Origin of the sequence: Sorangium sp. So ce426 (genome assembly GCF_051475585.1) — a bacterium.
In the GTDB taxonomy this organism is placed as follows: domain Bacteria; phylum Myxococcota_A; class Polyangia; order Polyangiales; family Polyangiaceae; genus Sorangium; species Sorangium cellulosum_B.
Genome location: NZ_CP150341.1, coordinates 10,397,517 through 10,512,859, shown reverse-complemented (window position 1 = coordinate 10,512,859; position 115,343 = coordinate 10,397,517). Strand labels below are relative to the sequence as shown.

At 71.3% G+C, this 115,343-nt stretch carries 101 protein-coding genes (1 of these 101 only partly in view); 61 read left to right on the top strand and 40 right to left on the bottom strand.

The window, feature by feature from the left end:
* Positions 1–306: 306 nt before the first annotated feature.
* The 3 genes from WMF44_RS39395 to WMF44_RS39385 all read right to left on the bottom strand — a co-directional run bounded on the left by WMF44_RS39395 (position 307) and on the right by WMF44_RS39385 (position 4,279).
* The gene (locus WMF44_RS39395; RefSeq protein WP_437295192.1) at positions 307–1,521 is read right to left on the bottom strand and encodes an ammonium transporter; all 1,215 of its coding nucleotides are present in this window, start codon (positions 1,519–1,521) and stop codon (positions 307–309) included.
* A gap of 141 nt (positions 1,522–1,662) precedes the next feature.
* Entirely contained in the window at positions 1,663–2,109 is a 447-nt protein-coding gene (locus WMF44_RS39390; protein WP_437295191.1) for a universal stress protein, read from the bottom strand.
* A complete protein-coding gene (locus WMF44_RS39385) occupies positions 2,084–4,279 on the bottom strand; it encodes a DUF2079 domain-containing protein (RefSeq protein ID WP_437295190.1) in 2,196 nt (731 codons plus the stop codon). The genes WMF44_RS39390 and WMF44_RS39385 overlap by 26 nt, the downstream gene beginning before the upstream one ends.
* 156 nt (positions 4,280–4,435) lie before the next feature.
* On the opposite strand from WMF44_RS39385, the gene WMF44_RS39380 reads away from it, so the two are divergent.
* Complete coding sequence (locus WMF44_RS39380; RefSeq protein WP_437295189.1) at positions 4,436–5,074, top strand: hypothetical protein; 639 nt, start codon at positions 4,436–4,438, stop codon at positions 5,072–5,074.
* 19 nt (positions 5,075–5,093) lie between these two features.
* On the opposite strand, the gene WMF44_RS39375 is transcribed toward WMF44_RS39380, so the two are convergent.
* The 6 genes from WMF44_RS39375 to WMF44_RS39350 all read right to left on the bottom strand — a co-directional run bounded on the left by WMF44_RS39375 (position 5,094) and on the right by WMF44_RS39350 (position 10,975).
* Entirely contained in the window at positions 5,094–6,083 is a 990-nt protein-coding gene (locus WMF44_RS39375) for a lysylphosphatidylglycerol synthase transmembrane domain-containing protein (protein WP_437295188.1), read from the bottom strand.
* Positions 6,084–6,085: 2 nt separating this feature from the next.
* Complete coding sequence (locus WMF44_RS39370; protein ID WP_437295187.1) at positions 6,086–6,703, bottom strand: class I SAM-dependent methyltransferase; 618 nt, start codon at positions 6,701–6,703, stop codon at positions 6,086–6,088.
* Positions 6,700–7,761, bottom strand: a complete 1,062-nt coding sequence (locus WMF44_RS39365) for a glycosyltransferase family 2 protein (RefSeq protein WP_437295186.1) — start codon at positions 7,759–7,761, stop codon at positions 6,700–6,702. Before WMF44_RS39365 ends, WMF44_RS39370 begins: the two co-directional genes overlap by 4 nt.
* A 259-nt stretch (positions 7,762–8,020) precedes the next feature.
* Positions 8,021–8,716, bottom strand: a complete 696-nt coding sequence (locus WMF44_RS39360) for a DUF3226 domain-containing protein (protein WP_437295185.1) — start codon at positions 8,714–8,716, stop codon at positions 8,021–8,023.
* The gene (locus WMF44_RS39355) at positions 8,713–9,822 is read right to left on the bottom strand and encodes an AAA family ATPase (protein WP_437295184.1); all 1,110 of its coding nucleotides are present in this window, start codon (positions 9,820–9,822) and stop codon (positions 8,713–8,715) included. Before WMF44_RS39355 ends, WMF44_RS39360 begins: the two co-directional genes overlap by 4 nt.
* 337 nt (positions 9,823–10,159) lie before the next feature.
* Positions 10,160–10,975 (bottom strand): hypothetical protein, encoded by an 816-nt coding sequence (locus WMF44_RS39350; protein WP_437295183.1) that lies wholly within the window; start codon positions 10,973–10,975, stop codon positions 10,160–10,162.
* Positions 10,976–11,335: 360 nt separating this feature from the next.
* Here WMF44_RS39350 and WMF44_RS39345 point away from each other — a divergent pair, with 360 nt between their 5' ends.
* The 18 genes from WMF44_RS39345 (at position 11,336) to WMF44_RS39260 (ending at position 31,488) form a co-directional block, all read left to right on the top strand.
* Positions 11,336–13,363 carry a protein kinase domain-containing protein gene (locus WMF44_RS39345; protein WP_437295182.1) on the top strand — a complete coding sequence of 676 codons (2,028 nt, stop codon included), beginning with the start codon at positions 11,336–11,338 and terminating at the stop codon, positions 13,361–13,363.
* Between the two features lie 51 nt (positions 13,364–13,414).
* On the top strand, positions 13,415–13,714 hold the full coding sequence (locus WMF44_RS39340; RefSeq protein ID WP_437295181.1) for a hypothetical protein: 300 nt from the start codon (positions 13,415–13,417) through the stop codon (positions 13,712–13,714).
* Positions 13,711–14,553: a sigma-70 family RNA polymerase sigma factor gene (locus WMF44_RS39335; protein ID WP_437295180.1), complete on the top strand. Its 843-nt coding sequence runs from the start codon at positions 13,711–13,713 to the stop codon at positions 14,551–14,553. The genes WMF44_RS39340 and WMF44_RS39335 overlap by 4 nt, the downstream gene beginning before the upstream one ends.
* Positions 14,554–14,579: 26 nt before the next feature.
* Complete coding sequence (locus tag WMF44_RS39330) at positions 14,580–15,581, top strand: hypothetical protein (protein ID WP_437295179.1); 1,002 nt, start codon at positions 14,580–14,582, stop codon at positions 15,579–15,581.
* 32 nt (positions 15,582–15,613) lie between these two features.
* Positions 15,614–16,753, top strand: a complete 1,140-nt coding sequence (locus tag WMF44_RS39325) for a tetratricopeptide repeat protein (RefSeq protein ID WP_437295178.1) — start codon at positions 15,614–15,616, stop codon at positions 16,751–16,753.
* 20 nt (positions 16,754–16,773) lie between these two features.
* Positions 16,774–18,339 (top strand): PGRS family protein, encoded by a 1,566-nt coding sequence (locus WMF44_RS39320; RefSeq protein ID WP_437295177.1) that lies wholly within the window; start codon positions 16,774–16,776, stop codon positions 18,337–18,339.
* 194 nt (positions 18,340–18,533) lie between these two features.
* A complete protein-coding gene (locus tag WMF44_RS39315; RefSeq protein ID WP_437295176.1) occupies positions 18,534–19,634 on the top strand; it encodes a hypothetical protein in 1,101 nt (366 codons plus the stop codon).
* Between the two features lie 30 nt (positions 19,635–19,664).
* Entirely contained in the window at positions 19,665–21,269 is a 1,605-nt protein-coding gene (locus WMF44_RS39310) for a hypothetical protein (RefSeq protein WP_437295175.1), read from the top strand.
* Positions 21,266–21,655 (top strand): hypothetical protein, encoded by a 390-nt coding sequence (locus WMF44_RS39305; protein ID WP_437295174.1) that lies wholly within the window; start codon positions 21,266–21,268, stop codon positions 21,653–21,655. The genes WMF44_RS39310 and WMF44_RS39305 overlap by 4 nt, the downstream gene beginning before the upstream one ends.
* A gap of 123 nt (positions 21,656–21,778) precedes the next feature.
* Complete coding sequence (locus WMF44_RS39300) at positions 21,779–22,555, top strand: PP2C family protein-serine/threonine phosphatase (protein ID WP_437295173.1); 777 nt, start codon at positions 21,779–21,781, stop codon at positions 22,553–22,555.
* 117 nt (positions 22,556–22,672) lie between these two features.
* A complete protein-coding gene (locus tag WMF44_RS39295; protein WP_437295172.1) occupies positions 22,673–23,749 on the top strand; it encodes a hypothetical protein in 1,077 nt (358 codons plus the stop codon).
* Entirely contained in the window at positions 23,746–25,323 is a 1,578-nt protein-coding gene (locus tag WMF44_RS39290; protein WP_437295171.1) for a PGRS family protein, read from the top strand. The genes WMF44_RS39295 and WMF44_RS39290 overlap by 4 nt, the downstream gene beginning before the upstream one ends.
* A gap of 194 nt (positions 25,324–25,517) precedes the next feature.
* On the top strand, positions 25,518–26,348 hold the full coding sequence (locus tag WMF44_RS39285) for a PP2C family protein-serine/threonine phosphatase (RefSeq protein ID WP_437295170.1): 831 nt from the start codon (positions 25,518–25,520) through the stop codon (positions 26,346–26,348).
* Positions 26,349–26,421: 73 nt separating this feature from the next.
* A complete protein-coding gene (locus WMF44_RS39280; RefSeq protein ID WP_437295169.1) occupies positions 26,422–27,276 on the top strand; it encodes a helix-turn-helix transcriptional regulator in 855 nt (284 codons plus the stop codon).
* Between the two features lie 507 nt (positions 27,277–27,783).
* A complete protein-coding gene (locus WMF44_RS39275; RefSeq protein ID WP_437295168.1) occupies positions 27,784–28,287 on the top strand; it encodes a hypothetical protein in 504 nt (167 codons plus the stop codon).
* 568 nt (positions 28,288–28,855) lie between these two features.
* On the top strand, positions 28,856–29,632 hold the full coding sequence (locus WMF44_RS39270) for a PP2C family protein-serine/threonine phosphatase (protein ID WP_437295167.1): 777 nt from the start codon (positions 28,856–28,858) through the stop codon (positions 29,630–29,632).
* 245 nt (positions 29,633–29,877) lie between these two features.
* Complete coding sequence (locus tag WMF44_RS39265; protein WP_437295166.1) at positions 29,878–30,129, top strand: hypothetical protein; 252 nt, start codon at positions 29,878–29,880, stop codon at positions 30,127–30,129.
* Between the two features lie 540 nt (positions 30,130–30,669).
* Positions 30,670–31,488: a DUF434 domain-containing protein gene (locus WMF44_RS39260; RefSeq protein ID WP_437295165.1), complete on the top strand. Its 819-nt coding sequence runs from the start codon at positions 30,670–30,672 to the stop codon at positions 31,486–31,488.
* Between the two features lie 16 nt (positions 31,489–31,504).
* On the opposite strand, the gene WMF44_RS39255 is transcribed toward WMF44_RS39260, so the two are convergent.
* Complete coding sequence (locus WMF44_RS39255) at positions 31,505–32,464, bottom strand: NAD-dependent epimerase/dehydratase family protein (RefSeq protein ID WP_437295164.1); 960 nt, start codon at positions 32,462–32,464, stop codon at positions 31,505–31,507.
* Positions 32,465–33,172: 708 nt separating this feature from the next.
* Between WMF44_RS39255 and WMF44_RS39250 the strand changes: the two genes are divergently transcribed.
* Both WMF44_RS39250 and cysK read left to right on the top strand, forming a co-directional pair.
* Positions 33,173–34,243, top strand: coding sequence for a sulfate/molybdate ABC transporter ATP-binding protein (locus tag WMF44_RS39250; RefSeq protein WP_437295163.1), 1,071 nt, complete (start codon positions 33,173–33,175; stop codon positions 34,241–34,243).
* 50 nt (positions 34,244–34,293) lie between these two features.
* On the top strand, positions 34,294–35,250 hold the full coding sequence (cysK, locus tag WMF44_RS39245) for a cysteine synthase A (RefSeq protein WP_437295162.1): 957 nt from the start codon (positions 34,294–34,296) through the stop codon (positions 35,248–35,250).
* Between the two features lie 96 nt (positions 35,251–35,346).
* Here cysK and WMF44_RS39240 read toward each other — a convergent pair whose 3' ends face one another.
* The gene (locus WMF44_RS39240) at positions 35,347–35,880 is read right to left on the bottom strand and encodes a hypothetical protein (protein WP_437295161.1); all 534 of its coding nucleotides are present in this window, start codon (positions 35,878–35,880) and stop codon (positions 35,347–35,349) included.
* Between the two features lie 91 nt (positions 35,881–35,971).
* On the opposite strand from WMF44_RS39240, the gene WMF44_RS39235 reads away from it, so the two are divergent.
* The 7 genes from WMF44_RS39235 to WMF44_RS39205 all read left to right on the top strand — a co-directional run bounded on the left by WMF44_RS39235 (position 35,972) and on the right by WMF44_RS39205 (position 46,787).
* On the top strand, positions 35,972–37,036 hold the full coding sequence (locus tag WMF44_RS39235) for an AAA family ATPase (RefSeq protein WP_437295160.1): 1,065 nt from the start codon (positions 35,972–35,974) through the stop codon (positions 37,034–37,036).
* A complete protein-coding gene (locus WMF44_RS39230) occupies positions 37,033–39,171 on the top strand; it encodes a hypothetical protein (RefSeq protein ID WP_437295159.1) in 2,139 nt (712 codons plus the stop codon). Before WMF44_RS39235 ends, WMF44_RS39230 begins: the two co-directional genes overlap by 4 nt.
* Entirely contained in the window at positions 39,168–40,412 is a 1,245-nt protein-coding gene (locus WMF44_RS39225; protein WP_437295158.1) for an ABC transporter ATP-binding protein, read from the top strand. The genes WMF44_RS39230 and WMF44_RS39225 overlap by 4 nt, the downstream gene beginning before the upstream one ends.
* Positions 40,409–42,157 (top strand): ABC transporter permease, encoded by a 1,749-nt coding sequence (locus WMF44_RS39220; protein ID WP_437295157.1) that lies wholly within the window; start codon positions 40,409–40,411, stop codon positions 42,155–42,157. Before WMF44_RS39225 ends, WMF44_RS39220 begins: the two co-directional genes overlap by 4 nt.
* Positions 42,158–42,451: 294 nt before the next feature.
* Positions 42,452–43,645, top strand: coding sequence for a serine/threonine-protein kinase (locus tag WMF44_RS39215; protein WP_437295156.1), 1,194 nt, complete (start codon positions 42,452–42,454; stop codon positions 43,643–43,645).
* Positions 43,646–44,551: 906 nt separating this feature from the next.
* The gene (locus tag WMF44_RS39210) at positions 44,552–45,787 is read left to right on the top strand and encodes a hypothetical protein (RefSeq protein WP_437295155.1); all 1,236 of its coding nucleotides are present in this window, start codon (positions 44,552–44,554) and stop codon (positions 45,785–45,787) included.
* A 139-nt stretch (positions 45,788–45,926) separates the two neighbouring features.
* Positions 45,927–46,787, top strand: a complete 861-nt coding sequence (locus tag WMF44_RS39205) for a hypothetical protein (protein ID WP_437295154.1) — start codon at positions 45,927–45,929, stop codon at positions 46,785–46,787.
* 40 nt (positions 46,788–46,827) lie between these two features.
* On the opposite strand, the gene WMF44_RS39200 is transcribed toward WMF44_RS39205, so the two are convergent.
* Positions 46,828–48,687 (bottom strand): hypothetical protein, encoded by a 1,860-nt coding sequence (locus WMF44_RS39200; protein ID WP_437295153.1) that lies wholly within the window; start codon positions 48,685–48,687, stop codon positions 46,828–46,830.
* Between the two features lie 207 nt (positions 48,688–48,894).
* Positions 48,895–49,407: a hypothetical protein gene (locus WMF44_RS39195; RefSeq protein WP_437295152.1), complete on the bottom strand. Its 513-nt coding sequence runs from the start codon at positions 49,405–49,407 to the stop codon at positions 48,895–48,897.
* Positions 49,408–49,831: 424 nt separating this feature from the next.
* Between WMF44_RS39195 and WMF44_RS39190 the strand changes: the two genes are divergently transcribed.
* Positions 49,832–50,752 (top strand): transposase, encoded by a 921-nt coding sequence (locus WMF44_RS39190; protein ID WP_437295151.1) that lies wholly within the window; start codon positions 49,832–49,834, stop codon positions 50,750–50,752.
* 184 nt (positions 50,753–50,936) lie between these two features.
* Here the strand turns inward: WMF44_RS39190 and WMF44_RS39185 are convergent, their stop codons facing one another.
* Entirely contained in the window at positions 50,937–51,701 is a 765-nt protein-coding gene (locus WMF44_RS39185) for a hypothetical protein (RefSeq protein WP_437295150.1), read from the bottom strand.
* Positions 51,702–52,651: 950 nt separating this feature from the next.
* Between WMF44_RS39185 and WMF44_RS39180 the strand changes: the two genes are divergently transcribed.
* Complete coding sequence (locus WMF44_RS39180) at positions 52,652–53,410, top strand: DNA methyltransferase (protein ID WP_437301664.1); 759 nt, start codon at positions 52,652–52,654, stop codon at positions 53,408–53,410.
* Positions 53,411–53,455: 45 nt separating this feature from the next.
* Positions 53,456–54,415 carry a gluconeogenesis factor YvcK family protein gene (locus tag WMF44_RS39175; RefSeq protein WP_437295149.1) on the top strand — a complete coding sequence of 320 codons (960 nt, stop codon included), beginning with the start codon at positions 53,456–53,458 and terminating at the stop codon, positions 54,413–54,415.
* A 123-nt stretch (positions 54,416–54,538) separates the two neighbouring features.
* Here the strand turns inward: WMF44_RS39175 and WMF44_RS39170 are convergent, their stop codons facing one another.
* Positions 54,539–56,068: an APC family permease gene (locus WMF44_RS39170; RefSeq protein WP_437295148.1), complete on the bottom strand. Its 1,530-nt coding sequence runs from the start codon at positions 56,066–56,068 to the stop codon at positions 54,539–54,541.
* A 9-nt stretch (positions 56,069–56,077) separates the two neighbouring features.
* A complete protein-coding gene (locus WMF44_RS39165) occupies positions 56,078–56,425 on the bottom strand; it encodes a hypothetical protein (protein ID WP_437295147.1) in 348 nt (115 codons plus the stop codon).
* A gap of 460 nt (positions 56,426–56,885) precedes the next feature.
* Here WMF44_RS39165 and WMF44_RS39160 point away from each other — a divergent pair, with 460 nt between their 5' ends.
* The 3 genes from WMF44_RS39160 (at position 56,886) to WMF44_RS39150 (ending at position 60,050) form a co-directional block, all read left to right on the top strand.
* The gene (locus WMF44_RS39160; RefSeq protein WP_437295146.1) at positions 56,886–57,269 is read left to right on the top strand and encodes a hypothetical protein; all 384 of its coding nucleotides are present in this window, start codon (positions 56,886–56,888) and stop codon (positions 57,267–57,269) included.
* 287 nt (positions 57,270–57,556) lie between these two features.
* Complete coding sequence (locus tag WMF44_RS39155) at positions 57,557–58,675, top strand: STAS domain-containing protein (protein WP_437295145.1); 1,119 nt, start codon at positions 57,557–57,559, stop codon at positions 58,673–58,675.
* Positions 58,676–58,820: 145 nt separating this feature from the next.
* Complete coding sequence (locus WMF44_RS39150) at positions 58,821–60,050, top strand: STAS domain-containing protein (RefSeq protein ID WP_437295144.1); 1,230 nt, start codon at positions 58,821–58,823, stop codon at positions 60,048–60,050.
* Positions 60,051–60,060: 10 nt separating this feature from the next.
* Here WMF44_RS39150 and WMF44_RS39145 read toward each other — a convergent pair whose 3' ends face one another.
* Positions 60,061–61,002, bottom strand: coding sequence for a hypothetical protein (locus WMF44_RS39145; RefSeq protein WP_437295143.1), 942 nt, complete (start codon positions 61,000–61,002; stop codon positions 60,061–60,063).
* A complete protein-coding gene (locus WMF44_RS39140; RefSeq protein ID WP_437295142.1) occupies positions 60,999–61,901 on the bottom strand; it encodes a slipin family protein in 903 nt (300 codons plus the stop codon). Before WMF44_RS39140 ends, WMF44_RS39145 begins: the two co-directional genes overlap by 4 nt.
* A 154-nt stretch (positions 61,902–62,055) precedes the next feature.
* Between WMF44_RS39140 and WMF44_RS39135 the strand changes: the two genes are divergently transcribed.
* Positions 62,056–63,453: a serine/threonine protein kinase gene (locus WMF44_RS39135; protein ID WP_437295141.1), complete on the top strand. Its 1,398-nt coding sequence runs from the start codon at positions 62,056–62,058 to the stop codon at positions 63,451–63,453.
* A gap of 37 nt (positions 63,454–63,490) precedes the next feature.
* Here WMF44_RS39135 and WMF44_RS39130 read toward each other — a convergent pair whose 3' ends face one another.
* On the bottom strand, positions 63,491–64,213 hold the full coding sequence (locus tag WMF44_RS39130; RefSeq protein ID WP_437295140.1) for a polyprenol monophosphomannose synthase: 723 nt from the start codon (positions 64,211–64,213) through the stop codon (positions 63,491–63,493).
* Positions 64,214–64,575: 362 nt separating this feature from the next.
* Between WMF44_RS39130 and trxA the strand changes: the two genes are divergently transcribed.
* The 16 genes from trxA (at position 64,576) to WMF44_RS39050 (ending at position 79,027) form a co-directional block, all read left to right on the top strand.
* Positions 64,576–64,899: a thioredoxin gene (trxA, locus tag WMF44_RS39125; protein ID WP_012239959.1), complete on the top strand. Its 324-nt coding sequence runs from the start codon at positions 64,576–64,578 to the stop codon at positions 64,897–64,899.
* Positions 64,900–65,159: 260 nt separating this feature from the next.
* Positions 65,160–66,185 carry a type I glyceraldehyde-3-phosphate dehydrogenase gene (gap, locus tag WMF44_RS39120; RefSeq protein WP_437295139.1) on the top strand — a complete coding sequence of 342 codons (1,026 nt, stop codon included), beginning with the start codon at positions 65,160–65,162 and terminating at the stop codon, positions 66,183–66,185.
* Between the two features lie 4 nt (positions 66,186–66,189).
* Positions 66,190–67,425, top strand: a complete 1,236-nt coding sequence (locus WMF44_RS39115; protein ID WP_437295138.1) for a phosphoglycerate kinase — start codon at positions 66,190–66,192, stop codon at positions 67,423–67,425.
* Positions 67,426–67,430: 5 nt separating this feature from the next.
* Entirely contained in the window at positions 67,431–68,264 is an 834-nt protein-coding gene (tpiA, locus tag WMF44_RS39110) for a triose-phosphate isomerase (protein ID WP_437301663.1), read from the top strand.
* 106 nt (positions 68,265–68,370) lie between these two features.
* Positions 68,371–68,643 carry a preprotein translocase subunit SecG gene (secG, locus tag WMF44_RS39105; RefSeq protein WP_437295137.1) on the top strand — a complete coding sequence of 91 codons (273 nt, stop codon included), beginning with the start codon at positions 68,371–68,373 and terminating at the stop codon, positions 68,641–68,643.
* Between the two features lie 6 nt (positions 68,644–68,649).
* A complete protein-coding gene (locus WMF44_RS39100; protein WP_437295136.1) occupies positions 68,650–70,302 on the top strand; it encodes a hypothetical protein in 1,653 nt (550 codons plus the stop codon).
* Positions 70,299–70,973 (top strand): acyltransferase, encoded by a 675-nt coding sequence (locus WMF44_RS39095; protein ID WP_437295135.1) that lies wholly within the window; start codon positions 70,299–70,301, stop codon positions 70,971–70,973. Before WMF44_RS39100 ends, WMF44_RS39095 begins: the two co-directional genes overlap by 4 nt.
* Complete coding sequence (locus WMF44_RS39090) at positions 70,970–72,088, top strand: DegT/DnrJ/EryC1/StrS family aminotransferase (protein ID WP_437295134.1); 1,119 nt, start codon at positions 70,970–70,972, stop codon at positions 72,086–72,088. The genes WMF44_RS39095 and WMF44_RS39090 overlap by 4 nt, the downstream gene beginning before the upstream one ends.
* A 132-nt stretch (positions 72,089–72,220) precedes the next feature.
* On the top strand, positions 72,221–73,327 hold the full coding sequence (locus WMF44_RS39085; protein ID WP_437295133.1) for a hypothetical protein: 1,107 nt from the start codon (positions 72,221–72,223) through the stop codon (positions 73,325–73,327).
* The gene (locus WMF44_RS39080) at positions 73,324–73,881 is read left to right on the top strand and encodes a hypothetical protein (protein ID WP_437295132.1); all 558 of its coding nucleotides are present in this window, start codon (positions 73,324–73,326) and stop codon (positions 73,879–73,881) included. Before WMF44_RS39085 ends, WMF44_RS39080 begins: the two co-directional genes overlap by 4 nt.
* Positions 73,863–74,663, top strand: coding sequence for a formyl transferase (locus WMF44_RS39075; RefSeq protein ID WP_437295131.1), 801 nt, complete (start codon positions 73,863–73,865; stop codon positions 74,661–74,663). The genes WMF44_RS39080 and WMF44_RS39075 overlap by 19 nt, the downstream gene beginning before the upstream one ends.
* A 161-nt stretch (positions 74,664–74,824) precedes the next feature.
* Positions 74,825–75,775, top strand: coding sequence for a LysR family transcriptional regulator (locus WMF44_RS39070; protein ID WP_437295130.1), 951 nt, complete (start codon positions 74,825–74,827; stop codon positions 75,773–75,775).
* 153 nt (positions 75,776–75,928) lie between these two features.
* The gene (gene ychF / locus WMF44_RS39065) at positions 75,929–77,020 is read left to right on the top strand and encodes a redox-regulated ATPase YchF (protein WP_437295129.1); all 1,092 of its coding nucleotides are present in this window, start codon (positions 75,929–75,931) and stop codon (positions 77,018–77,020) included.
* A 178-nt stretch (positions 77,021–77,198) separates the two neighbouring features.
* A complete protein-coding gene (locus tag WMF44_RS39060) occupies positions 77,199–77,603 on the top strand; it encodes a hypothetical protein (protein ID WP_437295128.1) in 405 nt (134 codons plus the stop codon).
* Positions 77,604–77,765: 162 nt separating this feature from the next.
* On the top strand, positions 77,766–78,404 hold the full coding sequence (locus tag WMF44_RS39055) for a hypothetical protein (RefSeq protein ID WP_437295127.1): 639 nt from the start codon (positions 77,766–77,768) through the stop codon (positions 78,402–78,404).
* A complete protein-coding gene (locus tag WMF44_RS39050; protein WP_437295126.1) occupies positions 78,401–79,027 on the top strand; it encodes a hypothetical protein in 627 nt (208 codons plus the stop codon). The genes WMF44_RS39055 and WMF44_RS39050 overlap by 4 nt, the downstream gene beginning before the upstream one ends.
* A gap of 61 nt (positions 79,028–79,088) precedes the next feature.
* On the opposite strand, the gene WMF44_RS39045 is transcribed toward WMF44_RS39050, so the two are convergent.
* The gene (locus tag WMF44_RS39045; protein ID WP_437295125.1) at positions 79,089–79,637 is read right to left on the bottom strand and encodes a DUF4142 domain-containing protein; all 549 of its coding nucleotides are present in this window, start codon (positions 79,635–79,637) and stop codon (positions 79,089–79,091) included.
* A 241-nt stretch (positions 79,638–79,878) separates the two neighbouring features.
* Here WMF44_RS39045 and WMF44_RS39040 point away from each other — a divergent pair, with 241 nt between their 5' ends.
* The gene (locus tag WMF44_RS39040) at positions 79,879–80,154 is read left to right on the top strand and encodes a hypothetical protein (RefSeq protein ID WP_437295124.1); all 276 of its coding nucleotides are present in this window, start codon (positions 79,879–79,881) and stop codon (positions 80,152–80,154) included.
* Positions 80,155–80,243: 89 nt separating this feature from the next.
* Here WMF44_RS39040 and WMF44_RS39035 read toward each other — a convergent pair whose 3' ends face one another.
* The 7 genes from WMF44_RS39035 to WMF44_RS39005 form a co-directional block, all read right to left on the bottom strand.
* On the bottom strand, positions 80,244–80,600 hold the full coding sequence (locus WMF44_RS39035) for a 2Fe-2S iron-sulfur cluster-binding protein (protein WP_437295123.1): 357 nt from the start codon (positions 80,598–80,600) through the stop codon (positions 80,244–80,246).
* Positions 80,600–82,606, bottom strand: coding sequence for a Fe-S protein assembly chaperone HscA (hscA, locus tag WMF44_RS39030; RefSeq protein ID WP_437295122.1), 2,007 nt, complete (start codon positions 82,604–82,606; stop codon positions 80,600–80,602). Before hscA ends, WMF44_RS39035 begins: the two co-directional genes overlap by 1 nt.
* Positions 82,603–83,139, bottom strand: a complete 537-nt coding sequence (hscB, locus tag WMF44_RS39025) for a Fe-S protein assembly co-chaperone HscB (RefSeq protein WP_437295121.1) — start codon at positions 83,137–83,139, stop codon at positions 82,603–82,605. The genes hscA and hscB overlap by 4 nt, the downstream gene beginning before the upstream one ends.
* Before the next feature lie 53 nt (positions 83,140–83,192).
* Positions 83,193–83,669 (bottom strand): HesB/IscA family protein, encoded by a 477-nt coding sequence (locus WMF44_RS39020; RefSeq protein WP_437295120.1) that lies wholly within the window; start codon positions 83,667–83,669, stop codon positions 83,193–83,195.
* Between the two features lie 73 nt (positions 83,670–83,742).
* A complete protein-coding gene (iscU, locus tag WMF44_RS39015) occupies positions 83,743–84,192 on the bottom strand; it encodes a Fe-S cluster assembly scaffold IscU (RefSeq protein ID WP_012239938.1) in 450 nt (149 codons plus the stop codon).
* A 72-nt stretch (positions 84,193–84,264) separates the two neighbouring features.
* A complete protein-coding gene (locus WMF44_RS39010) occupies positions 84,265–85,482 on the bottom strand; it encodes an IscS subfamily cysteine desulfurase (RefSeq protein ID WP_437301662.1) in 1,218 nt (405 codons plus the stop codon).
* Positions 85,483–85,500: 18 nt separating this feature from the next.
* The gene (locus WMF44_RS39005; RefSeq protein ID WP_437295119.1) at positions 85,501–86,031 is read right to left on the bottom strand and encodes a MerR family transcriptional regulator; all 531 of its coding nucleotides are present in this window, start codon (positions 86,029–86,031) and stop codon (positions 85,501–85,503) included.
* A gap of 502 nt (positions 86,032–86,533) precedes the next feature.
* On the opposite strand from WMF44_RS39005, the gene WMF44_RS39000 reads away from it, so the two are divergent.
* The 5 genes from WMF44_RS39000 (at position 86,534) to WMF44_RS38980 (ending at position 91,924) form a co-directional block, all read left to right on the top strand.
* A complete protein-coding gene (locus tag WMF44_RS39000; protein WP_437295118.1) occupies positions 86,534–87,640 on the top strand; it encodes a glycosyltransferase family 4 protein in 1,107 nt (368 codons plus the stop codon).
* On the top strand, positions 87,637–88,101 hold the full coding sequence (locus WMF44_RS38995) for a serine O-acetyltransferase (RefSeq protein ID WP_437295117.1): 465 nt from the start codon (positions 87,637–87,639) through the stop codon (positions 88,099–88,101). Before WMF44_RS39000 ends, WMF44_RS38995 begins: the two co-directional genes overlap by 4 nt.
* 364 nt (positions 88,102–88,465) lie before the next feature.
* Complete coding sequence (locus WMF44_RS38990) at positions 88,466–89,158, top strand: class I SAM-dependent methyltransferase (RefSeq protein ID WP_437295116.1); 693 nt, start codon at positions 88,466–88,468, stop codon at positions 89,156–89,158.
* 400 nt (positions 89,159–89,558) lie between these two features.
* The gene (locus WMF44_RS38985; RefSeq protein ID WP_437295115.1) at positions 89,559–91,124 is read left to right on the top strand and encodes a glycosyltransferase family 4 protein; all 1,566 of its coding nucleotides are present in this window, start codon (positions 89,559–89,561) and stop codon (positions 91,122–91,124) included.
* A 53-nt stretch (positions 91,125–91,177) separates the two neighbouring features.
* Positions 91,178–91,924: a class I SAM-dependent methyltransferase gene (locus tag WMF44_RS38980; RefSeq protein WP_437295114.1), complete on the top strand. Its 747-nt coding sequence runs from the start codon at positions 91,178–91,180 to the stop codon at positions 91,922–91,924.
* Positions 91,925–91,945: 21 nt separating this feature from the next.
* Here the strand turns inward: WMF44_RS38980 and WMF44_RS38975 are convergent, their stop codons facing one another.
* From WMF44_RS38975 to WMF44_RS38955, 5 genes are all read right to left on the bottom strand, one after another.
* Positions 91,946–93,502 (bottom strand): heparinase II/III domain-containing protein, encoded by a 1,557-nt coding sequence (locus WMF44_RS38975; protein WP_437295113.1) that lies wholly within the window; start codon positions 93,500–93,502, stop codon positions 91,946–91,948.
* Entirely contained in the window at positions 93,499–94,764 is a 1,266-nt protein-coding gene (locus WMF44_RS38970; RefSeq protein ID WP_437295112.1) for a glycosyltransferase family 4 protein, read from the bottom strand. Before WMF44_RS38970 ends, WMF44_RS38975 begins: the two co-directional genes overlap by 4 nt.
* A gap of 60 nt (positions 94,765–94,824) precedes the next feature.
* The gene (locus WMF44_RS38965; RefSeq protein WP_437295111.1) at positions 94,825–95,634 is read right to left on the bottom strand and encodes a hypothetical protein; all 810 of its coding nucleotides are present in this window, start codon (positions 95,632–95,634) and stop codon (positions 94,825–94,827) included.
* 169 nt (positions 95,635–95,803) lie between these two features.
* Positions 95,804–97,357, bottom strand: coding sequence for a hypothetical protein (locus WMF44_RS38960; protein WP_437295110.1), 1,554 nt, complete (start codon positions 97,355–97,357; stop codon positions 95,804–95,806).
* A gap of 12 nt (positions 97,358–97,369) precedes the next feature.
* Complete coding sequence (locus WMF44_RS38955; protein ID WP_437295109.1) at positions 97,370–99,682, bottom strand: GumC family protein; 2,313 nt, start codon at positions 99,680–99,682, stop codon at positions 97,370–97,372.
* Positions 99,683–99,966: 284 nt separating this feature from the next.
* Between WMF44_RS38955 and WMF44_RS38950 the strand changes: the two genes are divergently transcribed.
* A complete protein-coding gene (locus WMF44_RS38950; RefSeq protein WP_437295108.1) occupies positions 99,967–103,446 on the top strand; it encodes an FG-GAP-like repeat-containing protein in 3,480 nt (1,159 codons plus the stop codon).
* On the opposite strand, the gene WMF44_RS38945 is transcribed toward WMF44_RS38950, so the two are convergent.
* Together WMF44_RS38945 and WMF44_RS38940 are read right to left on the bottom strand one after the other, a co-directional pair.
* Entirely contained in the window at positions 103,443–104,705 is a 1,263-nt protein-coding gene (locus WMF44_RS38945; protein ID WP_437295107.1) for a hypothetical protein, read from the bottom strand. The two genes, WMF44_RS38950 and WMF44_RS38945, sit on opposite strands and share 4 nt — an antisense overlap.
* 58 nt (positions 104,706–104,763) lie before the next feature.
* Complete coding sequence (locus WMF44_RS38940; protein ID WP_437295106.1) at positions 104,764–107,442, bottom strand: O-antigen ligase family protein; 2,679 nt, start codon at positions 107,440–107,442, stop codon at positions 104,764–104,766.
* 135 nt (positions 107,443–107,577) lie between these two features.
* Here WMF44_RS38940 and WMF44_RS38935 point away from each other — a divergent pair, with 135 nt between their 5' ends.
* Positions 107,578–108,213, top strand: a complete 636-nt coding sequence (locus tag WMF44_RS38935) for a phenylalanine--tRNA ligase beta subunit-related protein (protein WP_437295105.1) — start codon at positions 107,578–107,580, stop codon at positions 108,211–108,213.
* Positions 108,214–108,277: 64 nt separating this feature from the next.
* Here WMF44_RS38935 and WMF44_RS38930 read toward each other — a convergent pair whose 3' ends face one another.
* Positions 108,278–109,579, bottom strand: coding sequence for a hypothetical protein (locus tag WMF44_RS38930; RefSeq protein ID WP_437295104.1), 1,302 nt, complete (start codon positions 109,577–109,579; stop codon positions 108,278–108,280).
* Positions 109,580–109,900: 321 nt separating this feature from the next.
* The gene (gene metK / locus WMF44_RS38925) at positions 109,901–111,151 is read right to left on the bottom strand and encodes a methionine adenosyltransferase (protein WP_437295103.1); all 1,251 of its coding nucleotides are present in this window, start codon (positions 111,149–111,151) and stop codon (positions 109,901–109,903) included.
* Between the two features lie 450 nt (positions 111,152–111,601).
* Between metK and WMF44_RS38920 the strand changes: the two genes are divergently transcribed.
* Positions 111,602–111,997, top strand: coding sequence for a YbjN domain-containing protein (locus WMF44_RS38920; protein ID WP_437295102.1), 396 nt, complete (start codon positions 111,602–111,604; stop codon positions 111,995–111,997).
* Between the two features lie 18 nt (positions 111,998–112,015).
* Here the strand turns inward: WMF44_RS38920 and WMF44_RS38915 are convergent, their stop codons facing one another.
* Positions 112,016–112,384 (bottom strand): PDZ domain-containing protein, encoded by a 369-nt coding sequence (locus WMF44_RS38915; protein ID WP_231864455.1) that lies wholly within the window; start codon positions 112,382–112,384, stop codon positions 112,016–112,018.
* Between the two features lie 405 nt (positions 112,385–112,789).
* Here WMF44_RS38915 and WMF44_RS38910 point away from each other — a divergent pair, with 405 nt between their 5' ends.
* A complete protein-coding gene (locus WMF44_RS38910) occupies positions 112,790–113,743 on the top strand; it encodes a CDP-alcohol phosphatidyltransferase family protein (protein ID WP_437295101.1) in 954 nt (317 codons plus the stop codon).
* 59 nt (positions 113,744–113,802) lie between these two features.
* Here WMF44_RS38910 and WMF44_RS38905 read toward each other — a convergent pair whose 3' ends face one another.
* The 3 genes in view from WMF44_RS38905 to WMF44_RS38895 are tightly spaced (each overlapping or abutting the next) and all read right to left on the bottom strand, a layout consistent with a single transcriptional unit that may run on beyond the window.
* A complete protein-coding gene (locus WMF44_RS38905) occupies positions 113,803–114,510 on the bottom strand; it encodes an NTP transferase domain-containing protein (protein ID WP_437295100.1) in 708 nt (235 codons plus the stop codon).
* Positions 114,507–115,070 (bottom strand): thiamine pyrophosphate-dependent enzyme, encoded by a 564-nt coding sequence (locus tag WMF44_RS38900; RefSeq protein ID WP_437295099.1) that lies wholly within the window; start codon positions 115,068–115,070, stop codon positions 114,507–114,509. The genes WMF44_RS38905 and WMF44_RS38900 overlap by 4 nt, the downstream gene beginning before the upstream one ends.
* Positions 115,067–115,343, bottom strand: the 3' portion of a protein-coding gene (locus WMF44_RS38895) for a thiamine pyrophosphate-binding protein (RefSeq protein ID WP_437295098.1). Its footprint extends 236 nt past the window's final position; only the last 277 of its 513 coding nucleotides appear in the window; its start codon lies off the right edge, out of view; its stop codon occupies positions 115,067–115,069. The genes WMF44_RS38900 and WMF44_RS38895 overlap by 4 nt, the downstream gene beginning before the upstream one ends.

Sequence of the window (115,343 nt, the reverse complement as noted above, 5' to 3'; positions counted from 1 at the left end):
ATGACGGGGCGCTCGCTCGCGGCGCGCGCCCAGGGGGAAGGTTCGGCGCAAGATGGAGCACCGTTCGGTTCGAGCATAGAAACCGTCAGGGCGCCGGGAGCGCCAGGAGATTGTCGAGCTCTCCCGGCGCTCTCGGCGCCTTTCGGTTCGAACCGTCCGTCGCTCTAGCGGTGCGCCCCGGGGGAGGCAACAGCGACGGCACCCCCGGCCGCGCGGTTCCCTCCCCACCGGGAGGACGAGCGCGGCCGAGAGCCCCTGCCGACCTGGGTCTGTGGCTGCCCCCCCCTCTGTGTCGCTACAGCGTCGCTACAGCGCGTAGCCGGTCTCGCCGTGCTCGGTGGCGTCGAGGCCCTCGCGCTCGTCGCTCTCGGGCACGCGCAGGCCGATCAGCTTGTCGACCAGCTTGAGCAGCACGAAGGTCACGATCGCGGCGTACAGGCCGACGGCCACGATGCCGGCCAGCTGCGGGACCAGCTGCCCCGGGTTGCCGGCGACCACGCCGTCGCGGCCGGCCTCGTTCAGGGCCTTCTCGGCGAAGACGCCGGTGAGGACCGCGCCGAGCAGGCCGCCCACGCCGTGGACGCCGAACGCGTCGAGCGAGTCGTCGTAGCGCAGGCGCTCCTTCGAGACGACCGCCGCGTAACACACGACGCCCGCGAGCAGGCCGATCACGACGGCGGCCCACGGCGCCACGAACCCGGCCGCGGGCGTGATCCCGACGAGCCCGGCCACGATGCCGGACGCCACGCCGAGCGCGGTCGGCTTGCCTCGCTGCGCCCACTCGACGAGGAGCCACGCCGCGCCGCCCGCCGCCGCCGCGAGGTGCGTGTCGAGCAGCGCCAGCGCGGCGAGCCCGCCCGACGTCAGCGCGCTGCCGGCGTTGAAGCCGAACCACCCGAACCACAGGATGCCCGTGCCCGTCAGGGTCATCGTCAGGTTGTGCGGCACGTGCCGCTCGTGCGGATATCCCGTGCGCTTGCCCAGCACGAGCGCACAGATCAGCGCCGAGACGCCCGCCGCGAGGTGAACCACGGTGCCGCCCGCGAAGTCGAGCGCGCCCATCTCGAAGAGCCAGCCCTTCTCCGCCCACACCCAGTGCGCCACCGGGTCATAGACGAGCGTGGACCAGAGCAGGATGAAGACCAGGTACGCCGAGAACCGCATCCGCTCGGCGAACGCCCCCGCGATGAGCGCGGGCGTGATCACCGCGAACATCATCTGGAACGCCGCGAACGCGATGTGCGGCACCGTGCCGCGCTCCACCGTCGCGATCCCGTGCAGACCGACAAAGTCGAACCCGCCGATGAGCCCACCGTGCGACGTCCCGAACGCGAGCGAGTACCCGATGGCCACCCACTGCACCGAGATCACCGCGAGCGCGGCGAACGAGTGCATGAGCGTCGCGAGCACGTTCTTGCGGCGCACCATGCCGCCGTAGAACAGGGCGAGGCCCGGCGTCATGAAAAGGACGAGGGCTGTCGATGCGAGGAGCCAGGCCGTATCCCCAGTGTCGATCTTCATGGCACGGGCGTAACGTGCCCAATGTTTCAACGAGGTTTCGTGGTCGCGGCAGGACGCATTTGACAGGAAGTCGGGAAATTTCTAACGCCCGATCTGGCGGCGCCGGACACCGGATCCGACCATTCCGTGATGTCACCTACATCAGGCCGGTTGTTGTCCCCGTATCGACAGGACCGGGACCTTTGCCGATCTCACCACCCGCTGCGCCACGCTGCCGAGCAGCGCCCGCGCGACCGCCCCGCGCGCGTGTGTCCCGATCACGATCATGTCGGCGCCGATCTCGTCCGCGAGGCGGCAGATCTCCTCGTCGGGGACGCCGGCGCGCAGCACGCCCGAGATCTCGACGCCGGGCGTGGCGCGCCGGCGCTCGAGCACCTGATCGAGGCTCCGCTGCGCCGCATCGCCGATGCGGGCGGCGTCCTCGGCCGAGGGGATCAGGGACGAGCCTTCCGGGAAGCTGTAGACGGGCACGCTGTACACGTGCGCGACGACGACCTTCGCGGACAGCTTGCGGGCGAGCTCGATCGCCGTGTCGAGGGCGATCTCGGAGGTCGCGTTGAAGTCATGGGCCAGGAGGAGGGTCTTCATCTTGCTCCGCGGTGGTGGAGGGCGCAGGCGGCGCGCCGCCGCCCTTTCGGTCCGGCTTTCGTAGCTCCGGGGGCGGGTCTCCGGTAGGGGGCTCGTCGGAGGCCGCCGGCGCCGGCGCCTGCTCCGCCGGGGCCGGCGGCTGCTTCTTCGTCGCCGGCTTCACCCGCTGGAACAGCGCCATCTTCTTCAGCCGGCTGAGCTCCTTGAGCTCGCCGCGCTTCACCGACGCGTTGTGGCGCTCCAGGTCCCTGCCCTTGAGCTCCCCCTCGTCGAGCAGCACGTACTGGACGATCGCGGCGCGGTCCCCCGGATAGAAATAGGCCTCCTTCCGGTTCGACACGTGCGGTCCCATCTTGTTCGTCGTCCCGACGATGGCGCCGGGCGGGATCGCCTCCACCTGCTTCCGGACCCAGGCGTAGGTCGCCTCGTGCTCGGGCGTGAGCTTGCGCGCCACGCGGGAGAAGCCGCCCCTGAACGACGCGTTGTCGACGAGGCCGCCGAACTTCCACGACACCAGCGCGCTCGCCACCAGCATGGCCGCGAGCAGCGCGCGAGAGAGGCGCCGCCCGTCGAGCCCGTAGTACGCGGCCGGCGCGGAGCTCTCGATCCGCTTGAGCGCGAGCGGCGTCAGGGCGAACGCGATGGGGAAGAGGATCGACGAGTATTGGAAATGGATCGAGAAGACCGCGTCGCGCGAGGCGAGCAGGCAGAACATGAGCCCGTAGACGAGCATCCAGCGCCCGGGCTTGGCGAGAAAGGGCAGGAAGGCGAGGGGGACGAAGATCTGGAGCAGGAAGAGGATCTTCGGCTCCTCCAGCACGACCTTGAGCGCGAAGACGGGGTTCGTGAGGAGGGAGACGAGCAGGCCGCCGAGCCCGCTCCGGTTCGGCATGAGCTCCTCGTAGTAATAGGCGAACGAATATGCGTCCTTGCCGGACATGATGATGCCCGCCGACGTCATGAAGAACAGCTTCACGATGACGAGGTAGACGAGGCTCGTCGCGATGGTCACCCAGCCGAGGCGCGCCTTGCTGACGCCGCGCCGGTCGAAGATGGCGTAGAGCCCGATGAAGCACATCAGCAGGGAGACGTCCTCCCGGCAGAGCAGCAGCGCGGCGAGGGTGACCCAGTACCACCTGTCCTTGCCGGTCTCGTAGAAGTAGAGGAGCCAGACGAGGAGCGGCGAGATCAGCGCGAGCGAGTGGAACTCGTACATGTTCACGCCGTGCAGGGCCGGGTAGATGGCCCACACGGCGGCGAGCAGGAGCGCCTTGCCGCGGTGCTCGAGCTTGTCGCGCGCGAGCAGGTACACGGGGACGACGCCGGCGCCGAGCCACACGGATTGGAGCACGAGGAGGAGCTCGGCCCTCGGGTAGAGGAGGTAGAGCGGCGAGAGCAGGACGAGGATGGGATCGAAGTGCGCGGAGCCGTGATAGCCGGCCTTGATGAAGGAGCAGCCGAGCGGCCGGCCGTGGATCGATTGGTAGAAGATGTTGTCGTAGTACCCGAGGTCCGTCGTCCGCGTGTGCAGCGCGCGGTGGTTGGTGATCGCGAGCCGGGAGAAGAAGGCGCCGTAACCCGCCCACAGCGCGAGGACGGCGAGCGGCGTGAGCCGCCGCCCCGCCTCGGCGAGCGCGCCGGCGTGCTCGGGCGCGCCGTCGAGCCCGAGCGAGGACCGCTCGCCGCGGCCCCAGCCGTCGCGGCCCCAGCCGTAGACGCCCGCGCCCACCGCCGCGGCGGCGAGGGCGGCGAAGAAGATCGCGGTCTTCGGACTTTCCTTCTCGATGTTCGGGACCTGGAGCGCGGCGACGAACGGGAGCGCGAGCAGGGGGACGAGGGCGCGGTTGAGGCGGCCCACGGTGCTCACGAAATCCCACGAGCGGGTGCGGGCCCGCCGCGCCAGCATCACGAGGAAGTAGGCGAGCCCGACCCCCACGATGGCGGCCCCGGCGCCGCCGGCCATCCAGCGGCGCTCCACCTCGGTCAGCTTGTTCGTGTCGAGCTGCGCGAGCCGGCTCGGGTGGGTGAAGGCCCAGGCCGTCACGGCGATGCTCATGCCGTAGAGGATCGGCCATGGCGCCAGGGTCAAGGTGGCGCGCGCGAGCCGCTCGAGGGCGCCGTCGAGCTTGGCGAGCGCGCTGTTCAGCCTGGTGCGATGGTTCTCTAGCATGGGTGAGGCGGGTCCTCGGCTACTTGACCCCACCCCCCGCTGTCAAGGAACGTGGAACAAGCGCGCAAAGACGCGGAAAGACGCGGAAGGACGTGGACCGCCGCGGGGACGCGGGAAGGGCAGGGCGCCGCGCGCGGCTCGCGGTAGAATGGCGCCATGTCGCACTACCGGGATCATCTCGATGCGGCTCGCGCGCGCATCGAAACCCTCGAAGCCAAGCTGAAGGAGCGGGATGCGGCGCTCGCCGCCCGGGACGCGGAGATCGCGGAGATCCGTGCGGAGGTCGAGCGGTTGCGTGACGGATCGGACGATGACGGGCCGCCCGACGGGCCGCTCGGCCGGGGCGGTGGGCAGCGGGCCCTGCTGGTGGCGCTCGCTGTGTGCAGCTTCGCCACCGCGACGGGCTACGCGATGGTGCGCCCCTCGCACTGCCTGCAGCGCGGCGGGGCGTACCCCGCCTCGGCCGAGGTGTTGCCGCGCTCGCACGACGGGTACGGCGCCTGGTCGGGCCGGGGCGACGGGGCGCGCGTCCGGGTGGGCAAGGCCGCGGGCGCGGCGCTCGAGCAGGGCCGTGTCCGCGCGAAGCGCTGCTGGCAGCCGGACGGGCCGAGCGGGGAGGGGAGCGTGACCGTGACCTTCGCTCCGAGCGGCGAGGCCCACGTCGAGCTGGAGGGGGCGCCCTTCGCCGGGACCGAGGCCGGCGCGTGCGTGATCGACGCCTTCCGGGCCGCCGCCGCGCGGGTGCCGGCCTTCGACGGGGAGTCCCTCGTCCTCACCACCCCGATCCGGCTCTAGCCAGATCCGGTGGAGCACGTCACGGCTCGGCCGGGGCGGCGGCGGTAGTGGGCGGGGGGGCCAGCTGCCAGCTCACGAAGCCCAGGGCGGCGATGACGAGATAGATGATGGCGAAGACCAGGAGGCCGAAGGTCACGCCGTGCTCGGCGGTGGCGCCGAGCGAGGGGAACACGAGGGAGAAGAAGAGCTCTCGGACGCCGACGCCGGCGATCGAGATCGGCAACAGGCCGAGCAGGTTCGCGATGGCGAGCAGGCAGGTGATGTCGAAGAGCGAGATCGAGAGCCCGAGCGCCCTCGCGATCAGGTAGCCCTGCAGGAAGTTGACGACGAACGTCGCCACGGTGACCGGGAGCGAGAAGAAGAGGCCCCGGCCGACGTGGGCCCGCAACGCGACGAGGAAGCGGCTCGTCGCGCTGGTCTCCGCGTCGGCCTCCTCGCCCGCCGCGGGCCCCTTCGCGAGCCTGCGGGACACGGCGAGCATCAGCCGTTCGGCCAGGCCAGGGATGAGCAGCACGAGCGGTCCGAGGATCGTGAGCGCCAGGCCGCCCCACGTCAGCCAGGCCAGCTGGCCGGCGATGACCGTGCTGTAGCGCGCGACGCCGACGGCGACGAACGCGACCAGCACGTAGAGATCGCACAGCCTGTCGATCACGACGGACGCCAGCCCCTCGGCGTAGGACACGCCGAGATCGTGGCGCAGGTAGCGGATCCGGAGGACATCGCCGACGCGCCCCGGCGTCAGCATGCCGACGTAGAGCGACGTCAGGAACGACGTCCAGGCGCGCCCGAGCGGGTAACGGATGCCCTGGGCGCGGAGCAGCGCGTCCCAGCGGACGACCTTGAGGTGGATGTTGAGGACGTTCAGCGCCGCCGCGAGCAGGAGCGGGCCGGGTGAGGCCGATGCGAACGCGGCGATCACCGCGTCGCGGTCCTCGATGCGCAGGATCACGACCGCGAGGAGGAGCGGACCTACCAGGCGGACGAGCGCGCGGACGACCGTGCGGCGCATGCTCAGCGCGGAGCTGCGAGGCAGAGGACCCAGGGGTAGGAGGTCGTCATCCGCAGGATGTCGAACCGCGGCTCGATGAGCCGGCGGAACGACGTCGGGTTCCAGTGGTTGATGTGATCGCTGTCGTTGCCGAGGCGGCGCACGTTGTTGCCTGCGAGCAGGTTGGAGAGCTTGAAGAACGGCTCGTGCGGCACGGAGAGGATGACGCGCCGGGGGGCGAGCCGCGCTATCTCGGCGAGCGCCCGATCGGGCGTGTCGAGGTGCTCGAGCACCTCGGCGCAGATCACGAGGTCGAACCCGGGCGAGAGATCGCGGAGATCGCCGAGATCATAGGCGCTCCCGACGCGCGCGGCGACGTTCGGGAAGAGCCGCTTCAGCCGCTCGATGTCGGCGGCGTCGAGGTCCAGGCCGGTGAACTGCTTCTCGGGGAATTTCTCGGAGAGGTAGCCGGAGAGGAACCCCTCCCCGACGCCGATCTCGAGCACGCGCTGGACCGGATTCGCTTCGATGAAGAGATCGTGTATCGCGGAAGCGAAGCGCTGGATGAGCTTGCGCTTCAGCGCACCAGCTCTCCGGTATTTCGCGGTCTCGAAGCGACTGAAGTAAGCGTCGGGGATCACTCGAACTCCTCGCGGACGGGCGGGTCGTCCGCCATGTGGCGCTGCTGCATCTGGAAGGTGAGGAACTCGCCGATGAAGCCCATCGAGAAGAACTGGATGCCGAGGAGGATCATCAGCACGCCGAGGAGGAGCAGCGGCCGGTCTCCGATCTTGTGACCGAGCAGCCAGAGGAACGTCAAATACACGTTGATGGTCACGCCGGTCGCAGCGAAGACCAGGCCGATGAGGCCGAAGAGGTGCATCGGCTTCTTCGAGTAGCGCGTCAGGAACATGACGCTGAGCAGGTCGAAGAAGCCGCGCAGGATGCGCTCCAGTCCGTAGCGCGAGGCGCCGTACTTGCGGGCGTGGTGGCGCACCGGGATCTCCGTGACGCGGAAGCCTTGCCAGGCGGCGAGCGCCGGGATGTACCGGAAGAGATCGCCGTAGATGGGGATGGTGCGCAGCACATCGCGACGGTAGGCCTTGAAGCCGCAGTTCATGTCATGGAGCTTCACGCCCGTGACCGCGCGGACGGTCCCGTTGAAGATCCGGGACAGGACGAGGCGATTGGCGGGGTCGAGGCGGTTGACCTTCCAGCCCACCACGACGTCGAGGCCCTCCTCGACCTTGGCGATGAAGCTCGGCAGATCGGCCGGGTCGTCCTGGAGATCGGCGTCCATCGTGACGACCACGGCGCCCCTCGCCTTGCGGAACCCGGCCGTGAGCGCCGTCGCCTTGCCGAAGTTCTTCCGCAGCCGGATCCCCTTCACGACCGGGTTCTCCGCGCGGATCCTGGAGATGACGCCCCAGCTGTCGTCCGTGCTGCCGTCGTCCACGAAGATGAGCTCGTAGGAGAAGCGCCCTTTCAAGGCCTGATCCACCCGCTGCGCGAGCTCCGTCAGGCTCTCCGCCTCGTTCAGCCCCGGGACGACCACCGAGACCTGCGGCGCCGCCGAGGCGGCCGGCGCGATGGAAGGCGCCATGAGGCTCGGGCGAGGATCGAAGGCGGAGAGCCCGAACGTGGCCCGGTCCTCCGGAGCCTCGTGAGGGGCAGGTGTGGGGGGCTGGTCCACAATCACGGCGGCGGAGGATAGCAGAACGTCACGAGAAGGCGCGGTTCCGTCCGAGGAACGCGCCGCAAGCGCGACGGCAACGAGGGCAGGACGTGCTGCCGGTCACCGGGAGGGGGGAGAGGGAAGGGTGGCGGAGAGCCGGCAGGGGCAGCATGGGGTTCCGCAAGTCCACAGAATCGTTGGTCCAAGAAGGCCGAAGTGCAGCACCGCCCGCTGCCGTGTGCTGGCAGGGGGAGGGGAAGCGCTGCCGGGCCGGTCCCGCTGGTCAGAGATCGTAGAGGCGCTTCATCCAGTCCACGAACGAACGTGCGAGGGGGGCCCGGGGATCGAGGGAATGGTTCCTCACCGCCTCGTGCAGACGGGCGCCGGGGGGCTCCTGCCATGCGAGCCACGTGTGGATCTCCGCCTTGTACGCGTGGACATCGAGCCAGGGTCTGAGCGGCGGATCGATCCCGGGGTTCGCGTTCGCGTGCTCGCGCATGAGCTCCTGAGCCCTCTGCATCGCCGAGCGGACATGCTCCCCCAGCGCGGTGGGCATCGAGGTCCGGAACTGCGCGAGGAAGCTCTCCATCGCGCCGAGGGACCGATTGTCCGGCATGATCCACACACCGAAGCGCCGCCCGCGGTCCGCGTCGAGGACGAGGCCGCCAGGAGGCAGATCGGCAGGGAGGCGGTCGCGCGTCTCGGCAGGCGCGTGGGCGCGCACCTGGGCCCAGCGGCTGCCGGTCAGATCGGCGTCGATCACAACCCCGACGATCCTCCGCCCGCTCTCCTTCCACCGGACGCCGAGCCGGCCGAGGACCTGATCGTCGCTGCCGCACCATTCGATCTCGACGAGGCGCTGCCCCTTTCTCGGTTCCCAGGGCGTCCCTGTGGCCTTCTCGAAGACCTCGGCCACGACCAGGAGATCGTCGATCCCCTCGACGAGGAGCAGCTTCGGACCCGGAGGCGAGGGGATCACCGCACCTCGGCGCCGATCTCGGCTGCGATCCGGATCTCGTCGTCGGTGAAGGCGATGGCGCGAGGGTTGCCCCGCTCGATGCGCTGGATGGTGACCTCGGGCCGCGGCGCCTCCCCGGCCTCGACGATCGCGGCGAGGCTCTGCGCGCAGTCGCGGCTGTGGGTGGCGGCGAAGACCTGCACATCGAGCCGCTTCGCCGCGTCGTGGACGAGGCGCCACATGTCCCCCATCACGCTGTAGTGCAGCCCGGTGTCGATCTCGTCGATGAGCAAGACGCCTCCAGCGGCGCGCACCACGCTCAGCGCGATGCCCAGCATGCGCCACATGCCGTCGCCCATGCTCCCGAGCGGGATCCGGTGCTTCGTGCCCGCGAGCTTCACGGCGATGCCGCCTCGCCCGTCGCGGGAACGGAGCGCGCTGCCCAGGGGCGCGATCCGCTCGATCCCGGGCTCGATCGAGCGGAGCGCACGAAGGAGGACCTCCTCGTTTTCGGTCAGGACGACCTCTTCCAGACGTGAGACCGTGGCCTGCGCGTCGAGCGCTCGCGTGGTGACGAGCTCGACCGGACGAGCTTCGTTCTCGGGGCTCCTGCGGTGCCGCTGCGGAAGCCAGCGGTCGAGAATAAGCCCGCCCGCCCGTGTCAGGGGGAAGGTCAGCACGTCACCGCGGTTCCACTGGAGCGCGATGGCGAAGGCGCCTGATGGCCCTGCCTGAGGCTCGGGCTCGGTCGGATCCACGGGCAGCGTGAGCTGCTGTGCGGGAAGGGCCTCGACGATTCGCACGTCGAGTGTGAGGAACTCGGGGTCGTTCCTGCCGGTCATGCGGAACGCGCTGCCCAGGTCGATCTCGTGCCCCTCGAAGAGGTGGGCAACCTCCATCGCCTGGACGTCCGGAATACCGCGCGGCGCCTGCACGTACTCGCCTCGCTGGTAGAGTACCGACCTGAGAGGCCCCGGGTCCCCGACCCGGAGCAGGATGTGCAGCGCTTCGAGGACGGTCGTCTTTCCGCAGTTGTTCGCGCCCACGAGGAGGTTGACGCGCCCCAGGCCGCTCATCGTGAAATCGCGGAGGCCGCGAAATTGTTGGACGGAGAGCTCGCGCAGCACAGCCGCCTCCAGGCGCCGGGGACGCTACCGGACGCCGGGAACAGGGGCAAGGACGCTGGGCGGTCCGCCGGCCGGCGCGACCCGGCCGACCGCTGCGGAGACCCGGCAGTGGGTCAGGGAAGGGCTGCGGAGACCCGGCAGCAGGTCAGGGAAGGGCTGCGGAGACCCGGCAGCGGGTCAGGGAAGGGCTGCGGAGACCCGGCAGCAGGTCAGGGAAGGGCTGCGAGACCCGGCAGTGGGTCAGGGAAGGGCTGCGGAGACCCGGCAGCGGGTCAGGGAAGGGTTGCGGAGGGGCGGCGAGGGAACGCTCGCCGGCCCCCTGCGCTCCTCCGCCGGCTCAGCCGGGCGTGCCCTCTTCTGCCTCGGGCTCCGCGGCGTCCTCCTCCTGCGCGGCGTCCTCCTCCTGCGCGGCGGCGGCCGGGGGGCGCTGCGGGCTGCGCTCCAGGAGCGCGAGGAACGGCGCGTGGAGCGCCTGGAGCATGTCGCGCTGCTTGCCGCTCGGCGTGTGCTCGATGAGCCAGCTGATGTCGTCGTGGATGGCGTTGAACGCCTGCGTGCAGCCGGCCACCGCCTCGCGGATGCGCTTCGAGCGCGCGACCGCGCGCTTCTGGCCGGAGGTGCGGCCGAGGCCTCTTGCGAGCGCCTCCGTCGCCTCCTCGACGCGCTTCAGGTACGCGCCGGCGCCGACCTTCTTCACGTCGGCGGCGAGCGGCGCCTTGCCCGCGACCGCGATCTGGTGCCAGCCATAGTCGACCTCGGCGTCGTACGCGTACAGGGTCTGCTCGGTGCCCGCCCCCGCGAGCAGGGCGCCGCGGAGCCGCACCGCCGCGTCGCGCTGCGCCGGATCCTTGCTCTCGGCCGCCGAGGCCAGGAACAGGTGCAGCGCCCGCTGGGCCGTGTCCCACTCCACGTCGAGCTCGCCGAGCACCGCGGCCGAGGCGACCCCGAGCGCCTCGTCGAGCGCCGCGATGCTCCAGCGCGCGCGCAGCTTCCAGACCACCGGCCTGGGCGCTTCGATGAGCAACGCCGCAGGGACGCGGTTCGGGACATCGTACTTGTCTACCGAGACGCCCTTCCACGCTCCCTGCTCGAGATCCCGCGCGAACGCGCTGAACGCCTTGTCCGTGACGAAGCTGTATCCATAGGCTGCCATCGTTCTCTTCTCCGATCCTCCCCCAGGAAACTGAGCATCTTAGCGGGAGCGACTCGCGCGTTCGCAACCGCTTTGCGCAAACGGTCCTGTCGGAACCGTGCTAGGCGCGGCCAGTGGCCGGAGGCCAGTGGGCCAGTGGCCATGGGCCAGCGGCCAGCGGCCAGCGGCCAGCGGCCAGCGGGCATGGGAGGGCCGCCGGGCCGTGGGCGCCCGGTGGTGGTCGGCGGTCGCGTCGTTTTCGAAGGGGGAGACGTCGATTGGGTGAGCACTCCGGCGGCGCCGTACCGACATGGGTAGGCGACGGCAGCGCCTCCAGAGGAGGGGCGCTCGCCCGAGAGGCACCCGCCCATGGACAACGCGATGCTCCCTCTCACGGAACCCACGAGACGCCCGGCCTTCATCACGGCGGCGCTGGCCGTCACGGCGGACCTGCCCACCGCCGCGCTGGCCGTCACCGAGGCGTTCCCGCCGCAGCAGCCGGCGAGTAGGGTGGACGCCGGGAAGGAGCGTGACAGCGCCGTGAGCGACGCCGAGGAACCGATCGAGCGGCAGGTGTTCCAGCCGGGTCAGGTCTTCCACCAGGTGGAGGTCGTGCGGTTCGTCGGCGCCGGGTACTCCGGCGAGGTGTACGAGGTCCGCCACCGGATCACCGGGGCGCGGTGCGCCCTCAAGATGATGCACCTGCGCGACCGGAAGGACGCCAGGAAGGCCGAGAGGAGCCTGGCCGAGGCCCACGGGACGTTCGGGATCCAGCACGCCAACGTGGTCGAGGTCTACGACATCGGCTGCGAGGCCGACGGCACGGCGTGGATGCTCATGGAGTTCCTCGACGGGCCGACGCTGGCCACCATCCTGGAGCGCCAGGGGCGGCTGTCGCCGCTCTACGCGCTGCACGTCGCGCTCGAGGCCGCGTGGGGGCTCGACGCGGCGCACGAGAACCAGATCATCCACCGCGACGTGAAGCCGGACAACATCGTCTTCACCGCGGACGGGATGGTGAAGGTCGTCGATTTCTCGATCGCGAAGGTCATCCCCTACGAGATGCGGACGACCCAGCGCAACGTGCGCCTCGGGACGGCCGCGTACATGGCGCCCGAGAACCTCGCAGGGAACGAGGCGGACGCGCGCTTCGACGTGTACTCGCTGGGGCTCGTGCTCTGGGAGATGATCGCCGGCCGCCACCCGTTCCGCGACGCGTTCGACGACCGGACGAAGCTCGTGAACTGGCAGTTCTTCGCGGATCCCGCGCCGCTGTCGGAGGTGGCGGGGCTGCCGGCGTACGTGGACGAGGTGATCCGGCGCGCGACGGCGAAGCAGCCGGCGGCGCGGTACCTGTCGATGGCCGAGATGGCGCAGGGCATGATCGCGCTGCGCAGGCGCCTCGAGCAGGACGAGGCGGAGGGCCGGATCTCGCTGGCGACGCCGCCCGGCGAGCCGCCGATCCCGGGCCGGCCGGGGCGGCGCGCGGTCTACCGGGCGCCGGTGACGGGGCCGACGCTCGAGGTGCCGCGGGGGGAGCCGTCGGCCAGGGTGGTGGTGGCGTCGCCGGCGCCGGCGGTGGGGCCCGGCGGGACGGCGCCGATGGATCTGGAGAGCGTCCGGGCGGCGGCGCTCGGGCCTGGACCGTGGCCGGCGGGCCGCGAGGGGGACGGGCGCGCGCCGGGCAGCCAAGGGAGGACGGCGCGGGGGACGGAGATCATGGAGGTGGCGGAGCGCCCGTCGCGCTCAGCGCCGCCGCCGGGGTCGTACCGGCCGCCCGCGGTGCGCACGACGAGCCCGATGCTCCGGCTGCTGGCGGCGGAGGGCGAGCACGGGGAGAGGGAGCGGGGAGAGGGAGCGCGCGCCGGGCGCGAGGTGCGCATGGCGCCGTGGATGCTGATCGCGCTGGTGCTCGCCTCCTCGGGGGCGAGCGCGCTGGCCGTGAGGTGGCTCGCGCCGCCGGGCGCGCCCGCGACCTCGGCGGAGGATGCCGGCGCGACGGCGGCTGCCAGTGCGACGGCGGCTGCTAGCGCCAGCGCCAGCTCCGCCAGCTCAACCTCGGTCGGGGCGGAGGGCGCAACGTCGGTCGGAGCGGAGGGCGCAACGTCGGTCGGGGTGGAGGGCGCAACGTCGGTCAGGTCGGCAACCCCGGTCAGGCCGGCGGAGGGCGCAACCTCGGAGGGCGCAACGTCGGTCGGAGCGGAGGGCGCAACCTCGGTCAGGCCGGCAACTCCGGCCAGACCGGCGGCGGCGGCGGGCGCAACCTCGGTCAGGTCGGCAACTCCGGTCGGGCCGGCAACGCCGATCAGGTCGGCAACCCCGGTCGGGTCGGCGCGCCGGCCAGCGGCGACGGCCAAGCCGGGGCGGCAGGGGGCCGCGATGCCCTTCGGAGACACACCAATTTTCTAGGGTTGTGCAGGGCAGAGCGCGGAAGCGTGCGAGCGCGGAGAGGAGGCCGGAATGTCACAGGACGATCGAAACGACGAGCAGCGGCTGCGCGCGGAGCGCGTGCTGGCGGAGACGATCGAGCGCAGCCTCGCGCCGTACCGCGGGCTCGTGCCCGAGGCGATGCTCGCGCAGCTGCGCGAGGCGATGGAGGACGAGCTCGTCAAGAACCCCACCTCCGTGGCGCTCTTGCGCCAGCTGATGGCGCGGCCGGTGCCGTCGTCGAGCGGGGAGGTGCCGTGCGAGGGTGCGCCGGCGGAGCGTGGCCACGACCGCAAGGGAGGCGTGGCGGGCGGCGGGAGGGAGGGCGCGTGACCGGCGAGGGCGAGGGCAAAGACGCCGAGGTGCTGCCGCTGCTCACGCCGAAGCAGCGGGCGATGGTCGAGCGCGCGTTGCCGATGGTCGAGGCCCAGGCCCGCTGGTACGCGCGCAGGTACGCGGGGCTGGTCGAGCGGGACGAGCTCGTCGCGGCGGGCTCGGCGGCCGTGGTGGACGCGGTGCGCCGGTACGACGAGGCGCATGGCGTCTCGTTCGAGGGGTACGCGCGGGCGCGGATGGACGGCAGCATGCTGGACCTGATCCGCGCGGAGACGCAGGCGCGGCGGCGCGACGTCGCGATGCGGCGCGCGATGGCGGCGCTGTCGGAGCACCACCAGGGCGAGTTCGACCTCTTGCGGGACGGCCCGGAGCAGATCCAGGGCCGGCTCCAGGAGTTCTGCGACGCGCTGGCGACGGTGGGGGTCGTGGCGGGGGTGGCGGCGATGCGGCGGCCGGTGTCTGACGAGGAGGCGGCCGAGCGCGTGGCGTACGTGGGCGCGATCCGTGCGCTGGGGGAGGCGTTCGCTGAGCTGCCCGAGGACGAGCAGCGGGCGCTCGGGGCGGTGTTCGTGGACGGCATGGACATGCACGAGGCGGAGGCGTTCCTCGGGGTGCCGTACATCACGGTGCGCCGGCGGCTGGAGCGGGGCCGGGAGCGGCTGCGCAAGGCGCTGTGGAAGCGGGGGGTGAAGGAGATGCCGCTGACGCGGGGCGAGCCGTGGGGCGCGCCGGTGCTGCGCGGGGTGCGGGGCGATGGGCCGGAGGGTGGAGGCGCAGGAGGCACGGAAGGCGCGGAGCGCGCGGGGAAGCGAGGACCCGGGTCGCGCGGGCGGTAGGCCGCGCGGGTGCAGGGAGCGAGGCGATGGTGAAGCAGCACGGCGAAGCGGCGGGCGTGCCCCGGGCGATCCAGAGCCAGGGCGAGGACGAGGCGAAGGCCTACGCGGTGGGCGAGGTCGCGCCGGCGCCGCTGCACCCGACGCTGGAGATGGAGCGGGTCCGCATCGAGGATCCGCGGCGCGTGCCGCCGCCGCGGGAGGGAGCGAGGAGGGGCGGCGGGCCGCGCAACCCGGAGCAGCGCGTGCCGCTTTCGGACGCGGGGGCGCCGAGCGTGTCGATGCCGGAGGGGCTGTCGGTGACGAAGCGGCAGCCGATCGTGATCGACAGCGAGATCCTCGCGGAGTGGCACGGGGGGCGAGGCGGAGGCGAGGAGAGAGGGAGCGAGGGGGCCGGGAGCGAGGCGGCGGAGGGAGACGAGGCGACGGGGAGCGCGGGAACGGGGCATCGGGCGCCGCGGCTCGCGGAGATCGCGGCGGCACGGCGCACGGAGCGGCGGGCGGGCCGGCAGCGCGCGGCGTGGGTGCTGGCGATGGGCGTCCTCTTGGCGATCGGGGTGACGGTGCTGCGATCCGTGTGGGGAGCGGGCGGCGGTGCGGGAGAGGAAGCGCGCGGCGCAGGCGAGGCCGCGGAGGGCGACGTGGCGCTGCCTGCCGAGACGGCGGGGGCGGCTGCCAAGAACGCAGGTGCCCCAGAGGCGAGCGCTGCGCGCGCAGCCGGTGCGCCGGCCGTGGAGACGGCGGGGGCGCCGGCTGCGGAGACGGCGGGGGCGCCGGCTGCGGAGGCTGCAGGCGCGCCGGCTGCGAGCACGTTTGGGCCGCGCGGGGCGGCAGGTGGGGCCGTGGTCCCATCGCAGGAGAGCGGCCCGAGCGGGCAGGCTGCGCCGAAGCCTGCGGCGCCGAGGCCGAGGGCGACCGCGCCCGCGGCGCCGAGGCCGAGGGCGACCGGCTCTGCGGCGCCAGTGCGCGGGGCGGAGAGCGCGCCGGCTCCGTCGCCGCCCAGCCCGGATGACAAGCAGATCTTCGATTGAGCCGCCGGAATGGATGAACGATGGGAGACGCCATGAGGAACCTGACGATGCGTTGGACGGCGGTCGCGTGCTGCGCGCTGTCCGCCTGTCTTGTCGCGCCGGCCGCTGCCCGCGCGCAGGGCAGCCCGCCGCCGACGGCCGCAGACGACGATGTGGCCGGCGACAACGCGCGCGCCGCGCAGCTCTACCGCGAGGGCAACCTCGCCTTCGACCAGAAGCGGTGGGCGGAGGCGGAGCTTCTGTACCTGAAGGCGTGGGCGCTGATGAGATCGTTCGACATCGCAGCGAACCTCGGGCACGCGCAGCTGAAGCTGAACAAGCCGCGGTCGGCCGCGACGTTCTTCGCGTTCGCGCTGAGGACGGCGCCGCCGTCGGTAAAGCCCGAGCAGATCGCGCGGATGCGGGATTTCCTCGAGCAGGCGAGGAAGCAGGTGGGGGCGGTGCGGCTTCAAGGAACGGACATGGCGGACGCGGAGGTGTTCGTGGACGGCGAGCGCGTGCCGGCGGAGGAGGTGAGGCACGAGATCTACGTGGAGCCCGGGGAGCATCGGATCGTGATCCGGCGGGCGGGGTACGAGGAGACGGCGATCCGGGTGGTGGCGGCGGCGGGGGTGCGGGAGACGGTGCCCGTGGCGATGAAGCCGCTGGAGGTGAAGGCGCCAGAGGCGAAGACGCCGGAGGCGAAGGCGCCGGTTGCGGGGGGCACGCCAGTCGCAGGGGGCGCGCCAGTGGTCGGGAAGGAGAAGGCGAAGGCGCCCGCGGCAGGGACGGGGGCGAGGGGGGAGGAGCCGCGGAGCTGGGTGCCGGTGATCGCGCTGGGGGCGGCGAGCGCGGTGGGGCTCGGGGTGGCAGTGGGGTTCACGGTGGCGTCGAACGGAGCTAGCGCGGACATGCGCACGCAGCGGGCATCGATCTATGCCGACGGCGGCGGCTGCTTGGAGACGTCGGACTCCTTCAACAGGCGTTGCCTCGAGCTCAACGAGACGGGAACTCGTGCTCAATCGTTCGGCAATGTCGCGATCGTGAGCTATGCGGCGTCTGGCGCGCTCGCCATCGGTGCGCTGGCTTGGGCGATCTGGCCTCGTGCGCGCGCGGCACCGTCCACTGGCGTCCGTCTGTTGCCAGAAATCCATGCGGGTGGTGGGCGTGTGACCCTGTCGGGGGCGTGGTGAGGAGAGTCATGGAGGGCGCTGTGCGGCGAACGCTCAACTTCTGGTTCGCGAGCATCGTGGTCGGAAGCGCGGTGACGACCTCGGCCTGTGACGCGATTTGGATCAACTACACGGGCGACTGCGAGCTGATGCTCACTTGCGAGCGTTACCGCGGTCGTGGACGCGATGACGTGCCGCCAGCTGGGTGCGTTCCGAGCGAGACCCCTGACGTGGTGGACGACGTGTGCGGCGTGTTCGTGTCAGCGTCCGGGGACGACGGGAACGTTGCGACGAAGGAAGCGCCGATGAAGACGCTGGGTGCGGCGCTTGCGCTTGCGGAGAAGAACGAGAAGCGGCGGGTGTACGCGTGCGCGGAGAGGTTCGACGAAGCAGTGGAGGTCACGCAGGGCGTGACGATCTACGGAGGGCTCGACTGCGCGAGCGGATGGATCTGGGCCGGGGCGCAGAGGAAGACGGTGCTGACGGCGGCCGCTGGGGAGATCCCGCTGGTGGTGCGCGGAGGCGGAGCTGAGGCGACCGTGCGCGTGGAAGATCTCCATGTGCTGGCGCGCGGGATCGCGCCGGACGATGCGACGCTCGCGGGAGCGTCGTCGATCGCGGCGGTGGCGGAAGAGGTGAGCGTGGAGCTCGCGCGGTGCGTGCTGGAGGCGGGGGACGCGGCGGCGGGCGCAGAGGGAGCCGCATACGAGACGAGCGCGATGGGGGGCGCGATGGGGAACGAAGGAACCGAAGCGTGCTCGGCACCTGCGTCGCTGGGTGGGTTGTCGGTGAAGAACGACTGCGGCACGCCGGAGGACGCAAGCGACGATTCTCGCGGAGGCTCAGGCGGAAACGGTGAAGCGGACGTCGGCGAGGCCGGGTCGAAAGGCACGCCAGGTGCGAAGCTGAACGGCGGCGCGGGAGAAGAGGAAGCGCCGACGGTGTGCACCGACGGGATCGCGGGAGACAACGGCGCCGAGGGCGGCCCTGGTGCGGGCGCCACCGGTCTCGGCGAGATCAGCGCCAGCGGTTTCTCCGGCGCTGCCGGCCGCGATGGCGAGAAGGGCGGCACGGCGCAAGGCGGCGGCGGAGGCGGCGGAGCGAAGGGCGGCGCGGGCGCAGACAAGTGCCCGAACGAAGCGTCGGCGGGCGGCGCGAGCGGCGGCTCAGGTGGCGCTGGCGGCTGCGGTGGTGCCGGTGGTCGAGGCGGCGGCGCGGGCGGGTCGAGCATCGCGCTGGTGAGCCTGAACGCGATGCTGAGCTTCGAGGACGTGACGCTGAAGACGGGGCGCGGCGGAGTGGGCGGCAAGGGTGGCGCTGGCCAGGAGGGCGGTGCAGGAGGCGCCGGAGGTCCCGGCGGAAAGAAGCTTGAGAGTGCGACCGGGCTGCACGACGCATGCGCCGGCGGGGCCGGTGGCAAGGGAGGCCTCGGTGGTCAAGGAGGCGGCGGTCGCGGCGGGCACGCCCTGGGGATCGCGTACAAGGGCACGGCGCCGCCAGTGCAAGGAGCGACGGTGGAGCTTGGCGAAGCGGGCACCGGCGGCCCTGGCGCGAAGGCGGAGAGCGAGGGCGCGGCGGGGGTGAAGGCCGAGGTGCAGGCGTTCTGATGTGACGCGGCTCGGTGCGGTGGCCGCGGCGAAGAGGACGCCGCCGCGCCGAGCGAGGCGACGAGGGTGAAGGACGGGACGGCGCGCCGTGGCAGGCGTGACGAACGGCGGACGTGTGCGCGGCGAGAGAACGAGCGCGGCGAGCGAGGAGCGAGCACGTGGATGGCGGACGTTGCACGGATGAGGAAGCGACCGTGAGGCGAGAGCTGCAAGCGGGGTGGCTGGCGATGTCGGTGCTGCTCGGGAGCACGGCAGCGACGGGGAACGCCCGAGGAGAGGAGCGAGCGAAGCCTCCGTCGGGTGAAGTCAACGCGCGCGACCTTGCGGTGCGTGACTTCGAAGAGGGCCGCCGGGCGCACGTGGAGGGACGGCTGGAGGAGGCGGAGCTCTCGTACCTGCGAGCGTGGTCGCGGCTGAAGTCGTTCGACATCGCGGTGAACCTCGGGCAGGTGCAGCTGCGGCTGAACAAGCCGGCGTCGGCGGCGAAGCACCTTGCGTACGGGGTGAGGACGGTGAGGCCGGAGATCGAGCCGGAGCGGCTGGGGCGAATGCTTGCGCTGCTCGACGAGGCGAAGGCGCAGGTGGGGGCGGTGCGGCTTCAGGGAACGGACGTGGCAGACGTGGAGGTGCTCGTGGACGGCGAGCGCGTGCCGGCGGAGGAGGTGAAGCACGAGATCTACGTGGAGCCCGGGGAGCATCGGATCGTGATCCGGCGGGCGGGGTACGAGGAGACGGCGATCCGGGTGGTGGCGGCGGCGGGGGTGCGAGAGACGGTGCCCGTGGCGATGAAGCCGCTGGAGGTGAAGGCGCCAGAGGCGAAGACGCCGGAGGCGAGCGAGGCGGGGCCGGCGAAGCTGCCGGAGGCACCCATGGTGGCGCCGCCGGCGGGCAGAGCGGAGGAGCGGGCCGGCGGGCCGAGAAGGGCGGTACTGATCGGCGGCGCGGTAACAGCGGGGGCGGCGGCGGTCGCGGGCGTGGTGTTCACGGTGCTGGCGGTGACGAAGGGCAGCGATGCCGAGGAGCTACGCGACTCCGTGGTCCGCAACCATGGGGATGCCGCGTGCTCGCGAACGAACGCACCAAGCGCAGCGTGCGCCGGCGTGAAAGGTGCATTCGACGTGCATCGACGGTGGACCAACGCAGCGTTCTGGAGCTTCGTGGGCGCCGGGGCGGCCGGTGCTGGGACGCTGATCTACGGGTTCTCGACGAAGCCATCGAGACCACACGGGCGCGTGCTGGTGACGCCACTGGTAGGGGCTGACAGCGTTGGGATTTCGGTGGCCGGTGTGCTCTGAGCGGACGCCGTGAAACGAGGAGACAGAATCATGCGTCGTCCTGCTCATCATGCATCGGTGCTCGTCGTGGGGCCGCTCATCGCGAGCATAGCCCTGGCGGGCTGCTTTCCCTTCCCTCTGTTCGACGATTGCGAGCATACGCTCACCCACTGCGCCCTTGGCGGCGCCGGAGGCGGTGGTGGCGACATAATCCCGGCGTGCAAGGCGAATCCAACGGAGGACGCGAGCACCGTGACAGAGGAGTGCGCGGTGTTCGCGAACGCGAGCGCGAAGCCTGGTGGTGACGGGACGAAGGCGAAGCCGTACGCGTCGCTGGGGGAGGCGATCGCCAACGCGAACGGTAAGCGGGTGCTGGCGTGCGCTAGCGAAGCGTTTCCGGAGAGCGTGACGATCGACGCGGGGGTCGAGGTGATCGGCGGCTTCGACTGCGCGGCGGATTGGACATGGAGCGCCGAGGCACGAAGCGCGATCGATGCGCCCGCGGATCGGATCGCTCTCACGCTGACAGAGGGGGCGAGCGGGGCGAAGGTGCGGAGCTTCGCGGTACGCGCGGCGAGCGCGATGGAGCCGGGCGGGTCGTCGATCGGCGTGGCGGTTGCGGACGTCGAGGCGGAGCTCGCGCACGTGGATGTGACGGCGGGCGATGGGATGGACGGTGCGAGGGGCGAGACGCCTGCGGAGGCGCCGCAGGCGGGCGCGAGCGCGGCGACGACGAGCGCGTCGAATGCGTGCGAGCTACCCGCGGACGTGCGAGGCGGTGAGGCTGGCGTGACGACGTGCGAGGACGGTGAGACACGCGGTGGCCGAGGAGGGCCCGGAGGATCCCCGGGGACGGAGGACGGCAACGGGCAGCGCGGGGAAGATGGCGCGCCCATGCCCGAGCCGAATCCGAACAACAAGGGGCTGGGCGGCATCGGTCAAACGGATGCCGCTGAGGAGTGCAGGCGTGGCGAGGACGGCAAGAACGGCGATCCCGGCGTCGCCGGCACGGCAGGCAGCGGCACGACGCTGACGCTGGCTGGCATCGCGGGCGGCGACGGCGGCACCGGCACACCGGGGAAGCGAGGTCAAGGGGGAGGTGGCGGCGGCGGAGCGAAGGCCGGCCTGTTCTGCACTGCAGGTGCGGACACCGTCGAGGGGCCAGGAGCGAGCGGAGGCGGCGGCGGAGCCGGCGGCTGCGGCGGTAAAGGCGGTGGGGGTGGAAAGGCCGGCGGCTCGAGCATCGGGATCCTCAGCCTGGGGACGAAGCTGGTGCTGACCGACGTGACTGTCGCGGTGGGCAAGGCGGGTAAGGGCGGAGACGGCGCTGGCGGAAGAGGCGGCGGACTTGGAGGCAGCGGCAGTGCCGGCGGTACACCGTCGTCTATTGGTGGATCCATCGGCTGCGATGGCGGTCGGGGCGGTCAAGGTGGAACGGGCGGCCCCGGCGCTGGCGGTCGAGGCGGCCACGCCGTAGGCATCGCCTATGCGGCGGCACCGGGCGCAGTGCCCGCGGTACAGTTCACCCCCGGCACGGCCGGTGACGGCGGCAAGGCCGCGCCCGGCGGTCCGCCCGAGAGCGCCGGGGCGCCGGGCAGTGCTAGGCTCTGCTGGGATTTCGCGGCTCAGTCGCCGTGTGAGGGCTCAACGCGATGAAGACCATGGAGGATATCCGCGCCCAGCTGCGGGCGGATCCGGCAGCCTCGCTCGAGCCGTGGATGGATCCGGTGTGGTGCGCGACGACGCCGGAGGCGGAGAAGAAGCGGCTCGCAGAGAAGCGTGCCCGACGGGTCATGGAGATCTACGGGGTCGAAGACGCCCGGATGGAGGCGCTGCTCGTGCAGCTGGCGAGCCAGGTAGAGAAGTGGGCCGCCGAGGAGCGAGCCGCCGAGCAGGAGGCGGACGACGACGCGTGGGTGAGCGTCGCATCGGACAAGGGCGAGATCGAGCAGCGCAGGTCGCGCCTGGCGCTGCTGGGCACGGTGCTCTTCGTGCTGGGGGTCTTGTGCGGCGTGGTGCTGGCATCGCTGCGGTTGCGCTGAGGTAGCGACGTAGCGAAGGCCGCGTACGGCGCGGCCTGATCACATCGAGGAGAACGCGCGTCGCTGGCTTCGGCGCGCCATGGCTCGGCTCGTCCTGAGGACGAGCGCGCGAGGAGGACGAAGGTGTATCCACAGCTCGCCATCGAGGCAGCAGCGCAGTCGGACGTGGGCCGGCGGCGTAGCCACAACGAGGACAGCTTCGCGGCCTTGCCGTGCGTGGGGCTCTTCATGGTCGCCGACGGGCTCGGCGGCAACGCGGCCGGAGAGGTGGCGTCCCGGATGGCCATCGAGGTGGTCAAGAGCTGCTTCGAAGAGGACGAGGATCTCGCGGACACCTGGCCCTACGGCACGAGGAGTCCGCGCGACCGCGACGAGGTGCGGCTGGTGCTGAGCGTGCGGAGGGCCAACCTGGCGATCTACGAGGCGAGCCAGCGGCAAGAGCAGACGCGCGGTATGGCGACGACGTTCGCGGGCGTGCTGCTCGGGGCGGGGATGGCGTACATCGCGCACGTGGGCGACACGCGGGTGTACCGGATGCGTGGCGGCAAGCTGGAACGGCTGACGCGAGACCACACACTGATCGAGGAACTGCTGAGCGAGGGCGACGGCGCACTCGCAGCGCTGGAGGCGCTGAACGGCCGTGCGGACGCGGTGACGCGGGCGCTGGGGTGCGACAAGAGCGTGGAGATCGAGTCGCGTGTGGAGGTGACGCAGCCAGGCGACGTGTTCCTCGTCTGCTCGGATGGGCTGTGGGGCCCGGTGCCGGAGGCGCGGATCGAGGGGGTGCTGGGGAGGCACCGGGACCTGAGCTTGGCGGCGAGCCTGCTGGTCGACATCGCCAACGAGCACGGCGGACCGGACAACGTGACATGCGTGCTGGCACGCCTAAGAGGCGGGTGACGTGCGCGGCGATGACGCGTTGCCGCCCCCCGTCACGGGCGCACCTGGATCCGCGCGCGGCGGGCGAACGAGGAGCGGGCACATGACGGCGGACGTTGCGTGGAAGAAGGAGCGACCGTGAGGCGAGGGCTGCAGGCGGGGTGGCTGGCGACTTTGTTGTTGCTTGCGAGCATGGCGGCGACGACGAGCGCCCGCGGAGACGAGGCGCGAACGGCGCCGGGGCCGAGCGCCGAGAGCGCACGCGACCGCGCGGTGCGCGACTTCGAGCAAGGCCGGAGGGCGCATCTGGAGGGCCGGCTGGAGGAAGCGGAGCTTTCGTACCTGCGGGCGTGGACCTGGATGAAGTCGTACGACATCGCAGTGAATCTCGGTCAGCTGCAGCTGCGGCTGAACAAACCCGCGTCGGCGGCAAGGCATCTGGCGTACGGCGTGCGCGCTGCGGGACCGGAGGTCGAGGAGGGGCGGCTTGCGCGGATGCTGGCGCTGCTTGAGGCGGCGAAGGCGCAGGTCGGGACGGTGCGCGTGCGGGTGTCGAACGCGCCGGACGCGGAGCTGTTCGTGGACGGCGAGCGCGTGCCGGTCGAGGTGACCGATGAGCTCTACGTGGAAGCTGGGCAGCACCTGCTGGTGATCCGGCGCGCGGGGTACGAGGACGCGGTGAGGCCGTTGGCGATGGTGCCGGGGGCGACAGAGGAGATCTCGGTCGAACTGAAACCAAAGGCGGCGACGGCGCGAGAGGCTGTGGGCGCGCCGGTGAACGGGGAGGCGACCACGAAGGCGCTCGCGGCGGGGGCGCGGGCCGAAGAGCCGCGGAGCTGGGCGCCGGTCATCGCGCTGGGGGCGGCGAGCGCGGTGGGGCTCGGCGTGGCGGCGGGGTTCACGCTGGCGTCGAGCTCAGCGAGCGCGGATGCTCGCGCGGAGCGCGAGGCCATCCTGAGGGTCGGTCCTGGATGCCTGGACGCACCGAGCGCGCTCGCCGATCGGTGCGCACAGCTCGCCCGCACCACGGCGCGCAGCGATCGGCTCGGTGACGTCGCCGGGGTGACGTACATCGCATCCGGCACCGTCGCGCTGGCGGCCTTGGCCGTCGCGCTGTGGCCACGCACGGGGTCTGCGCCGGGGAGCGCTGTTCGCGTGGTCCCCGATCTGCGCGCCAACACGGCCGGAGTGTTGCTCTCGGGGGCGTGGCAATGAGCTCGAACGAGGGGAAGATGGGGCACCATCCGATGTTCTGGGCTGTGGGTGCGGCGGGCGTCGCGCTCGTCGCTTTGGCGTGCGAAGCGCCGTGGGGACACCTGGGGGACGACTGCGAGGGCACGCTCACGTGCGTGCGCCATGACTGGCTGAGGTACGATGGACGTACGCCTCCCGCGTGCGTGCCGAGCGAGAACGCGAGCGCGGTGGACGACGCGTGCGGCGCGTTCGTGTCGGCGTCCGGGAGCGACGAGAATGCCGCGACGAAGGGGGCGCCGCTGAAGACGCTGCGGGCGGCGCTGGCGCTCGCGGAGGAGAACAGGACGCGGCGCGTGTACGCGTGCGCGGAGACGTTCGACGAAGCGGTGGAGGTGACGCAGGGCGTGACGATCTACGGCGGGCTGGACTGCGCGAACGGGTGGGCCTGGGCCGGGGAGCCGAGGAAGACGGTGCTGACGGCGGGGGCTGGAGAGATCCCGCTGGTGGTGCGCGGGGGCGGAGGTGAGGCGAGCGTGCGGCTGGAGGACGTGCACGTGCAGGCGCGCGGGATCGAGCCGGGTGACGTGGAGCTCGCGGGAGCGTCGTCGATCGCGGCGGTGGCGGAAGAGGTGCGCATGGAGCTGGCGCGATGCGTGCTGGAGGCGGGGGACGCGGCGCCGGGAGCGGACGGAGCCGCGTACGAGACGCGTGCCATGAAAGGCGAGGACGGGAAGCCCGGTGGCGATGCGTGCTCGGCCGACCGCGTAGCGCCTGGCTACCTCAAGACGAACGACTGCGGCACGAGCGACGACACGAGCGACGACACGAACGGGGGCATTGGCGGCATGGGCGATCCCAATAGGGGCGGCGTCGGCTCGCCGGGGCAGCCGAGCTATTCAGAGAACGGCGGTAGCGGCGAGCTCCCCGCGGCGTGCACGGACGGCACCCGAGGCTTGAGCACGACGGACGGCGAGCCTGGCGCGGGCGCGACGGGGCGCGGCGAGATCGGCGCCCGCGGTTACACCGGCACCGCCGGCAGCGACGGGGCGAGGGGGTATACCGCACAGGGCGGCGGTGGTGGTGGCGGAGCGAAGGGGGGCGCGGGTGCAGACAAGTGCCCGTCGGCGGAGTCGGCCGGCGGCGCGAGCGGCGGCTCCGGTGGAGCGGGCGGCTGCGGCGGAGCCGGCGGCCGAGGTGGCGGACCCGGCGGGTCGAGCATCGCGCTGATCAGCCTGAACGCGCAGCTGAGCTTCGAGCAGGTGATGCTGAAGACCGGGCGCGGCGGAGCCGGGGGCAAAGGCGGCGCCGGGCAGGAAGGCGGCGAAGGAGGCGCCGGAGGTCCCGGCGGCGAGGCGCCCGCAGGCGCCCCGCGGCTGCACGACGGATGCGCGGGCGGCCCCGGCGGCACGGGAGGGACGGGCGGCCCCGGCGGTGGAGGCAGGGGCGGGCACGCGATCGGGATCGCGTACAAGGGCAGGGCGCCCTCGACGCAAGGCGCGACGATCGAGGTGAGCGAAGCGGGGCCCGGCGGCACGGGGGCGAACGCGGAGGGCGAGGGAGCTGCGGGCGTGAAGGCCGAGGTGCAGGCGTTCTGACGTGAGCGCGTGAGCGCTGCTCCTGCTGCGGCGGAGCCAGGCCGCAGCGGCGGAGCGGCGTGGGACGGAGGCTACGCGACGTAGCGAAGGCCGCGCGCGGCGCGGCCTGAGGACATCGAGGGAACCGCGCGCCGCGGTCGACGGCGCGCCATGGCTCGGCTCGTCCTGACGACGAGCGCGCGAGGAGGACGAAGGTGGTTCCACAGCTCGCCATCGAGGCAGCAGCGCATTCGGACGTGGGCCGGCGGCGCAGTCACAACGAGGACAGCTTCGCGGTGCTGCCGTGCCTGGGGCTGTTCATGGTGGCCGACGGGCTGGGCGGGCATGCGGCCGGCGAGGTCGCGTCCCGCATGGCGATCGAGGTGGTCAAGAGCTGCTTCGAGGAAGAGGGAGATCTGGAGGATACCTGGCCCTACGGCACCGCGACGCCGCACGACCGGGACGAGGTGCGGCTGGTGCTGAGCGTGCGGCGCGCCAACCGGGCGCTCTACGAGGCGAGCCAGAAGCAAGAGGAGGTGCGCGGCATGGCGACGACCTTCGCGGGCGTGCTGCTGGCGCCGGGCATGGCGTACATCGCGCACGTCGGCGACACGCGCGTCTACCGGATGCGCGGCGGCAAGCTGGAGCGGCTGACGCGGGATCACACGCTGCTGGAAGAGCTGCTCGGGGACGGCGACGGAGCGCGGGAGGCGGTCGAGGCGCTGAGCAACCGGGCGAGGACGATCACCCGCGCGCTGGGCGCCGACGAGAACGTGGAGATCGAGTCGCGCGTGGAGGCAACCGCGCCGGGCGACGTCTTTCTCGTGTGCTCGGACGGGCTGTGGGGGCCGGTGCCCGAGCGGCGCATCGCCGGGATCCTCGAGGCCCACCGCGACCTGAGCTTTGCGGCGGAGCTGCTCATCGACCTCGCCAACGAGCACGGCGGGCCGGACAACGTGACGTGCGTGCTGGCGCGGCTGGGAGGCGGCGCGAGACGGCGCGCTGAGGCAGGCGCGACGAACGGCGGACTCGAGGGGATGCCTTAGGTCGGGCAGCACGAGGCCGGGCTCCGCTGTGCATCGGACAGGAGTGTTCACGGTTCAGGAGTCAGGAGGGAACATGGAAGACATGCTGGGTGCAATGTGGCTCGTCTCGCCGCTCGGGCTCGCGATGATCGCGTGCGTCGCGATCGGCTTCGCGGTCACCGCGCGCGAAGCGCTGGGACGAGAGCGCGGGCTTCGTGAGGCGCGCGAGCACGCGCACGATGAAGAGGAGGCAGCCCTCACCGGTGCGAAGGAGCAGGCAGCGGGGGAGCGGGACCGTTACCGGCGCCTGCTGGAGTGTCACGTCGATGCGGCGCTCGCCGAGCTGAGAGACACTCGAGGGCGCCCCGTCCCCTGGCCGGGAAGGGTCCTCGAGTCGTTCTGTGCGACGACACCTTCGTGGAGGAGAAAGCTGGGCGAGAGCACGGGGTTGGAACCGAGGGAGGTGGAGCGGCTGCTGAGGAGCGACCTGCCCATGACGCCCGGCCTCGCGCGGCAGCTGGAGGCCTTCACCGGCACGCCGGCGCGGTACTGGGAGCGCCTCTGGCGGCTGCACGACGACCGCCGGGCGGACGCGGAGGATACCGTGGCGATCCGGGTCGGGGCGCCCGTCACCGAGCGTGAGAGCTCGGCGCCGCCGCCGGTATCTCCCCGCGCGCTCGACACGCCTCCGCCCGCGGTGCCGTCTCCCGAGCTCGCGGCCAGGAGCCCGCGGGCGAAGCTCCCGCCGCCTCCCCTGCCGCAGCTCCGGCCACCGCGCCCTGCCCGCGCCGCCACGGGGGAAGAGCTCGCCCGTCGCGCTGCCCCCCTGACGAGCTTCCCGCTACAGCCCGACGGAGGGGGGACGAGCCCTGCCAGTGCGTCCGATTGGGAGGAAGCAGAGCGCTCTCCCCTGAACACGACACTTCCGGGAGTAGGGCGCCATGGGTGAGAAAGTCTCTCCCTCCGGGATCCCTGGCCGGACTCCTGGCGGGTGGACCACGAGGAGAAGCCGATCGCGGCGGACCGGACAACGTGACGTGCGTGCTGGCACGCCTGGGAGGCGGGTAGTGGCCAAATTTGAACATCAAGGCGGGAAGGCGGGAAGAAAAGATCAATGAACTTCCCGCCTTCATGTGGACTCTCTCCGGGCAACGTCGACCACGAGCTTCCAGGCGGGGCCGTCGCTCGCGTGCGGCGGGCGAGGCGGTGTGGCCGCACGCGCGGCGGTGTCATCGCGTTTCGCGGCCGAGACGAAGGCGGGATCGAGAGGAGGACCACGGCGAGGCGGTCTTCGGACCTTTCGATGACAACCGGGGTGTCGGGGATGGACGCGCCCGCCCCGTACCGCGCGGAGCGCGGGACATGGGGCGGGCGGACCGCCCGCAGGCCCGCAGGGCCGAGGACGGGCCGGGGTGGGGCATCTATCCTTCTGCTGCTCTTTCTTGTCGCTGTCGGATTGAAGCCAGTCGGTGACACGACCCGGGCGATCCAGAGCGAGGGCGAGGACGAGGCGAAGGCCTACGCGGTGGGCGAGGTCGCGCCGGCGCCGCTGCACCCGACGGTGGAGATGGAGCGGGTCCAGATCGAGGATCCGCGGCGCGTGCCGCCGCCGCGGGAGGGGGCGAGGCGGGGCGGGGGCACGGGACAGGAGGCACGCGGCGCAGGCGGGGCCGCGGAGGGCGAGGAGAAGGCTGGCGCGCCGGGTGCAGCGATGGCCAGCGCTCCGGCAGCGAGCGCGTCGGAGGGGCCGATCTCAGCGCCGGGTGGATCTGCGGCCTCGGTGCCGACGACGCCGCCCGTGGAAGGGTCGTCGGGAGCAGCGACCAGCTCCCAGCAGGACAGGTCGGGCAGGCCGGCGGCGCGGGCGGCGTTGGCGTCGGCGGCACCAAGGCAGCATGCGCCGGCGGCCAAGAACCCCGGCCAGGACGGCCTCGCCGCCGACACCCAGGAGCTGCCGTGAGCCGCCATCAGCCTGGCCGCACGGCTTCCCTCCCCGCCCCCTGCCATGGCTTCGCTGCACTGTTTAACGCATGGCGTCATCGGGGTCGCGGAGGAAAAAATGCAACCGGCGGACGATTGTGCAGCGAACCAGGGCCGCTCGCCGGAACTAGAAGGGTAGAGGAGACCGGAAACGGCTCGGCAGGGCGACCGGCGGACCACCACCGCAGCGCGGCGGTGGCCCATAACGCCGGAGGGTTGGCCGAGGGACAGCTGGATCGTCTTCAACCCCCGCGCTTGGCGCGCCGTCCAGGAACAGCGACTCCCTCCTCGCCTTTTTCTCATGAGCGCGGCGCCTGTGAAGGGCGAAATCGACCAGCGCAGGTCGCGCCTGGCGCTCGTCGGCACGGCGCTCTTCGTGCTGGGGGCTTGTGCGGTGTGGTGCTGGCAGCGCTGCGGCTGCGCTGAGGTAACGACGTAGCGACGCCGCGCGCGGCGCGCCTTGATCGGGTGCAGAAGAACGCGCGCCGCTGCCTGCGGCGCGCCATGGCCCGGCTCGTCCCGAAGACGAGCGCGCGAGGAGGACGAAGGTGGTTCCACAGCTCGCCATCGAGGCAGCAGCGCAGTCGGACGTGGGCCGGCGGCGTAGCCACAACGAGGACAGCTTCGCGGCCTTGCCGTGCGTGGGGCTCTTCATGGTCGCCGACGGTCTTGGCGGCAACGCGGCCGGCGAGGTCGCGTCCCGGATGGCCATCGAGGTGGTCAAGAGCTGCTTCGAGGTGGACGAGGATCTCGAGGAGACGTGGCCGTACGGCACGGGGAGTCCGCGCGACCGTGACGAGGTGCGGCTGGTGATGAGCGTGCGGCGCGCGAACCGGGCGATTTACGAGGCGCGCCAGAAGAAAGAGGAGGTGCGCGGCATGGCGACGACGTTCGCGGGCGTGCTGCTCGGAGCGGGGATGGCGTACATCGCGCACGTGGGCGACTCGCGGGTGTACCGGATGCGCGGCGGCAAGCTGGAGCGGCTGACGCGGGATCACACGCTGCTGGAGGAGCTGCTGAGCGAGGGCGACGGCGCGCTCGCAGCGCTGGAGGCGCTGAGCGGACGGGCGGACGCGGTGACGCGGGCGCTCGGGTGCGACAAGAGCGTGGAGATCGAGTCGCGCGTGGAGCCGACCCAGCCGGGCGACGTGCTCCTCGTCTGCTCGGATGGGCTGTGGGGCCCGGTGCCGGAGGCGCGGATCGAGGGGGTGCTGGGGAGGCACCGGGACCTGAGCCTGGCGGCGAGCCTGCTGGTCGACATCGCCAACGAGCACGGCGGACCGGACAACGTGACATGCGTGCTGGCACGCCTAAGAGGCGGGTGACGTGCGCGGCATGACGCGCTGCTGCCTCCCGTCACGGGCGCAGCTGGACCCGAGCGAGTGGAGTTTGCTGGCACGTCGAGACCGACGAGCCCTGGGAAAAATGAGATCGACCATGTCATTTCATGAGAATTTTACGCAGCCCAACGTAAGCCCGCGCGACCTCTCGGATCTCGGCGAGAGCGCGCTTGGCGAGCGGGTTTGTCGGCGGCAGAATGGGTGCCCTCGTCCCACCAAGAGGAGCGCTCGTGACCAAGCGTCGGCGGTTCAGCGGCAATGGCACGCGTCGTTCGGGCAACGTGATTCACGTGAGCCCGAGGCTGATGTGGGAGCTCGCGTGGCTGCGGAAGCTGGATCTCGAGGACGTCGACTGGGATCCGGAGCGCTGTTGCCCGCACTGCAGAGCAGAGCGCTCCGCTCGAGGGGAGCCGGTGGAGGATCTCACGCCGCCCTCCGGGACGTGGCCCAAACTCCCGCTGCACGAAGACGAGCGCGAATGATCGACGGGCGCCGCCGCAAGGGCGCCCTCGATCCGCGGGTGGAGGCGGCGCTGTCGGTCGGGCGATGTCTTCCTCGTGTGCTCCGACGGGCCAGCGCTGCTGCGAGCTCCGTGGATGGCGCTGGCAACCAGGGGAGCAAGAGCCCAGTACGCCGGGCGGGAGCGGAGCGTGCTCGGCCTGCCTGTGCGCTGCGGGCAGACGAGAAATGGTGGAGCTGGGTGAGAAATTCGGGGAGCTCAGAGGAATGCGATCGGCGGAAGATACCGACCACGGCGGGCCGTGATTCCCAAGGCGGAGGCGATGAAATGAGAAGACAAGGTTGCCGTGAACAGGGTAGCGATCGACCTGTCGCGCGGCACCGCGACAAGGAGGCGGGCTGCTTCGCGCTCACGGCATCACCCACTCCCAGGTGGGTTGTCTTGGGTTCGGGCGGAAGGGCCTCTGATCTGCTGACCCCCTTCTGCGTCGAGCGGCGAGCGCGGAGCTCATCCGACGGTTGCTCGAAGCAGCCCCTCAGCAGGTCGATCTATCCATCGAGGCGTGACAGCTGCCGGCGATGGGCTGTGGCGGCCGGACAACGTGACGGCGTGCTGGTGCGCCGCGGAGGCGGGTGACGTGGCGGGCGAGCACAGCGGCGCGCCGCGCGGCGGACACCCGGACGATGCACGGCTGTTCGGCCCCGATGCCGTCCGGACGCTGCGCGTGGCCTTCGAGGAGGTGACGTGGCTCCTCGGCCGCGGCTATCCGCTGCGCACCGCGATCCGTACCGCCGGCGATCACCACCAGCTGGCCACACGCCAGCGCCTCGCGCTGCAGCGGGCCGCTTGCTCGGACGCGCAGCGGGCGTCGCGCCTCGCGCGCTGCGCTCCGTCGTCGTCGCTCCAGGGCGCGGAGGCGAACATCGACGGCTTCAACCTGATCATCACCCTGGAGGTGGCGCTCGCGGGCGGGCTGCTCGTGCGCGGGCCGGAGAGGGCGCTGCGCGATCTCGCGGGGCTGCGCGGCAGCTACGCGCCGATCGCGGAGACCGACGCGGCCCTCGATCGGATCGGCGACGCGCTGTCCGGCGCCGGCGCGGCGCGCGCGCGCTTCCTCCTCGACGCGGCCATCCCCAGCTCCGGGCGGCTGCGCGCGCGGATCCTGGAGCGGCTCGGGGGCGCGCCGCTCTCGATCGAGGCGACGCTCGTCCCCGATCCCGACCGCCTCCTCGCGGGGGCGGCGGGCGTGATCTCGTCCGACAGCGTCGTCCTCGATCGCTGCGTGCGCTGGGTCAACCTCGCGGACGAGATCGTGGGCGCGCGCGTGCCGGCGGCGCGCGTGGTCGAGCTCGTCCCTCGCGGAGGTGATGCCGGCGCGTGAGGGCGCGGAGGACCCGTCACCGGCAGAGCCCGAGCCGCCTCGTTTGCCAGGCGACCTGCGCCGCCAGTCCCTCGCGCAGGGGCACCCGGGGCACGTACCGGAGCGCCGCCTGCGCGGCGGCGGTGTCCGCCCAGGTGCGCCGGACGTCGCCGGGCTGCGGCTCTCCCCGCTCGACGCGCACGGGTCCTGCGAGCTCCCCCAGCAGCCCGAGCGCGTCGTTGAGGCTCACCCGCGAGCCGCCGCCGATGTTGAACACGCCGACCGCGCCGCCCTCCATGGCGTCGACGTTGGCCTGCACCGCGTCGCTCACGTACGTGAAATCGCGCGTTTGCTCGCCGTCGCCGTAGACGCGGACGGGCTCGCCCTTCAGCACGGCGGCGATGAACCGGTGAAACGCCATGTCGGGGCGCTGCCTGGGGCCGTACACCGTGAAGTACCGGAGCGAGATCGTGGGCAGGCCGAAATTGCGCCGGTACAGCTCGCAGAGCTGCTCGGCGGCGAGCTTCGTCACCCCGTAGGGGGAGTGAGGGGCGGTTCGGCTGGATTCGCGCATGGGCATATCCCCCGTGTCGCCGAAGGGGTCGCCGTACACGGAGGAGGACGAGGCATAGACGAGCTTGCGCACCTGGCCGTGCGCCCTGGCTGCCTCCAGCAGCCGCTGCGTCGCGAGCACGTTGTCGCGGAGGTAGAGCTCGAAGCTCTGTCCCCAGCTCGGGCGCACGCCCGCCTGCGCCGCCTGGTGGAAGACGACCTCGCGGCCGGAGAGCAGCGGGCGGAGATCGTCTGTCGCGAGGTCGGCCGTCGAGAGAGAGAAGCGCGGTTCGCCGCGCAGCCGTGCCAGGTTCCCCTCCTTGAGCTCGCGGGCGTAGTAGTCGGTGAAGCGGTCTACCCCGAGCACCTCGTGCCCGAGCTCGATCAACCGCTCCGCCAGGTGGGAGCCGATGAATCCGGCCACCCCCGTCACCAGACAACGCATCCGCCTTCCATCCTGGTCCTGCCGCGTCGCGGCCTCGCGTCCTCGTCCAGCCGCGCCGCGGCCTCCGGCCCCGGGCCTGCCGCGTCGCGGCGCGGCGATGCTAGCACCTCGGGCCATCCGTTGAGTCGGGCAGCAGCCGGCCGCGCGAAGCCCGCCGCGCCGCTGAGCTCGCTCCGGGGCTCGGGAACCGACTGGGGACCGACCGAGGTTGAGGACAGCGGACTGGGGACCGACCGAGGTTGAGGACAGCGGGCCGACCGAGGTTGAGGACAGCGGACCGACCGAGGTTGAGGACAGCGGACCGACCGAGGTTGAGGACAGCGGGCCGACCGAGGTTGAGGACAGCGGACCGACCGAGGTTGAGGACAGCGGACCGACCGAGGTTGAGGACAGCGGACTGGGGACCGACCGAGGTTGGGGACCGGCGGGCCGACCGAGGTTGAGGACCGCGGACCGACCGAGGTTGAGGACAGACCGACCCCTGAGGGGGGACAGCCTGAGCATGAGCTCCGCGCTTCCTGCCTTCTGTCAGCCTCCTCGCATCAGCACGCCCCCACCCGTTCTTGCAAATACGCCCACCTTTCCGATGTGTATTTCTGAATCTGGTTGCGCCTACCCGCCCGGCGGGCGACGCTGGTGCGCGCTCGGGCCCCTCGCTTTTTCTGTCCGAGGCGCGATCGAGACGGGTCGGAAGGCGAGCTGTTGCTTATGGGAATTGTTGTCGAGCGGCTCACGAAGCGGTTCGGTCCGAACAAGGTGGTCGATGACGTCTCGTTCGAGATCGAGAGCGGCGCGCTGGTCGCGCTCCTCGGGCCGAGCGGAGGTGGCAAGAGCACCGTCCTGCGCATCATCGCCGGGCTCGAGAGCCCCGACTCCGGCGAGGTCATCCTGAACGGCAAGAACGCGACCACCACCCGCGTTCAGGACCGGAACATCGGCTTCGTCTTCCAGAACTACGCGCTGTTCAGGCACATGAGCGTGCGCGACAACATCGGCTTCGGCCTCAGCATCCGGAAGCGGCCACGGAAGGAGATCGCGACCACCGTCGACGAGCTCCTCAACCTCGTGCAGCTCGACGGGCTCGGCGGCAGATTCCCGCACGAGCTGTCCGGCGGCCAGCGGCAGCGCGTCGCGCTGGCGCGCGCGCTCGCGCCAGGCTCGTCGCTGCTCCTGCTCGACGAGCCGTTCGGGGCGCTCGACGCCAAGGTCCGCCTCGAGCTGCGCGAGTGGATCCGGAGGCTCCACAAGGAGCGCGGGATCACGAGCGTCTTCGTGACCCACGACCAGGAAGAGGCGATGGACCTCGCCGATCGGGTCATCGTGCTGCACAAGGGGCGGGTCGAGCAGATCGGCACCCCGGAGGAGATCTACGACCGGCCGGCGACCGAGTTCGTCGCGAGCTTCGTCGGGTCGATCAACGTGCTCAAGGGGGAGGTGCGCGACGGCCAGGCGGCGCTCGGTACCCTCGCGGTGCACGCTCCCCCCGGGACCGGCGACGGCGCGAGTGTGCACGCCTTCGTACGTCCGCACGACATCGAGGTCCACACCCGGATCGACTCCTCGAAGACGCCTGCCGCCGACGACGCCAGCGTCGCGCGCGTCGAGCGGCTGTCGCGGGTCGGGTGGATGGTCAAGGCAGAGCTCCGCCTCTCCGACGGCCAGCCGCTCTCCGTCGAGCTGACCAAGGATCGCGTCGCCGAGCTCGGCCTGTCCGAGGGGGACAGGGTGCTGGTAAATCTCCGAGACGCCAAGATCTTCGTGCAAGATTACTCCATCTAGCCCGCTGGCCGGCGCTCCCGTCTGCCAACGGCCATCACGGGAGGCGGCACGTGGCTTCAATCTTCGACGACATCGCGGCGACGATCGGGCGCACCCCCCTCGTCCGCCTGAGCTCTGCGGGCAAGGGGCTGCGCGCCGAGCTGATCGGCAAGGTCGAGAGCCGGAACCCCGGCGGCAGCGTCAAGGATCGCATCGGCCTCGCGATGGTCGAGGACGCGGAGCGGCAGGGCAAGCTGAAGACCGGGAGCGTCCTCGTCGAGCCGACGAGCGGCAACACGGGCCTCGCGCTCGCGATGATCGCCGCGGCCAAGGGCTACCGGCTGATCCTCACGATGCCCGAGTCGATGAGCCCCGAGCGGATCGCGCTGCTCCGGGCCTTCGGGGTCGAGGTGCTGCTGACGCCCGGGTCGCTCATGGTGCAGGCCGTCGCGCGGGCGCGCCAGATCGTGGAAGAGACGCCCGGCGCGGTGATGCTCCAGCAGTTCGAGAACCCGGCGAACCCCGCCGCGCACCGCGTGACGACCGCGCGCGAGATCTGGGAGGACACGGACGGGACGGTCGACGTCGTGATCGCCGGCGTGGGGACCGGCGGGACGATCACCGGCGTGGGCGAGGTGCTCAAGCAGAAGAAGCCGGGCGTGAAGATGATCGCGGTCGAGCCCAAAAACGCGGCCGTGCTGAGCGGCGGCCGCGTGGGCGCGCACCTCATCCAGGGCATCGGCGCGGGCTTCGTCCCGAAGATCCTCCGGCGCGAGCTCATCGACGAGGTGGTGCCCGTGTCCGAGGACGAGTCGTTCGACGCCGCGCGCCGGCTCGCCAAGACCGAGGGCATCCTCGTCGGCATCTCCGGCGGCGCGGCGATGGCGGCGGCGCTGTCGATTGCGGCACGCGACGAGATGCAGGGAAAGAGGATCGTCGTGATCCTTCCCGACGGCGGGGAGCGGTACGTCACCTCGCCGCTCTTCAAGGAGCTCGTCGGCTGCGCTCGCGCGGCCGTGCCCCGCTGAACCGCCAGGGAAGGCCGCCGCACGTCGGGTCGCCTTCCCTGCAGAAGCGCTCCGTCTTCCTGGGCGCCTGCGGCGCCGCCGTCCTCGCGGCCTCGATCACTCGATGCGGACGGCGACGAGGACCTTCATCCACACGCCTTCGGGCGGGATCGTCTTCGTCAGATCGACCTTGCCCTCCCAGTCGACGTGCACCGTGTAATCGCCGCTCTTGTCGTCCTTGTAGAAGAAGGGCCGGATGTCGTCGTGATAGACCCGATCGAGCGGGACGATGCGCTCCCCGGTGGGCATCGGCGCCTTCTTGGCGACGACGGTCGACTTGCCGTCGACGACGGCCGAGGCGGAGACGCTCTTGAGGAAGGTGAGATCCGGCACGTTGTCATCGCGTGCTTCCAGCCGGATGTACATGAGCTCGGCCCTGTCGACGGAGTTCGGGTCCTCCGAGACGGACAGCTCGCTCCATCCGGAGAAGGTCGACTGCGAGGTGGGCTTCACGAGGAACTTGGTCTCCACCTCATGCTCACCGACGACCGACGCGCAGGCGCTCGCGCCGAGCGACAGCACCACGGTGAGCGCCGCGCCGCTGCGCGCGGCGAGGTAGAGCGAGGCGAGCCCACGGCGACAGGTCAACATAAGCATCCTCATTCGCAAGACATAGCATGTGGCGAGGTCCGATCGACGCGCGGGGCGCGGCCGGCTATCGTCGTCGGCCGAGGGCGACCAGATGGCGGCGGAATCAGGCGCGGGTATTGACGGCGGGCAGGGCGCGGCCCCTGCGTCCTTCGAGGCGAGGCTCGAGCTCGCCCAGCGGACGAGCACGCGGCTGCGAGAGGCGATCGGGCAGGCCGTGGTCGGGCAGGACGACGTCATCGAGCAGACGCTGTGGGGGATCCTCGCGGGAGGGCACGTCCTCCTCGAGGGGGCGCCCGGGCTGGGCAAGACGCTCCTCGTCAGGACCATCGCCGGCTGCCTGGATCTCGCGTTCTCGCGCATCCAGTTCACCCCGGATCTCATGCCGAGCGACGTGACCGGCACGAACGTGCTCGTCGCGGCGGCGGACGGCTCGCGCCACTTCTCGCTGCACAAGGGGCCGATCTTCGGGCAGGTGATCCTGGCCGACGAGATCAACCGGGCGACGCCGAAGACGCAGAGCGCGCTGCTCGAGGCCATGCAGGAGCACGCGTGCACCATCGCGGGCACGCGGTACGCGATGGAGGAGCCGTTCTTCGTGCTGGCCACCGAGAACCCGATCGAGATGGAAGGGACCTACCCGCTGCCGGAGGCGCAGCTCGATCGGTTCCTGCTCAAGGTGCTCGTGCCGAGCCCGACCGAGGATGAAATGACCGAGATCCTCGCCCGGACCACGGGCCACGATCGCGGGCCGCCGCCGCGGGTGCTCACCCGCGACGACGTGCTCTCGCTGCGGTCGCTCTGCCGCGACATCGCGGCCGCCGAGCCCGTCATGCGGTACGCGTCGCGGCTCACCCGGGCGAGCGATCCGGCCGCCGAGGGGGCGCCCGAGATCGTGCGGAGGTCGCTCCGGTTCGGCGCCGGCGTGCGCGGCGCGCAGTCGCTGGTGCTGGCCGCGAAGGCCGCGGCGCTGCTCCAGGGAAGGGCGCACGTCGCCTTCGCCGACGTGCAGCGGGTCGCCAAGCCGGTGCTCCGCCACCGGATGATCCGGTCCTTCGAGGGCGAGGCGGAGGGGATCACGACGGATCAGGTGATCGCGGCGCTCCTCTCCGCGATCGAGGCGCGGCCCGAGCCCGTGGCGCAGGCGATCCGGCGATGAGGCGCGTGCAGGAGCCGCGGGGGCAGGCGATCCGGAGCGGGTCGCTGGCGAGAGGCGCGAAGGGCCTCGCGGGGGCGGCGTCGCTCGCGGCGCTCTTCTCGGCGGGGCCCGCGTCCGGGCAGGCGCCGTCCCCGTCGACCGCGACGGCGCTCGTCGTCGACGTGGCGCCCGTGCTCGGGACGAGCGGCGGGATGCCCTGGGGCTGGAACCAGGTCGTCGTGCGCGTCCAGAACAACGGCGGCCGGGCGGCCAGGGGCGAGGTCGAGGTCGAGTCGAAGCGCTACTCCGATGACCGCGTCTTCGTCGCGTCGGCGCCGTACGCCGTCGGGGCTGGCGCGTCGGTCGACGTGCGCGTGCCCGTGCACGTGTCGCCTTTCGGCGACGTGCAGGTGCGGGCGCTCGATGAGGGCGGAGCGCAGGTGTCGTCGCAGGGGCTCTCGTCGACCTCGCAACACGCGGTGGTGCTCTTCGACGTCAGCGAGAGGTCGCTGCTCCGCGGGGGCCTCAACGACGCGCCGATCGCGCCGCTGTACATATCGACCAGCCGCGCGCCCGGGGGGACGCCGAGCCCTGTCCTCTGGGTCGGGCAGCCTCGTTTCGACAGCGCCACCGGCGACCCGCTGCTGCCCGACCGAGCGGCCCTGTACAACGCGGCGGACGCCGTGCTCATGCGCACCGACACGCTGTCCAGGCTGGGCGGCTCCGAGCTCGAGGCGCTCGCCGGCTTCGTCCTCTCCGGCGGCACGCTGGCGCTGTCTGTCGCCCGCCCCGAGGATCTGCGGCACCCGACGCTCGCGGCGTTCGTCGGCGGTGAGGTCGCGAGGGCGACCGTCGCGCCGCCCACCCTCGCGGAGATCGCGCCGCCCGGCGGCTCCAGCGGCTTTGGCAAGCAGGGCAACGTGCTCCTGCCCGCGCCGAGCGCGACCCCCGCGGTGGCCGAGTCGCTCTCTGGCTGGTCGGGCGGCAACCTGCGCGGGAGCGCGTATGGCAGCTCGGCGTTCTACGGCCTCGGCGAGGTGCACCTGCTCGCGTTCGACCCCACGCGCGCGCCCGCGGCCAGCGACCCGTGGGTGAAGATCCGGGTGGCCGATCTCGCTCGCCGAGCCTACGACCGTCGCTCCACGGTCGCCTTCCGCCCGGGGGAGGACGCGATGGGCGTCGACCTCGATCCGGTGCGGCGGGAGCTCGATCCGAACGAGAGCTCCCGCTGGGCGATCGGGGTCTCCGCGCTGCTGCTCTGCATTTACGCGGTGCTCGCCGGTCCGATCAATTTCTCGCGCGCCGCGCGGCAGGGGAGGCCGCTCCGCGCGCTCTGGCACCTGCCGGTGCTCTCTGCGGTCACGTTCGCGGCGATCGTCGGCGTGGGCCTGCTCGCGAAGGGGGTGCGCGGCCGGGCGCGCCACCTCACGCTGATCGAGGCGGGGGCCGGCATGACGAAGGGGGCGGTGCGCCGGTTCCGGGGCTTCTTCGTCGCCAGCGCGGAGGAGCTCACGGTCCGCACGACCGACCCGAGCGGCGTGATCAGCACGGCGGTGGTCGCCGAGCTCTCGGAGCGGCGTGACCGGTTGCTCGTGGATCGCGACGGGGCCCGGCTGACGAAGGTCGCGGCGCTCCCCTGGCAGACGGTGATCGTGCGCGAGGACGGGGCCGCGTCGCTCGGCGACGGCATCGCGATCGTCGCCGATCCGAGCGGCGACGTCGTCGTGAGCAACCGGAGCGGCCGCGACCTCCGGGCCGGCGTCCTGTGGCTGCCGGAGGGCGCGGCCCGCTACTTCGCCCGCATCGGCGACGGGGAGAGGGTCTCGTCGCGCGCGGGGATCGATCTCGCGGCGCGGAGCGAGGGGCAGGGCTGGCTCTCGCACGCGGGCTTCGGGCGGCGGGTCGGCGGCATGGACGTCCACGACCTCGGCGGGAGGCTGCTGACGCCGCTCCTCGAGCCCGACGCGCCCGGGCTGGGCGCCGCGTGGCTGGCCATTGAGGAGGCGGCCGGCGGATCGGTCGACTGGTTCCCGGCCGGCGTGCCCGTGCTGTTCGGCCAGCTCGACGGCGGCGAGGGGCGCGCTAGCGACTCCGGGTTGCGGATCGACAGCGATCGCGTGCTCGTGCGGGTCGTGGGCTACGGAGGCCGGCCGTGAGCGCGGCGCTCGGCGGCGCTCCGCGCTCCACGGCCGCGGCGCAGATCGAGCGGCCTCGGCCGACGATCCGCGTCCGGCACCTCTCGCACCGCTTCGGCGCGCTCGACGTGCTGAAGGACGTCACCTTCGACGTGGGCCCCGGCGAGATCTTCGGCTTCATCGGGCCGAACGGCGCGGGCAAGACGACGACGATCCGGGTCATGGCGACCTTGCTGGAGCCCATGGCGGGGCGGGTCGAGATCGACGGCGTCGACGTGACGATCGACCCCGCGGCTGTCCGCCGCAGCATCGGGTACATGCCGGATCACGCCGGCGTCTACGACAGGATCACGGTGCGCGAGTACCTCGAGTTCTTCGCGGACGCCTTCCGGGTTCCGTCGCTCGACGTGGTCGACGCCGTCCTGGAGCTGACCGATCTCGGCAAGATCCAGGACCGGATCGTCGCCACGATGTCGAAGGGGATGAAGCAGCGCCTCCAGCTCGGGAGGATCCTGCTGCACGATCCGAAGGTCCTTATCCTGGACGAGCCGGCGAGCGATCTCGATCCGCGCGCGCGCATCGAGATCCGCGATCTCTTGCTCGAGCTCCGGAGCCTGGGGAAGACGATCTTCCTCTCGTCGCACATCCTCACGGAGCTCTCCGACGTGTGCACGTCGATCGGCATCCTCGAGAAGGGCCGCCTCGTCGTCGCCGGGCCGATCGGGGAGATCGCCGCGCGCCTCGAGGCGGTGCGCGCGGCGCAGGCGCACGGGCACGCGCCGCCGCGCCATGGCGCCGCGCCGGGCGCGTACGGGGCGCAGGCGCACGGGCACGCGCCGCCGCGGCACGGACTCGAGGCGGCCACGCCCGACGGCGCGCCGGTGGATCCGGCCGCCGTCGATCGCGCGCAGGCCGGCGCTCCGCCGCCCGGATACGGCCAGCACCCGCCGCACGCCGCTGCGCCGGCGAGCGCGGGGCAGGCGGCCCATCCGGCGCTCTCGCAGATCTCCCGGCGCAAGGTCAAGGTGCGAGTCCTCGGCGATCCCGAGGCGGCGGCCTTCCTGGTCAGGGGCGGGCCGGGGATCACCGACGTCGACATCGTCGCCGGAGCCGTGCACGTCGGTTACGTGGGCACCGACGTGAAGATCGCCGAGATCGTGCAGCACCTCGTGCGCAGCGGCGTCGGCGTGATCGGCGTCGAGCCGGAGCGCAATGAGCTCGAGAGGATCTTCCTGGAGGTCACGCAAGGAGAGGTGCAGTGAGCGTGCAGACTGGCACATTGCCGCCCGCCGGTCCGGCGTCGCAGCGGCTCGTCGATCGGGCGCGGCATCGCGTGGGGCGCATGCTGGGCGAGCCGAACCCGATCTGGATCCGCGAGCTCAAGCAGGCGGCGCGCCTCGCCCGCACGCCGATCATCCTGCTGGTGCTGGCCGTGCTGATGGCGCTGCTCGTGGCGACCATCGGCGGCATCGCGGCGAAGGAAATCGCGCCTGCGAAGACGGGCGTGATCCTGTTCCAGGTCTTCTTCTCGCTCGCGTACTTCGTGGTGGCGCTGGTCGGGCCGGCGGTCGCCGCGAACAGCATCGCTTCGGAGCGCGAGGGGCGCACCTGGGAGGCGGTGCTCCTGACGGGCATCCCGCCCGGCGAGATCGCGCGAGGCAAGTTCCTCGCCGCTTACACGGCGATCTCGATGTACGTGGTGATGCTCGCGCCGGTCGGGGCGCTGCCGTTCCTGTTCGGCGGGATCACCGCGATGGAGGTGGTGATCGCCTTCCTGTTCCTCTTCTTGATCGCGCTGCTCAGCGTGGCCTTCGGCCTGGCGATCAGCTCGAAGATGGGGAGCCTGCGCGCGGCGATCCTCGTCACGCTGCTGCTCGCGTTCCCGCTGTCGATCGGCCTGTTCTCGGCGGGCGGCTCGGGGCTCTCGTACGCGGCCCACCTGGCCTGGCCGGAGGTCCCCGAGGGGCCGCCCATCTGGCTCCCGATCGCCTACCAGCGCGCGCCGCTCGGCCTCGATTACGTGCTCTTCCTGATCCTCCTTCCGATCGCGGCGGTCGGCATGCCCGCGTGGTTCCTGTACCAGGTGACCGTCGCAAACCTCACGAGCGAGAGCGACGATCGCTCCTCCGGGCTGAAGACGTGGTTCGCGGTCTGCGCGCCCGTGACGACCGCCGCCGTCGCGGTGCCTGCGTTCTCGGTGGACGCCTCCGATCGCCTGCCCGCGATCGTCGCGGGCGTGTGCGCGGCGCTCTCGTTTCTGATCTTCTGCGTGTTCCTCTTTGCCGGAGAGCCGATCGGTCCCTCGCGCCGCGTCGAGGTTCACTGGGCTCGGAGCCGCGCCAGCCGGCTGCGTCGCTTCTTCGGCCCCGGCGTGATGCGCTCGGCGTACCTCCTCCTCGCGGTGGGGGTCCCTGCCATCGCCGCGCTCTGGGTCGTCGGGCACCGGCTGTGCCTCGGCGCGCCCGTCCCGACGCCGCAGATCCAGGCGCAGCAGGTCCAGCACGTCGCCGTCTACGCGCTCGCCGTCTACGTGTTCCTCGTCGGGCTCGGCGCGTTCCTTCGCGCGCGGATCGCCTCGCCCCTGGTCACGCGGGCGCTGCTCCTGACGCTGCTCTTCACGATCGCGGTCGGCCCATGGATCGTCGCCGCCATCGCCGGCCTCGTCGCGGAGCTCGACAGGAGCGAGAGCGCTCTCCTCGTCGCGGCCCCGTCGCCGTTCTATGCGTTCGTGATGCTCTCCAAGGCCGATCAGGGTGACGCGGGGTCTGTCCTCGCCGCCGGGTACACGGCCGCAGCTGGCTGGGTCGCCGTCGGGCTCGGCCTGCTCTCCTCGGCCCGCGCGCGCTGTGCTGCCGTCGTCGCGCAACGCGAGGCAGCCTTCGCCGAGACGGACGCGCTCCTCGCCCGGGAAGACGAGGCAGCGCTCGCGGCGGAGCAGGCAGCGCCGCCGCACGCGGCCACGCCCGAGCACGCGGAGCCAGGGAGCGCCGCCGGCACCGCCGCCTGATCACGGGGCGTGATCGCGGCGCGCTCCGAAATCGTACGTGCGCGTCTCTTTGTGTGGAAATTTGGAACGCGTCCGGGGAATGCAGCAGGATGCGCTGCGCGCAGATCTGTCGAAATCTTGGGCGTCCCGTGGCGAGCGTGTGAGAAGAGCGCTCGCGCGCTCGAGGTCCGGGAGCGAGAGGGGATCTCGATTCCTCGCGTCGTGTGACGACGGCGGCACCACCTCGACCCGCAGGGGATGGCCTTGCCTTCGCACGAAGACTGCCGATGCGCGGCGCCTGAGCTGAGCGATACCTTGCTGGATGGAACGCCGTACCGGCCCGTGCGCCGGCTCGGGCGAGGGGGAATGGGCGAGGTGATCGAGGCGGCGCACGTGGGCCTCGACAAGCGAGTGGTGGTGAAGCTCTTGCACCGCGACCTGAACCGCGAGCCGCGGCTCGTGGAGCGGATGCGCGTCGAGGCGCAGTCGCTGGCGCGGCTCGCCCACCCGAACCTGGTGACCGTCACCGATTTCGGGCGGACCGCCGAGGGGAGGACGTTCCTCGTCATGGAGCGGCTCTACGGCCGGACGATGCGCGAGGAGCTCGCGGCGCGCGGCGCGCTGCCCGCGATGGAGGCGCTCGATCTCGTGACGCAGACGCTGGCGGGCCTCGCCGCGGCGCACGGCGCGGGCATCGTTCACCGCGACGTGAAGCTCGAGAACCTCTTCGTGTGCGACGCGGATGCGCAGGGTCGGCGCGTGGTGAAGGTGCTCGACTTCGGGATCGCCAAGGTGGTGGCTCCGCGCGGCGATGGGCGCGCGCCGGCGCCGTCGCTCTATCAGACGGAGGAGGGCGTTCTCGTCGGTACGCCGCGCTATCTCTCGCCCGAGCAGGCTTGCGGGCTCGCCGTCGATGCGCGCACCGACGTGTATGCGGCCGGCGTGGTGCTCTACACGCTGGTCGCCGGTCGCGATCCGTTCGAGCATATGAGGCGCGTCCACGAGCTCGTGCGCGCCCATGCGAGCGAGGTCCCCGCGCCGCCGTCGAGCCACGCGCCACGACCGGTGCCGCCGGAGCTCGACCGCGCGATCATGAGGGCGCTGGAGAAGAGCCCGGAGCTCCGTTTTCCGGACGCAGTGGCGTTCGCGGCGGAGCTGTCGCGCATCGCCGCGGGGCTTTCGGGAGGGGTGGATGGTGGGTCGGTCATACCGTCCGGGGCGTACTGGCAGCGCACGGCGCCGCTGACGCTGCCGCCGGTCCGGGCGCCGGTGCTCCCACCGACGTTGAGCGCGACCGTGAAGGCGTTCGGCCTCACGGCGGCGTATATGGCAGCGCGGCCCGCCCCCGGGGCTGCGCTGCAGCGGGCCTCGGAGGCGCACAGAAGCAGGCCGCGGCGCGCGCGACGGCCCGCGCGCGCTCAGGCCAGCTGGGCGGCCATGGGATTGCTGGTGGTGAGCGTGGTGCTCTTCGGCTTCACCTTGGCGCTGCTGGTGAGCTTCCTGGGGTGACAGGCGGGTACGGCGTCGTCGCCGCGGATGCCAGGAACGTCACCCGGTGTGACGAACCCGCTACGATGCGGGCTGCGGAATGGGAGCGCCGGCGCTGAGAGGGCAACCTGGGTCGGAAGGGGCAACCTCGGAAGGGTCAACCTCGGAGGGGTCAACCTCGGAGGGGTCAACCTCGGAGGGGTCAACCTCGGAGGGGTCAACCTCAACCTAGGCGCGCGGTGGAGGTCAACCTGGGTGCGGGCCACGAGGCAGCTCAACCTGGGTGCGGGCCAGAAGGCAGCTCGGCAGCTCAACCTGGGTGCGGACCGTCGTGGACCTTGGATGCTGGATGGGTGCAAAAAATCGATGTCGTGGCACACGGGAATTTTGGCAGCGCAGTATTGTACAACACGCGCGTGGTTCGGTGTGGAGGCAAGAAGATGGCCAGGGTCAACTTTGCACGCCGGCGACCCGCGGAGCCGCGCCTCGCGCGACGTCATGGTCCGCGACACCGGCGCCTTCGGGCATCGGGAGCCGCCGCCGTCACGGACGTGACCGCGGCGGCTCCCGATGCCCGCGCCCTGCCATGGAGCGACCTTGGCATCGCTCCGGAGGGGGTGGTGACGCTTGGGTGCGTGGTGGTGGCGGCCGGGTGGAGTATCTTCGGGTCCATGCCGTGGCCCTGTCCCCGAGCGAGCTCCGAGGTACCATGCGCGGACCAGCGCACGTTCGACGCTGGTCTCCGGCGCTCCCGGGCTCGTCGGAGCGCTGCCGCGGCACCCGCCACGCCGTCTGCGGTGCAGCGGTCGAGGCAGATCACCTCGGGAGCGCGCCCATGACAGCGCGGCGTCTTGTACCGGGGGCTCGATGCGCTGCTGCTCACGTGGGGCAGCAGCGCGCCTTTTGCGCGTGGCGAGAGGGGCAGGCATGACCAACAGGAACGCGAACAAGAGCTCGCCAGGGCAGCCGGCGGCTCAGGGCGCTGCGGGCGACGCCGCGCCGCAGCAACCGACGCTGCCGCAGCAGCCGCCGCGCGGGTACGACACGCCGAATTTTGCATCGCAAGAGCACCCCTCACCCGCGCAACAGCGAGCGCTTACGCAGGAGCCGCGCCGCAGACCTGAAGAAGGGAACACCGGCCCCGCAGCGCCGCCCGCCGAGCGGATGGTGCAGTGGGGCGAGCCCAGGCCGCGGCGCCGCCAGGATCGCGAGGCGGGGCCGAGCGACAAGCAGGTGTATGTTCCTCCGGTCACGCTGCCTCCGAACCGAGAGCACCAGGCGATGGATCAGCAGAAGATCCAGGTCGCGCCGTCGCTGTTGAAGGGCGTCGACGAACGGAACCGGCCGACGATGCGCAGGATCCCTGTGCAGGGGTTGCCGGGTCCGCCGACGGGGGCTCCCGATGGGCAGGGCGGCGCGCGTCCCGGTGGCGTCCGCACGGCCCGCGTCGGTGTGGGCAGCGGCGTCTGGCCGCCGCCCGAAGACGAGTCGTCCGGCTCGCGCGGGCAGTCGTCCCGGAAGCAGCGGCCGATCGCAGCGGCCGCTCCCCCGCAAGCAGCTGGCGCGCCTCGAGCGGGGCTGCAGCCGACCGCGGCGCGGTCCGACGACACCGCGGTGACCGCAGCGGCCGCCGCGGCGGTGCTCGCGGCGCGCCGCCGGCGGGCCCCGCTGGCGCTCTTCGCGTTGCTCGTGTTTCTGGGGAGCGCGACGGTCGCAGGCTTCTGGGTGCTGTGGCGCGCCGCCAACCCGACGAGCGAGCAGGATCCGGCCTTGGCCGAGGGCGGCCGCGCTCCCACGCCCGATCCCGCTGGTCTCGCGACGTCCACCCCGAGCGCGCAGCCCGAACATCCGCCCCCGGTGGCGATCGAGCCGCCGCCCACCGCAGAGCGACCTGTTCCCGCCGCGCCCGAGGTTCCGACGGCGTCGCCCACGGCGGAGCCGAGCTCGCCGCCCGCTCATTCCGCGGCCACGGTCGCCGCCCGTCCGTCATCACCGCGCCCTGCCGTGCAGGTGAGGCGCCCCGTCAAGCCTTCGACGGCGGCGGACGACTTCTACGACTTGGCTGTGAGCCCTCCGATCCCACCCTCGGTCCCGCCGTCCGCGCCCTCTGCGTCGCCTACAACGCCCCCGGGAACGACCGCTCCCCCGCGTCCGTTCCCCTGAGGCGTCGCCTCTCCGGATTGCATTCCTCCCGCCAGCCATCATGCGAAAGCCATTCTTGAAATACCTGTCTCTGCTCCTCCCGTGCGCGGCGGTTCTTCTGGGGCCGAGCGTCGCGAGCGCGACCGGCGAGGCTCGGCTGATGCCGAACTCTCCGACCGACGCCCCGCCTGCGACGTCGCGCGCGGGCGAGCGCGCCGCGCAGCTCTACCGGGAGGGGAACAGGTTCTACGATGAAGCGCGATTCGCCGAGGCCGAGGCGCGTTATCAGGCGGCGTGGGATCTCCAGCAAAGCTTTGACGTGGCCGGCAACCTCGGGAACGTCGAGCTGGAGGTGAACCAGCCCCGCGAGGCGGCCGAGCACCTCCTGTACGCGCTCAATACCTTTCCGCTCGGCGAGAAGGCCGAGAAGAAGAGCTTCCTGCAGAAGCGCCTCGCCGTCGCCAGGTCGCAGGTCGGCGCGCTTCGCATCAGCGTGAACGTCGACGACGCCGAGGTGCTCGTCGACGGCAAGGTCGTCGGGCATTCGCCCCTCGACACCCAGGTGTTCGTCGATCCCGGCAAGCGCACGATCGAGGCACGCCGCGCTGGCGCCAGGACGTCGACGTCGCTGCTCGTGGCGAGGGGCTCGGACCAGAGCATCGCCCTCAGCCTCGATTCGGGCCCGAGCATTCCGCTGGTGGTCGCGGGCGGGGCCGTCGGGCTGCTCGGGCTCGCGTCGGGCGTGACCTTCGCGATCCTCTCCACGGCAAAGGGCGAGTCCGCAGCGACGGAGCCGTTCGGCAGCGCGAGGCGCACCGACCTGCGCGACGCCCAGACCACGCTCGCCAACGTCTCGTTCTGGAGCTTCCTCGGCGGCGGCGTGGTGCTCGCGGGGACGGCCTTGTACGCGTTCTCCACGTCGAGCCGCCCGCCGGTCACGAAGGCCGGGCTCCCCCGGCTGTATGCCGCGCCCTTGGTGAGCGCGGAGGCGAACGGCCTGCTGCTGGGCGCGAGCTTCTAAGGCCGGTGGGCGCTGCGCGCTCCACGTCTCGTCCCCGGACTCAGCGCGGCTGGAAGTAACGGCCCACCTGCTCGCGGTACTCCTCGGGGACATCGCTGCGCTCGACACCGCCGACCTCCTGGGGACCCACGACACCGAGCGCGCTCTCGCCGCGCACGTTGGCGGTGTCTCCGGAGCGCCCGGCTGCTCGGCCCGTCACGATCCCCGGCATCGGCCTACCCGGGTTGAGCCTTGCGCTGGCCCGTGAGCGCAGCTCACCCCCGGCGATCGCGTCGGTCTGCCCTTCGTGGCTGCCCGAGCCGCCGCCCTCCGAGTGACCTGGCTGCGCCGACCCCTGCTTGCCCGCCCCGCTCCCCGACGAGCCCTGCTGCCCGCCCTGTCCGCGCTCCTGGCCGCCCAACCCCGGTTGGCCTGACCCACCTGCGATCGGCATCGGGAGCGGCGTCCCCCCGAGCTGCCCCTCGGCCTCGCCCGCCCCGCGCTGTGCATCGTCGAGCGCTCGCTGGCGCTTCGATTCCTCGCTGCCCGGGCCCCCCTCCTGGGCCATCTGGCGCAGCTGTTCCTCGAGCTGCCGCTGTCCGTCCGGCGTCTCGAGCTGCCGTGCGAGCTCGCGCATCTGCTCCTTTGACATCGGCTCTCCGAGCGCGCTCTCGGGCGACTGCGCCATTCGCTGCTTCAAGCGGTCGGCGAGCCGCTTGCGCTCCTCGGGGCTCAATTTTTCGAGCGCCTCCTCGAGGCTGCCAGCAAGCCGCCGCGCGTCGCGGTCGCTGCCGGTCCGGGCGAACTCGCGGAGCGCGTCGCGCCCCTCGTCGCCGAGCCCGTCGCCGAGCGCCTCCGCCAGCTCCCTCAACGCGTCGGCCTGCTTGCCGCGCTGATCCAGCAGCTTGCGCTGTTCCTCGAGCGCCTTGGCCACGCCGGGGGCGCCGGCCCTCTTGGCGGCTTCGGCGGCCTCCTCGAGCACCTTCCTGGCCCGCTCGCGGTCGTCCCGCTCGAGCTTGTTCGCGAGCCGCGCCATCTCCTCGTCGAATGCCACGAGGTCGCGATCGCCGAGCGCCTTCGCAGCCCGCTTCAGCTGAGGGTCTTCTCCGAGCTTGCCGAGCGCCGACTCCATCCCATGACGCTGCTCGCCCTCGCCGAGCGATAGCCGCTCGGCCGTGATCGCGTCGCGGAGCCTGCCGAGCTCGGCCTGCGCTTCGCGGCGCTCGACGCCGCTCTTCAGCTTTTCGCGGAGCCTCTTCGCGTCGTCTGAGAGCTTTTTCAGCCGGTCGTGTTGCTCCGCGTCTCGAGCGTCGATCTCGGAAAGCTGGACCACCCGCCCGAGGCCGGCGATCTCGGCGAGGCGTACCTGATCGGCCCCGGGTGGGGGCGCTGCTGCCGCGGGCGCTGGTGGCAGGGGAAGCCAGCTGAGATAGCCAATGGCCGCTGCCGCGAGGGGCGCTCCGGCATGCCAGCGTCGCCCCAGGGGCGTGCGGACCTGCCGGGCGGTTGCGGCATCGAGGGCCGCGGTCGCGTGGGCGAACACCACCTCGCGGGCCGCGGCTGCGCTGGCACCGGGCGCGCCGTCCGCCGCGTCCTCGGCTGCTGCGAGCTCGACGGCCGTGGAGACCGACTCGGCGGAGCCGAGCTTGCCGTCGAGAAACAGCGCGACGTTCGGGTCAGTCCACCGGCGCCGGCGCGCCACCGCTGCGCCAGCGACGGCGCCGAGCAAGCCGCCCGCGGCCATCCAGGGGCGCAGCGCTCCTTGCCGCATGTGCCAGGCGACCGCCGCGCCTACCGCGCCGAGCATCATCCCAGCGGCGGCGCCGGTGAGGATCAGATCGAGCGCGAGCCGCCGCCGGACGCGGCGAGACCACCGAACGAACGCGGCGCTGAACCTCCGCCGGGGAGACGCATCGGCCATGGATCGAGGTGTACCTGCGGGTCGACGCGCCGGCCAGAGCTGCTTCGAGGCGCTCCTCCAAGCCTCATTGCGGCACGCCGTGCCCGACATCGCGCCCGGTGCGAGCGCCTCGCGCGCTGTCGGGACGCCCTGTGGAGCGGCGTCGGTCGTCTTGCGCCATGACGCGCCGCGGAGGAGCTGTCCTTGGACATATCGCGCTCCGCCCCCTCACGGGACGAAGCACCATTTCAAGTGGAATGACGCGAACTCGAGGCGCGCTGGGACAACGTCCTGGGCAGCGCCGAGCAAGTTCAGGCGACAGTCAGCGAAAGAGAACTTGCATTCGTGCGAGTCCTCGGACGATGTCCGGAGCGTCGCATGGCAAGAGCCATAGAAAAGCGCATCGTCGACGTACATTCGCATGTTCACGACAGCAGCGTCGCCGCCCTTGCGCTTGCTGCCGAGCAGATGGAGATTGAGGTAGTAGAAGCCCCTCCTGTCCTTCGAGTGATCCACCAGCTCCAGATTGGTTTCGCCATTGAGGCGGGAGCAGTCAACGTCCCAGCTGTCGTCGAATCCGGCGACAGGCAGCTTGCCGCTATCCCCCGTGTCAAGCACCAAGCTCTCCCCGTTCACGGTCATGACCGCCATGCCGTACGCTTCAGGAATTTCCGGGCTAGTAGAGCACCCGAACGGCGAGAGCGACAGCACGAGGCCTTGGGCGAGGAGGGGTCGGTGCATGGGAGTTCTCCAGCAGCATGGCGGGCGAGAGCATCGCACGAGGTCGACAACCATGAACGCGCGCAATGTGGTTGATCCATGCGCCGTGCCAGATGTCAACCGGAAACGGAGGCCGCTGTTGGGCCCGTGCCACCGGAAACGGAGGCCGCTGTTGGGCCCGTGCCGAGCTGACTGCCGGTCTGACCGACGTTGCCGTGGACTGTCGACCTGACCGACGTTGCCGGTCTGCCGGCCCGGCCGGTCGGGTCGGTCTGACCGACGTTGCCTTGGTGGTGAGACCCGATACGTGTTGTCTATGATGCGGTCCCGGGCATAGGCCATGGCGGGCGCCGGCGGAAAACAGCAACCGCCAGGATCTCGAAGATTCAAGTATGCGAAATCATTGGCCGTAGGCCGCGGCACGCATTTGGCATAATCAGCGGCGATGAGCCAGCCTCGCGCTATCGTTGCAGGTGCCACCTATCTCCTCACACGACGCGCGTTGCGGCGACACCTCCTCTTCCGACCGGATGCCGCGATTACTCAGCTGATCATCTATGCACTCGCGGTTTCGGCCAGGCGCTACGGCATTCGCCTGCATGCATTGTGTGCTATGTCCACGCACCTGCACATCGTCGTCACTGACGTCGAAGGGGTGCTTCCGCGGTTCCTGCAGCTGTTTCATCGCCTCGTGGCGCTGGGGACCAAGGTGCTCCGAACCTGGGAGGGGCCGGTGTGGGGCCACGAAGCAACCAGCGTCGTTCGCCTCTTGACGCGGGCGGCCGTGGTGGAAAAGATTTCATATTCACTGGCGAACCCGGTCGAGGCGGGGTTGGTGCGACGTGCGAAGGAATGGCCGGGAGCGAAGGTGCTCGTCAACGAAATCGGCCGCGGTGAGCTGCGGGCGAGGCGTCCTGACGTCTACTTTGCTCCGAACAATCCTGTATGGCCCGAGGACGCCGCCATTGCGATCTCGCTTCCGCCAGCTGTGGCGGATGATGACGCTGACGCCTTCCGGCGCGAGGTGGCGGCGGAGCTGGAGCGGAAGGAAGCCGAGGCGCACGCCGCGATGCATCGAGCTGACCGCGGTTTCCTCGGCCCCGAGCGCGCATGCACGGTGTCGCCCGACGCTCGCGCGACGAGCTTCGAGGCGCCTCGCGGCCTCAATCCGACGTTTGCGGTGGGGAGAGGACATGCGGACGCACGAAGGACCGCGGTCGCCGCTGTCCGGGCATTTCGCGCAGCGTACCGCGAGGCGCTTCAACGATGGCGTGCAGGGCTGCGCAGCGTGGTGTTTCCGGCACAAACGTGGTGGATGCGCGTATTCCATGGCGTGGCCGTGAACGATGAACCGCTCGTGTCGTAAAAGGGACGATCGGGATACCGACGCGGCACCTGGGCTGCTGAACGAGGGCGAGTGAGCGGCAGGCGCCCTCCGTTCGCGTGCATGAACGCGCACCTGGTTTTCGTGTGGAACTACACGTCAAGGGCGCCGGGATTGCGTGAGCCGGCCTGGTGGTCGAGGGGGCGCGGGCGGTCCGTGCGCGTCGCTACAGTGGTAGGGGGAGCTCGATATACGGCTCGGTGATCCGGCCGACGACGATATCGCGCACCTGCGTCCCATAGTAGGTCGATCCCGATTGCGTGCTCCAGGCGTGTCCCACGATCGTCCCGTTGCTGTTGGCATAGAGGCGCATGACGCCCCTGCCAACACCCGCGTGCCAGGAGCCGTCCGCGTTGCGCCGGGTGTCGGTTGTCCCGTGGCCCGTGGTGCTCGAGTCGAGGACGAGGAGCGAGTACTGGATTGTACCCGTGACGAACGGATAGGTCGCCACGCGTGGCACCGCAGGGCCTGCCGCGATGGCGACGTGCCCGCTCGCCGTGCTCCCCGCCGGATACTCGATCGCGACGATATCGCCGGCCTCGATCTCGCTCACCGTCACGATCTGCTCGAAGCCGACCTCCTCGATGATCCTGTCGTGGTAAAGCGCGGCGTTCGGGCTCGTGCTGCCGAACCATGTGTTGATGTCGTAGACGGACAGCTGATAGGCCTGCTTGAGGACGTTCGTGACGAACGACGCGCACAGGCTGCGGCTCCGGTAATCCGTGGCTCCTCCGACGCCGGCCCAATAAACATAGGTGGTTCCGTTTCCATATTCGTTGTTTGCCGGTGCGATGTGGGTCACGAGCGTGTCGGCCCAGTAGAAATGGCCCGGCTCTCCGGCCGTCTGGCCCTCTGCCGGGCGCGGCGCGAGCAGGCTCACCCCGGCCAGAACGGCGGCCGGGAGCGCGCGAACAGCGGCTCTCGAGCTCATGCGCTTCAATGCATTCATGATTTCCTCCCGTGTGGAATCGATGGCCCCGCGTAGGCTGGTCACACCGGTGTCGGCCTCATCGCGGGCATCGCCGCGGAGCGCCGGCAAAGCGAAGTTGCGCACCAAGCCACCGAACATACGCTGGACGAGCGAGCTCTTCAATCACCGGCACGAAGGCGGCACGCGGGCCGTGCGCGATCCTGCGCGGATAGTGTTCCCCTCATTTCCACAGGCTGTCTCCTCGGGGCGACGTCCGTGCACGTCTTCGTAGATCCGCGCGTCGATGCCCACCGCGGGGGCGGCGCTGCGGTGGCGCCGGGATCACGGCCGGTACGGGGAGGGCGCGGCCGTCGCGACCGCGGCCGTCGCGACCGACGTTGCGCCCGACGCCGACCGACCGAGGCGACCGACGTTGCTCCCGGACCGAGGCGACCGACGTTGCGCCCGACGCGACCGACGTTGCGCCCGACGCGACCGACGCCGACCGACGTTGCGCCCGACGTCGACTGGAGGGCGGCGATGTCGTACGGATGGGCCGATCCCGGGCGCTCGGGGCTCGCGCTCGGCGAGCGCCCGGCGCGCTGGCGAAGCGCGCCCCGCCCGCGCCGCGTGGCGCGCGGGTCCAGGCGGCTCGCGGGGGACGAGCTCCGCCGTTTTGTTGACAGATCCGCGCAGTTCGATTGGATGGCCGCGTGCCCCCCGTGAAGCGCGCATCGACCAACCTCCACCCCACCCTGACGCTCGGCGACGCGCTGGAGCACTACGCCTCCTGGCCGAGACCCACCGTGATTGTCTCCGACGGTGCTTATGGCGTCTCCGGTTTTCCCGGCGATCCCCCGACGCACGACGGGCTCGCCGCCTGGTACGCGCCCCACGTCGCCGTCTGGTCGGAGCGCGCCTTGCCGTCCGCCACCCTCTGGTTCTGGGGGACGGAGATCGGCTGGGCGACGGTGCACCCGCTGCTCGAGCAGCACGGCTGGGAGTACCGGACCTGCCACGTCTGGGACAAGGGGATCGCCCACATCGCGGGCAACGCGAACACCCGGACCCTGCGCAAGTTCCCCGTGGTGAGCGAGGTGTGCGTGCAGTACGTGCGCAAGGTCCTCCTGGAGAGCGCCGGCGTGCGGCTGCCCCTCAAGACCTGGCTGCGGCATGAATGGGAGCGCTCGGGCCTCCCCCTGCGCCAGACGAACGAGGCGTGCGGCGTGAAGAACGCGGCCACGAGGAAGTACTTCACCCGCTGCCACCTCTGGTATTACCCCCCGGCCTCGGCGTTCGAGCAGATCGCCGCCTTCGCGAACGCGCACGGCCGCCCCGAGGGGCGACCCTACTTCTCGGTCGATGGCAAGCGGCCGTTGACGGGCGAGGAATGGGCTACCCTGAGAGCCAAGTTCCATTGCGAGGTCGGCGTGACCAACGTCTGGCACGAGCCGGCCGTCCGCGGCCCCGAACGCTTCAAGGAGGACACCCGGTCGATCCACGGCAACCAGAAGCCCCTCAAGCTGCTCGATCGCATCATCCGCGCATCGTCCGATCCTGGCGATGTCGTCTGGGAGCCATTCGGGGGGCTCTGCTCCGTCGCGGTGGCGGCCTTCACCGCAGGGAGGCGCTGCTACAGCGCCGAGATCGCGCCCACGTACCACGCCGTCGCGTCGCGCCGCCTCGCGAAATGCGCGCCGCGGCCGCGCGTCGAGATCTCGGCGGCCTGACGGTCGGTATCGGCCCCGCTCGTCCGCATGGTAGCCTGCTCCCCCATGGCGACGCCGAAGATCGTGACCGTGGGAGGGGGGACGGGCCATTACGCGCTCCTCACCGGTCTGCGTGACCTGAGCGTCCGCATCACCGCGATCGTGACCATGATGGACTCGGGCGGGAGCTCCGGGAGGCTCCGGGACGAGTACGGCCTCCTGCCGCCAGGCGACTTCACGCGTTGCCTCGTCGCCCTGTCCGAGCACCCGGAAGCGCTGAAGGAGCTGCTCGGCCACCGCTTCCGCTCGGGGAGCCTCGGCGGGCACACCCTGCGCAACCTGATATTCACCGCGGTGCAGGAGATCACCGGCTCGCTCCCCCTCACCGTCGAGCGCCTGCACGAGATCTTCTCCGTCAAGAACCGCGTCCTCCCGGTCACGATGGATCACGTCGATCTCGTGATGCACCTCGAGAACGACCGGACCATCCGCGGCGAAGCGTCGATTGACAACCTCTCCGACATGCTCGATGCGCCGGTGCTCTCGGTCTACCTGGATCCCGAGGCCCAGGCGTATCCAGCGGCGCTCGACGCGATCGCGGAGGCCGATCTCATCATCCTCGGGCCGGGAGATCTTTACACGAGCCTCGTGCCGAACCTCCTGGTCAAGGGTGTGCGCGAGGCCATCGCGGCGAGCCGCGCCCGCGCGATGTTCGTGTGCAACCTGATGACGAAGCCCAACGAGACCCCCGGCTACACGGTCGAGGACTTCGTGGGGACCATCGCCATGTACCTCGGCGAGGCCCGGCTCGACGCGGTGCTCGTCAACGACGTCTGGCCCTCCGAAGGCCTCGAGGAGTACGCCTCCGCCGGCTCTGAGCCGGTCGTGACCTCGCCGGACAAACCGCTCGCCTCCGACCTCCTCGTCCCTGCCGACCTGCTGTTCGGCGGCAAGCTGATTCGCCACGACCCGCGCAAGCTCTCGGCCGCGATCGTGTCGCTCGCCCGCCAGCGCTCCTGGTGGTGAGGCCCCGGGCCCGGCTCCGCCGCGCCTGGCCCCACGCTCCACGCCCACCCGCGGCGCGCTTCCGGGACGCGGCGCTGCCGCGTCGTCCGGGCGGCCTCGGGCCGGCGCGGCCGCGCACGACGATCAGGCGGCCTCCGGTGCATCGGGCACATAAAAAGGCGTGTTGACGATCACGATGCCCTTCCCGCCCCGGAAGAGAAGGAGCCATTTGAGGACCGATGCCGTGTGGTTGTGGAGCAGGTAATGGTACCAGCGTGACTCGACCACCTCTGGCACGACGACCGCCACCTGCCGGTCCGGGTGGGCGCGCGCGAGGGTCGTGACGAAGCGGAGCAGCGGCCTGAAGAGCCGCCGGTAGCGGGACCGCACCACCGAGAGCCGCGGCGCCGGTACCCCCTTCTCCTTCGCGGGCTCCTCCACCAGATCGTGCCATTCGCCGCTCAGGTCCTCGACGCGAGGATCGTCGAGGAGCACCTGGAGCGCGTAGACCTCGGGCGAGAGGCGGAGCGCGAAGCGGAGCCCCTTCTGCGCCACGAGATCCCAGCGCCTGATCGGGACCACCACGATCGGCGGCGGAGGCGGGGTGAGGTCGAGCGGCGCGCGGGCGCGAACCACCTCGTCGATGTGCTTGTAGTGGCGTCGCACATGGCAGAAGATGAGAATGGCCCCGAGCACGAGCAGGGTCGAGATCCACGCCCCCTCGGTGAACTTCGAGAGGATGATGATGACGAGCGTGGCGGCCGTGGCCGTGGCGCCGGTCGCGTTGACGGTGAGGTGGAGCCGGGAGCGCTCGCCGCCGACCCTGCGCCAGTGCGCGGTCATCCCCGCCTGCGACATCGTGAAGGCGAGGAACGCGCCCACCGCGAAGAGCGGAATGAGGGCGTCGGTGATGCCCTGGAAGACGACGAGCAGGAGGGCCGAGAGCCCGGCGAGGACGCCGATGCCGTAGGAGAAGGCGAGGCGCCTGCCGCGGTGGATGAAGGGCTCGGGCAGGAAGCGATCGAGCGCGAGGAGCTGACAGAGGCGCGGGAAGTCGGCGAAGCTGGTGTTGGCCGAGAGCATGAGCACCGCCACCACGGCGGCCAGGGTCACGTAGTAGAACGGGCCGCGCCCCACGACCGCGCCCACGATCTGCGAGACGATGCTCTGATAGCCGCTCTTGCCGGGCTCGGTGGCGGTGATGCCGTATGCCCGCGCGAGGATCGCGATCCCGGCGAGCAGGATGCCGAGCGAGGCGACGATGTAGGACAGCGTCCGGCGCGCCTGCTCGCTGCTCGGCTTGCGAAAGGCAGGGACGCCGTTGCTCACCGCTTCCACGCCCGTCATCGCGGTGCACCCGCTCGCGAAAGAGTGGAAGAGGAGCGCCAGGCTCGCGGTCCCGAGCGCGACCGGCAGCGAGGGCGGCGCGACCACGGGCGGCGGGTGCCCTCCGTGGAGGATCGTCTTCCCGATCCCGATCCCGATCACCGCGAAGAGACAGCCGAGGAACGCGTATGTCGGCACCAGGAACACGAGGCCTGCGGTGCGGAGCCCGCGCAGGTTGGCCGCGGTGAGCACGACGAGGACCGCGATGCAGAGGCCCAGGGTGTGGGGCAGGAGCGAGGGCACCGCGGAGACCAGCGCGCCCACCCCCGCGGAGATGGCGACCGCCACGTTGAGCACCTAGTCGATGAGGAGCGCCGCCGCCGCGACGAGGCCGGCGCGCGTGCCGAGGTTCTCCTTCGCGACGATGTGCGAGCCGCCGCCGTTCGGGTACGCGGCGCTCGTCTGGCGGTACGGTACGTAGACGATCGCGAGCAGCCCGATGACCAAGGCGCTGAGCGGCACGATGTAGTGGACGCCGAGCGCGCCGAGGGGGAGGAGCACGGTGAGCGCGGCCTCGGGGCCGTACGACGCGGAAGCGAGCGCGTCGAGGCCCAGGACCGGGATCCCGGAGAGCGGGCCGATCTGTTCCTTCTCCTCTTCATCCGAGGCCAGCCGCCGGCCGAACAGCACCGTCATGAGCGACATGGGTGAGGCAGCTCACGCAAGGCGTGTGCCGGGAGCGAGCTTCGTCGCGCATGCGTCGGTCGGAGCCGCAGCGTGCAACCGGTGCTCCAAGCTCGCGCCGAGCGCTCGTCAGCGGTGCTGATCGAGCACGAGCGTCGCCTGCATGAGCGTGGGGGCAGCCCGCCGCATTCGAGGTTTGCACGGCCAGCCTCTCCTCCGATGCGAGCCGATATCGTGTGAGCCGATCCAGGTGGGATCATTTGCCACGCCAGGCCAACTTGCCTCATCGCAGGCGGGCGCCCTCGCGTGCGAGCGCGCTCGCCGCTGGAGCAAGCGGCTCGCCCGCTGCCGCGCGAGCCGCGCGGGCGTACGCATGGCTGCGCGTCGGCCGTCCGGCGCTCGCGGCTGGTATGTGCTTCGCATGGCGCCGGGAGATATCGCCACTTCCGTGGCTGATCATCTCAGGACGAGGTAGAGCGCTATGAGTATCGGTAACGACCAGTACACTTCGGGCGGGTACAAGAACGGGATTTACGAGGCCGGCTCGCAGGAGTCCGGCTCGCACGAGGCTGGCGCGCCGCAGACGCAGGGCGGCGAGGGCGCGGTGAGCCTCGACATGCTGCTGAAGTTCGCCAAGGACATCCAGACCAAGGTCAAGGACGTCCCGTACATCGTCCCGATCGCGATCGGCGGAGCGGCGTTTGCGATTGGCGTGCTCGCCAGCTCGAAGATCCTGCGCCAGCTCACCGTCCTCGCCGGCGGCTACGCGGTCAAGTACGCGATCCAGAACGTCCCCAGGGAGCCGATCATCGACTTCGCAAAGAAGGTCGTGTCCGACTCGTACCGGGCGTCGTCGAGGGCCTGAGCCGGAGACGCTCTCCTCCGTACGCCATGAAGATACGCCCGTTGGGCGTGGCTCGCCGCCGCGAGCGCCTGCTTGCACGCACCCGCGCTGGAAATGGCACCGCCGCGAGAGACGTTCCCTCGAGGGCATCGCGTGGGATACCTTCCTGCCATTCTGATATCCAGGGGAGAGGGGCCTGCGTGATGAGCGTTGCTTCGAATGGGTTATTTGCTGAATTTTTCTCCAGCTGTCCTGAGCTGCTCTTCGTCGCCTCGGCCGCAGGCGGACTGCTCCACGAGAATGAAGCCTTGCGGGAGATCCTTGGCCCCCTGAGCGAGGGGGGGACGACCCTTACAGAGGTCGCTCACCCCGAGGATCGCGCGGCGCTCCTGGACGCGTGGGCGAAGCTTGAGCAGACCGGCGAGCCCATCTCTCTCCGCCTCCGTGTCCGCGACGCGCGCGGGGCGTACCGGTCGCTGTCGTGCAACGCGAAGCGTTCGCCCGATCGCAGCGCGGTCTTCGGGTCGCTCCGGCCGACATCCGAGATCGATGACAAGGAGCTGACGACCCTCCGCAACAAGGCGCGCATCCTGGACAGCATGGTCGAGCACGTGGACAACATGGCGTTCTGGGCGCTCGACAGCGAAGGGACCTGTTTTTATCACGATGGCAAGGCGCTCGGGACCGCCGGGTTCAAGCGCGGGCAGCTCGTCGGGGTCAACTGGTTCGAGCTGTATGGGAACCAGGCAGACGCGGCCGTCGACGACGCGCCCGTCGACAGCGTGCGCGAATGGTTCGACGGGAAGGTGCGCCGCTTTCGCAGCGACATGCTTGGCGTCTACTGGGACAACTGGATCACCCCGCTCCGTGGGGAGGACGGTGAGCCCGGCGGCGGCTTGCTGGGGCTGTCGTTCGACATCTCGGAGTCCAGGAGCAGGGAGAAGGAGCTGCGCGCCCAGCTTCAGCAGATCGAGGCGCAGCAGAAGGTCATTCGCGATCTCTCCACGCCGATCATCGAGGTCTGGGACGGCGTGCTCACGCTGCCGATGGTGGGGACGGTCGATAGCATGCGCACGGCCGACGTGATGGACAGCCTGCTCTCGAAGGTCGTGGAGAAGCAGGCGCGCTTCGCGATCCTCGACCTGACGGGCGTCGAGGTGGTCGACACGAAGGTCGCGAGCCACCTGATCGAGCTCGTCACGGCGATCCGGCTGCTCGGGGCCGACGGGATCGTGGCGGGCATCAAGCCGAACGTCGCGCAGACGATGGTCGCGCTCGGGCTCGACCTCTCGCAGCTCAACACACAACGTAACCTCCGCGCGGCGCTCCAGCATGCGATCCGGAGCATGACCCGCCCGGAGAGCCCCCCGCGCAACGGCGCCGCGACGGCCGGCGCCGTGACGCCCGGCCTGCCGACGCCGGGCTGACCGCGGCGCGTTACGGGAGCTCGCCGCCGCAGCAGGGCAAACACCAGAGCTGGAATCGGCCGCAACGCAATGGGGCCCTTTCCGCGAGGGCTTCGCGTGCGATACCCTCGTGTCCTTCCGGATGCCGCAGAGGGAGGCTTGTGTCATGAGCGTTACTTCGAGCGCGCTGTTTGCGGAGTTCTTCGCCAGCTGTCCTGAGCTGCTCTTCGTCGCCTCGGCGGCCGGCGGACTGCTCCACGAAAACGATGCCTTGCGGGAGGTCATCGGTCCCGCGAGCGAGGGGGGGACGACGCTCGCAGAGCTCGCTCACCCGGACGATCGCGCAGCGCTCCTTGCGGCGTGGGCGAAGCTCGAGCAGACGGACGAGCCCGTCTCGTTCCGCGTCCGCCTCCGCGACGCGCGCGGGGCGTACCGGCCGCTGTCGTGCAAAGCGAGGCGATCGCCCGATCGCAGCGCTGTCTTCGGGTCGCTCCAGCCGACCTCCGAGCTCGATGACAAGGAGCTGGCGACCCTCCGCAACAAGGCGCGCATCCTGGACAGCATCGCCGAGCACGTGGACAACGTGGTGCTCTGGGCGATCGACAGGGATGGAGTCTGTTTCTATCACGACGGCAAGGGGCTCGGGGGCGCCGGGCTCAAGCCCGGGCAGCTCGTCGGGGCCAGCTGGTTCGACATCTATGCGGACAAGCCAGAAACGACTGGCATCACCCTCTCCGCCGCGGATCTGCGCCAATGGTTCGACGGGGAGGTGCGCGGCTTCCGCACCGACGCGTTCGGCGTCTACTGGGACAACTGGATCACCCCGCTCCAGGACGAGCGCGGAGGGCCCGTGTGCGGCGTGATGGGGCTGGCGCTCGACATCTCGGAGTCCAAGCGCACGGAGGAGGAGCTGCGCGCTCAGCTGCAGCAGATCGAGGCGCAGCAGAAGGTCATTCGCGATCTCTCCACGCCGATCATCGAGGTCTGGGACGGCGTGCTCACGCTGCCGATGGTGGGGACGGTCGACAGCATGCGCACCGCCGACGTGATGGACAGCCTGCTCTCGAAGATCGTGGAGAAGCAGGCGCGCTTCGCGATCCTCGACCTGACGGGCGTCGAGGTGGTCGACACGAAGGTCGCGAGCCACCTGATCGAGCTCGTCACGGCGATCCGGCTGCTCGGCGCCGACGGGATCGTGGCGGGCATCAAGCCGAACGTCGCCCAGACGATGGTCGCGCTCGGGCTCGACCTCTCGCAGCTCAACACGCAGCGCAACCTCCGCGCGGCGCTCCAGCATGCGATCCGGAGCATGAGCCGCCCGGAGAACCCCCCGCGCAACGGCGCTGCGACGCCCGGCGCCGGCGCCGCGACGCCCGGCCTGCTGGCGCGGGGCTGACCGCGGCGCGTCACGGGAGCTCGCCGCCGCCGCAGAGCAGCGCGGCGAGCTCCTCCGTCCGCTCTGGCGTCGCGAGGTCCCCGGCCGTGACGGTGATCGCGCGGATCCCCTCGGCTCTCCAGCCGCCGTGCTCGCGCTCCGGGGCCGCCGTGATCCGGACGCGCATGAGCTCGCCGGACGCCACGACCGCGAGCTCCACGCCTTCGCCCTCCGGCCCGTCACCGCGGCGGATGGTCACCGCCACCGCGCCGCGCGCCGCGAGCGCCCGCGCGAGCTGGGCCTCCGGCGCCGCCGCTCCCCCGAGCGGGTAGAGCGCCGTGGCGAGCTCCACGGACGCGATCGCCTCGGAGGCGCGCGTCCCCGCGTCGCGCACCGCCCGCCGCAGCCGCTCCGCGCGCTCGCCGTCGCGGTCGAGCGCCGCGCGATCCGCTGGATCGAGCCGCACCACGCAGCGCACCAGCGCGGCGCCCCCGCTCGCGACCTGCGCCGCCTCGAGCCGCGCGCGGCGGAGCATCGCCGCGCCCCGCGCGTCGCCCAACGCCTCGAGCAGGGCCGCCGCGCCGCCGAGCACCGCGTCCGGAGCCGGTCGCTCCTGCGCCGCCGGGAGGGCGGCCTCCCGGTAGATGTGGCTCCACCCGCGCCCGACGCCGGGCAGGCGCAGCACCAGCGACAGATCGGCGAGCTCCGTCTCCGGCGTGCGGACCGCGCTCGCGAACGCCTCCTTCACCGCCGCGAGGCGGCTCGGATCCGCGGTGAGCGCCGCGAACTCGGGCGCGTCGACGGCCAGCGAGAGGCGCGACGCGCTCACCTCGCGCGACCCCAGCGTCCACCGCTGGGGAGGGGCGGCGAGCGCGAGCTCCCCGCCGGCGACGAGGGCGGAGAGCCCGCGCTCGCCGCGCGCCTCGAGCAGCGCCGCGACCGCGGCCTTGAGCGCGGTCAGCGCCGGGATCACGCCCCGCCCATGCGCCCGCGCCGCGCCGTCCGCTGCTCCTCGAGCGCCGCCTCCTCCTCGAGGGCCGCCTCGGCCTCGCGCTGCGCCTCCGCGTCGACCGGGCGTTGCCCCTGCTGGACGCGCACGGGCTTCGCCTCGGTGGCCGCCGCCTCGGCCATCGCGACCGCCGCGTGCCGCACGTCGTCGTACGGCTTCGCGAGGTCGAAGATCACCTTGGTGTTGCCCTGGCTCAGGTTCGCCAGCGCCTCGAAGCGGCGCAGCTCCATCGCCCCGGGCGAGCGCGCGAGGATGCCCGCCGCCTCCGCGAAGTTCTTCGCGCTCTCCACGTCGGCCTCGCTCTTGATGACCACGTAACGCCTATCGCGCTCGGCGATCGCGCCCTTCGCGAGCACCTCCTGCATCTGGGGCGGCAGCGCGATGTCCTGGAGGCCGATCATCTCCACGTGCAGGCCCCACGCGGCCGCCACCGCCTCGACCTGCGCGCGCACCTTGGCGGCGACCTCCTCGCGGTGCGCGAGCAGCTCGTCGAGCCGCGTCTCGCCCACCACGTCGCGCAGCACGACCTTCGCGCGGTCCTTCATCGCCGTCTCGTAGTTCTCGACGGCCAGCGTGGCCTTCTCCGGATCGACGACGCGGTAATAGACGACCGCGTCGACCATCGTGGTCACGTTGTCGCGGGTGATCACCATCTGCTGGAGGAGATCGCGGTTCTTCATCCGCGTGTCGATGCGCCGCAGCTCCTGGATCCCCGGGAGGAACAGCGTCACCCCGGGGGATACGCGGCCGGTCAGCTTGCCGAGCGTGAAGCGCAGCGCGGCCTCCCACTGGTTGATCTGCCGCAGCCCCGACAGCAGGTAGAGCGCGGCGAACAGCCCGAGCACGGTGAGGATCAGCGACATCGCTCGCGACTCTAGCAGAGCGGATGGCGCGGGCCGCGCGAGCGGCCCGCGTCGGCGGGCGTTCGGACGTCCGGACGTTCGCGCCTGCTCGCGGGCGCCCAGGCGCGGCTTCGACCTGGTGTCGTTGCCCGGGCGGTGTACTCTCGCTCCCTCGATGGGTGCCGAGCCGAGCCAGGCGTTGCGCGACGGCCGCTACGCGATCACGCGCGCCCTCGGCGAAGGGGCTCAGGGACACACGCTCGAGGCGGTCGACAAGCGGCTCGGCAAGCTCGTCGCGATCAAGCGGTTCCAGATCCGCGGCGCCTCGAGCTGGAAGAGCGTCGAGCTCGCCGAGCGCGAGGCCCGGGTGCTCGCGTCGCTCTCGCACCCGAGCCTGCCAGGCTACCTCGATCATTTCGAGGAGGACGGAGCGCTCTTCCTGGTGATGGAGAAGATCGAGGGCGAGAGCCTGGGCGCGATGCGCCGCCGCCGCGCGGTGCTCGGGCGGGACGACATCCTCCGCTTCCTGCGGGACGCCTCGGGCGTGCTCGACTACCTGCACGGCCGCGCGCCGCCGGTCATCCACCGCGACATCAAGCCGAACAACGTGATCCGCCGGCCCGACGGCTCCTTCGCGATCGTCGACTTCGGCGCGGTCCGCGATCGCATGCGTCCCGAGGGCGGGAGCACCGTGGTCGGCACGTTCGGGTACATGGCGCCGGAGCAGTTCCAGGGCCGCGCGCTGCCCGCGTCGGACGTCTATGCGGTCGGCGCGACCGCGCTCTGCCTGCTCACCGGCGAGGAGCCGGAGAACCTGCCGCACCGAGGGCTCGCGATCGACGTGCCCGCTGCCCTCAGCGATCGCGCCGATCCGCGCCTCGTCCGGGCGCTCTCCGCGATGCTGGAGCCCGACCCGGACCGCCGCGCCGCGCGCATCGCTCCGCTCCTTTCGGGGCTCGAAGCGGGCGGCGCGTCCCCCCATCCGCCGCGCGCTGGCGAGCCCGCGGAGCGCGGGGCGCGCAAGGAGGAGCGGCGCACGCGCAAGGACGAGCGCAAGGAAGAGCGGCGCGCGCGCAAGGACGAGCGCAAGGAAGAGAAGCGCGCGCGCAAGGAGGAGCGGCGCGCGCGCCGGCACGAGGGGCGCCCGTCGCTCGATCGCGGCCTCGTGGGCCTGCCGCTCGTCGCCGCGCTGTTCGGCCTCACCGTCGCGCGCATCGCCGTCGGCCTCGCGCTCGGGGTGGTCGTCCCGACGGTGCTGACGCTGCTGTCCCTGGTGTTCGGCCGCGTGCTGCGCGAGAAGGCCGCGCCGAACGTGCGCAGGGCCGGGCGGGTCGCCGATCTCGCGCTGCGCCGCGCCACGCGCGTCGTCCGCGGGCACCCGGCGCCAGAGGACACGGCCCAGCGCGGCCAGGGCGCGGCGGCGCGCGTGCGCTTCGAGGAGCAGGAGGCCCCCGGTCGATCGCGCATCCACGACGGCGACGCCGCGCTGGACGAGGAGCTCGACGAGCTGGAGCTCGACGAGCCGGGCCGCACGCGCGCCGCCTCGCGGCCGCCTCGCGCGGGGGAGCGCTGAGCACCGCGCGCGCTCGCGCTCCGGCGGGGCCGCGCGATCAGATGCGACCGCGCGCGGCGTCGAGCTTCAGGCGGAAGACCTCGACGATCGCCTCGGCGAAGATCCGGCGGCTCATCTTCGAGCGGCCTGCGCGGCGGTCGACGAACACGATCGGCACCTCGACCACGCGCAGCCCTTTGCGCAGCGCGCGGTAGGTCGTCTCGATCTGGAAGGCGTAGCCGTTCGATCGCACGCTGCCGAGATCGAGCGAGAGGAGCGCGCGCCGCGTGAACGCCTTGTAGCCGGTCGTGAGGTCGCGGATGCCGACGCCCAGGATGGTCCGCGCATAGAGCGAGCCGCCCTTCGAGAGCACGTGCCGCCCGAGGCCCCAGCCCTCGACGCCGCCGCCCGGCATGTTGCGGGAGCCGAGCACGACGTCGGCGCCTCGCGCGATCGCGTCGAGGAACGCCGGCAGGTGGCGCGGGTCGTGCGAGAGGTCGGCGTCCATCTCGAACGCGACGTCGTAGCCGCCGTCCAGGGCGCGCTGGAAGCCCTCCAGGTAGGCCGTGCCGAGCCCGCGCTTCGCCGCCCGGTGGAGCACGCGGACGCGCCCGTCGCGCGCGGCGAGCTCGTCGCCGAGGGCGCCTGTCCCGTCGGGCGACGCGTCGTCGACGACGAGCACGTGCGCCTCAGGCGCCGCCGCGAGGACGGAGCTCACGAACTCGGCGAGGTTGTCTCGCTCGTTGTACGTCGGCGTGATGATGAGGGTTCGGGGGGCCATCCTGGCTCGGCGCCGCGCGAGCGGGCGCTCGCACGCGGGGTCGTGCGCGCCGCGCAGCGTCGCGCGCCAGGTCCGCGGGCGTCCGCTCGCGCTCAGGCCTCCGCTGCGTCGGCCAGCACGGGCGCTCCGGCGCCGGGCGATCTACCAAAACGACGGCGCAGGCGGAAGGTTCCGCGGGCGCGCCGCGAGCGCCTTGTGGGTTGCCGGAGGCGTGCGCGCCGGGTACTTTCCTTTCCCGACAGGGCGGTCCGCTCTGCATCGGGCCGACAGGCCGGCGCGGCCTCGGTCAACTCACGGGGCGCGCCCCGCGCACCACAGGCGCGGCCCCGAACATGAACAGCGCGGCACCGACGGAGACAATCATGGCAGGCGAGCACATCGTCACCTTCACCAACGAGAATTTCGAGTCCGAGGTCATCAACTCCCCGATCCCGGTGCTCGTGGACTTCACGGCCACCTGGTGCGGACCCTGCAAGCAGCTCGCGCCGATCGTCGAGACGATCGCCAAGGAGTCCCAGGGCACGCTGAAGGTCGGCAAGCTCGACATCGACGCGGCGCCCAAGCTCGCCCAGAAATACAACGTCCGCGCCGTTCCGACGTGCATCCTGTTCCGGGGCGGCGAGAAGGCGGGCTCGTACACCGGCGTCGCGAGCAAGGAGAAGCTCCTCCGGGAGCTCGGCGTCTGATCCGCCGCCGCGCGTGACGCCGGCGTGACAGATCCCGGCGCGGCAGCGCCCAAGCGCGCCGGCGCTCCCCTTCCCACAGGCCGAAACCTCCCCAAATACCGACCGAAAGCCCTCCCGGCGAGGCGCCGCTCCGGCCAGCCGGCCGCGGCCCCGCCGCCGCCGGCGCTCCACGTCGCCGGCGCCCCGCGGCTGAGGCTTTGCTTGACCGTCGCGCGCGAGGTGACTACGACTCGCGCCGGCCACTTTCCCAGGAGTTCGTGATGGCGACGAAGATCGCAATTAACGGTTTTGGGCGCATCGGACGCTGCATTGTCCGCGCGCTCTACGAGCGCGGCGTGAAGGATATCGAGCTGGTCGCCATCAACGACCTGACGGATCCGAAGACCCTCGCCCACCTCTTCCAGTACGACTCGATCCACCGCGAGTTCAAGGCGGCGAAGGTCGGCGCCGGCGACAAGTACATCAGCATCGGCGACCAGAAGATCGAGGTCCTCGCGCTGAAGGATCCGGCCGAGCTGCCGTGGAAGAGCCTCGGCGTCGACATCGTCCTCGAGTGCACCGGCCTCTTCACGGACAAGGCGAAGGCCGCCGGCCACATCAACGCGGGCGCCAAGCGCGTGATCATCAGCGCGCCGGCCAAGGGCCACGACCTCACGGTCGTGATGGGCGTGAACGACGAGCTCTACGACGCGCAGAAGCACACGGTCATCTCGTGCGGCTCCTGCACGACGAACTGCCTCGCCCCCATCGCCAAGGTGATGCTCGACAACTTCGGCATCGTCCGCGGCCTGATGACGACGGTCCACTCGTACACGAACGACCAGCACCTGCTCGACATCCCGCACCGCAAGGGCGACCTGCGCCGCGCGCGCGCCGCCGCGGTCAACATGATCCCCTCGAGCACCGGCGCCGCGAAGGCGCTGTCCGAGGTCATCCCGGCGCTCAAGGGCAAGTTCGACGGGCTCGCGATCCGCGTCCCCACGGTCGACGTCTCGCTCGTGGACCTCACCCTCGAGACCGAGAAGCCGATCACGAAGGAGAGCATCCACGCCGCGATGAAGCAGGCCGCCGAGCAGGGGCCGATGAAGGACGTCCTCAACTACACCGATCGGGAGCTCGTCTCGGGCGACTTCATCGGCTCGCCCGCGTCCAGCACCTTCGACTCGACCATGACGTCGGTCCTCGGCGATCGCTTCGCGAAGATCTTCTCGTGGTACGACAACGAGTGGGGCTTCTCGAACCGCATGATCGACCTCGCGCAGCTCGTGGCGAGGAAGGGCGTCTAGCGCCGTGAAGCTCACCGGAATCCGCTCCGTCGAAGACCTCGCCGCCGCCGGGGGCGCCGCTGGCCTCAGCGGCAAGCGCGTCTTCATCCGCGTCGACTTCAACGTCCCGCTCGACAAGAAGACGGGCAAGATCACGGACGACTCGCGCATCCGCGAGGCGATCCCGACGATCAAGCTCGTCATGGAGGCGGGCGCGAAGGTGATCCTCGCGTCGCACCTCGGCCGCCCGAAGCCGGGCAAGACCGAGGGGCTCTCGCTGGAGCCGTGCGGGGGGCGGCTCAGTGAGCTCACGGGCTACGAGGTCCACCTGCCGGACGACTGCGTCGGCGACTCGCCCAAGAAGGTCATCTACGACCTCCGGGCGGGCCAGATCTGCCTCCTCGAGAACCTCCGCTTCCACGAGGAGGAGGAGAAGGACGACGAGGGGTTCGCGCGCCAGCTCGCCGAGCTCTGCGACGTCTACGTCGACGACGCCTTCGGCGCCGTGCACCGCGCCCACGCGTCGGTGCACGCGCTGCCGCGCCTCATGCGCGAGCGCGCCGCCGGCCTCCTCCTCCAGAAGGAGCTCAAGGCGCTGACCCGGCTCGTCGATCGCCCGGAGAAGCCTTACGTCGCCGTCCTCGGCGGCGCCAAGGTCTCCGACAAGATCGACGTCGTCGAGGCGCTCCTCAACGTGGTCGACACCCTGTGCATCGGCGGCGCGATGGCGAACACCTTCCTCGCCGCGCAGGGCAAGAACCTGCAGAAGAGCCGGATCGAGGAGGACAAGCTCCCGCTGGCGCGCACGATCATGAGCAAGGCGCGCGATCGGGGCATCCAGCTCCTGCTGCCCGTCGACGCCGTCGTCGCCTCGAGCATCGACGCGACGCAGGGCGAGCCCGCGTCCGTCGACGCGATCCCCGAGGGCACGATGGCGCTCGACATCGGCCCCCGCTCGATCGAGCAGTTCGGCCAGGCGATCGAGCGGGCGAAGACGGTGTTCTGGAACGGCCCGATGGGCCTCTTCGAGACGCCGGCCTTCTCCAAGGGCACGTTCGACGTCGCGCGCATCATGAGCGGCGCCTCCGGCTTCACGGTGGTCGGCGGCGGCGACAGCGCGGCGGCGGTCAAGCAGGCCGGCGAGCAGATCGCCAAGGGCTTCGATCACATCTCGACCGGCGGCGGCGCTTCGCTCGAGCTCATCGAGGGCAAGCGTCTCCCGGGCGTCGAGGCGCTCCGGTCGGTCGAGGTGAGCGAGTGAAGCCCGTGAACGATGGGGGCACGTCCGCGGAGGCGGGCGCCGCCCCGCGGGCGGCCTCGCGTCGTCCGCTCATCGCCGGCAACTGGAAGATGAACGCCGGGGGCCAGGACGCATGTCCTCTCTCGGCGGCCGTCGCCAAGGCGACGCGCGAGCTCACCCGGGCCGATGTGGTGGTCGCTCCGCCGTTCACGGCGATCGCCGCCGTGGCCCACGAGCTCGCGGAGGCGAAGAGCGAGGTCGGCATCGCCGCGCAGAACATGAGCGCCGAGGTCTCCGGGGCGTTCACCGGCGAGGTCTCCTCGGGCATGCTCAAGGACGCGGGCGCGACGTGGGTGATCCTCGGGCACAGCGAGCGGCGGCAGCTGTTCGGCGAGACCGACGAGTCGGTCGCCCGGAAGGTCGCCTCGGCGATGGCCGCCGAGCTGCGCCCCATCGTCTGCGTCGGCGAGACGCTCGAGCAGCGCGAGGCGGGTGAGACGCTCGCCGTGGTCGAGCGGCAGGTCCGCGCCGTCCTCGACGAGCTCGCGAAGCAGCCCGGCTTCGGCGTCATCGCCTACGAGCCGGTCTGGGCGATCGGGACGGGCAAGGTAGCGCGCGCCGAGGACGCCCAGGAGGTGCACGCGTTCATCCGCGGCCTGCTCGCGAAGGCCTCGGAGGACCTCGCGGGCGTCACGCGCATCCTCTACGGCGGCAGCGTCAAGGCCGACAATGCGGAGGCCCTGCTCGCCCAGGACGATATCGACGGCGCGCTGGTCGGCGGGGCTTCGCTCGATGCCGCTGGCTTCGCCAAGATCGTCGACGCCGCTCACCGACTGGCGGAGCGCGCGGAACAGGGGTAGATCGCAGGCCGCTCCCGTCTCGCCACGGGAGCGCCGGCCTGTCCTCTCGCCCACTTGCCCCTTGGGCCCCTCGCGCGGTCCAGACTCACCCAGCTGAAAGACGCCGATGCTTCACACGTTCCTCAACATCGTGCACGTGTTCGTCTGTCTGTTCCTGATCCTCGTCGTGCTCCTCCAGCAGGGTCGCGGGGGCGGGATGGGCTCGGCCATGGGCGGCGCGACGGCGCAGGTGTTCGGCGGCCGCGGCGCGGGCAACTTCATGACCCGCCTCACGGCCGTCTGCGCCGTCGTCTTCATGGCGACGAGCGTGTCGCTCGCCTACCTCTCGTCGGCAGGCGACCGCGAGCTGCGCGAGTTCGAGAAATCCCAGGAAAAGTAGGCTCGCGTGCTAGGGCCCGCCCCCGCGCCGGGGAGGGAAGCGGGCAGGGCGCTCGACGCGAGGTCGTCCGTGGAGGCGGCGTCGGCCGTCTCCTTCCCTTTCGCGCGCGACCTTGCCCTCGTCGCCCTCGCCAAGGCGGTGGTCTCCGCCCTGGTCCTCGCGCTCGGCTTCCGGGCGGTGAGCGATGATGACTTCGCGCGCGTGGTCCTCGCGCAGGCGTGGGCCCACGCGCCCCGGCTCGACCCGACGGGGACGAGCTGGCTGCCTGTCCCTTTCTGGCTCATCGGCGCGCTCTTCCGTGTCTTCGCGCCGACCCTCGAGGTCGCGCGCGCCATCGCCTTCGCCCTCGGCCTCGCTTCGGCCGCGCTCGTCCACCTCGCCGCCCGCTGGATCACAGGTGACCGGCGCGCCGCGCTCGCCGGCGCGCTGCTCGCCGGCGCCTTCCCCTGGAGCGCTTGCCTCGGCGTGGCGACGGTCCCCGAGCTGCCGACCGCCGCCCTCTCGCTGTTCGCTGTGGCGTCGCTCGTCACGCCGCCGGCCGGGCCTGCGCCCCCGGCTGGGCGCGCCCTCCTCGGCGCGTTCGCGCTCGTGCTCGCGACGCTCTCCCGCTACGAACCCTGGTCCGTCGCCGTCGCCTTCGCGGCGATGGCGCTGCTCGCTGCCGCCCGCCTCGGCCAGGGCCGCGGCGCGCAGGCGAAGCTCGCGCTCGCCGCGCTCGTCGCGCTCGCCGGGCCCGCCGCGTGGATCGCGTGGAACCACGTCGCTCACGGCGACGCGCTGCAGTTCCTGGCCCGCGTCGCCTCCTACCGCAACGCGATCGGCCCGGGCGGCGACGGCTCGCTGCTGCGGCTCTTCGCGTACCCTGCCGCGATGGTCCGCGAGGAGCCGGAGCTCTTCGTGTGGCCCATCGCCATCGCCCTCGTCGCATGGCGTGCCCGCCGCGGCGCTGCGCCGGGGGCGGCCCGACCGCTCCCGCCGCTCCTTCGCGCGGCCCGTCCGTACGCGCTCCCTGGCGCCGTCGCCGCCTTCCAGATCGCGGCGCTCTCGCTCGCCCTCGTGCGCGACGGCGCGCCCACCCACCACCCCGAGCGAGCGACCCTCCTCGCGTTGCTCTTGCTCGCGCTCGCCGTCGGAGATCTCTCGGCGCGCGCCTTCCGGCGCGCCTCGGCAGGCGCGCGGCGCGCCCTCGGCGGCGCGCTGCTGGTGGTGCTGGCCCTCGGCGCCTTCTTCCGCCCGCACCTGCGCCGCGAGCACTTCAATCCGCGGAGGGACGAGGTCGCCATCGGCCGCGCCGCCGCGGAGCTCACGCCTCCTTCCGCGCCCCTCCTCCTCGAGGTCGTCGACTATGGCCACCTCGCGGCGCTCGCCGCCCTGGGGCGTCCCGAGGGGGTGCACCCCGATCGCTCGATCGACCCCCGTGATCCGCCTGTCCGCTCGAGCTTCGAGGACCCCGCCGCGCTCGCGCGCCGCGCCGCCGGCCTGGGCGCCGCCTACCTCATCGGGCGCGTCAGGCCGCCCGTCATCGATTTCGCCGGCCCGCCGCTCGCGACGCGCGGCGCCTGGGGGATCTGGCCGGTGCCTCCGGCAGGCGGCGCGCTCGGGGCCTTGCCGGAGGGTGGCTCCAGGGGCCCCGCGCACCCGGCGGACGGGGCGCCATGAGCGAGCCCGCAAAGCCCTTCTTCGCGCACCCGTCCGCGTGCATCGACGAGCCCTGCGACATCGGCGAGGGGACGAAGGTGTGGCACTTCTGCCATGTCTCGGCGGGGGCGCGGATCGGCCGCGCCTGCGTCCTAGGCCAGAACGTCTTCGTCGCGGGCACCGCCGTCGTCGGCGATGGCGTCCGGATCCAGAACAACGTGTCTCTTTATGACGGCACGCTGGTCGAGGACGACGTGTTCCTCGGCCCGTCCGCGGTGCTCACCAACGTCGTCAACCCGCGTGCCCCGATCGACCGACGCGCGTTCCTCGACACGACGCGCATCCGTCGCGGCGCCACCGTGGGCGCCAATGCCACCATCGTCTGCGGCGTCACGATAGGGCGCCATGCGTTCGTCGGCGCCGGCGCGGTCGTCACGCGCGACGTGCCCGACTATGCGCTCGTCACCGGCGTGCCGGCCCGGCGAACCGGCTGGATGAGCCGCCACGGTCACAAGCTCGTCGCCTCGCGCGACGGCCTCCTGCGCTGCCCCGAGAGCGGCTATCGCTACGAGCGCCGCGGCGACGTCGTCCGCTGTCTCGACCTCGACGAGGACGCGCCGCTCGCCCGGCCCCGCGCCGCGGCCACGCGCCATTACCGCGATCCCCTCTCCCCGGAGGACACCGACGGATGACCGCGCCTGTTCCCTTCTTCGATCGAGCCCGCGGCGATCTCGCCATGCAGGACGAGCTCTCCGCCGTGTTCCAGTCGGTCCTCCGGAGCGGCCACTACGTCCTCGGTCCGGAGGTCGAGGCCTTCGAGTCGGAGTGCGCCGCGTACCTCGGCGTCCGGCACGCGATCGGCGTCTCTTCCGGCACCGACGCGCTGCTCGTCGCGCTGATGGCGCTCGGCGTCGGCGCTGGCGACGAGGTCGTGTGCCCCGCCTACACGTTCTTCGCGACCGCGGGCGCCATCCATCGCACCGGCGCCACGCCGGTCTTCGCGGACGTGCTCCCTGGCTCGTTGAACCTCGACCCCGCCTCCACGGCGCGCGCCCTGACGGAGCGCACCCGGGCGATCCTCGCCGTCCACCTCTTCGGCGGCTGCGCGCCCATGGACGAGCTCCTCGCGATCGCGGGCGGCCGCGGCCTGCCGGTCATCGAGGACGCGGCCCAGGCGTTCGGCGCCGAGCGCGGTGGCCGCCGCGCCGGGGCGCTCGGGCTCATGGGGTGCTTCTCGTTCTTCCCGACCAAGAACCTCGGCGGCTTCGGCGATGGCGGGCTCGTGACCACCGATCACGACGAGCTCGCGGAGCGCGTCCGGACGCTCAGGGCGCAGGGCGCTCGGAAGAAGCACCATCACACCCGCGTCGGCGGCAACTTCCGGCTCGACGCGCTCCAGGCGGCGCTCCTCCGGCGCAAGCTCCCGCGGCTCGGCGCGCTCCTCGAGCGGCGGCGCGAGCACGCCGCGCGGTATGCCGCGCTGCTCGGCGGGCGCGATCTGCCCCTCGCGCTGCCGGACGCCGGCGCCGCGGGGCGCACGTTCAATCAGTATGTGATTCGCCTGAAGGATGCCTCTCTGCGCGATCCGCTGCGGAGCTCGCTCGCGGAGCGGGGCATCGGCACCGAGATCTATTATCCCGCGCCGCTCCACCTCCAGCCCTGCTTCGCGCGCCTTGGCCTGCCGGAGGGCTCCCTTCCGGTCGCCGAGGCGGCGGCGCGCGACTCGCTCGCGCTCCCCATCTTTCCCGAGCTCACGGGCGAGGAGGTCGCCCGCGTGGCGGCCGCTATCGCCTCGTTCTTCGGTTGAGCCGGGCGCCTCGGCGCGGCGGCGTCAAGGCACCTGAGCCGCACCTCGCGTCGAGCGCGGCGCGCGCGCCATGGCGCCGGGCTCCGGCTTGCCGGATCGCGCGAGCGGGTGCTAGCGTGCGCCGCGCTGACGATGTTGCCGGCTCGCGCCATCACCCCGACTCCTTCCAGCGATCACCTCGCGCTGGGGGTCTCTGTACGGGAGCGGGCTCCGGCGGTCTCGTCCGTGCACCACCTCGACGCCGACGGCACGGTCTGGGCGAGCCAGGGGCGCGTCGTGCTGCGCCGCGCCCGCGGCGTCGGCGCGTTCGAGCCGTTTTGCCGGTTTCCCGCGGCGATGCCGCGTGACGCGATGGCGTTTCAGCGCCTGCTCGTCCGGGCGGCGCGCGCCGACAAGTGCAATGTGTACCGCACGTCGCGCGGCGTCGTCATCGGGGTCCGCGCGGGGACGATCTACCGGCTCGAGGAGGGGCGCGATCCGGCGCCGCTGGGCACGATCGCTGGCGATTGCGTCCTGCACCGCGGGATCGCGGAGGACCCTCTCGGCGCCGCGTACCTCGGCGAGTACACGAGGAACGAGCGCCGTGGCCCGGTGCGCGTTCACCGGGTCGCCCCCGACGGCGACCGCGTCGATGTAGCCCACGAGTTCTCCGCGGGGTCGGTGCGGCATGTTCATGGCATCTTCGCCGACCCGTTCGACGTCGGCGCGGCGTGGGTGACCACCGGTGATCTCGACGGCGAGTGCTACCTGTGGCGAACGCGCGACTGGTTCCGCACGATCGAGAGGTTCGGGGACGGCACGCAGCGCTGGCGCGCCGTGCAGCTGTTCTTCACCGCGGACCACGTGTGCTGGTTGACCGACTCCGAGGTGACGCAGAACCATGCATGCCGCGCCGATCGACGCACGCTCGCCCTCGAGGTGGGCTGTGCGATCCCCGCCTCGGCGTGGCACGGGGCCCAGCTCCCAGGTCCGGTGCTCATCGCGCTCACGGTCGTCGAGCGCGGCGCCGGGGTCCACCGCGACACGGCGGCCGTCCTCGCGAGCCGCGACGGGATCACCTGGCGGGAGCTCGCCTGTTTCCGCAAGGATCGATGGAGTCCTTACTGGTTGTTCAAGAACGGTGTCCTCACGCTGCCGTCTGGACATCTGCGCCAGGACGATCTCTGGTTGAGCGGAGAGGCGCTCGTCGGGCTGGACGGGAGCAGCGTGCGTATCGCGATCGACGGGGGCTTGCCGTGACCCTGCGCGATCGCGTGCTGGCGGGCGTCCGCGCCGCCGCGGTGTGGCTCGATGATCCGGCCCGGGGGCGCGAGCGCCGGAGCCGCCTCGAGGCCGCGCTGCGACGGGCGGCGTCCGGGGTGACCCGCGCCGCGCCGGCGCGCGCCGAGGGCGCCCTCCGCCCGGCGCTGGAGCAGCGCCGGTGGCGCGCCGGCGCGTGCGCCGACATCGAGGCGGCGCTCGCCGCGGGCGACGCTCGGGGTGCCGAGGAGCTCGAGCGGCTGCTTCGTCATGTCGAGCTCCGTCGCGGCGACGCCTTGGCGGAGATCGAGCCGCCGCAGGATCGCGCCGGCGTCGCGCGTGAGCGCGCCGCGGTCTGCTCGCTGCTCGCGCGGCAGGCGCCAGCGCGCCGCGACTGGCGCCTGCTCAACGCCGCCCTCAAGCTCGCGGATCGGTTCGCGCCGGGGATGTCGTGGCGGGTCGGACCCGAGGTCGCCGCGGACTGGGCCGCGGCGCTCCGCGACGTCGAATCCGCCCTTGCGGAGCTGGAGGCGCAATGCGCATCGCGCTCCTAGCGCCCGTGCATACGAGCATGTACGCGCGGCTGCTCGCGTGGCGGCTCGGTCGCACCGACGGCATCGAGCTGACCGACGTCCTGCTGCGAGCGCCTTACCAGCTCGACCGGCTCCGCGACGAGCTTCGCCTCACCACGCCCGGCCGCGTGCTCGCCAAGGTCACCGGCAAGGTCCTGGTCGGCAGCCTCTCGTCCCCTCGCGAGGGGGAGCGATCGGTGCGGGACATCGCCGCCGAGGAGGGGCTCCCCGGGGCGTCCCTGCGAGACGTCGCCGCGGCGATCGGCGCGCGGTTCCACGTGGTCCAGAACCACAACGACGACCGGTCGCTCGCCGCGCTCCGGGCCGCCGCGCCCGACCTGATCGTGTTCGCGGGCGGCGGCCTGCTTCGCGCCCCGCTTCTGGCGATCCCCAGGATCGGCGTCCTCAACGCCCATGCGGGCGTCTTGCCCAGGTACCGTGGCATGGACGTCGCGCTGTGGCCCTTCCTCGAGGACGGCCCGCCCGAGCTCGGGGTCACCGTGCACCTCATCGACACGGGCGTCGACACCGGGCCCGTCCTGCTGGTCGAGCGGTTCGCGCTCGAGCCCGGAGACGATCACCCGGCCGTGATGAGGCGCGTCGAGCGCGTCGGGCTCGAGCTCATGTGCCGCGCGGTGCGCGGCCTGCGCGACGGGACCCTGACGCCTTCCCCGCAGGCCGCCGACGCGGGGCGCCAGCATTTCGTGCTGCACCCTGCGATCGCGGCGATCGCGGCGAGGCGGCTCCGGGCGCTCGCCCGCTGATCACGCCGCCGCATCACACGCGCGCCGCCGGCTCCTCGGCTGCGAGATCTCCCCTCGCTGGGGCCCCGGGTCGACGGCCCGCCGCGCGCCCTCCTCCGGCGGCTCCTTCGCGCGGCGCTCCGCGACCGGTGAATCTGAGCCCCGGAGCGTATAATCGACGCGTGAAGGCGAGGATTCATGAGCTCGGTTCATCAATCGACCCGTCCGAGGCCGCGCACGCGCTGCGGCTCCTTGTGGCGATCGCGGATCTGCGCTCGTTCTCCGCGGCGGCCGAGCGGCTCGGTCTCACGCCCTCGGCGGTGAGCAAGGCCGTCTCCCGCGCCGAGGCTCGGCTCGGCGTGCAGCTCGTGCAGCGCACGACGCGCCGGGTCTCGCTGACCGACCTCGGCGAAGCGTACGTCGCGCGCGGCCGGCAGCTCCTCGCCGACGTCGAGTCGCTCGAGCGCGACATCGCCGCGCGCGACCAGGCGGTGCGCGGTCCGCTGCGCGTCGCGGCGCCCGCGGTCTACGGCGCGTGCCGCGTCGCCCCGCTCTGCGCGCGCTTCCAGGCCGAGCACCCGGGCATCACCGTGGATCTCCGCTGCGGCGATCGGCTCGCCGATCTGGTCGAGGAGCGCATCGACGTCGCGGTGCGCATGCTCTCCGCGCTCCCGGCCGAGCTCGTCGCGCGGCCGCTCGAGGACGACCGGCGCGGGCTCTACGCGAGCCCGGGCTACCTCCGCCGCCACCGCGCGCCGCGCGGCGCGGCGGAGCTCGGATCACACGCCGGGCTCCGCTACGGCGCGGGCGGCGCGTCGCACGTGGCCTTCCGCCTCGTCGAGCCCGGCGGCGCCGCGGCGACGGCGCGCTTGCCCGCGGTCTTCTCGAGCGACAGCGTCCTCGCCGTGCTCGAGGCGACGCGCGCCGGCCTCGGCCTGGCCGAGCTGCCCGCGTACCTCGCCGCGCCCGACGTCGCCGCGGGCAGGCTGCGCGAGGTGCTCGCCGGGTGGCTCCCGGTGCGCCGCCAGGTCGTCGCGGTGTACCTCCCGTCGCGCTTCCTGCCCGCGCGGGTGCGCGCGTTCGTCGACCACCTCGCCGGCGCCCTCCGCGCGCCCGACCGCGCGCGGCGCTGACGGCGGACGGCGGCGCGGGCAAACCGGGAATCTCGCTAGGCGCTAGGCGCTAGGCGCCAGGTGCCAGGCGCCTGGCGCTTGGCGCTTGGCGCTCGGGCGGCGCTGCCCACGGGGCCGGGCCGCGCGACCCTGCCTGTGCTAGACGTGCGCGCCATGAGCGTCGAGGTTGGCATCGTCGGACTGCCCAACGTGGGCAAGAGCACCCTGTTCAACGCGCTGACGGCCGCCAAGGCCGAGGCGCAGAATTACCCCTTCTGCACGATCGAGCCCAACGTCGGTGCCGTCCCTGTCCCTGACGATCGGCTCACGACGCTCGCGAAGCTCATCAAGAGCGAGAAGATCATCCCCGCCATGGTGCAGGTGGTCGACATCGCCGGGCTCGTGCGCGGCGCGAGCACGGGCGAGGGGCTCGGAAACAAATTCCTGAGTCATATCCGAGAGGTAGACGCCATTCTCCACGTCGTCCGCTGCTTCACGCTCGCGGACGTCGTGCACGTCGACGGCGGGGTCGACCCGCTCCGCGACATCGACACGATCGAGACGGAGCTGATGCTGGCCGACCTCGGCTCCCTCGAGGGGATGCTGGAGCGCACGCGGAAGCAGGCCAAGGGCGACAAGGAGCTCCTCCCGAAGATCGCGCTCATGGAGAAGTGCCTCGAGGCGCTCCAGGCCGGCAAGCCCGTCCGCGGGCTCTCCTTCGACGACGAGCAGCGGAAGGTCGTGAAGACGTTCGGCCTGATCACGGCGAAGAAGGTCCTTTACGTGGCGAACGTCGACGAGTCCGACGTCTCCGGCACGGGCCCGCTCGCGACGAAGGTGCGCGAGCGCGCCGCCTCCGAGGGCAGCGGCGTCGTGCCGGTCTGCAGCAAGCTCGAGGCGGAGCTGAACGAGCTCGCGCCCGACGAGCGCAAGGAGATGCTCGAGAGCCTCGGCATGAAGGAGCCGGCGCTCTCGACGCTCGCGCGCGAGGCCTACCGGCTGCTCGGCCTCCAGAGCTACTACACGGCCGGTCCCAAGGAGATCCGCGCCTGGACGATCCCGATCGGGTGCACGGCGCCGCAGGCCGCGGGGGTCATCCACAGCGATTTCGAGAAGGGCTTCATCCGGGCGGAGGTCTACAAGGTGGACGACCTCGTCGAGCACAGGACCGAGGCCGCCATCCGCGCCGCAGGCAAGCTGCGCGTCGAGGGCAAGACGTACGTCTTCCAGGACGCCGACGTCGCGCACTTCCTCTTCAACGTCTGACCGTCCGTCCCACGAGCGCGCCCGCTGCCGTCGCTCTCCCCGAGGGCGCCCGGTGCGCCCCTGCTTCGCGGGCGGCGCGGCACCGCCGTTGCTCCTCCGGCGTTCGCGCAGGCGCGGTGTGCCGGCCACGACCGCCGGCGCTCCGCGGGCCTCGCGCTTCTCGGACGGAGGCAGGACGGTGCCCAGGGCGAGCGTCGGCGCGTTTCGTGTGCTGGTTCTCTTCTCCTCGTGGGGGAGCGTCGCGGCGGGCTGCGTCGCGGCTGCAACCGACGTCCCGCCCGAGGAGGCGGGCGCCCCGGACCCGGGCGGCGGCGCGGCGCGGGCGCCTGTTCCGCCCGCGTCGTGCGATGTGCCGCGCGGGTTCTCGGAGGGCGCGCCGCCTCGTTTTCCTGCGGTGCCCGCGCCGGCCATCGGCCACAGGCCATCCGCGGAGCCCGGCGGCGACGTCTTCGGCCGCTTCCTGCGAGCCACCGTCGTCTTCTGCGGGCCCGACGAGCAGCCGTATTTCCTTCACTATCGCTTTTACCTCACTGGCCCGTTCTCGGGCCGCTGGCTGCGCCCGCCGCTCGTCCAGCCGCTCTGACCGCGTCTCCCTGCCCAGCCCGCCTGGCCGCCGGGGCGATCGCCGTTCGTCGCCGTTCGTCGTCGTTCTCCGCCCGATGGCCGCGGCGCCCCGTCCGGTTTTTTGACCCCCTGGATCCGCTCGGCTACCTCCTGCGTCTTCACGAGACGAAAGGACGATCATTTGGGCGCACTCAAAGGATCCATCTCATTCTCGAAGTTCTATGTCCGCGGCGAGCTCCCCGAGGGGTTCCGCGACAAGTTCGTCGAGCGAATCCGCCTCCGCGCGTTCCGGCCGCTCACGGTCGAAGAGGACGCGGAGCAGCGCGCCGGGTGGTGCTCCATCGAGAATCCGCTCGACTGCGAGCTCGATCACGGCAAGATCTTCTTCAACTCGTACATCAACCTCGGGCTCAGGACCGATCGCTGGCAGGTGCCCTCGGCGCTCTTCAAGGCGCATTTCGCCGAGGCGGAGCGGGAGCACCTCGCGAAGCGCGGGCGCGAGAAGCTCGGGCGGCGCGAGAAGGAGGAGCTCCGGGCCGTCGTGTCGAGGAAGCTCCGCGCGCAGCTCATGCCGGTGATGAAGGTCGTGGATCTGTCCTGGAACCTGGAGGCCGGCGTCGTCCGGTTCTGGAACCAGTCGCCGCGCGCGCACGAGGGGCTCTCGGAGCTCTTCGAAGAGACCTTCGAGCTCGATCTCGTGCCGGAGAGCCCGTATACGGCCGCCCGTGAGCTCGGCTTGACGGCCGAGCAGCTGGCCGCGTTCGAGCTGCTCAAGCCCACGGTCTTCCACGCTGAATCGACCCTTGGAGGTGCCCTGTGAGCCTCGCTGAGCTGATCGAGCAGCGCCGGTTCGTCGGCCGCGAATTCCTTGTCTGGCTCTGGTTCGAGAGCGAGCTCTTCGAGGGCCGCTTCTCCCTGGACGCCCTCGGCGTCTGCGAGCTCTGGCTCGAGGGGCAGATCACGCTCGTCCAGGAGAAGGAGCAGAGCCGGCTCAAGGGCGCGGCGCCGAGCAGCGCCCCCGAGGCCCACGAGGCGCTGCGCCAGGGCAAGCTCCCGTCGCACGCGCGCGTCCGCGTCACGCGCGGAGAGCTCGAGTATGCCTTCCTGTTCAACGCCGACGCGTTCTCGCTCTCGGGCGTGAAGATCCCGAGCGTCGTCAAGGACGCCGCGGACGAGCAGTTCTACGAGCGCATGTACCTCATCGAGGAGCTCGAGACGCTCTTCACCGCGCTTTACGGCGAGTTCCTCGCGCTCCGACTCGGCGCCGCCTGGGAGTCCGGGGTGGCGCCGTTCATCCGCACCTGGGTCCGGGGCGAGCCCGTCGACACGGCCGCGTATCAGAAGCTCCGGGGCAAGCTCGCGCCCGTCCGCGGCGCGGCGAGGTCGAGGACGACCCCGCCGCCGGCGGAGAGGCCCGAGCGCGCGGCGCGCGTCGTCGCCTGAGCGCGCCGGCCGCCGTGCGCCGGCCGCGCCGCGCACGGCCGGCGCGCTCGCGCCGCTGCTTCTACTTCACCTTGTCATAGACCTGCCTCGCCATCGCGAGGTGCTCCCGGAGCAGCGGCAGCGCCGTGGTGGCGAAGCGCTTCACGTCGGCGTCCTTCGCATCCTTCGCGGCCTCCTCGAACTCCTCGACGTCGTCCTCGTGGTCGTCGACCATCTCGCTCATGTATTTCCGGTCGAACGCGGCCCCTGTCTTCCTGGACAGCTCGTCGACCTCCTCGCGGTGTTCCCGGGAGAGCTCCTGCTGCACGGGCACGCCCTTCTGCTGCGCGAGCGCCGCGAGCCGCTTGTTCATCGCCGAGTGGTCGTCGATCATCCGCTGCGCGAAGCGCTTCACGTCCGGGCTCGCGGCGCGCTGCTGCGCGAGCTGCCCGAGCCGCACCTCCAGCAGCCCTCCCTGGCCGGCCTCCTCGAGGAACTCCCGATCCGACTCGTCGAGCTTGGTCTGGTTGGCATGGGCTTGCTCCGCTGCCGGGCGCTGCCCCGCTGCAGCTGTGGAGGCCGGCAAGGACGCTGCCGCCGTCATGATGGTGAATAGAACAGGCTTGAGCATCTCCTTCCCTCCTTGTCCTGGCGGTCGCCCGCGGCCGCGCCGAGCGCTCCATCGTCCCGCGACGGCCGCGCTCCACGGCTCGGCGCCTCCGGTCGAGCCCCCCGCCGTTTGTCGTGAGGTCGGGGCGCTCTGGCAAGGGGCGCAGCGAGCATCGGCGAGCAGGTGATCGCCTCCGGCTGGAAGGGCAAAAGGCTCCCGAGAACTGGGCCCCGGCCGATCGCTCCATCTACGGTTGGCGCCTGTGGTCGGCGAGTTCTTCAAGCGCCTCACGAACGGCGTCGTCTTCCTCCTCGCCGCCCTGACCTTCTTCCTCGTCCCCATCGGCAGGAAGACGGCCGCGCAGCACCTCGTCGCGATCGTCTCGACGCCGCCGGCCAGGGAGGCCGCCTCGGCCTTCGCCCATATCGCTCGGCGCATCGCCACCGAGGCGCGCACCGAGCTGGACAAGCTTCGCCGCCCGCCGCCCGCGCAGCGCGAGCCGAAGCCGGCGACCGCGAAGGTGCGGCCGCCGCCGTAGCCGTCCCTGCGTCGTTGCGGGTTGATGGCGCTGGTCGGCCCGCGCCGGGCGGCGCGCGCTGCTCGCGCTGATCGGCCCGCGCCGGGGGCTCAGCCCTTGCGCGGATCCTTCACGTTCGGGTGCTCGTTGTAGAAAGCGTCGAGGCTCTCGCGGGAGATCTCCGCCTCGATATCGCCGTCTTTCAAGATCTTCGCCTGACAGCCGAGGCGGCTCGTCGACCGGACGTCGAAGGCCTTGTCGAGGATGTCCTCCTCGTCCTCCTCGGCCTCGCTGAGGAGCTCGCGCCCCTTCGTGACGTAGACGTGGCAGGTGGAGCACGCGCAGACGCCGCCGCACGCGTCGCCCTCGGGCGCGCCCACGGACTTCGACGCCTGGAGGACGGACGAGCCCACCGGGGCCTCGACCTCCCACGCGCGTCCGTGCGCCAGAAACCGGACCTTGGCCATCAGCTCCTCCTCGCATCGACGCCGGCCTTCGCCGGGCCAGCGCCGCCCGCCTCGACCGGCGCGTGGCTCGCGTCGCCCCCGCCGTGCTCGGCCAGGTGCGCGTCCACGCCCTTCGCCGCGGCGACCTTCGCCTCGACGTCCTCGACCTGCTTGCCCGCGATCGCCCTGGCCACGGCGCGGTCCATCCGCCGCCCCGCCCACCCGTGCGTCGCCTCGTCGAGCGCCTCCGTGCGCGCGAGGATCAGCCCTGGCTTGTCGCCGTGGATCGCCGCGTCGAGGCCCTTCAGCGCGCCCTCGATCGCCTCGCGCTCACCGGGCTCGAGCAGATCGGCGTCCGCGGAGAGCGCCTTGCGCGTCGCCATCGCCACGCGCTCGCCCTCGACCCGCGCCTCGACGAGCCGGCGCTTGAGCAGGTCCTCCTCGCCGTGGTCCAGCGCCGCGAGGAGCATGTCCTCGACCTCCTCGTCCGTCAGCCCGTAGCTCGGCTTCACCTCGACCTTCTGCTCGACCCCCGTCGTCAGCTCGCGCGCGGTCACGCCGAGCAGGCCGTCGGCGTCCACGCGGAACGTCACCTCGAGCCGCGCCATGCCCGCGGGCATCGGCGGGATCCCCTTCAGCACGAAGCGCGCAAGCGAACGGCAGTCGGCGGCCAGCTCCCGCTCGCCCTGCACGATGTGCAGATCGAACCCGGTCTGGTTGTCCGCGTAGGTCGTGAAGACCTGCCGCGCCCCCGCCGGGATCGTCGTGTTCCTGGGCAAGATCTTCTCGGCGACGCCGCCCATCGTCTCGATGCCGAGCGACAGCGGCAGCACGTCGAGCAGGAGCACCTCGTCCGCGCGATCCATCGAGCCGGCCAGGATGTCGGCCTGGATGGCCGCGCCCAGCGCGACGACCTCCTCCGGATCGATGTCCTTGAGCGGCTCCTTGCCGAAGAGGCGCGCCACGTAGTCGCGCACGTGGGGCACGCGCGTCGCGCCGCCCACGAGGATCACGCCGTCGATGTCCACGGCCTGGACGCCCGCGTCGCGGAGCGCGCGGCGGCACGCGACGCCCGTGCGCTCCAGGAGCGGCGTGATGAGCGCGTTCAGCTCGTCGCGGGTCACGGTGACCAGCTTCGACGCCGGGCTGCCCGTCGCCTCGGCCGCCTGCACGGGCAGCTCGATCTCGATCTGCGCCGCGTCGGTCAGCGCGTGCTTGATGCTGCGGGCGGTGTCGAGCGCGAGCCGCACCACCTCGGGCGTGCGCCGCGTCGCGCCCATCTCCTCGAGCAGCCGCTCCGCGAGCGCCCTGTCCATGTCGTCGCCGCCGAGCGAGCTGTCGCCCCCCGTGGACTTCACCTGGAAGACCCCGTTGTCGAGCAGGAGGACGGTGACGTCGAACGTCCCGCCGCCGAGGTCGTACACGGCGAACAGGCCGTTCTGCTGCTTGTCGAGCCCGTACGCGAGCGCCGCGGCGGTCGGCTCGTTGAGCAGCCGCAGCACCTCCAGCCCGGCCAGCCTGCCGGCGTCCTTGGTCGCCTGCCGCTGGGCGTCGTCGAAGTACGCCGGCACCGTGATCACCGCGCCGCCCACGGAGCGGAGCTCGCGCTCCGCCGAGGTGCGGAGCTCCCTCAAGATCTCCGCCGACACCTCGACGGGCGTCACGACCGCGTCCCGCACCTTGAAGCGCACGCTCTTCGCGTCCTCGGGGCCCTTCGGCTCCGCGAACTCGTACGGCCCGAGCCGCCGCGTCTCCGGATCGTCGGCGCCGCGGCCCATGAAGCGCTTCACGCTGACGATGGTCTCGCGGGGGTGGCTCTGCGCGAGCCGCCGCGCGCTGTCGCCCACGACCGCGCGGCCGCGCTCGTCGTAGTGCACGACCGACGGCACCAGCCGCGCTCCATTGCAGTCGTCGATGACCACCGGACGGCCGTCCCGCACGCGGGCGACGAGCGAGTTCGTCGTCCCGAGATCGATGCCGATCGGGCTGGGCCTTGCCTTGGGGTCGAAAATTTCGAGGAGGGTCATTTCAAATCTGCGAGCTCTTCTTCGATGGCGCTCACTTCTTCGAGGAACCGCCGGATGTAGCGGAGCTCGCTGAGCAAGGCGAGCACGCCCCGCAGCTGCTCCGCATCATTCCCTGCGGCGGCGAAGGCGCCCTGGATCGCCGTGAGGGTCGCCTGCTCGCGCGCGAGCATCGCCTCGCCGAGCCGCGCGACCCGCGCGGGATCGCGCCCCTTCGCCGCCTCGGCGAGCTCTTCGCGCGACTCCATCATCTCCATGAGCAGGGCGGGGGAGGCCTTCTGCTCGCCCTCCTCGCCCCGCGCGACCCCGGCGCGCTGGAGCAGCGCCTCGGCCCGGCGGATCGGATCCCTGAGGACGCGCAGGGCGTCGTTCGCCTCGATCGCGCGGCCGAGCGCGAGCCGGCGCTCGGCCGCGGGGGCGCCCGCGTAGCGATCGGGGTGGAGCGCGCGGGAGAGATCGCGGTGGCGCTGCTCCAGCGCGCCCAGGTCGAGGTCGAACCGCGGCTCGACGCCCAGGGTATCGAAGGGATCGGTCATGGCGTGCTCTGGGGAAGGCGCCTCGGCGACGGGCGGGCGCCCCCTGCGGCGGCTCAGGCCACCGTGAACGAGTGCCCGCAGCCGCAGCGCGTCGCCTCGTGCGGGTTCTTGAACTTGAAGCCCTGGTACATGAGCGTCTTCTCCCAGTCGAGCACCGAGCCGCCCAGGTAGAGGATGCTCTTCTTGTCGCAGAAGACGCGCACGGTCGCCTTGTCCGGCTCGGCGAACTCCAGGACGAGGTCGCCGGACCGGGGCGGCTTGTCCTCGAACTCGATGACGTAGGAGAACCCGGAGCAGCCGCCGCCGCGGATCCCGACCCGGATGGCGCCCTCGGGCGTGCCGCGCTTGGCGAGCTGCGCCCGGATGGCCTGCACCGCGGCGTCGCTCACCGAGAGCGTCCGCTTCGACTTGGCCTCCGCCTCGCCCGAGGCCCCGTCGCTGCGCGCGGGCGCGCCGTCCGCGGTCGCGGCGTGCGCGGCGTGCGGCCCGGTGTCCGCCGGCTTGGTCGTGGTCTGCTCACTGCTCTGCATGCGTCGTTCCTTCTCCGGTTCCGGTTCCGGTTCCGGTGCTGCGGGCCGCCTCCGCCCCGAAGCCCCGGCGCTGTTACTCCGCGCTCGCCGTCGCGGCGGCCGCGGCGGGGACCGAAGGCGCCGCGCCCGCGAGCTCCCTCTTCGCCTGCTGCTTGGCGCGGAAATCGGCGATGGCGCTCTTGATCGCGTCCTCGGCGAGGACCGAGCAATGGATCTTCACCGGGGGCAGGTGGAGCTCCTCGGCGATCATGCTGTTCTTGATCGTCTCGGCCTCGTCGATCGTCTTGCCCTTCAGCCACTCGGTGGCGAGCGACGACGACGCGATGGCCGACCCGCAGCCGAACGTCTTGAACTTCGCGTCCTCGATGACGCCGCCCTCGCCGACCTTGATCTGCAAGCGCATGACGTCGCCGCAGGCCGGAGCGCCGACGAGCCCGGTGCCGACGCGCTCGTCATTCTTGTCGAGCGTGCCGACGTTGTGGGGGTTCTCGTAGTGCTCGATGACCTTATCGCTGTATGCCATGGCTCTCTCCTCGACCGTTTCCTTTCGTCTCGAAATCTCGCTCTGTCGGGCCGGCGGCGCCCGCGCCGCTCGTCAGTGGGCCGCCCACTGCACGCTGTTCAGGTCGATCCCCTCTTTGTGCATCTCGTAGAGGGGCGACATGTCGCGCAGCTTGTTCACTTTCCGGATCACGAGGTCAGCCACGTAGTCGACCTCCTCCTCGGTGGTGAAGCGCCCGAGCCCGAACCGGATGGACGAGTGGGCGAGGTCGTCGCCGATGCCCATCGCGTGGAGGACGTAGGAGGGCTCCAGGCTGGCGCTCGTGCACGCCGAGCCGCTCGAGACCGCCACGTCCTTGATCGCCATCATCATGGCCTCACCCTCGACGAAGCTGAACGACACGTTGAGGTTGCCCGGCAGCCGCCGATCGGGCGAGCCGTTCAGCTGGATGGCGTCGAGCTCCTTCCAGAGCCGGCTCCTGAGCCGCTCGCGCAGCGACAGGATGCGCGCCGACTCCGCCTCGCCCTCCTCCATGAGGATCTCGGCTGCCCTGGCGAACCCGACGATGCCGGGCACGTTGAGCGTGCCGGACCGCATGCCGAACTCGTGGCCGCCGCCGTCCATCTGCGCGGTGATGCGGACGCGCGGCTTCGACCTGCGCACGTACAGGAAGCCGATGCCCTTCGGGCCGTAGATCTTGTGGGCCGTCACCGACGCGAGGTCGACCCCCATCTGCTCGACGTTGAACGGGACCTTCCCGACCCCCTGCACCGCGTCGGAGTGGAGGAGGACGCCCCTCGATTTCGTGATCTTCCCGATCTCGGCGATGGGCTGGACCGTGCCGACCTCGTTGTTGGCCAGCATGATCGAGACGAGGATCGTCTTGTCGGTGATCGCCCGGGCGACGTCGTCCGGGTCGACCATCCCGTACTTGTCGACCTTGAGGTAGGTGACCTCGTAGCCCTGCTTCTCGAGCCGCTTGCAGGTGTCGAGCACCGCCTTGTGCTCGATGACGCTCGTGATGATGTGGTTGCCCTTGTCCTTGTAGAACTCGGCGACCCCCTTGATGGCGATGTTGTCGCTCTCGGTCGCGCCGGAGGTGAAGACGATCTCCTTGGGGTTCGAGGCGCCGATGAACCTGGCGAGCGTCTCGCGAGCGTGGCCGACCGCCTCCTCGGCCGTCCAGCCGAAGACGTGGCTCCGGCTCGCGGCGTTGCCGAATTTGCCGTTGAAATACGGCAGCATGGCGTCGAGGACACGCTGATCGACGGGCGTCGTCGCGTGGTAGTCCATGTAGATCGGAAGCTGGATACCCATGATGTTTCTCGCTCAGCGGTGATTCGAGCCGTGGCGGCAATGCCCATTGCCGCGGATACCGGCGACGAGCTCGGGCTCAGCCGTGCTCTTGTCGTGGAGGTTACAGTTTGTGCAGGCGGCGACGAGCTCTGCCGGGTCGCACGTCTCGCAGGTGTCGAGGTAGGCGAGGCTCGCCACGAGCTCGTGCTCGAGGGTCTTGAGGTGCGCGACCTGCTCCCGCACCTCTTCGAGCTTCTGCTGGTAGACGTGGCGGATCTGCGCCATCGCGCCGGGGGCCGAGGGGGACGACTCCCAGGTCGAGACGATCTGCTGGATCTGGCTCAGCGACAGGCCGAGGTCGTGGAGCTTGCCGATCCACCGGACGCGGGTCAGGGCCGCGTGATCGTAGAGCCGGTAGCGCCCCTTGGAGCGGGCGTGCGGCGTGAGCAACCCCACCTCTTCGTAGTGGTGGATCGCCCGCACGGTTTTCCCGGTTGCCTTGGCGATGTCCCCCACCTGAAGGAGACGCTCCTCTTCTTCCTCGGCACCGCCGAGAGCCCGCATCAGCTCGTCCGTTCGGGACGTGCTGGACGTGATGGGCCCCGCGATGCTTTGCTCGTGGGCTAGCGGAAGGTGGTGGCGGGTGGTCATCGGGTGGTCATCGGCCCGTCGCGCTGGAAACCGTGCTCGGGTGGAACCATGACCCTTACGTGCGCGTGAGGGTTGGGGACCTTGTAGGTCGGAGCGCCAAGACTGTCAACCGGGTCGTACGGGGCCAGCGTGAAACAGCGGAAGGAGGCGGAATCGCCGGCCGCTCGAGGTGCCGCAGGAGCAACGTCGCGGGCCGCCGGCCACGGCCGCGAGAGGCGGCTGCTCGGGGCGGCAGGAGGGCGCGCCTGCAGAGCCCGCCTCCACCGCCCTGTGCCGAGGCAGGCTGACTGCTTTCCTGGGGTCGCGGGCCGTTCGGTGACGATCCGGCGCTGTCGGCGCGGCGCTCGGCGAGCGGGCGTTCCCGCCATCCATCGCCGTACAGGTATGGTATCACCTCCGAGACGATAGCGACGCGATGGCAGACAAGAAACGAATCCTGTTCGTTGGCTCGTTCAATCCCCCGGCCGACGGGAAGATGGGTGGGCAGTACTTTGCTTGTCGCTCTCTGATCGAGAGCGATCTGAAAGATGATTTCGATTTCCTCCTCGTCGACTCCACCCTCGACAGCATCCGGGTGCAATCGGCGCGCCGCAGGCTGCACAAGATCGCGCCGAGGGTGCTGAGGTGCGTCAGGGCGCTGCTCTTCTCGAGGGTGGATGCGGTCCTCCTGTTCTCGAGCTCGGGGCTGAGCTTCGTCGAGAAGGGGTCGATCGGGCTCCTCGGCAAGCTGCTCGGCAAGAAGGTCGCCATCTTCCCTCGCTCGGGGCCGATCGTCGACAACGTCGCCAGGAGCAGGCTGTACAGGTCGTACCTGAGCGCCGTCGTGAGATCCTGCGATGTCGTGATATGCCAGAGCGACCACTGGCGGAGCTTCTTCCAGAGCCTGGTCCCCGAGGCGCCCGGGGACAAACTCGTCGTCATCGAGAACTGGCTGCCCGACTCCAGCTTCGGCGACGTGGGACACAAGGCATATCCTCGATCCATGGACAGGCCCTTGAGGCTGCTCTATTTCAACCGGATCGAGAGGCAGAAGGGGATTTACGATTTCCTCGAGGCCATGCTCCTCTTGCAGCGCGCGAACGCCTCGGTCAGCGCCGAGATCTACGGAGACGGAAGCGAGCTGGACGGCGTGCGCAGGTTCATCTCCGAGAACCAGCTCGAGAACACCGAGTACGTGGGCTGGCTCTCGACGGACAAGAACGAGGTCATCTCGTCCTTCGATCTGTGCGTGTTCACCTCGCACAGCGAAGGGTTCCCGAACGCCTTGCTGGAGGTCATGGCCCTCGGGGTCCCCGTCGTGTCCAGCAGGGTGGGCGCCGTGCACGATCTCGTCGTGTCCGGGAGAAATGGGCTCCTCGTGGACGTCGGGAGCCCGGGCCAGATCGCCGAGGCGGTCCTGACCGTCCTCCGCGAGCCGGCGCTGCTGGAGGAGTTCTCGCGGCGCTCGCTCGAGAGGGTGAGGCAGACCAACAGGATGGGTCATGCCGTGACCAAGTTCAGAGACCTGCTGTCGACGCTATGAAGAACCCTTCTGTGCTGCTGTACCGGCTGGGAAACTTCTTTTATCGGAACAACCTGCCCCTCATCGCCACGCTCATCACGTGGTTGAACAGGTTCGTGTTCGCGGTCTTCGTCCCCTCCTCGGCCACGATCGGGGCGAATTTCAGGCTCGCTTACTGGGGGCTCGGGGTCGTGATCCACACGAGGACGGTCATCGGCGACAACTGCCTTATCTGCCAGAACGTCACGATAGGGAGAAACTTCGGCAGCCAGGGCGTCCCGCGCCTGGGCAACGACGTCTATGTCGGGGCGGGGAGCGCGATCTTCGGCGACATCACCATCGGGGATAACGTGATCATCGGGGCCAACAGCGTCGTGAACAAGGACGTGCCGTCCAACTCCGTCGTCGCCGGGAATCCGTTCAGGATCATCGCGTCCGACAGGAAGCTCAAGTACTACGAGCTGGATAACCCGAGCGCCTGATCCGCAGGATCGGGTCGGCCCGACCGCGTGATCGGGCGCATCTCCATGCGCGCCTTGTTCCATGGCGCGGGTGGCCCGCGCGGATCTGCATCACCACGGGCGCGCTGGCCTCGCCCGGCCGGGGAGCGCGCGGGGTGCCGCGCTGCGACAATTCGTCCAGAATTGTCCTGGACCGAGCTGGGAAACCGTGATTTCTTTCGCGAGGCATCCGCCCCGCCGGCGGCCCTGCCCTAGCGAGGACGTGATGAGCAACGCGGCGTCGTCGGCCGGAGACAAGGCAGGAAAAGCGCATTGGAATCAAGTGTGGTCGAACCGGTCGCTCCCAAAGCCGGTGGATCCGCATGCGCGTGGGTTTCGGCAATACGTGCGCCAGGCATTTCATCGGGAGTTCGTCCGCGCGTTCGAGGGCATGGACACGAAGGGGCAACGCCTGCTGGAGATCGGCTGTGGTCGTTCCGCCTGGCTCCCCTACCTCGCGCGTGAGTTTGGCTTTCAGGTCAGCGGGCTCGACTATACCGAGATTGGCTGCGCGCAGGAGCGGGACATCCTCGCGAGCGCCGGCATCCCTGGCGAGATCGTGTGCGCCGATCTGTTCGAGCCGCCGGAGCGCTTCGTGGGCGCCTTCGACGCGGTCGTGTCGCTCGGCGTTGTCGAGCACTTCGAGGACACGGCGGCCTGCCTCCGCGCATGCGCGCGCTACCTGCGCCCGGGCGGGCGCATCGTCACGGAGATCCCGAACATGCGCGGGCTCGTGGGGTGGGTGGCCAAGGTCACCGACAGGCCCACCTACGACGTTCATGTTCCGCTGGACCGCGAGGCGCTGGTGAAGGCGCACCGCGACGCGGGCCTCCAGGTGCTGCGGAGCGACTACATCCTTCCGCTGGACGTCAGCCTCTTCGGCGTGGGCAGCATCGGATCGCGCTGGCTCCGCCTGCCGGCGGTCGGCGCTGCCTCCGCCGTTGCTGAGCTCGTCTGGGCGCTCGACGCGCGCGGCCTGGCTCCTCGACCGAACGCCGTCACGTCTCCGTACATCTTCTGCGTCGCCGAAAAGAGCTGATGACCCGACTCCATCACACCATGGAGTCTCGGGCCAGAAAGCGCACACCAGGCGCGGGCTCCATCGCTGCTATGGAGCGCCACGCGCCTCGCGAGGGGCTCCACGCCCAGCGGAGACGAGGAGGGCCCGCCGAGGCCACGTCTCCGGTGAAGGCGTTTCCGCTTTCACGGCAAGCCCCGCCACGGCCGAGTCCGGCATAACGACATTGTCACCAGGCCGACGCACCATGGTAGACACTCACAGGTAAAATTGTTCGATGTAACTGTAAAATGTAAGCGACAGCAGAAAATTCCAGATGCTCACCGCATTCCAAAGCCTGCTCCTGGGTTGTTCCGTGTGCTGACTTGGGGTACGAAGTGCGCATCAACAACGGGCTGTTCGCCATGGTGATGAGCTATGAATGTCGCCCGCCGCGCCGCACCTTAGGGGTGCGGGATTTCCAGAGGAGCGAGCGATGGTAAGTACGCTCACGGCGGTCATTCTGGCGCTGGTGCTCTCGTGGGCAGCGACTCCGCTCGCGCGCCGCGTGGCGGTGATGGTGGGGGCCGTGGATGAACCGACCGCGCGGCGCGTACATACGCGGTGCGTCCCGCGCCTGGGCGGGCTCGCGATCGTCGCGGGTTTCGTGCTGCCGCTGTTCATCCTGGTCGCGCTGGGGACGCAGATCGGGCTGATGTGGTTCTCGCAGCGCTCGCTGGTGGTGGGGCTGCTGGCTGGAGGGCTGGCGATCGCCGCGGTCGGCGCCTGGGACGACACGAAGGGAATGCGCGCGCGGCACAAGCTGGCCGCGCAGGTCCTCGTCGCGTCGATCGCCTGGGCCTTCGGGCTCCGCCTCGAGTGCGTGACGCTGCCGTACTTCGGGCATGTATCGTTCTGGCCGCTCTCGTTCCTGGTGACGATTCCGTGGTTCGTCGCCATCATCAACGCGGTCAACCTGATCGACGGGCTCGACGGGCTCGCGGCGGGCGTCGGCTTCTTCGCCTGCGTCGCGAACTTCATCACCGCGTACCTCGGCGGCTACCCCGGCAACATGGTGATCTGCCTGCTCGCGGCGACGCTCGCGGGCGCGATCGTGGGGTTTTTGTTTCACAACTTTCACCCCGCGACGATCTTCATGGGGGACACCGGGAGCATGTTCCTCGGGTTCATGCTGGCCGCGATCCCTCTCTTCGGCGTGGGCACGCACAAGGGCGGCACCGCGCTCGCCGTCATGGTGCCGCTGCTCGCGCTGGGCCTGCCGATCTTCGACATGATCTCGGCGATGGTGCGGCGTTATGTCGCTCGCCGGCCGATCTTCGCCCCCGATCGTTCGCACATCCACCACAAGCTGCTCGACAAGGGCCACTCGCATCGCAGCGCGGTGCTGATCCTGTATGGGCTCAGCCTGCTGTTCACCGTGGTCGCGCTGGTGGCGTATGTCGGCCGCTCGCTCGAGATCGGGTTCGCCCTCGTCGCCTGCAGCGTGGTGCTCTTCATCGTGGTGCGCACGGCGGGCTCGCTCCCGCTCTTCGGGGCGCAGCCGCAGGACCCACGGCGCGCCCGCGAGGCCACCGTGGAGGCGCTGCGCCGCGCTGTGCCGTGGGCGCTGATGGAGATGGAGGCCGCGAGCGGCGTGGACAAGCTGCGCCCGGTGCTCGAGCGCTTCGCCGAGGAGGCGAAGCTCGTCGCGCTCGAGGTGAGCTCGGCCGGGGCCAACGGCAGCGCGCGCGTGAAGCCCTGGAGCTGGGCGCAGGACGCGGCGACGGCGCAGCAGCTCCGCGAGGCGGTGGTCGCGGTGTTCCCGATCCAGCTCGAGGGCGAGACCGTCGAGCTGCGCTTCCGCTGGGACAGCGAGGAGTGCGCGGTCAACCCGCAGGCCGACATGCTGCTGCAGCTCGTGGTGGACTCTGCGGAGCGCCTGCTGCTGCGCCGGCCGCCCCCACGCACGCGGGATTCGCGCCCGCATGGGCGCTTCTCGGTGGTGTGAGGGTCCGCTATCCCGCGCTGATGTGTTCGTGCCGGACTGACTGAGGAGATATCGTGGATATTGCCCGCAAGATCGTTGGTCTCAACAGCAAGACGAACGAGCTCTATTATCGTTTCAGCGATCGTGCGCATTACTGGAAGGTCTATCAGGGCATCGTGGACGAGGCGGTTGCGCCGGCGACGGACATCATCCACCTCGGCTGCGGGCCGCTGTGGTTCGGCAAGGTCGCGACGGTGCCTCTCGACGGCAAGACCATCTACGCGGTCGATCCGGACGAGGAGGCGCTCGCGCGCAACCCGGCGCAGCGGCATATCTGCGCGTTCGGCGAGTCGATCCCGCTGCCGGACGGCTGCGCGGACGTGATCGCCGCGGACCACCTGCTCGAGCACCTCGAGCGGCCCGAGGCGGTGCTGCGCGAGGCGCACCGCCTGCTGCGGCCGGGGGGGCGCTTCGTGTTCACGGCGCCGAACCTCCTCTCCTATTCGGGCCTCGCGACCCACCTCACGCCGCACTGGTTTCACACGCTCTACGTCGGGCTGCTGCGCGGGACGAGCGGCAGCGACAATGCCAAGCCGTACCCGACGTACTTCCGCATGAACACGGTCTGGGCCGTGAAGCGCCTCGCGAAGGCCGCGGGCTTCCGCGTCGACAAGCTCGCTACCGGGGTCGACCACCCGAGCTATACGGTGTTGATCCCCGGGCTCCACCAGGCCGCGCTGGCGCTGCACCTCGTGCTCGACAAGGTCGAGGCCCTCGCGCCTTTTCGCATCACGCTCACAGGCAGCCTCGTCCGCGAGTAGCGCACGGAGACGCGCCCCGGTCTAAAAGCGGATGCGAAAGCCGCCGCGCCAGGCGTCGCGCACGTCTCCGCGGCCGGAGAAGACCGTGGCCGCCTGGGGCCTCCGGAAGCAGGGGTGCCACACGTCCGAGCTGCGCTCGGGCGTGAGCTGGATGCCCTCGATCTCGATCGGCTGGCGTCGCAAGGCGGCCTCGTCGAACCTGAGCCGGGAGCAGGCGCTCGTCCTGCCGCCGAGGATGTCGTCGAGGACCACGAGCTCCCGAGCGGACAGCTCCACCGTCCGGCGATGCCGGGGGGCTCCGGGGAGCGCTCGGTACCCGTCGTGTTCGGCCTCCACGGCGACGTGCGCCGAGGCGCGCTCGAGCCTGCGCACCCCGGCGCGCGCCCGGCGGCCGACGCGGAAGGCGCTCCACACCTCGCTCGAATCCACGTCGCCGAGCTCCACCGTGTTGTGGGCGCGCGTGGAGCGGGTGGTCTGCCGGTCGCCGTCGGTCTTGTAGCTGGAGACCCCGTAGTCGACGACAGCGCGCTCTCCGCGGAGCCATAACTCGAAGGTGAGCGCGTCCGCGTGCACGTGCCCGGGCTGATAGGAGGCTCCATCCATCCCCGCGTCGAGCGCGAGCCAGGCCCGGTCGCCGAACCGCAGGATCACCCAGCCGGTGGCCGCGAGGTGGTCGAGCGACGGCGCGTCGTCCAGCGGCGCGCCGGGGGCTGCCCGCCCGCCACCGGAGGCGCTGCCCGGCGTGAAGAGGCCGAGGTCCTCGCCGAGGGCGAGGACGTTGTCGAGCTCCGGCGCGGCGTCGAGCGACGCATCGTTGAAGAGCGGGTACGAGCCGTCCGGCGCGCGCACGGCGGCGGTCCAATCGAGCGCCCTCTGCGCCGTGGTCCTCCAGCGCTCGGGCACCTCGCGGCCGGACGCCTGCGCGAGCTCGATGGCCTCGAGCAGCCCGGCCGTCAGCGCGAGGTGGTACGACGCGGAGAGCTCGAAATGGCCGCCGTCCGCGAGGAACTGCTCCGGCAGCTGCCACGCCAGGATCGCGGAGCCGAGCCGCCACCACGCCTCCGCCTCGGGTCCGCGGGCCACGGCGCCGCCGCACACGAGCCCGATCGCGTTCTCCAGGAGGTGATTGGCGAGCAGGTGAAGCTCGAGGCCGAGCGCGATGGCCCGACACGCGCGCGCCAGCTCGGCGGAGAGCCCGGGGCGGCCGAGGCGCGCCGCGGCCGCGAGCCGGCGGGCGCGCACCGACGCGGGAAACGGGTGCGACGCGATCGGGTCGTCCCACGCGCTCGGGGCGGGGAGGGTCGGCTCGGCCCCGAGCTCGTAGCCGTAGGCGCGCTCGTAGGCGTGCAGGAGCGACCCGCCGGGAATGGCGGCCAGCCGCGCGCGCCCGCGCTCCTTCTCCGCGTCGGCGAAGGCCGCGAACCGCGGGCTCGGCGGGGCAAAGCCCGGCCGGAGGCGAGGCGCCAGCGCCCCGCTCGGCCCCCCGCCGAGCGCGCGGTGGCCGAGGGCGATCGGGCGGGCGAGGACCTGCAGCGGATGGAGCTGGACGAGGGTGCGGGCGATCCGCGGGAGGTTCATCGCTTGCTCCTGCTCTGGCCTTCACGAGAGCGCGCGCGAGAGAGCACGCGCTCCAGCACATCGACATACTCGCGCGCGAGCATGTCGCGGTCGAACGAGCGCATCACGTAGGCCCGCCCTGCCGGCCCCATGCGCCTCCGCCGCTCGGGATCGGCGGCGAGCTCGACGATCGCCCGGGTCATGGCCTGTACGTCTTCCGGGGGAGCGAAGACGCCGGCGCTCGCCTCCTCGACGATGGACCGCGCTTCGCCGTCGACCGAGATGACGATGGGCCGCTCCATGGCGAGGATCTCGAAGATCTTGGACGGGATGACCGTCTGAAAGAGCTCGGTCTTGCGCAGCGGAACGAGGCAGATATCGGCGGTCGCATACACCTCCGTGACCGCATCGCGCGGGAGGGCGCCGAGGAACGTCACGCTGGAGAGCCCGAGCTCCCGGGCGCGCGCCTCCAGGCTGGCCCGCTCCGCCCCCTCGCCGACGAACAGGAAGCGAATGTCGTCGCGGGCGCGCAGGCCGCTCGCCACGTCGAGCACGGCGGAGAGGCCGTGCGCCATGCCGTGCGTCCCGACGTACGCCACGACGAGGCGGTCGCCGAAGCCGAGCTTCTCCCGGAGCGGCGTGTCGCGCGAGGCGGGGGTGAAGCGCCCGAGGTCCACGCCGTTCCTGATGACGTCGATCTTGTCGGCGGGGACGCCTCGCTGGATGAGCCGCTCCCGGAAGCTCTGCGTGACGACCACGATCCCGTCGGCCGCCTCGTAGAGGTGCTCCTCGACGCGCGTGAGCCCGCGCACGACCGCGTGCCCGGCCGACAGCGCGCCCACGGCCACGATCGACTCGGGCCAGAGGTCGCGCACCTCGAACACGAACGGCAGCCCGCGGAGCCTCGAGAGCCCGTAGCCGGCCACGGCCGCGAGGAACTGGGGGCTCGTCGCGATGAGGACGTCGGCCTGCGGTAAACCGATCTGCGCGAGCGAGAGCGCGGACAGGGCGAAGGACCCATACGCGAGCGAGCGGCGCACCTTGCCCCGGTTGGCGGCGGCGTAGATCCAGGTGCGGAGGACGCGGACCCCGTGGAAGTCCTCTTCCACGCGGAGCCGACCTCGATAGGCAGCCGGGATCACCCCTGTCGGGTGGTTCGGCATGCCCGTCAGGACCGTGACCTCGTGTCCGGCGCGCCGCCAGGCCCGGGCGAGCTCGGAGACACGCGCGGCGGGGGCCCCGGGCTCGGGGGGAAAGTAGGGAGAGACGTAGAGGATGCGCATGAGGGCTTCAGGGAGGTCCGTGCGTGGGAAGCGAGCTTCGCTGCCGGTGAGAGAGGGGCTTCAGCAGCTCAGGATGAGCTCCTTGATCTCGGTTCCGCCATGAATGCTGTCGATGTGCTCGAAGCCGCCCTCCGTTCGCGCGAACAGCGAGGCCTTCTCGGCGTCGCGGTTGTCGATCACGAGGAGCAGCCCGTCAGGCGCGAGCGCGCGCCAGAAATTGCGCGCGGCTCGGCGGAGCTGATCGTCGGAGAAATAGGCGCGGTTCAGGATGTTCGCTGCCTTGACGACCGTCGGCGCGGGGCCGTCCCACGGCTGGAAGATGTCGTGGGGCCTGAGGCGCACGCGCGCGTCGCGGCGCGCGATCTCGCGGAGCCGCGGCTGGACGAGCGACACCTCCGGATAGGCCGGGTCGAACGGCGGGATGGCGCCGCGCCACCCGGGGAGCACCCAGCGCGGCCAGCGGCGCGAGCCCGCCGCCGCGGGATAGAACAGCAAGCGCGGGGTGGCGGCGAGGACGCAGGCGCCGTCCGCGTCGTAGAAGAACGCGCGCCCGCGGTCGTCGGCGCGCACCCGGAGCGAGAGCGCCCTGTCCGTCACGTAGTACGCCTCGAAGGCGTCGCCGAGCGCGGTGATCAGATCGAGCGCCGTGCTCCCGTCGGAGGCACCGACATCGAGGACGACGGGGCTCTTCTGGCGGAGCGCTCCCACGAGGAGGGCGTCGCTCTGCCGGTGCCTGCCCGGCCGCGTCGTCTTGTAGGTGCCGCCCAGCAGGAGGACGGAGATCCGCTCCGAGAACACCTCGGGCGACGTGATCTCCTCGGGCCGGAGAAGGGCCCGCGGGTCCGGGAAGCAGACCCTGCGAGGCAGCATGCGCGCGGGCCAGCCTGAACGGTTCAAACGAAAGGGAAATCTCATGACGATAGGGACCTGGCTTCTCCGCTCTTCATGTTCCGACGCCGCGCGCCGCGCGGTCCATCCTGCGGCTTGCGGGCGCGCGGTCCCGCGTTGTGCTCGCGCCGGCCAACCCCGGTCGGCGCGGCTACCGCCCCAGCGCCGACGAGGGCCCGAGGCGCGGATCGCGCAGGCGCCGCCCGGATCTCCGGCGTGTCGGGCCGAGCGCCGCCAGCCCGCGCCGCAGGTGCGCGACCACCGAGGTGAGCACGACGGTCGCGAGCAGCGCGATCCCCAGCGACACCGTGATCTTGAGCAGCGCGGTCAGCTCGCCGCGAAACTGGTTGTACGCGAACGAGGCGAGGTTCACCGCCGCGGCGCGGGCGAGCAGGGGCGAGCCGCGCGCGCCGGCCACGAGGAGCGGCATCATGAAGAAGAGCGCGCTGAAGACCGCGATCTCGATGGTCGTGCCGGCGATCCCGAAGTTCAGGTACCCCTCGGCGGCCGCGCCCATCGCGAAGCCGGCGCCGCGGCGCGCGAGGTCGGGGGCCGCCCACATGGCATATCGCTGCGCGAGGCCGAGCGGTCGCTCGCTCCAGAGCGGCTTGGGCACCAGGATGAGGACCGCGTTCACCCAGCTCTCGCCCGGGTAGCTGATGATGGGCGGCTGCTCGTTCACGACGCTGACGAGGTTGGCGTAGACGCGCTGGAGCTCTCCGATCTCCAGCGGGTTATCTATCTGCTCGAGGTACGCGCTGGCCGACGATATCTGCGCGTCGAGCCCGCTGCCCTGCTCGGCGCGGGCGCCTTCCACGACGATGCCGTAGAAGAGGACGCCCACCATTCCGATGGCCAGCCATACGCGTCGGATCTGGATGCCGAAGGCATGCGCGGCGAGCGCGACGGAGAGGACCGTCCAGACGAGGGGGCCCCGCCGGCCCATGATCGTGTTGAGCAGGAAGCTCACGAAGAAGCAGAACCCCGCGAGCGAGACCACCCTCGGCACGGCCAGCCCCGCCTTGCGGAGCGATACGACCCGGAGAAAGAGGTAAACGACGGCCACCCCGATGAGATGCCAGCCGCCGGTGAGCAGCCCTTTGCCATCCGCCTCGAGGTGATTGGAGGCATAGTTCATCGAGAAGAACCGCCCCACGCCGATCGTGGCGATCCACGTGGCCACGAGCCCGAGGCCCACCATGCCGACGAGGATCGTGGCCCAGTCCTGGTCCAGCGTCGCCTTGGGCCTGTGCGCCGGGACCAGGCGCTGCAGGTCGGGGGCTTCCCTGGGGCGGCTCAGCGCGGTGCAGGCAAGGGCGCACCCGACCGCGCCGGCATAGGCCACCCGCATGGCTGCCGTCTCATGGCTCGACAGCGAGAACTCGCGGGAGATGAGGAGGCGCAGGATGGGTGAGTAGGCGACGCTGAGGAAATAGGCGGCTGGTATATAGGTCTCCGGATCCAGCGGATGGAACCGGGGGCCGCTGGCGCGGGCGAGCGACGGGGCGGCCAGCAAGATCAAGAGGCCGATCGTCCATCCGCGGCCGTCGCCGAGCGCTCCCTCGAGGATCGGGCCGAGGGCCGCCAGCGTCCCGACGAGGAGCGTCGCGGTGACCCGGCCGAGGGGCGTCTTCGTCCGCCGCGCGGGCGCCGCGCCGGCGGCGCGCGCAGCGCCGCGCGCGCGGGGGAGTCTCAGCGAGGGCAACGGCGGCGCTCCTCAGTTCGGCAAGGAGGGTGGAGAGGGGGGTGGGGAGGGGGGGGCAGGCGCGTCCGTCGGGGCCGGGGGCGACGGCTCGGAGGGCGCATGGTAATAGCCGTCCTTCCTGTCGCCATAGTAGTGGTAAACCCCGTACTCTTGGCGCTTCAGATCGACGGCGTTCAGCACGACGCCCACCGTCTTGCCGCCGACGTCGAGCAGCGCGCGGATCCCGTGGCGCGCGAAGTCGTGCCTCGTCGAGGAGGCGCGCACGACGAGCACCGTGCCGTCGACAAGCGTCGACAGCACGGCGCCGTCGGTGACCGCCACGATGGGAGGGCTGTCGATGATGACCCGGTCGAAGCGGCTCTGGAGCTTCTGGAGCAGCGCCTGGAAGCGATCGCTGTGCAAGAGCTCCGCCGGGTTCGGCGGGATCGGGCCTGCCGGGATGACGTAGAGGTTCTCCACCTCGGTCTTGAGCGCGCTCTCGTCGTCCACCACGGAGTCGTCGAGCAGCGCGCTGGTGACGCCGAGCTCCGGGCTCTTGCCGAAGATCTGGTGGATGCGCGGCTTGCGGAGGTCGCAATCGATGAGGACGACCTTCTGTCCGGCCTGCGCCATGGCGACCGCGATGCAGCAGCACACGGTCGTCTTGCCCTCGCTGGGGCCCGCGCTGGCGATGAGCAGCGTCTTGTAAGGCCGGTCGGGCGACATGAAGAGCAGGTTGGTCCGGATCGCGCGCGCCGCCTCGGCGATCCCGCTCGTCGGCTGATCGTGCACGACGAGCTCGCGCCGGCCGAGCTGCGGCGCGGCCTTGCCGCGGTGGCGCGCCCTGCGGCGCTGGGCTTCCTTCTGGTCCCGCTTGTCGAACTCCGGGAGGAGCCCGAGGAAGGGCAGCCCGAGCTCCCGCTCGACCTCATCCGGCGTCCGCAGCGTGCGATCGAGCATCGCCCGCGCCAGCGCAGCGCCGATCCCGAGGAGCAGCCCGGCGAGGATGCCTATCCCGATGTTGACGCCGACGCGCGGCCGCAGCGCGGTGAGCGGGAAGCTCGGCCGATCGAGGACGTGGATGTTGTTCACCCGCAGCATTCGCTGGAGATCGCTCTCCTTCGTGCGCTCCAGGACGAGCTGGTACAGCTTCTCTGTGTTGTCCTTCGTCCTGCGGAGCCGATCGTACTCGATCTTGAGGGAGTTCAGCTCGAACGCCTGCTTCTTCGCGTCCTCGAGCAGCCCCACGAGGCCCCCCTCCTGGCGCTTCACGATGGCGAGATCGCGGCTCACCGCGCCCTGAACGTTCTTGATCTCGGCGATCAGCGCGCTCCTGTTGGCGGCGACCCGCTCGGTCGCGGCGCGGACGTCGGGGTGGTTTTCGCCCTTGCCGGAGCCGATGAGCGCGTCGCGCTCACGGACGCACTCCTCCTGGCGCGCGCGCAGCATCTGGAGGACCGGGCTCTGGATGAGCTCGGAGGCGGGGAGATCGAGCGGGTTGTTCGGATCGAGCTTCGACAGCTCGTGGTTCCGGGCCGCGAACTCTTCACGCTTCGTGCGCACGGACGTGAGAGCGTCGTTGATCTGCTTCATCTCCTCGCGCAGCAGGTTCGTCTTGTCCTCGAAATCGACGTCGAGGATGTTCTTGCTGAGCTTGTATTCGTGGAGCGACGTCTCGCTCGTCTCGAGATCGTACTTCAGCTTGTCGAGCTGCGCCCGGAGCCAATCGACGGCTGAGTTCGTCGAGGCGAGCGCGTCATCGAGGTTCTGCTCGATGTAGATGTCCATCAGCGTGGTGAGGACGCGCTGAGCCCGCTCGCGATCCGCGTCGTTGTAGCGGATCACCGCGAGGCGGCTGTCCTTCACCGGCTCGACGACGAGCCGCTCGCGCAGGATCTCCGCGGCCTCCTCCGGGGTCACGGACATCGGCCCGGGCGAGGCCGCGTCCTTCGGGAGGTCCTTCAAAAAATAGGCATCGTTCTGCAGGTTGAGCTGGGCGACGACCGCCAGCGCCACCCGGATGGACCGGATGACCTTGTACTGGGTTTCATAGTACTCGCGGTTATTCCAGTACGAGCCGGCGCCCATGTCGACCACGGTGTCGACCCCGCGGCCGAGCGGCCGAGGAGGGTTCGGATCGAACTGCACCGTCGCCGCGGATTGATAGATCTTCTTCTGCCCGAGCGTATAGAACGTGACGCTGAGGGCGACAAGGAGCAGGGTGGTCAGCGCGATGGCCCAGTGCTTGCTGACCGTTCGCCAGGTGACGACGAGGTCGAACGCGCGCTCGCCTGTGATCTCGTCGCGGAGAGCGGTCGTGGAGGGGGCTCTGGATTCGTCGGCCATAAGTCATGCGCTCGAAGCGCCTTCGAAGCGCCTTCGTGGAGGGTAGAGGTCCGCGCGGAGGGGTAAGGTGCCCGCGGCGTCTCCAAAATTCAAGCTGGGGTTCTCAACAGGGGGACAATGTGGTTCAATGTGCGCATCGTGACAATGCGCGGCCTGGCGTTGGCTTGGCGTTGGCTTGGCGTCGGGCAGGCGAGGTGCGGCACATTCTCGCGCGGTGCGACGCTCGCTGATGGAGTACACTCCGGCCGCGCGTCCGGAAGCGGAAATGCGCTCGGGCAGTCAGAATGGAACGATCGTCCTTCATGGCGCGCGGCGCGGTCGCGAGCGCGGTTTGCTCTGCGCTCCTCCTCGAGGGAGCCTCGGCCTCCGCCGACTGGCCATCTGCCCGTCACGACGCGCAGCGCACGGGCGCCACGTCGTCCACGAGCAATATCGTGAAGCCGGCGCCCTACTGGCGGGCGTACCTCGGCGGTGTCCTCGGGACAGGCCGGGTGCTCGCAGGGGATACGAACCAGGACGGCGATATCGACCTGCTCTTTGTGTCCGGCGGCCGCGTCGTCCTCTCCGATCCGCTGGGATTCGTCCGCTGGAGCACCCCATCGCTGGGATTGCAGACGCTGCACTCCGTCGACGATCTCGACGGAGACGGGCGGCTCGAGATCGTCGCGCTGAGCGGCGCGGGCGCGGCGGTCATCGATGGATCGAGCGGAGCCATCCTGTGGCGCGAGGACGCCTCGGAGCTCGGAACGCTCGGGGCCGCGCGCCTCGCCGATTTCAACGGCGACGGTCATCTCGATCTCTTCCTGGACGAGTGTGGCTGTTGCACCGTGCGCACGGACAGCCCGGGTGTCATCTACAGCTTCGCGGGGGGGTTCGGCGCTGTCGAGCGGTTGCCTCCTCCTCCGCGGCGCGTGCATTGCAACGCGACGATCGACACGGTGGGCGACTGGAACGGAGACGGCGCGGACGATCTCCTCGTGTCCTCCTATGACCAGCTATTCCTCGTCTCGGGATCGGGGGATGTTTTTGCAGAGTCGGCCAGGATCGGCGTCCATCTCGGCGGGGCCGTCTGCGAGGCCGTGACCATGGGCGATCTGGCGAGCCCCGGTCAGCACGCGCTCTGCTTCCAGAATCGGGTCCGCGGCAACCAGGGCGCGCGCGAGGTCACCCTGCTCGCGTACAGGCCGGACGAGAGCCCGTCGCTCGCTGTGGTCTGGCGAAGGACCCTCAGCCCCAATGACGGCGGCGACGCCCGCGCCCCGACGCGCCTCGCGTGGGATCTCGACGGCGACGGCGCGCTCGAGGTGTTGGCGAGCGGCAAGGTGGGCGAAACCTGGACGTCCTTCGTGCTCGATGCCGCCACGGGCGCCGTGCTCGCCACCATTCCCGACGCGATAGCGCAGGGCGCGGTCCAGGGAGACGCGGGCTCCGAGCAATGGATCGTCACGTCGCGCGAAGAGCGCGTGTCGGCGCACCGGTTCAGCCGCGCCGCCGGAGGCTCGCTGGAGCGGCTCTGGTCGCTGGACGGCGAGCGGGTGCGCACGCGGCTCGACTGGGCGAGATCCCGCAGGACGAACCTCAGCTTCTCGCTGGTGACTCCGGATCTCACGGGCGACGGACGCGGCGAGCTCGTGCTCGAGTCGACGTCGGAGCCCGTGGCGCTCACCGCGGTGGACATGCAGGGGGGCGGGACGACGGTCGCGGCCGTCTACTCCGTCGGGCCTGGCAGCGGCATCGCGGCGCTCGAGCTGCCCGTCGCGAGCGCTCCGTCGTGGCCGCGGCTGGTGGTCTCGCGTGCCGATGGGTTCCTCACGCTGCTCGACGCGTCGTTCGAGCCCTCGAACCTCGTGCGGGAGGGGCGCGACGTCCTGCCCGGGATGCGCGTCGGCGGCTTCTACACAGGCCCGGGCGCCTTCGTCACGTTTGGCCGCGCCCCGCTCGCCGCGAGGTTCTCTCCGGAGGACGCCGCCGCCAGCGTCGTGGTCGTCGACAGCCGGGGCGACCTCGTCCGGGTCGCGTCCGACGGCGCGAGCAACGTGGCGCCGGCCAAGCCCGCCTGGCGTGTGAGGGACGCGTTCGGCGCGTCCATCGCCCCCGCCGAGGGGAGCTCGCCCGCGACGCTCGCGTGCTTCAGGCGGCTGCGCCCGCTCACCGACCCGGTGAAGTACGCCGTCGCGACGCTCGACGCGAACGGCAGGCAAACGAGCGAAACTCCGCTCGAGAAGCCCCCCGCGTGGGACGTGCTGCACGGGGATCTCGACGGAGACGGCGCGCGCGAGCTCGTGGCGGTCACGGTGGATCCGAACCTGCACACCGAGGTCGTCGCGATCGATGGGGGCGGCGGAGAGCGGTGGAAACACCGTATCGACGCCTCCGCCGGCACCCAGGCCGTCGCGATCGCCGACTGGAACGGCGACGGCGCGGAGGACGTGGCGGTCGCGATCAACAGGGCCAAGGTGCTCTCGGGTCGGAACGGCAGCCCCCTCGGCGAGAACCCGGAGACGCTGCTCTATTTCATGCCCATCCTCGCCGATGTGTCGGGAGATCATCGGCTCGAGATGACCCTGCAGGGGGGGTATGCCCCCGCGCGAGCGCTGCCGCACGACCTGAGCGCCGCGCTGTGGAGGGGCGCAGAGGACATCCGTCCCTACCCGCACGGCGCGATCGCCAGCTGCGACGGCAAGACCGTCCTCGTCGAGGGGTCGTTCATGAATCCGGCGCGGCTGACGTTCTCCGTGCTGGACGCCGCCAGCGGGGGGCAATCGAGCTTCATCGTCCTCGCGGGCGACCGCGCGTTCGACGCGGAGAGCGCCGCAGCACAGGCGGGCGCCCCGATGGGCCAGCTCGGAGACGTGGCGATCTCGCGGAACCTGACCGGGCGCGCGTCCGCCGGTCCGACCGCCCTCGTCGGCTCCACGAACGGCTTCCTTTATGCGGTCGACGCGTGCTCGGCGCGCCTCGTGTGGTCTTATGCTTTCGGCAGCCCCGTCGGCTCACCGAGCCTCGCGGACACCGACGGTGACGGCCACGACGACATCCTCGTGAGCGTGGCAGATGGCTACCTCTACAACATGCGGCACGAGATCCTGCCGGCGCCCGAGCTCGTCTGGGATGTCGATCCGGGCAGCGGCGAGCTGGACGAGGACATCGACGAGATCGAGACCAGGGACACGCTCCACATGAGGTGGTCGAAGGTCGACGGCGCGACGTCGTATCAGGTGACGGTCGTGGGCGGGCAAGGCGATTACCTGACCTCGCCTGCTTGGCAGGACGTGGGCGACGTCGTCGATGCCTCGGTCGGCGGGCTGCCGCTCGTCGACGGGGCGAAGTACTACGTCGGCGTGCGCGCGGTCTCTGCCGCCGGGCTCTCGCCGGACCGGGGGTCGGACGGCGTGATCGTCAGGATGCCGCAGGGCGAAGGGGGAGGCGGCGGTGGAGCAGGAGGCGCCGGCGGCGGCGGAGCAGGAGGCGCTGGCGGCGGAGCAGGGGGGGGCGGCGATGGCGGGGCAGGGGGCACCGGCAGCGCTGGTCCTGGCGGCGCCGGCGCGGCCGGATGGGACGACACGCTCCTGTACGGCCGTGGTTGCGTGTGCACCGAGGCGCCGGGGCAGCGTCCGGCCTCGTGGGCGGCCGGCCTCGGCGCCATCGCCCTGGCGCTCGTCGCCCTCGGCAGGGCCCGCGGGACGGCGAGCGCGCCGCCGAGCCGCCGCGCGACCCGGGCACCTCGCGGGCGCTGGCCGCACGACGCGCGGCCGGCGCGCTAGAAGCTCACGCCCCCGCCGAGCGCCAGCGTGAGCGCGAACGCCGCGATCAGCAGGAGCATCGCGCCGAGCGTGTACCGCCGCACAGGCGCGTCGGTCACGAAGGCGAGGCGCGCCACGCCGACGAGCACCGAGGGGCCGAACACACCGAAATGGCGGACCAGGGGCGCCGGCGCCAGCAGGAGCCATCCGGCCACGCACGCGCTGCTCAGCACGCTGCCCGCCGCGAGCACGCGGCGCGAACCCGGGCCGGAGAAGTAAATGCACATGGCGTCCGTGACGAGCGGGGCCACCGCAGAGACCAGCATCGTCATCGTCATGGCGTCGCGCGCGGCGCCCGAGTGCGGCAGGCCGGGGATCCGGACCGTGAAGATCCCATAGATGGCCGCGCCGAGGAGCGAGAGCAGGGCGGCCGGAGGCAGCCAGGCGCGCACGGCGCGCGCCTGCCAGGTCGCCTCGTCTCCCGACCTGCTCGCGCCCGCGACAGCGCGCGCGGCGAACGCCTGCGACGCCTGGGAGAGCACCGCGGCGAACGACCAGTAGAGCACCTGCTGCCCCACGCGATGGTCGCCGATGAGCTTCAGGTTGGCGCTGAGCGAGATCGGGTAAACGATGACGGTCGCGAAGTTCGCGACGGAGTACGGGACCGCGCGCCGGACGACGAGCATCGCGTAACGCGCGGCGCGCCGGAGCCGGGTCGGGCGCAGGAGGAGCAGCGCGGGCGAGGCGCCGGCGATCCCGATCGCGACGGCGACGGCATCGGGGCGCCCCGCGAGCGCGGCCAGCATGGACGCGCCCGGGGAGAAGACGAGGAGCACCGCGAGCGCGCGCAGGTACCGCCCCTGGAGCTGCCAGCTCGGCCAGATGCTCGGCGAGGCGGCGGCGAGCAGCGAGCACGCGCTGAAGAGCGCGGTGACCAGACCCGCCGTCCCGCCCAGCCCGGTGGTCAGCTCATGGGCGAGCGTGCAGCTGAAGGCGAACACGGCGACGAGCGCGAGGGCGCCGCCCACGAGCGCGCGGCCCCCCCTGGTCGCGAAGGCGCGCGCCCGGCGCGCGAGGGTCGGCGCGAGGCCGGCGGAGACCAGCGCGACGACGACCATCCCGCGCGACGTGTAGTTGGCGAGCGCGGCGAGCGCCGCGGGGTCGGCCGACAGCGCGAGCACCCACTGGGCCGCGAGCGAGACGGCGCGAGGCAGGATGACCGCGAAGGCGACCCCCGCGCCGCCGTGCATCCCAGCGCGCAGCAACGACGACAGCTTCACAGGGTGATTCGAAGGAGAGGGAGGAAGGCGAGGATGGCCACGATCGTGCGCAATCTACCTACGGGCTGAGCGAAGGCGCCAGCGCCTTCGCCTTCTCCTCGAGGACCCGCTTGCGCAGCGCAGGGTCCTGCCCCCCGCGCCGCTGCAGCAGGCGCTCCAGCGCCTTCGACGCCTCGATGTGCGCGCCCGCGCGGCTGGCGGCGTCGGCCAGCTTGAGGAGGCGCTCCTCGGTCGGCTCGTCCTGCGCTGCCCGCGCGTAGTAGGTCACGGCCGAAGGATGGTCTTGACGCGCCGCGAGCAGGTCGCCGGCCCAGGTCGCCGTCGCCGCGCACGCCGCGAGCGTCGTGCACGACGCGGAGAGCAGCTCGCGGAGCGCGGGGAGGAGCTTCTCGGACGAGGCCATCTGCGCCGCCGCGACGACCCGCAGGCGAAGACAGCCGGCCCGGTTGTCCAGCCGCTCGCAGCTCCCGGAGAGCAGCTGCTCCGCCTCCGCGCTCTTCTTGCCCAGGAGGAGGAGCCGCGCCCTCAGCTGGACCGCGAAGAACGAGTCGTCGTCGAGGCCCTGCACCGCCGCCGCGTGCGCCTCGATCTCCCGCTCGCAGGCGGCCCTCCGCCCGTCGTCACCGCTGCAGCGGGCGGAGCCCGGGGCCTCCAGCATCGCGAGCAGCGCATCGCCGGCGGCCCAGCGCGCGCCGACCCGCGCGGGGTCGCGCGCGATCGCCTCCTCCGCGCAGCGCAGGCGCAGGTCGACCTCTTGCCGGCGGTCGCCCGCGGTGGCCATGCGCTCGAGCACCTCGACCCCGGCCTTGCCTTCCGGCACGGCCCGCAGCAGCTCCTCCCACGTGTGGGTCCACTGCCGGGCGAGCACCGCGGCCGTGTCGGTCACGCCCGGGTCGTCCTCGACGGCGAGCCGCAGGCTCAGGAGCGCCTGCTCCTTGGCGCCGCGCGACGCGAGCACCTCCGCGAGCAGGAGGTGGGCGCGCCCGTGGCGGCGCGAGCGCTCGAGCGTGCGCTGGAGCCATGGGAGGGGGCTCTCGCCGCTGCCCCGGAGCGCCGCGACCGCGCCGAGCAGCGGGAAGTACGGCTCCGCGGGGTGGCGGAGGATCGCCGCGCGGAGCTCCTCGCGGAAGCGTGGCCAGCCGGCGCCGCTCGCCGCGCCGGCGTCGCTCTGCGCGCGCAGCGACCGGCGGTCGTGGTCGACGTCGCGCCAGCCGAAGCGCACCATCAGGGAGGCGAGCGCGAGCGCGGAGGCCGCGGCGCAGGCCGCCGCCTGCCACGACCGCCACCGCTCCGGGCCGGGCTCGCCTGCCGGCGCCAGGTGCCGCGGCCGCTCGCCATGGGCGTCACCCCAGAGCGAGCCCAGGGTCGCCGCGAGCGCGATGCTGACGCCTGGCACCTCGAGCCCGAGATCGAACAGGTTCTGGAGGACGAGCACCGCGCAGCCGACCCAGGCGCCCAGCGCCGCCGTGCTCGCGCGCAAGGCGATCTTGCCCGGGCGAAACGCGACGCCGAACGCGACGAGCGAGGCCGCCGCGACCGGAGCACCCCACTCCGCAGCCCACTGGATCACGACGTTCTCGGCGTGTGTGAACACGATGTTCCCCGGCGACTGTCGGTACGCCGGGAACACCGTCTCGAACGCGCCGCGCCCGATGCCGAGGAGCCAGTGATCCGCGAGCAGCGGGAGCGTCGAGCGAAAGAGCGACAGCTTGTCGAGGTTGTCGTCCGCCATCTCCGCGAGCGTGCGGTTCGTCGCGGCGAGCGCGGCCAGCAGCGCGCCGCCGCCGATGGCCACGCTCAACAGCCACGCCGCCGCGCCCCGGCCGCGGGGGCCGGAGCGGTGCCTGCCGCGCCGCCGCCGCGAGAGCAACGCGAAGAGGGCGAGGCCGAGCGGCAGCACGAGCAGCCCTCCGCGGGACGACGCGATGATGCCGACCCCGACGATCGTGGTGAGCCCGACGCCGGCGACCCAGGGCGGCAGGAGCGGCCTGCTCGTGAGCAGCAGCCCGACCCCCGAGAGGATGCCGAGGTTCAGGTAACCGGCGAGGTTGTTCGGGTTGAGCAGCGGCCCGACGTGCCATGAGGCCACCGAGAACCGCGGTTGATACAGGCCGAAGACGGTCGTCGCGCCCAGCAGCCCGTGGGCGATCGTCGTGAGCGCGGCGAGGAACGCGCTGCCGAAGACCAGGGTGATCCCGAGCTTCGCGCCGCGCCGCGCGCCGACGAACGCGGCCGTGATGAAGACGCCGGTATAGGTCAGCCATTTCACGGCCTCCACCAGCGTGGCCCCGGGGTCGAGCGAGACGCTGGCGTACCGCGGCGCCGCCTCGCCGAGCGGCATCAGGGAGCGCGACCAGATGTCGGCGCTCGCCGGCGAGAGCCGCTCGATCCAGGCGAGCGGCAGCGGCGCGGCCTGCAGCAGCGTATACGCGGTCAAGCCGAGCAGCGTGAGCGCCGGCAGCGTCTTCACGGGAGACGGCTCGCCGGTGAGCGCGCTGGCGCGGAGCGAGAGCGCGGCGGCGATCGCCACGACCGCGGACACGAGGGCCAGCGTCGGCGTATGGACAGCGCCGATCGCGAGCACGGACCCGGCGACGATGGCCCCGAGCAGCCACGGGATCACGCGCTCGGCGAGCGGTGGTGCGACGCCTCCTGGGCGGCTCCGCGCCGCGGCGCCCATCGAGCGCCGGAGCTCGGCGGGCGACCTCAGCTTCGGGCGTGTGGAGTCCGTCGTCACGGCCGGCCAGGGTAGTCGATCTGCGCCGCAGAGCGGGCACCATCGAGTCGACCTGCGCACTCCCGGGATCGACCGAGAGAGTGTGAGATGACGAGCATCCATCCAGGAGCGCTGTCGTCGTGTAGAGTGCGCCGCGTGCTCACGCTCTCGGCGCATCCTCTGCTCGAAGTCGCCGCCTTCGTCACGACGTTCCCCGCGCCGCTCGGCGAGCTGCAGGGGAGCGACGCGCTCCGCGGCCTCCTGTCCGGCGAGGCCTCGGCCCCGTTCCGCTCGGACGACGCCGTGCGGTCGGCGGTCCGCGATCTGCTCCGGCACGGCGGCTACAAGCCGACGGGCCGGGGCAAGCCGGCCTCCGAGTACCTCATCCGCGCCGCCGAGGGGGGATCGCTCGCGGCCATCAACGCGGCCGTGGACGCGTGCAACGCCGTGTCGCTGCACACGGGCCTGCCCATCAGCGTGATCGATCTCGATCGCGCCCGCCCGCCGCTCCGCATCGACGTCGCGCCCGCTGGCTCCCGCTACGTGTTCAACGCCTCGGGGCAGGAGATCGACCTCGAGGGGCTCCTCTGCGTCTTCGACGCGGAAGGCCCGTGCGCGAACGCCGTGAAGGACGCGCAGCGGACGAAGACGCACCCGGGGACGACGCGCACGCTCTCGGTCCTCTGGGGCAGCCGCGCGCTTGCGGGCCGCGCGGCGGGGGCGGCCGCCTGGTACAAGGAGCTGCTCGCCGGCATCGGCGCGGCGACCACGGACGCGCCGATCGCGGCCTGATCGCCCGGCGCGCGGGCCATCGCCTCCCACGCGCGCCGGCGCGCCGCCGCTGCAGCGACGCGCCCTACGGCTCGGGCGCAGGGGGATCGGGCAGCGTGATCACGCTCTCGTCCTTGTCGGTGAGCCACCGCCAGTTGTCGACGAGCCCGGTCGAATCGAGCTGGTGGTCTCCGGCGTCGTACGCGCCCCAGCGGATCTTGATCTCCGTGTTCGGCTCCACGGGCGCCGAGGTCACCAGCCAGCTCGTCCCCGCGCGGCTCTCGAACCCCGTCCCGAGCAGCTCCCGGGTCCCGCGGGTGCACGCGTACACCCTTTCGTCGAGATCGCAGGGCGGGCCGCTCGCGCAGGCGCAGACGTCGATGAAGGAGCTGTTGACGCTCATCGCGTTCCTCTCGCTGTCGAACAGGATGTGGCCGTCGATGAGGTTGGCCGGCCGCGGCGAGAGGAACGCGACGAAGTAATCGTTGAAGCTGTCGCAGACGACGGGCCAGTCGAACGTGACGTAATTGACGTTGAACGCGAAGCCGCGGACATTCGACGGGACCCGGAGGGTGATCTCGACGGCGGTCGGGTCGGACGGCTTCGCGAGCACCAGATCATCACAGTTGCGAGGGACCTTCGGAAAGCCCTCGGGGAAATCACCTTCGTACTTCTTGTCGAAGCCTTGCGGGCTCTCGAACCCCTCGTCGTCCGCCGTCCGCGCCGTGCCGCTCGAGAGGGCGAGCAGCCGCGTGCCCGCCCTCGGCGGGACGTTGGGCCCGAACTTGGGGAGGATGCCGTGCCCGAGGTGGAAGTTGGCGAGCAGCTGGGCTTCCTGCGGCGGCGGCGCGCCGTCGACCATGACCCAGGCGGCGGAGACCACGCCCCAGTCGTCGGGCCCGGACGACATCTTGCACAGCTCGACCGCCCTCGCGGCGTTGAGCGGATCCAGGTCGTCGATCGGGATCCCGTCGTCGCACGGCTCGGGCACGTTGTCGGCGGTGCCGTCGCAGTCGTCGTCCACGGGCTCCGGCGAGGCTCCCCCTTCTCCACCGACCGTCGGGAGCTCGAGCGCTCGCGGGTTGATCAGCGCGTTGCAATCGTCGCAGTCGCCGTCGAGCTCCGTGAAGCCGTCGCCGTCGTCGTCGGCGTCCGGCGAGCCGCTGCAGCCCGCGCCCCCCGTGCCCACCCCCGCGGACGTGGCGACGGTCGTCGCGTCGGCCGTCGTCTCGGCTGTCGTTGTCGGTACCTCGCCGGTGCTCGACGCGCTCGCGGCGCCGCCCTCCCCGACATCGAGGCCGCCTGCCGGTCCGATGTTCCCGGTGCAGGCCGCGCCCAGACACCCTGCCGCGGTGATGAGGCTCAAGACATTCAACCAAGGTTTCATCGGTGCTCCTCGAGGTCGCATGGAACCAGGGAGGTTCGGTCGATCCGGCGATACGGGAGTCGTCGATGATTTTATCAGCAGAAGCGGCCGCAGCAGTCAGCTCATCCCGGCAAAGGCCAGTGCTTTTTTGTGAGGTGAATGCCCACATCGTGGCACCCGTATCCGACCCAGGCGCCATGGCCACGAGCGTTCCAGGAGGCCGGGGCGTGGCGACAAAACGCAGAGCGCCGGCGCTTCCACAGCGCCGGCGCTCTCGGCCCCTCCGAGGGGCCGTCCACGGTTCGCCCCGCTCCCACGCAGCGGGCGGAGCGCTCTGAACGATCAGGCCTGGGCGCCCGCTTCCTTCTTGCCCTTGCGCTTCGGCTCCTTCTTGCTCCCGGCGCCGTTCGTGGCCGCGGGGACGGCGGCGAGCGTCGGGCGCAGCAGGTCCTCGGCCAGCTTGGCCGCGCGGTCCGTCTTCTCCCAGGCGAACTCGTCACGCCCGAAGTGGCCGTACGCGGCCGTCTTCCGGTAGATGGGCTTCAGCAGATCGAGCTGCTCGATGATCGCCTTCGGCCGCATGTCGAAGTTCTGCATGATGTACTTCTCGAGCACGTCCTCACCTACGCGGCCCGTGCCGAAGGTGTTCACGTGGACGCCGACCGGCTGGGCGACGCCGATGGCGTAGGCGATCTGCACCTCGCAGCGCGCCGCGAGCTTGGACGCGACGACGTTCTTCGCGACGTAGCGCGCGTAGTAGCAGGCGGAGCGGTCGACCTTGGTCGGGTCCTTGCCGCTGAAGGCGCCGCCGCCGTGCCGGCCCATGCCGCCGTAGGTGTCGACGATGATCTTGCGGCCGGTGAGGCCGGCGTCGCCGAAGGGGCCGCCGACCACGAAGCGGCCGGTGGGGTTCACGTAGATCTTCGTGCTCTTATCCATCAGCTTGGCCGGGATGCACTTCTCGATGATCAGGCTCCGCACCGCGTCGACGATCGTCTTGTGCTTGACCTCGGGGCCGTGCTGCGTCGACACGACGACGGCGCTCACGCGCACGGGCGTCTGATCTTCGTACTCGATCGTCACCTGGGTCTTGCCGTCGGGGCGCAGCCAGTCGAGCTTCTTGGATTTGCGGAGGTCGGCGAGCTTCCGGGCGAGGCGGTGGGCATAGCTGATGGGGGAGGGCATCAGCTCCGACGTCTCGTCCGTCGCATAACCGAACATGAGCCCCTGGTCGCCTGCCCCCTGCTCCTTGAAGAGGCCCTCGCCCTCGGTGACGCCGCGGGAGATGTCGGGCGACTGCTTCTCGATGGCCGTGAGCACCGCGCACGTCTCGTAGTCGAAGCCCATCGCGGCGTCGGTGTAGCCGATGTCCTTGATGGTGTTGCGCACGACGACCGGCATGTCGACCCACGCCGAGGTGGTGATCTCGCCGGCCACGACGGCCATCCCCGTCTTCACCAGGGTCTCGCACGCGACGCGGGCCGTCGGATCCTTCTCGAGGATCCCGTCGAGAATGGCGTCGGAGATCTGGTCGCACACCTTGTCGGGGTGTCCTTCGGTGACGGACTCGGATGTGAACTGGTAACGGCGCATGAATCGCTCCTTCGGCGGACTCGAAATCGGACCTCTACGCATAGTTCGAGCGCGGGGCACCGTCAACGCGAGCCACGGCCTTCCGCGGACAAAAGCGCCGGCCGGACGAGCTGCCTCCGGGCTGTCGGTGTGGGCTGTCCGCGTGGGCTGTCCGCGTGGACGGTTCCCGGCGGCTGTCGTTGTCGGGCTCGGGCTCGGGCTCGAGCTCGAGCTCGAGCTCGAGCTCGAGCCGCACCGAGGTTTCGCGCAGGCTGCTGCCTGGGCAGCACTCTCACTCGGCTTCCCTGCTTCCCTGCTTCCCTGCTTCCCTGCTTCCCTGCTTCCCGGTGCGTCCGCGCTCCCCACCCCGGCGGGATCGCCCGCGAGACCGGACGAGCGGGGGGCGTCGGGCCTTCGATCCGGCGCGCTCGCCCCGAGTGCGCCGCGCCGTCAGAGGTTATGATGCCGCGCATGACGTTCGACGAGATCAAGGCGTGCCTCGAGCGCGAGGGCTGGGCTGTGGAGGTCATATCCAACGACGCCATGCGCAGCGACTTCCAGGGGGCCGAGCGGCTCTTCCCGCTGTTCGTGCGGCTCTCGCCCCCCTTCGTCGTCTTCGCGGTGATCCCGTTCGTGCGGCTCCCGATGGAGCTCGAGGAGGGCGACGCGATCGTGCGGCGCCTGCTCCAGCTGAACCGCGAGATCAACATGGCCAAGCTCTCGGCCGACGAGGAGGGCGACGTGATTCTCAGCGTCGAGTACCGCCTCCAGGACCTCGATCCGAGCGAGGTGCGCGACGCCGTCGATGTGCTCTCCTTCTACGCGAACAAGCACTATGCCGAGCTCGTGGCGCTCGCCGCGCAATGAGCGGTCACCGGCCCCGCTTCAAGGCAGGATCTGCTCTTCTCTGGGCTTGAGCCCCTCGTGCGCCCTGAGCTCGGTGCGCACGACCCGGACGCGCCGCACGTCGCGCCCGCGGACGACGGTGAGCTCGACGGCGCTCCCGACGGCGCCGCGGAGCCGATCGCGCACCGCCGCCGACGAGAGATCCCGGACATACACGCCATCAATCATCATGATCTCGTCGCCCGGGATCAGCCCCGCTCGCTCGGCGGCGAGGCCCGGCGGCACGTCACGCACGTAGAGCGCCAGCGACTCGTTGTCTCGCCCAAGGACAGCCCCGATGGATCCCACGCTCGCGGTGCACCCTGCGGCCACGAGCAGGAGCGCCGCGCTCCAGGACCTGTTTGCCACCGCGCCACCATAGCGCCGAGGAGCCCCGGCGCGCCGCCATTCTCGCCGGGCGCCCCCCGGAGCGCCCGGCGGGACGCGGCCGCCACGTCAGACCGGCCCGAGCGGACGCGCGCGCTCGTCGAAGGCCGCAGCGCCGCAGGCGAGAGAATGGGATTTTACAGGAAGGGAGCGCACGAGTGTGCCTGTCGCGTCCGCACGCGAGGTGCGAAGCTCGGTTCTCGGTGGACCTTCAAGAGCGCAAACGACTACGCGGCTGGTCGCCGGAGGCGCGGGATACGCCCTGGAAAGCGCGGCGTGGCGCCGGGACGCGGGCTTGCAGCGATCTGTCACGCCATGTCCATCGAGAGGTCGCAATCCTGTTGGTCCCCGGGGGCGGCTGCCCTAGAGTCCGGCCCGGGATCGCCGATGTCTGAACCGCGCGCTGCTGCCGAGAGCTCGACACCTGCCGCCCAGTCCGGCGGTGTGCCCGGCGGCTGGAAGATGCGGATGGAGGACCCGCTCAATCGCTACTATCGGTACCCGATCGCGCGCTGGATCGTGCGGGCGCTGATGAGGACGCCGGTCACGCCGAACCAGGTGACGCTGGTTCAGCCGCTCTTCGCCGCGCTGGCCGGTTACCTGGTGACGTTCGATGATCCGGGGCACCTCATCGCCGGGGCGCTCGTGTTCGAGCTCCGCTCCATCCTGGACTGCGTGGACGGCGCGCTGGCGCGGGCGAAGAGGATGGTGAGCCCCGCCGGGCACGCCATTGACGGCCTGGCCGACTGGCTGGGCGTCGTCTTTCTTTATGCCGGCATCTTCTGGCACGTTCACCTTCACCCGCCGCCGGAGGGCCCGTGGAGCGCGACCGTGTCCACGAACGCGCTCCTGCTGATCGCGCTGCTCCAGGGGGCGCTGCGCTCTTTCTCCGCGGACTACTTCAAGCTCAAGTACTGCTCGATCTTCGAGACGGGCACCGACGAGACGGCGGACGTGCTGCGCCGGAAGATCCAGGCGCTCGGCCCCTCCTCCTCGTTCTTTGCCCATTTCGATGTCTTCATCGGGCGCATGGGGCACCTCGCGTTCGAGCACGAGTGGTTCGACCCGCGGCGGAGCCGGTCCTCGACCAGCGCGGATCAGGTAAAGCAGCTGATCCGGGAGGAGGCGTCGCCGCTCACGCGCCTCATCGGCGCGCTCTGGGCGATATCGAACGGCGACGCGTTCCTGTCGATGGTGGTGCTGACGCTCCTCGTGAACCAGCTCTGGCTGGGTCAGGTCTTCTTCGCGACGGGCGGGGTCGTCTGGATCGTCGCGGTCATCTGGCTGAACGGCTGGTTCCTCCGCGGCGCGTCCCGCCGCGCGAAGCTGGCCGTGGCCTGAGCTCGGCGCCCTGCGCCGCCGAGCCCAGGGGCCGCGCTGTCCCCCCTCAGGGCCCGCTCCTACAGAGCGCTCGCCAGGCGGCGGGCCTTCTCCACGTCTTCTTCGAAGTCGATCTCGGTCCAGGGCAGGTCGTCGACGCGCTCGATACCGAACGGCACCTCCTGGAAAGCGCGGTCCATCGCGGCCTCGTACTCCTGGTCGAGGCGGCCGGCGGAGACCTCCTCCTCGAGGAGGCGCTGCATCGTGCGACCGCCCTGCGGGCCGACCTTGGCGAAGCCGACGGTCTCGCCCGCGATGTCCCAGTCCTTGCCCACGCGGCGCGCGATCTTGAGCACGCGGCCGGCGCGGACGCCGACCATCATCTCTTCGCCGCTCTCCTCCGAGCTCGCGTCGACCAGCAGGCAGTTCTCGTGGGGCGAGCTCACGAGGCGCCGCAGCAGCGCGGCCGGGTACAGCACGTCGGCGTCCATCCACAGCCCGCCGCCTGACAGCCGGTCGGCCGCCACGTGGAGCGAGACGATGCTGCCGTGGGTGAACCGCGGGTTCTTGACGAGCTCGATCTTCAGCGAAGGGCGGAGCGAGGCGAGCGCCTCCTCGATCATCTCGTGCCGGAAGCCGACGACGATCGTCAGATCGGTGACGCCGCTCTCGGTGAGGTTCACGAGGTGGCGCTCGAGCAGCGTCTTGCCCTCGATGGAGATGAGGCACTTGGGCGCGTCCCGGCCGATGCGCCGGCCGCGGCCGGCGGCGAGCAGGATCGCCCTCATCGGCGCGCCTCGGCCGCGAAGCGGGAGGCGAGCTCCTGCGGGGTCTCCGCGACGCGGCCGATGCCCTTCACGGTGCCGCCGTCGACGAGGGCGAGGACCATGACCGGGCCCGGCTGCACGAGCGCGACGCGCAGCGACGCCTCGAACGACTCGACGGAGTCGGCGCGGTGCGTGGCGCGGTAGCCGACCGCGCTGGCGACCGACTCGAGCTTCACGTCGCCCGAGATCGTCCGCTGCCCGCCCGTCGAGGCGTGGGAGCGGTTGTCGAGGACGACGTGCACGAGGTTCGCCGGCCGCTCGCTGCCGACGCTGGCGAGGGCGTTCATGCCCATGAGGACGTTGCCGTCGCCGTCGAGCACGAAGATCCGCTTGCGCGGCTGCGCGATCGAGAGCCCGAGGCCGATCGACAGGCCGAGCCCCATCGAGCCGATCATGTAGAAGTTCGAGGGCCGGTCCTGCGTCGTGTAGAGCTCGCGGCCGATCATGCCGTTGCAGCAGACCACGAGGTCGTCCTTGCCGACCGCCGCCGTGAACACCTTCAGCGCTTCGAGCTTGTTCATTCGAGCACCCCCGCGGGCACGATGAGCGCCGCCGGCTGCCTGGTGGAGAGCATGACGTCCTTCGCCCACTGCACCTGGGGCCCCATCGGCTCGGCGGCGCGGAGGACGCGGTGCTGGATCTTCATCAGATCGAGGATCGGGAGCATGATCTCGCCCATCATGATGTGCTCCGGGGCGTCGTTGCCGCCCTCGCCGCGCCAGGAGATGACGAGCAGCGCGGGCACCTCGTACATCGTGCTGAGCGAGGCCAGCGCGTTCACGGAGACGCCGAGC

Excerpts from the sequence above, each read along its gene's own strand:
- WMF44_RS39035 (WP_437295123.1), bottom strand. The coding sequence starts at position 80,600 with ATGGCCAAGGTCCGGTTTCTGGCGCACGGACGCGCGTGGGAGGTCGAG.
- WMF44_RS38910 (WP_437295101.1), top strand. The coding sequence starts at position 112,790 with ATGTCTGAACCGCGCGCTGCTGCCGAGAGCTCGACACCTGCCGCCCAG.
- WMF44_RS39135 (WP_437295141.1), top strand. The coding sequence starts at position 62,056 with ATGGGTGCCGAGCCGAGCCAGGCGTTGCGCGACGGCCGCTACGCGATC.
- WMF44_RS39395 (WP_437295192.1), bottom strand. The coding sequence starts at position 1,521 with ATGAAGATCGACACTGGGGATACGGCCTGGCTCCTCGCATCGACAGCC.
- WMF44_RS38965 (WP_437295111.1), bottom strand. The coding sequence starts at position 95,634 with ATGCTGCCTCGCAGGGTCTGCTTCCCGGACCCGCGGGCCCTTCTCCGG.
- WMF44_RS38995 (WP_437295117.1), top strand. The coding sequence starts at position 87,637 with ATGAAGAACCCTTCTGTGCTGCTGTACCGGCTGGGAAACTTCTTTTAT.
- WMF44_RS39375 (WP_437295188.1), bottom strand. The coding sequence starts at position 6,083 with ATGCGCCGCACGGTCGTCCGCGCGCTCGTCCGCCTGGTAGGTCCGCTC.
- WMF44_RS39205 (WP_437295154.1), top strand. The coding sequence starts at position 45,927 with ATGCCGAACTCTCCGACCGACGCCCCGCCTGCGACGTCGCGCGCGGGC.
- WMF44_RS38950 (WP_437295108.1), top strand. The coding sequence starts at position 99,967 with ATGGAACGATCGTCCTTCATGGCGCGCGGCGCGGTCGCGAGCGCGGTT.
- trxA (WP_012239959.1), top strand. The coding sequence starts at position 64,576 with ATGGCAGGCGAGCACATCGTCACCTTCACCAACGAGAATTTCGAGTCC.
- WMF44_RS39330 (WP_437295179.1), top strand. The coding sequence starts at position 14,580 with ATGGTGAAGCAGCACGGCGAAGCGGCGGGCGTGCCCCGGGCGATCCAG.
- WMF44_RS39230 (WP_437295159.1), top strand. The coding sequence starts at position 37,033 with ATGAGGCGCGTGCAGGAGCCGCGGGGGCAGGCGATCCGGAGCGGGTCG.
- WMF44_RS38920 (WP_437295102.1), top strand. The coding sequence starts at position 111,602 with ATGACGTTCGACGAGATCAAGGCGTGCCTCGAGCGCGAGGGCTGGGCT.
- WMF44_RS38900 (WP_437295099.1), bottom strand. The coding sequence starts at position 115,070 with ATGAACAAGCTCGAAGCGCTGAAGGTGTTCACGGCGGCGGTCGGCAAG.
- WMF44_RS39020 (WP_437295120.1), bottom strand. The coding sequence starts at position 83,669 with ATGCAGAGCAGTGAGCAGACCACGACCAAGCCGGCGGACACCGGGCCG.
- WMF44_RS38975 (WP_437295113.1), bottom strand. The coding sequence starts at position 93,502 with ATGAACCTCCCGCGGATCGCCCGCACCCTCGTCCAGCTCCATCCGCTG.
- WMF44_RS38930 (WP_437295104.1), bottom strand. The coding sequence starts at position 109,579 with ATGAAACCTTGGTTGAATGTCTTGAGCCTCATCACCGCGGCAGGGTGT.
- WMF44_RS39160 (WP_437295146.1), top strand. The coding sequence starts at position 56,886 with ATGAGTATCGGTAACGACCAGTACACTTCGGGCGGGTACAAGAACGGG.
- WMF44_RS39255 (WP_437295164.1), bottom strand. The coding sequence starts at position 32,464 with ATGCGTTGTCTGGTGACGGGGGTGGCCGGATTCATCGGCTCCCACCTG.
- WMF44_RS39090 (WP_437295134.1), top strand. The coding sequence starts at position 70,970 with ATGACCGCGCCTGTTCCCTTCTTCGATCGAGCCCGCGGCGATCTCGCC.
- WMF44_RS39095 (WP_437295135.1), top strand. The coding sequence starts at position 70,299 with ATGAGCGAGCCCGCAAAGCCCTTCTTCGCGCACCCGTCCGCGTGCATC.
- WMF44_RS39075 (WP_437295131.1), top strand. The coding sequence starts at position 73,863 with ATGCGCATCGCGCTCCTAGCGCCCGTGCATACGAGCATGTACGCGCGG.
- WMF44_RS39085 (WP_437295133.1), top strand. The coding sequence starts at position 72,221 with ATGTTGCCGGCTCGCGCCATCACCCCGACTCCTTCCAGCGATCACCTC.
- WMF44_RS39045 (WP_437295125.1), bottom strand. The coding sequence starts at position 79,637 with ATGCTCAAGCCTGTTCTATTCACCATCATGACGGCGGCAGCGTCCTTG.
- iscU (WP_012239938.1), bottom strand. The coding sequence starts at position 84,192 with ATGGCATACAGCGATAAGGTCATCGAGCACTACGAGAACCCCCACAAC.
- WMF44_RS39390 (WP_437295191.1), bottom strand. The coding sequence starts at position 2,109 with ATGAAGACCCTCCTCCTGGCCCATGACTTCAACGCGACCTCCGAGATC.
- WMF44_RS39185 (WP_437295150.1), bottom strand. The coding sequence starts at position 51,701 with ATGAGCTCGAGAGCCGCTGTTCGCGCGCTCCCGGCCGCCGTTCTGGCC.
- WMF44_RS38955 (WP_437295109.1), bottom strand. The coding sequence starts at position 99,682 with ATGGCCGACGAATCCAGAGCCCCCTCCACGACCGCTCTCCGCGACGAG.
- WMF44_RS39200 (WP_437295153.1), bottom strand. The coding sequence starts at position 48,687 with ATGGCCGATGCGTCTCCCCGGCGGAGGTTCAGCGCCGCGTTCGTTCGG.
- WMF44_RS39000 (WP_437295118.1), top strand. The coding sequence starts at position 86,534 with ATGGCAGACAAGAAACGAATCCTGTTCGTTGGCTCGTTCAATCCCCCG.
- WMF44_RS39150 (WP_437295144.1), top strand. The coding sequence starts at position 58,821 with ATGAGCGTTACTTCGAGCGCGCTGTTTGCGGAGTTCTTCGCCAGCTGT.
- metK (WP_437295103.1), bottom strand. The coding sequence starts at position 111,151 with ATGCGCCGTTACCAGTTCACATCCGAGTCCGTCACCGAAGGACACCCC.
- secG (WP_437295137.1), top strand. The coding sequence starts at position 68,371 with ATGCTTCACACGTTCCTCAACATCGTGCACGTGTTCGTCTGTCTGTTC.
- WMF44_RS39190 (WP_437295151.1), top strand. The coding sequence starts at position 49,832 with ATGAGCCAGCCTCGCGCTATCGTTGCAGGTGCCACCTATCTCCTCACA.
- hscA (WP_437295122.1), bottom strand. The coding sequence starts at position 82,606 with ATGACCCTCCTCGAAATTTTCGACCCCAAGGCAAGGCCCAGCCCGATC.
- WMF44_RS39210 (WP_437295155.1), top strand. The coding sequence starts at position 44,552 with ATGACCAACAGGAACGCGAACAAGAGCTCGCCAGGGCAGCCGGCGGCT.
- ychF (WP_437295129.1), top strand. The coding sequence starts at position 75,929 with ATGAGCGTCGAGGTTGGCATCGTCGGACTGCCCAACGTGGGCAAGAGC.
- WMF44_RS39350 (WP_437295183.1), bottom strand. The coding sequence starts at position 10,975 with ATGGCAGCCTATGGATACAGCTTCGTCACGGACAAGGCGTTCAGCGCG.
- WMF44_RS39165 (WP_437295147.1), bottom strand. The coding sequence starts at position 56,425 with ATGTCGCTCATGACGGTGCTGTTCGGCCGGCGGCTGGCCTCGGATGAA.
- WMF44_RS39250 (WP_437295163.1), top strand. The coding sequence starts at position 33,173 with ATGGGAATTGTTGTCGAGCGGCTCACGAAGCGGTTCGGTCCGAACAAG.
- WMF44_RS39140 (WP_437295142.1), bottom strand. The coding sequence starts at position 61,901 with ATGTCGCTGATCCTCACCGTGCTCGGGCTGTTCGCCGCGCTCTACCTG.
- WMF44_RS39130 (WP_437295140.1), bottom strand. The coding sequence starts at position 64,213 with ATGGCCCCCCGAACCCTCATCATCACGCCGACGTACAACGAGCGAGAC.
- WMF44_RS38905 (WP_437295100.1), bottom strand. The coding sequence starts at position 114,510 with ATGAGGGCGATCCTGCTCGCCGCCGGCCGCGGCCGGCGCATCGGCCGG.
- WMF44_RS39310 (WP_437295175.1), top strand. The coding sequence starts at position 19,665 with ATGCGTCGTCCTGCTCATCATGCATCGGTGCTCGTCGTGGGGCCGCTC.
- WMF44_RS39235 (WP_437295160.1), top strand. The coding sequence starts at position 35,972 with ATGGCGGCGGAATCAGGCGCGGGTATTGACGGCGGGCAGGGCGCGGCC.
- WMF44_RS39280 (WP_437295169.1), top strand. The coding sequence starts at position 26,422 with ATGGAAGACATGCTGGGTGCAATGTGGCTCGTCTCGCCGCTCGGGCTC.
- WMF44_RS39290 (WP_437295171.1), top strand. The coding sequence starts at position 23,746 with ATGAGCTCGAACGAGGGGAAGATGGGGCACCATCCGATGTTCTGGGCT.
- WMF44_RS39305 (WP_437295174.1), top strand. The coding sequence starts at position 21,266 with ATGAAGACCATGGAGGATATCCGCGCCCAGCTGCGGGCGGATCCGGCA.
- gap (WP_437295139.1), top strand. The coding sequence starts at position 65,160 with ATGGCGACGAAGATCGCAATTAACGGTTTTGGGCGCATCGGACGCTGC.
- WMF44_RS39325 (WP_437295178.1), top strand. The coding sequence starts at position 15,614 with ATGAGGAACCTGACGATGCGTTGGACGGCGGTCGCGTGCTGCGCGCTG.
- WMF44_RS39240 (WP_437295161.1), bottom strand. The coding sequence starts at position 35,880 with ATGTTGACCTGTCGCCGTGGGCTCGCCTCGCTCTACCTCGCCGCGCGC.
- WMF44_RS39195 (WP_437295152.1), bottom strand. The coding sequence starts at position 49,407 with ATGCACCGACCCCTCCTCGCCCAAGGCCTCGTGCTGTCGCTCTCGCCG.
- WMF44_RS39345 (WP_437295182.1), top strand. The coding sequence starts at position 11,336 with ATGCTCCCTCTCACGGAACCCACGAGACGCCCGGCCTTCATCACGGCG.
- WMF44_RS39340 (WP_437295181.1), top strand. The coding sequence starts at position 13,415 with ATGTCACAGGACGATCGAAACGACGAGCAGCGGCTGCGCGCGGAGCGC.
- WMF44_RS39380 (WP_437295189.1), top strand. The coding sequence starts at position 4,436 with ATGTCGCACTACCGGGATCATCTCGATGCGGCTCGCGCGCGCATCGAA.
- WMF44_RS39005 (WP_437295119.1), bottom strand. The coding sequence starts at position 86,031 with ATGCGGGCTCTCGGCGGTGCCGAGGAAGAAGAGGAGCGTCTCCTTCAG.
- WMF44_RS39175 (WP_437295149.1), top strand. The coding sequence starts at position 53,456 with ATGGCGACGCCGAAGATCGTGACCGTGGGAGGGGGGACGGGCCATTAC.
- hscB (WP_437295121.1), bottom strand. The coding sequence starts at position 83,139 with ATGACCGATCCCTTCGATACCCTGGGCGTCGAGCCGCGGTTCGACCTC.
- WMF44_RS39385 (WP_437295190.1), bottom strand. The coding sequence starts at position 4,279 with ATGCTAGAGAACCATCGCACCAGGCTGAACAGCGCGCTCGCCAAGCTC.
- WMF44_RS38970 (WP_437295112.1), bottom strand. The coding sequence starts at position 94,764 with ATGCGCATCCTCTACGTCTCTCCCTACTTTCCCCCCGAGCCCGGGGCC.
- WMF44_RS38985 (WP_437295115.1), top strand. The coding sequence starts at position 89,559 with ATGTCGCCCGCCGCGCCGCACCTTAGGGGTGCGGGATTTCCAGAGGAG.